Here is a 115,343-nt window from a genome sequence, read left to right as displayed (position 1 = left end):
GACCTTAAAATCGCAAATGCGTCGTCCCACATCTTGCAGGAGTGGGACAAGCGCCAAGCCACGTTAAACCAATTCGAAAATGACATAGCACTTGCAGAAAGCCGTCAACGCACGGGCACATTGATGATCTTTGGTTTGACGACTTTGTTTTCGAACTATCAAATGATTATTGGCGTCGCAGATGGTCGCTTTGGTTTTGGTGACTTGATCGCGATTAATATCGCAATCTCGTTTTGTGCGCAGTCACTTCTGAATATTGTGAATTTTGTTCAACGCGGCGAAGAGGCGTGGCAAAGTCTTTTTCGCCTGACGGCTGGACATGTTGCAGCCCCCGTCGACGATCCATCAGCGTCCGCATTAGTACCGTCACCGCATTATTGCGCGCTGAAGTTGCGAAACATGTCATTCCGATATCCCGGTATGTCGGATGAGTGGGTTTTGGAAAATATTTCGTTGACTGTCGAGCCGCGTCAAACGCTAGCGATAGTGGGGGAAAGCGGTTCTGGCAAGACAACGCTTCTCCACGTTCTGATGCATTTATACACCCCAACACAGGGTACCATTCAGGTTGGTCACCGCACGTTGGATACAACCGCCGCAGATCTGTGGCGAAGCACCTGTGGCGCTGTACAGCAGGATGGTTTTTTGTTTTCGGACACGATCCGCAACAATGTGACAATGTCCTTCGGTCAGGTTGAGGAGGACGAAGCACAGATAACGGAAGCAATAGAGACAGCTTGTTTGACAAAGTTTGTTACACAGCTTCCTTTCGGGCTTGATACAATGATGGGGCGCGAAGGTCTGGTCCCATCCGGTGGGCAGATACAACGTATCTTATTGGCGCGTGCTATTTACGGTCGGCCTCGTTTTCTTTTTCTGGACGAAGCTACCAGTTCGCTTGATGCATCGACTGAAAAACAGATCGTAAGGAATCTGGCAGAGCGTTCACCGGATACAGCAAAAATTATTGTCGCCCACCGACTATCTACAGTTGTGAATGCGGACTGGATTTTGATGTTGCGTGACGGCCGCGTAGTCGAAGAAGGACAACATGCCGAACTGCTTCGCAATCAATCTCATTACCACAGGTTGATTTCGGATCAACTTCAGATTGCGGTTTGAACATTATGGTTCGGTTCAGTCAGAAACCTAGCAAGGGCAGCTCGGAGCGGTGCAACTATCGTGAAATCATTTGCACCCAAGCCCAAGTAAGTTTGCGCGACGTAATCAGTGGTCATAATTCGCTGCGTCGTTTCAATGTCGTACTCTGCTTGCGCAAACGGTTCTTCCGGAAGAGCATTCAACTGAGCAAAGAGATCGCTCTTGGGCCATTCAAAGGTAACGAGCATGTTGTCGAATGGCATCAAATCATAAAGTGCACCTTCAGTCAGTATGTCGGTAGGCAACAGATCGCGAAATACGTTCAGGTTCAAGATAACACGATGATTAGGGTGCTGCATTTGAAGTGCAGTCAACACATTTTGCAAAAAGACTTGCCGCTCTTTACGCGCGCGCGAAAAGGTCGAGGCGAGTGGGCCGATTTCCTTTTCAGCAAAAGCCACCGCTTGTGCCAGTCCAACACGCAGATCATTCAAAGCCGGGGCGCACGCAATCGTAGGATCCGGGGCAAAGTCAAACGACAGCGCCGTCACGCCATCCACCCCCAATGTCAAATATCCTATCCCACCACCCATCTCTGGTGCCTTAACAACCAGCGTTTTGCCGATCCATTCGCTAACTGCATCAGAATGACAGTGGCCAGACAAGATGACATCGAAGTCGGTGATGTCTCTCGCAAGAGCGATATCTTGGTTGTAGCCGCAATGACTAAGCAACAGAAGCTGGTTTGCCCCTGCCTGCCGTGCGGCCCTAATTGCGTGGGGCAGACGATCAAGAGGATCGACAAAGCGAAAGCCAGCACGTTCTTGGATTGGTGTTGCATTGAATGCTTGCCGTCCAATAATACCGATCACGCCCAATCGAATGTCTCCGCGCTCGATCATCTGCCAAGGTGCGGGATTACCCAGTTCATGGACAACATTGCAGCAAACTGCGCGTGGAGAACCGATGCATTGCCCGAATCCATGATTACCGGGGCAAAGGGTGTCGAATATGTCTTCCTGCAGCCGTTCGAAAATTGCGGGTCCGAGTGCGTCCAGTACAAAACTCTCACCAAGAAAGTCGCCAGAATCAAATATCACCGCGCCTCCGTTGCGGGCGACAACAAGGTGATTGATAACCGGAAATGCACTCAAAAACTGTGCATGGAAATCGGTTATGAACGCGATTTTCATGTTTCAGGTCAGCAGTATATTTTTGATAGTCTCGGTCGCAGGGCATGCGGGCTTGATCTTGTCCATACAGCGACGGATATCCGCTGTATGTTCAAGAATACCGATAAGTTCTGCGTTCAGATCGGAGGCTATGAATACGTCCTGCTGCAACCATTGGGTAACTCCCAAACGATCGAAATACTTGCAGTTTTCGATCTGATCACCTCGGCTGACGGACAAGGGGAGCGGGATGGCAAGGTGTGGTGTGCCAGTCAAGATCAGTTCCCACAAGGAGTTGGAACCAGCCCGACAAATCGCGACATCTGCTTGTTTGATTTGATTGGTCAAATTCATGACGTATTCATGCTGCTCGTATCCGGCAGTTCCGTCAAATTTAGAATCCGTCTTTCCCTGTCCACACACGTGGAACACGTTGAAATTTGGCAAAATAGTGGGAAGATCGGCGCGCAGCTTTTCGTTGATTGCGACGGCCCCTTGACCGCCACCATACACCAACAAAAGCGGTTTTTCGTTTTTTGGCGGATCGATGGGCCCGTTCAATTCTGGTGGCATAATAGGCCCAGAAGCGACAGCCTTTTTGTACTGATTGACGGTTTCAGTAAATGTACAGGTAAGGTGCGTCGCGAAGGGCAAACACACTCGATTTGCCAAACCGATGCTAAGATCACACGCATGGATGATGATGTTTGTCACGCCACACATCCGGGCAGCAAGGATTACAGGGACGCTTGCGAAACCGCCCGAAGAAAAAACACCGTCGGGACGCAGCTTGCGCATCAATTTGCGGGTCTCGCGGACACCAAGCAAAGTTTTGCCCGCCGCCGAAATAGCAGACATTTTACGCGTACGGTTGAATTTGCCGGTCGCAACCGCGTGGAACGGAATGTCATAATGCGTACAGAGCTTTTCCTCGATCGATGCATGCGAACCGATGAACGTTACCGTATGCCCAAGGTCACGCATAAAGTTCGCAACGCGCAGGCTGGGCAATGCATGTCCCGAAGATCCGCCGCCCGCAAATACGATATTCGCCATACTTCGCTTCCCTTTCACCAAAATGCCTGCCTTCATCGCTTTCTACCGGAGGCTGTGACTATTGAAAAGCGAAGCTGCGCGGTATTTTGCCTGTCAGCGGTGGGGCGGTTATGAAAATGATCGGGGTTACATCGCAGTCGTTTTCGTTCGGAAATACCGACGCGGGCGCTTCCGAAAATCGTGTCACTACGACACCATTTTTTATGTCCGAATTTCCCATCGACACGGGGCTATGGAACCAGTTTGTAACGGCGACTGGCTACCATCACAGCCTAGACGGAGCAGAAACGTGGGACTGGGGCTGGACTGTTGCTGATCCGCAAAATGGATTTGATCCACTTCAGCCAAATCATCCAGCGGTAGGCGTGTGTTATGCCGATAGTCTAGCGTTTTGCGCTTGGTTGACCGAATTGAGCGGCACTCACGTGCGTTTGCCTACCGAGATCGAATTCGAAGCGGCGGCCCGTGCTGGGTGTCGTTGTACCACTTACTGCAAATCAGCGAAATCCGTACGTGATGTGGTGCGCCAATATGGTGACAATGCGTTGCGCCGACCCCCTTCCTTAAATGACAAAGCAGCGAACGCATTTGGATTGTACAGCATGCATGGCCATATCTGGCACTGGTGCAGCGACGTCGTGAACCTTGACGGTGAGGTGCCATCAACGGCTGCCCTCGTGATGTCCGATGTCGCACGTTGGGACGGCAAATCTGTTTCCGATGGACGTGTGATCCGTGGTGGTTCTTTTGCATACCCGGTCGAATTCGCCTGCTGCGTTGCACGCAGCATTTCCCGAGAAACCGATCGAAACTTCAACGTCGGATTCCGGGTTGTTACGCAAGCAAACGCCGAGGTGGCGACTGCGCATGAAGTGCTTGAAGGACTGGGGTTCAATAAGGAGCCAACACTATGACAAAGACTGCATTCCCGAACATCCATCGCGCCTCGTTAAGTTCCGACACATGTCAACATCTTGCAGGCAGGTATTGGGCCGATTGCGTCGCAAACGTAGAGCTGCGCACCCTGCTCGCAGCGGCTTCCAGAATTGCTTTCGGTGATGTGGTTATTCTAACATTTCCCGGTGACAATTTCACACAAACGCGTAGCGCGGCGCTGCGTTTTGTTAACCTTGTAGGCAATGCGGTTGAAGTAGAACGCGCTGAAAAAGGTATTTGGTATTCACTTGGTGTTGATCCGGCTGCCGCGCCGATTGCAGCAAATGGGACGGGTCCAAATGTTCCGCATGTCGACATGCTCACACTTTCGAAGTTTCCCGATGCCATGGGCATTTTATGTGAACGACCAGATCCGTATGGCGGTGGTCATACCGTGCTTGCGCCGATTGAGCTGTCTGTTTCCCAACTGTCTGAACCGCATGTAACTGCGTTAATGGACCCTATCTTTTCATATTGGCCAGACGATGGCCTGAAGAATGTTGGACATTATCAGAGTCACTTTTCAATTCTTCCCACAAAGGATGATCCGAGGTTCCGTTTCACGTCGAAAATGATGGACCGGATTGCAAAAGTACCACTTTCTGACGCGGCACCTCCGCAGGCAAGGGGTGCCGTTGAAGCGTTAGCGGATGCGCTCGCAAAAAACGTGATGAAAATACAGTTGCAACGCGGCGATTTAGTTTTGTTTTCACAACATCATCATTGTCATGGACGCACAGCTCTTGGAGCCGAAGCTGACAAACCGGGCACTGGCGCGCCACGCCAGCTTTGGCGGATGTACTTTAACCTATCTGTCCCGATCACGTCGGCTCATTCAACAGACACTGCACTCTCAACGGCACCGTGAAATCGAAGGAGCTAAGAAAATGGCAAGACAAATCGCAAATCTATCGACGGCAGACAGTCAGACGCAGAAAACAGCATTACAGATCTTGGCGACCGACGGTATATTCACGTTTTCTACTGCAGAAAGAGAAAAATGGCAGGATGAATTTTTAGCTTTCGCAAACAGCCTTGGCGACGTCTGCGTCCAAGATGATTGTGATCCATCAGGCATAAAAACGTTACCAGCAGAAGTCGCATGCAAGGGTAGTATCTTGCATACAGATAGGGGCAGCATGGAGCGGCCGCCTGAAATTGTATTGATTTTTTGCGAAACACAGTCGGACCAAGGAGGGGAATCTATTTTCCTTGATGGGAAGGCTTTAGTTGATACGCTTCCCGCCCAAGTGACGTCGGATCTTGCTGCGGAGAACTCTGTTTGTTTTGGGTTTCCGAAGTACATCCGGATGACACGGATCTTGGATGAAACCAAAGATCAGCGACGATTCATCCGCTATCGGAATGATCGCTGGGGGTTCTTTGCGCCATCAATTCGGGCACATGTGGACACGATCGAGGACGCGTTTGCAGACTTGACTGAGACTGTGCGACTGCCCGCTGGCACTGGAATTGCATTTCGTAATGATCGTTACCTGCACGGGGCTTTACCATCAAAAGCTGGTGACCGGATTATTCACCGCCTGTTGGTTGCGAACACATCCCTACAATACGGGTTTGAATAAAGCATGGGGAGCATCGCGCATATTACTCTAAGCTCTTTGAGCATGAGCCGCATCCACAATGGCACGCGCAGATGCGGAGAGCCTTGTAGCGGTGGCGTCAAAACCGCAATTAAACAGCATGTCTATGACCGACAGGTTTGCGATGAAACCCAATTTTGGAAAAAGTTGCGGGTAAGTGAAATCTCGTTTCTCAAATCCATGCCAGATTGGCGAAATGCCATGCGCCTTCATTTCGGTTTCAGTCGTATAGGCCTGCATGCCAAAACCGGTGCAAAGATAGCGGGCATTACATGCACGCATCAAAGCTGCGATATTGGCCAGACGACCAGATCCAGGGCTTCGCAACCGACTTGCACGTTTAAACTGACAGGGCGCACCAAGTTGCTGCGCCAAACTTTCAAGGAACAGTATATTCGCTTCCATCAAACCGGTTCCTTGATCAAGGGTCAGGTGTGGCTCCAGCCAACGCATCACTGTGTCGAAATGTGGAGTGGGTTCGTAAGAAACTTTGATTGCGCGCATCATTTTTTTCGGCTGATGCGCCGAAGATACCTGAATTTCGGCCAAATTTGTAAAGCTTTGCTTCTGCACCGGCATAGAGAGCCATACCACACCTTGGGCTGTTTTGATCCGATTGCGATTTTGAAACCCACCATCTTCGAATTGAACGTCATCAAGGTGTACAAAAATATCGCTGACAAACATGCTTTCAATCAGACCCAACCATGGCAGAAAGGCGGGCTGGTGCACGCAGATTATACGGCTCATCACCACACCGTTTTTTCAATAGCATATGTTTCGAAGACGCGATCATCATGCGAAGGCTTGGTTGCGACAAGCGATGACCATCGCAAACCGCGTGCGCTGTGAAATGCTTTGTCCAGATAAGCGCGTCCAGCTTGCGATACGTGATGTTTCAACGCCTCGCATTTTTCATCCAAATGGTCAGTGATATCGACGAAACAAGTTGGTTTGAAATCTGTGAACGGTTGCAGGGGTTCCACGCTCAGTATGGTGGTCACAAATGGCTTGCGAAAACAGATGTTGCGGACCGCAGATGCAACAGCACGATGATCTTGATGATCTGTGCCCGTCCCATCCAAGTGATGTGTGACTACCAGGTCTGGTCGTTTGTCAACGATTGCGGCTTCAATTACACGAACGGTATCGCCGTCTGGCGTGATTTTTCCATCAGGGAGCGCCAAAGTCGTGACATCGCGAGCAATGTTGCGCAGTGCATTTCGTGTTTCTTGCATGCGAACCAAGGGCAATTGATCAAGTGCGCTTTCGCCGACCGCTATGCCGCTAGATCCATCGCTTACGATCAGAACATCGATGTTGCCACCAGACAAAAATATACGTCGCATCAATCCGAAGCTGAGCAATTCCGCATCGTCGGGATGTGCAAAAATCATCATCGCATTGCATCCATCAAAACCCATAAAAAAACCCTTAGTCATTTTTCATTTTGCTAGAAGGAAAACATAAGAATGATTCTTACAGGAAATGAAATTGAGCGACAGGTAAAAATCGGCACAATTACGCTTAGCCCATTTAGTAAAAATCATGTTAATCCTAATAGCTATAATTATCGACTTGGTCACACATTAAAGGAAATCCGCCAAAGTTCGCCTCTTAATCCACGATCCAAAAATGATGCAGATGAATTATTAATCCCACATACGGGTCTTATATTGCGCCCTGGCCGCTTCTATCTTGCTCATACTTATGAAGAAATTGGATCTACCAAGTTTGTGCCAATTTTAATTGGTCGTAGTTCGATTGGACGACTTGGTTTGTTTCTGCAGATATCCGCCGATCTTGGAAATCTCGGGGCTTGTCATCGTTGGACACTTGAACTTTACTCTGTCTTACCAATTCGTGTTTATCCAAAAATGATAATTGGACAAGTCAGTTTTTGGTCAGTTTCTGGCGCGAAAATACCATATGAAGGCACAATAGGCTTTCAAAACGATCCGATTTTCGCACCCCCTCTAGAGGTGAATTAGATGATACTAACAGGACTGGAAATAAATAAATGTCAGATAGATGGATCAATTATAATTGATCCATTTGATCCTGAGCAAGTAAATCCTAATAGTTATGATTTTCGCTTGGGTGAAACGCTATTGCGATACACGGATGACGTCGTTGATCCTCGGCAAGATAACTCGTGCGAAGTAGTCGCTATTCCAGATACCGGGTTGGTGATTCAGCGAGGTGCGTTTTTCTTGGGTAACACACGCGAAGTAATGGGAAGTAATCACTATGCACCAATCATTCGCGCTAAATCATCAGTCGCACGACTTGGCTTATTTGTTCACGTTACGGCCGACCTGATTGATATTGGATCTGTCAATCAATTCACACTGCAAATGTACGCCACGCATGACGTGAGGATTTTTGCGGGCATGTTGGTTGGGCAGGTCACATTCTGGAAGCCGCAAGGCGAAATTTCACTTTACGACGGGAAATATCAAGGATCACGCGGGCCAGTGGCGTCGCGCTCACATTTGGATTGCTCATGCGCATACTCAGCGGAATAGATCTACCTTTCCAACCAAACTGTGGCAGCATTGTGCTGACACAAGATTTGTACGCACGGATGTCATCTTCTGTGGCGACGCGCTTTCTTGTGCTTGATCCGCAAACTAGTACGCCTTTGCCTTCAGGTTGGGACGCATTGAACATCGATAAGGCGGAGGCGTTGCGTGATCCGGTGTCCTACCAGCGTCGTCTTAACACCGCTGTCGAACGGGCGTTAGATCAGTTTAAGCCCGACGTTCTTCACTGTCAGCATCTGTGCTATGGCATGACGGCAGCGTTAACGCGACTAAGGGGCATTCCAAAGATTGGGGTTTGCCATGGTACGGATGTAATCGAAGCCTGCCGTAACCGAAAATTTCGCGACAGTTTTCGCAAGAATGTGCGAACCCTCGACCGAATTATTTTCCCGTCCCGTGGTATTTTGAGTGACGCGCGCACGATCCTGCCCATCCCAGCCGAAAAGGTCCGTATTGTTCCTTGGGGTCTTCCCGCACGGTATTTGCGTCTAGAACGAAAACTTGCGCAGTACTGTACCGAGCCATTTCACATACTCTACGCTGGTCGGTTTGACGAAAGTAAGGGGATCGATCTTTTGATCCATGCGCTGTCTGCTTTGCCAGAATGGGTTCATTTGACGTTGTTAGGACAAGGACCGATCCGATCTAAACTTTCAAATCAGATCGCGCAACTTGATCTTGAAAAGCGGGTTCGGTTCAAACCCTGGCAAAATCGCGATGATTTGCAGGAAACATTTGCAGAGTACCAACTACTGGTTTTGCCCAGCCGGGAGATTGAAGCATTCGGGCTTGTCAGTGTCGAAGCCCAAGCTGCGGGACTGCCTGCAATCGTTTCACGTGTCAGCGGCTTGCCTGAAACGTTACCAAAACGAGCAGGTGTGTTGGCATTTACCTCAGGTGATGTTCATGAGCTTGTTGATCGCATTGGACTAATTTTGGGTGATCAGATGCTTTGGTCTGACCTAGCGATGCGATGTCGCGCGAATGCTAATCGTTTCAAAATCCAAGACACCGTGGATCAATTCATGACTGTGAGTAGGAGCCTGATACATGCCTAATGATACAAATTTATCCCTGACGTTGGGTTTGACGACGCATCCTGCAAGTAGGAATTTCTACGACAACTCATTGTTAGAGCGGTACGAGACGTTGAATGGCGCGGCCCACGACGTAAAGGAAAAGGAACGTAAGGTTTTAGATACAGTTTTGGCTGATAGGCGGGCCTCACACGCTGCATGTCGATCGATGCTTGATATTGGAACATGCACCGGGCGTTACTTGCGATGGGGCCAAGCCAATGGATTCCGTCAGATTTGCGGTCTAGATCATTCGCAGGACGCAATTGCATTTTGTGAAGCTACGTTGCCATTTACATGCGAACTCCACAGGGCGGATTGTACGCACATTGAAAGTTTTTCGCGGCTTAAGGATGTCGACTTGATTACGATGATGATGGGCACTTTTAACCATCTAGTGATTGATGCGGTTGCCGGATTTTTTAGAAACTTACAATTGATCGCTGCCCCCCGTGCGCAGTTTGTCGTGTCAACTTGGGCAAAATCGCCAATGGATCTGGCAATTTATTCTCATCAGGAAGCGCGTGAATTGATGTCGCAAGATCATGAAGCCGCACTTTTCAAGATGGATGGAAATGGCTGGAAGTTAACTGGGAAACGAAACGCCGGAAGCCTAGATGTCTGGGTTTTCTCTGAAATCGCATCGGGGTGTGGCGCAACTGGATAGCGCAAAGTGCTTCGGGCACTGAGGTTGCTGGTTCGAATCCAGTCACCCCGACCTATTTTTATAGATATCTCGCCTTTGCAAAAGGAACTGTCTCTGTGTTTGCATCTCATATGATCTTGCCGGACTTGCGTAATCAATCCATTTTCGATCGGCTTTCGCCAACTTTACTGAGCGATCTAGGGTTGATCCACAAAGGGGCGGCCGGACGGTTTTCGCTTTTACCACTTGGTACGTTGATTTTTGAACGTATGAAAAAGATACATCGACGTAATATGCTAGCAGCCGGCGCTATCGAAGCCACTTTTTTGTCATTGGCACCTGCCGATACTTGGCGGGAAAGCGGAAGATGGGACAGCTTTGGGCCTGCCTTAATTAAAACGAAGCTACACGGCGATCAGGCCGCATGTCTGAACCCAACTCATGAGGAAGCGGCTGTCACGATCATGCGAGATTGGTTAACAAGTTATCGGGATTTGCCAAAGAACCTGTTTTGTATTCAAAAAGTTTACCGGGATGAACCAAGGCCAAAATCACAACTGCTGCGGACCCATGAGTTTGTCATGGCCGACTCCTATTCATTTCACCAAGATTCAAGTGACGCCGATACATGTTATCAGAAAATGCAGGATGTGTTTTCGACGACGTTCGCGGCATATGGTTTGCCGTGCCAAATTATCCACGCAGATAATGGGTTGATCGGCGGATCGCGAAGCGTGGAGTTCCAGCTACCACATGAACTTGGGGAGAGCCGGTTTGTTGCGTGTTCTTGCGGATACGCAGCTGATGTCAGCGTTCTGCGAAAAGAGGGTATTTGCAACGAGTGTGGCGAAGAAATCGAGGCGATTAAAGGCATCGAGCTGGGCCATATATTTCACCTTGAGACGACCTACAGCGCAAAGATGAGTCTGCGGGTTCGCGGACAGAACAACAAGATGCAACATCCAGTTATGGGATGTACCGGGATCGGTATGACACGTAGTTTGCAGTCAATCGTGATGAGCCATTTAAAGGAAAGCGGGGTCGCTTGGCCCAAGGCTGTCGCGCCATTCGATGTTGTTATTCAATCTGATAGTAACGAAAAATCACAGATGATCGGAATCGAAGCAAACCTTGCTGCAAAAGGAGTGAGCGTGCTAGCAGATGACCGTGACGTTTCCAAGGCCGCGCAAAATGCGTTGACTGATTTTACGTCACCGCCAATAGTTCTAAAACAGGTTGGTGCGCATTGGGATGCTGTCGCGAAAGGAAATTCGGTAGAAACGGGAATTTCAGCTGAGGCTGTTCTGCCCTATGTCGATGCAATTTTATTGGCTGGACAAAAATCGCAACAAAAACAAACTTTTGCGGAAAGGTTGGAACCGTTCGATGGTGCAGCTGAGTAACCAAGTTGCTACATAATTGAGAAGTCATACCTTCGAAGGAAGCATGTGCGTTCAGCGTAGGACTATTTGAGCTGGACGTGAACATAATCTGTTTTATGAACTGCCGCGACCAGTTTCCGGCACATTCCATTTTGGATTGCATCAGTCGATAAATTTCTGATGCAGATCAGAAGGACGTGGTGAGACGACCCTATCGTAAATTGAACCTAGATGAACGCTGAATCTTAGCGACGATGTCTCAGGCGAAAGTCACGAAGATTGCGGAAACGCTTACCCGAGATCGGTCCACATGCTTATGAGATCCGCGGATTTCAGCAACTGTATTGGTCAAAACTTGAACCGATACTGGAATAATATGTGTTGGTGAAACCGTTTCACATGAGAGCTCGCTATGCCTATCGTTCCAACCTCAAAAGCCTTCAGCAGATCAAGTGCTACTCTGTGGGCGGGACAGTTGAGCCGTTAACGCATCATCCCCACGGGCCTGCGCCTCGGTTCGTGAGGCCTCTAGGCTGCGGTGATCTACCTAGTTTCCGAAATTCGTCTGAAACGATGAATGGGGCAACCGTCACTTCGATATCTTTCCTATCTGGGGAGGGGCATCGTTAGCCTTAAGAGTTTTTTCGGTGTATTCTTCCAGCGTTTTTATGATCTCATCCCACTTGCTCGGGAGCAGAAGGTCAATGATAGGCGCTTCTTTGTGGCGATCGTCCTCGCACAGTTTTTTGGAAATAGCGTCTACGCATCGTTTTTGACCTGCCGCGTCGGTGTAAGGAAGCGCGATGTGACAAATACTAGCCAACCTAATGCATGGTTCTGAAGGTTTTTTCCTCAAGGAAGGAACGATCAGGTGTCATTTGTCATCAACAAATTTGAAAGTGGTGAGCCCTGATGGGTTCGAACCATCGACCTACTGATTAAAAGTCAGTTGCTCTACCAACTGAGCTAAGGGCCCACTGAGGACGCTATCTAGAAAGGTCGCCCTATGGGGTCAACCCCCAAATCGAAGTGAATCTTCACCATCTCTTCCATTGTGCCCAAGCGAGGGTTATATCGCGCCCTATGCAACACGCTGATACCCCCCTCGGCCTGCCCTTCATGAAAATGCACGGGCTAGGCAATGACTTCGTGGTTATTGACCAACGAGGCAATAATATAAGTGTATCCGAGGCTTTGGCCCGCGCTCTAGGTGATCGCCATCGCGGCGTAGGCTTCGATCAACTCGCCGTTTTGGAAAATATTTCTGACGCCGACGTTGGATTAACTTTTTTTAATTCTGACGGCTCAACAGCGGGGGCATGCGGCAACGCAACCCGCTGTATTGCCCGATTCGAGATGGCTCGGCTGGGAATCACTTCGCTGACGTTGAAAACCGAACGGGGGATTCTACAGGCCGAAGACGCCGGAGGCGGCCTCACCCGCGTCAACATGGGCGCACCTTTGCTGGATTGGGCCGACGTCCCGCTCGCCCATAAGATGGACACCCTAGAGCTGCCAATCGACGGCGCACCCAGCGCCACGGGCATGGGCAACCCGCATTGCACCTTCTTCGTGGATGACGTGAACGCCATTGATCTGGCGACATTTGGCCCGGCCCATGAACATCACGCCCTGTTCCCAGAACGCACCAATGTACAGGTCGCGCAGCTTGTCGGCGAAAACCACCTGCGGATGCGCGTGTGGGAACGCGGCGTCGGCGTGACGCTGGCCTCAGGGTCGTCTTCCTGCGCCACTGCCGTTGCGGCCGCGCGTCGTGGCCTAACAGGGCGCCAAGTGCGCATCGACCTTGATGGCGGGCGCATCGACATTGATTGGCGGGATGACGGCGTTTGGATGACCGGCCCGACCACACATGTTTTCTCAGGCCATCTGACCCCTGAATTTCTGGCCGCCCTATGAAGCCGCCGATTTTCTCCACCCACGGCTGCCGCCTAAACGCCTATGAGACCGAGGCCATGCGCGACCTGACCCAAGGCCAAGACAATTTGGTCGTGGTCAACACATGCGCCGTCACCGCCGAAGCCGTTCGCAAAGCTCGCCAGGACATCCGCAAATTGCGCCGCGAAAACCCCGATGCCCGCCTTGTGGTCACCGGATGCGCCGCTCAGACCGAGCCTGAGACCTTTTCCAACATGGCAGAAGTCGACAATGTCATCGGCAACACCGAAAAGATGAACCGCGCTACTTGGGGGTTCTTGCCTGACACCGAAGAGGTGCAAGTCGACGACATCATGTCCGTCGAGGAAACCGCAGGCCATCTGATCGACGGCTTCGGCACCCGCGCCCGTGCCTATGTGCAGGTGCAAAACGGCTGCGATCACCGCTGCACCTTCTGCATCATCCCCTATGGTCGCGGCAATTCCCGATCCGTCCCTGCGGGTGTTGTGGTCGATCAGATCAAGCGCCTCGTCGACAAAGGATACAACGAGGTGGTGCTTACAGGCGTCGATCTTACGTCTTGGGGCGCGGATCTGCCCGCAACGCCGCAACTTGGCGATCTGGTGCTGCGCATTCTCAAGCTGGTACCTGACCTGCCACGATTGCGCATCTCCTCCATCGATTCGATTGAGGTTGATGAGGCCCTGATGCAAGCCATCGCGACCGAGCCTCGCCTGATGCCCCATCTCCACCTTAGCTTGCAAGCGGGCGACGACATGATCCTCAAACGCATGAAACGTCGCCACTTGCGCGATGACGCGATCAAGTTTTGCGAAGAGGCCCGTAAACTGCGTCCCGATATGACTTACGGCGCGGATATCATTGCGGGTTTCCCGACCGAAACCGACGCGATGTTTGAGAACTCCCTAAAGCTTGTCGAGGATTGCGACCTGACGTGGCTGCACGTCTTCCCCTATTCCGCGCGCCAAGGAACCCCCGCCGCGAAGATGCCCGCCGTGAACGGCAAGGACATCAAAGCCCGCGCCGCAAAGTTGCGTGATGCTGGCGACGCGCAGGTACAACGCCATCTCGCGTCGCGGGTTGGGAACACCCATAACATCCTCATGGAAAACGCCCGCATGGGCCGGACGGAGCAATTCACCGAGACCCTGTTCGACACCGATCAACCCATCGGCCAAATCGTCCCTGCCCGCATCATCGGGACCAAGGGCAGCCAGCTACGCGCATGAACGATATCCTCTATAGTTTCCGCCGCTGCCCCTATGCCATGCGCGCCCGCCTCGCGATCCATGTGGCGGGTCTGGAACTAGAGCACCGCGAAATTCTGCTCCGCGATAAAGCACCCGAATTTCTGGCCGCGTCCCCCAAGGGAACCGTTCCCGTTGTCGTCTCTTCTGACAGGGTGATCGAAGAAAGCCTTGATGTGATGCTTTGGGCGTTGGAGCAAAACGATCCTGACAACTGGCTTATAGATCGCGGCGACAGCCTTGCGATGATTGCCCATAACGACGGCCCCTATAAGCAGGCCTTGGATCGCTACAAATACGCCAATCGGCACGACAACGACCCCGAAAGATGGCGCAGTTTGGGGGCGGGCACGCTGTCAAAATACGACACTATTCTAACCCAAAGCAGGTACTTTTTAGGTGATGAGCCTCGCCTCGCTGATATGGCGATCTACCCGTTTGTACGCCAATTTGCCAACACGGATCGCACATGGTTTGACGCGCAACCTTGGCCGCATCTTCACAAGTGGCTGGATGCGCATTTGGCATCCCAGCGCTTTGCGGCGATCATGGTAAAGCTGCCAAAATGGCAGGCCGGTGATCCAGCAACACTTGCACCCTCCGCATAACCTCGCCAAGGATGTCGACATGCATCCGAACCCAACATTTCGCCAAGACCCTGACAGCCGCAATATCGGCTTCGCCCGTGAGCGGGGATTTGGGACGTTGGCCGTAAACGGCGACGACACCCCTCTGACCGCTCACATCCCATTCCTACTAAATGAGGATGGCAAACAGGCGGAGTTGCACCTTGTGCGCTCCAACCCGATTGCGCGCCTGTGCAAAGAGCCATTGAAAGCCGTGATCACCATCAATGGTCCCGACAGCTACATCTCCCCTGATTGGTACGGGATCGACGATCAGGTGCCGACTTGGAATTATGTGGCCGTACGTATCAGCGGCACGCTTTCGCCCCTGCCCCAAGATCAGCTGCACCCGCTGCTAAATCGCCTTTCCGCGCATTTCGAGGAGCATTTACGCCCCAAGACACCATGGACAACCGACAAGATGTCCGATGATGTGTTGATGAGGATGATGCGCCAAATCCAGCCATTCCAGTTTGATGTCACCAACATCGAAGGCACTTGGAAACTAGGACAGAACAAACCCGACGAAGTCCGCACCGGCGCCGCAGACCATGTGGCGGCCTACGGCATTGGGCAAGAAACACAAACCCTTTCCGCGCTGATGCACGGCGCCAAACCGGAGACATCCTCATGAAGCTTTTTTCCAGCCCCACATCTCCTTACGTACGCAAAGTCCTCGTCCTGCTGCGTGAAACCGGCCAGATGAACGACCTAGAATTTGATGTCGTTGGCGGCACCCCCATTGATCCCGGCACCATGCCACGCGACCTGAACCCGTTGGGCAAAATCCCTGCGTTGGTCCTCGACGCGGGGCAACCGATCTACGATAGCCGCGTAATTTGCCGCTTCCTCGATGACCGCGCCAAATCCGGCCTTTACGGCAGCGGCGACAACACATGGCAACGCCAAACGCTGGAGGCCACAGCAGACGGCATCTTGGACGCCGCCATTTTGATGGTCTACGAGGCCCGCGTTCGCCCCGAAGACAAACAATACGACGATTGGATCGAGGCGCAGTGGCGCAAGATCAGCACCGCCCTTGATGCCTTGGAGGCTTCTTGGATGGGCATGCTCAACGAGGCCGACCTGCACATCGGCCATATCGCCGTTGGCTGCGCTTTGGGCTACCTTGATCTGCGGTCCGCGGATCGGAACTGGCGCGAAGGTCGTCCAAACTTGACCGCTTGGGAGGCCGAGTTCGCCAAGCGCGACAGCATGGTCGCAACTGTACCGCCAGCGGGGTAAAGCATGACCCAAATCACGCGCACAACTGATATAGACGCCTGTTTAGATATTCGACGGGTCGTCTTTATCGAGGGGCAGAGCGTCCCCGAAGACATCGAGATCGACGGCGAAGATGCTGACTGCATCCAATACCTTGCCACGGTAAACGGCATCCCCGCCGCAACAGCGCGGGTTAAACCCATTGGCACGACGGCCAAAATCCAACGCGTGGCAGTCTTAGATGCCCACCGCGGAACAGGTCTGGGGGCACAACTCATGCGGTACGTCCTCGATGACGCCCGTACAGAGTTCAAAGACGCCCTGCTAGGCTCACAAGTCCACGCGATCGGTTTCTACGAAAAGTTGGGGTTTGAGGTCTTCGGCCCCGAATTTGACGATGCTGGCATCCCGCATCGAGAGATGGCCTTGGAACTCAGGTGAGTCGTCGCCAGAGCAATCGAAAGCCTACAACAACAACCCCCAAAGAACTTACTGCCAAAAGAACCGCGATCGTTACCGACAACGATCCCACACAGCCCCCCAGACCACCAAGGTACAGATCATCATTGATCGAATACACCGCTACCCAATTCACGATCAGGAAGAGCGAGTAGAGTGTCATTAAGATTCCACTGACAATGTTCCTTTTCCACAAAAACAAAGTCACAAACATTATCCAAACATAACCCCACGGGGTGTTCAGCAAAATTAGAAACTCAAGAAGAGACGATGCTACACCGTCTTCGGGCGTCCAATTAGGGCGCGCTCTATGGCAGTCCTGAAGATATTCTAAGTCGAGCTTCATCCCCGCAACTGCCGATGCGCCTCTGCCACCGCTATCCCCGCTGATATTGCGACGTTCAAGCTGCGCCCTCCGCCGGGCATGGCGATCTTCACGCGGCCATCCACCGCTGCGTGCACCTCATCGGGCACCCCCGCGCTTTCACGCCCCACCATCAGGCAATCGCCATGTTCGAATTCAAAATCCCACAGGTCCGTCGCTCCTTTGGTGGTCAAAAGCACCAGTCGCCCCGGTTTGGCGGCGCTGAACGCCTCCCAACTGTCGTGGTGATGCACTTCGGCGTTTTCGGCATAATCTAGGGCGCGGGTTTTCAGCAATTTCAGCGAAAACGGGAAGCCGCAGGGCTCAATCACATGGACTGGTGCATTAAAACACACCCCCAAACGCACCAAGGACCCCAGATTCGGGGCCAAATCGGGTTCAAACGCGGCAATTTGGACAAACTGCGACAAATGGCTTCCTCTTCTAGTCATTCATGGGTGGACGTGACGGCGACTTAGAATATATCTAGCCTCGATATCCTGCGCCATAGGTGCGGATTCTTCAATTTACCGGCCGCACAAGCGGTCCGACAAGGGAGAAGTTCTCGTGTCCCACGCAGACGACCATAGCGGCGAAACCCGTCGCGACTTTCTATACTACGTCACCGCAGGCGCAGGCGCAGTCACCGCAGGGGCCGCCGTTTGGCCCTTGGTGAACCAAATGAACCCATCAGCAGACGTGCAGGCCTTGGCCTCCATCGACGTTGATGTGTCCGGCATTGAGCCTGGCACGCAGCTGACCGTTAAGTGGCTCGGCAAACCGGTGTTCATTCGCCGCCGTACCGCAGACGAGATCGAGGCTGCCCGCGCGGTTCCCCTCGCCGATCTTCCAGATGCGGGCGCAGAGAACAACAACCTTGGCGCCGAGGCTGACGCCGAAGACCAAAACCGCTCGCTTGATGAAGACGGCGAATGGTTGGTGATGATCGGTGTTTGTACGCACCTTGGCTGCGTGCCTTTGGGTGACGCCGGCGAATTTGGCGGATGGTTCTGCCCTTGCCACGGGTCGCACTACGACACCGCTGGTCGTATTCGCAAAGGTCCGGCACCGCGCAACATGCTGGTGCCTGTCGCTCAATTCACGTCGCCTGACGTTCTGAAACTCGGTTAAGGGAGAAACGATTATGGCTGGTATCCCACACGACCATTATGAGCCAAAGACTGGCGGCGAAAAGTGGCTTCACTCGCGCCTGCCTATTGTTGGCTTGCTCTATGACACCCTGATGATCCCCACTCCAAAGAACCTGAACTGGATGTGGATCTGGGGCATTATCCTGACATTCTGCCTTGTGCTGCAAATCGTGACCGGCATCGTGCTGGCCATGCACTACACGCCGCATGTTGATCTGGCCTTCGCGTCCGTTGAGCACATCATGCGTGACGTAAACGGCGGCTACATGCTGCGGTACTTGCACGCCAACGGCGCGTCGCTGTTCTTTGTGGCCGTTTACGCCCACATCTTCCGCGGCCTGTACTACGGTTCTTACAAAGCACCACGCGAGATCACTTGGATCATCGGTATGGTCATCTACCTTGCTATGATGGGCACAGCCTTTATGGGCTACGTGCTGCCATGGGGTCAGATGTCCTTCTGGGGTGCAACCGTGATCACCGGCCTGTTTGGCGCCATCCCTGGCGTTGGCGAGATGCTGCAAACTTGGTTGCTGGGCGGACCAGCGGTGGACAACGCGACGTTGAACCGCTTCTTCTCGCTGCACTACCTTCTGCCATTCGTGATCGTTGGCCTCGTTGCCATTCACATCTGGGCATTCCACACCACGGGCAACAACAACCCAACTGGTGTTGAGGTGCGTCGCACATCCAAAGAAGACGCGGCGAAAGACACGCTGCCGTTCTGGCCATACTTCGTGATGAAAGATCTCTTCGCGCTTGGCGTTGTTATGGTTGTGTTCTGGGCGGTTGTTGGCTTCATGCCGAACTTCCTTGGCCACCCTGACAACTACATTGAGGCGAACGCCTTGGCGACGCCGGCGCACATCGTTCCTGAATGGTACTTCTTGCCGTTCTACGCGATCCTGCGTGCCTTCACTGCGGACGTATGGGCAGTACAGCTCGTATCCTTCCTGACCGCTGGCATCGTAGACGCCAAGTTCTTCGGTGTGGCTGCCATGTTTGGTGCGATTGCGGTTATGGCTGTGGCACCTTGGTTAGACACATCGTCGGTGCGCTCTGGCCGCTACCGTCCAATGTTCAAGTTCTGGTTCGCGCTATTGGTTGTCGACTTCTTCATCTTGATGTGGGTTGGCGCGCGTGACACCGAATTCCCGAATGACTGGATCTCGCTGATCGCGTCGACATACTGGTTCGCCTACTTCTTGGTGATCCTGCCGCTGCTCGGCATCATCGAGAAGCCGTTGGCCCGCCCAGCGACGATCGAGGAAGACTTCGACGCTCATTATCCAGCTAAAGGCTCCGCGTCTGCCGCGAAGCCAGTAGAGTAAGAGGAAGATACCAATGCTCAAGAAACTCTCACTCGCAACCGCTTTGGCTGCAGGCCTCGTTTCCAGCGCTTTTGCCGCTGGGGACGCCGGTCACATCACAGACTACGACTTCTCGTATGAGGGGCCGTTTGGCACCTATGACCAGAACCAGCTGCAACGCGGGCTGCATATCTACACCGATATCTGCTCCAGCTGCCACGGTCTGAAATTCGTGCCTATGCGTACTCTGGCTGACGAAGGTGGCCCTGCGCTGCCCGAAGAGCAGATGAAGGCCTACGCCAAAGAGTTCCCGATCAACGATGAGTTCGCGAACCCTAAGTTGTTCGATTCTGAAAACGAAGAGTACCGCGCCCTGAAGCCGACGGATAACTTCCCCGCGATGGCATCACCGGGTAACGGTTATGGCCCTGACTTGTCCTTGATGGCCAAGGCTCGCTCTGGCTTCCACGGCCCTTACGGTCTGGGCATCAACCAGTTCATGCAAGGTATCGGTGGCGCGGAATACATCGCCTCTATCCTGACCGGCTACACCGGTGAGGAAAAGGAAGAAGCGGGCACCACATTCTACGAGAACACCGCCTTCCCTGGTGGCTGGATCGCAATGGCGCCCCCTCTTTACGGCGAAGACGTTGATTTCGCTGATGAGCACGCCAACGATCTGGAAAGCGAAGCTCAAGACATCGCGGCCTTCCTGCGCTGGACAGCAGAGCCACATCAGGACGCACGCAAGCGCACAGGCTTCATCGCCGTACTGTTCTTGTCCTTCTTGACTGTATTGCTCTACCTGACCAACAAGCGCCTCTGGGCACCGATCAAACGCAAAGACTAATCCTCTTCGCAAACCAATTAAAAAGGCGCGTCCCACAGGGCGCGCCTTTTTCTATTCCCTCGGACAGGTGTCGGGCAGGTCCGGTATAACTCGCATCAAACGCGCCAACACATAGGCCAACCTAGCTGCCCAAATACTCCCGCAACACATCAGGCGGCGCGTCCAGAAACGGTCCAGTTGGAACAGGCGCATGGGCCACACCATCCGCCACCAAAATCGTATCCCCATCCAGCTGCCGCGCGTCCTTTGGGTCATGGGTAACCATCAATACGGTCAGCCCTTTTTCCTGCGCAATCTCTCCAACCAACGCCAGCATATCGCGGCGCAGCGCAGGCCCGAGAGCTGCAAACGGCTCATCCAAAACCATGAGCGGCTTGTCTCGCAATAAAACCCGCGCCAAGGCGACGCGGCTTTGCTGCCCACCTGACAAGGCCGCCGGTTTGCGGTCTTCAAAGCCCTCCAAGCCAACCCGCAACAGCGACTGTTTGACCAAATCCAACTCGCCCGAAGATAGCTTCAAGCTAGGCTTAAGCCCCAAGCCCACGTTCTGCGCGACAGATAAATGCGGGAACAAATTGCTATCTTGGAACACCATCGCCAATGGTCTGTCGCCGGACGCATCACGCGCTATGTCGTGGCCCTTCCAGCAAATGGCCCCCTGCGCCACAGACGTGAAACCCGCCAAGGCGGACAGCAGCGTTGATTTCCCCGCGCCCGATGGCCCGATGATGGAAACCTTCGCACCTTCCTCAATCGACAGGTCCGCGTTCAGCGTGAATTCGCCTTGTCGGACCACCACACTCTCAAACGTCAGCATCCACGCGCCCTCCTCGGTCAAACAGCCAAAACAGTGTCAAACTCAGCGCCAACAGAACCAGCGCCGCCGCAAAGGCCTGATCCATTCGGTAGGCTGTCATCAAGTTATACAACGTCAAAGGTAAGGTCGCGCGGGTTGGGTCGGCGAACAACGTGATAACCCCCAGATCACCCATCGATAACGCCGCAGCCAAGCCCGCGCCAAACCCCAAAGGACGCCTCAGGCGCGGTAACAAGACGATTCTCAGCCTCGCCCAGCCGCTAAGGTTCAATGAGGAAGCCAGTCGCCCATAGTCGTCTTCGACCTGCCTCAGCGCCGGTGAAAGCGCGCGCAAGGTGAACGGCAGGCTCATCGCGGCGTTGACGACGACCGTAACGGGCAATGCTAGCAAGACAGGATCGATCCATCGGTAGGTCAGGATAAACAACCCCGTCCCGATCACCAGTGGCGAAGCGGCCACCGACAGGTATCCAACCGCCTCGACCCCGCGCCCCCATTTGCGCGATAACAACGCCAAGGCCAACGCCATAACAATGGTCAGTATGGCGGAGGCAACCGCGACCCAAACGGACCGCCACGCGGCCCCTAGAATGCCCAGGTTCAGTTCAAACAATCCGGGCACACCCTTGGCCACGATCATGGCGAGCGGCGTGATCAAGAACAACGCAACGACGCCAATGGCAATCGTATCAATCACCACTGAGCCATCATTGCGCGGCACCACACGGTCCAATCCGGCGCCCTGCCCCGAAGGCACTGAAATGCCAAGCGATGCCAACGCCAACAAGGCGCAGATTGCGAATTGCACAAGCCCCAGCAACGCCGCCTTGGACAGGTCAAAGTCAAACCGGAAGGCTTGGTAGATCGCCAACTCAATGGTGGTGGCTTTCGGCCCACCGCCCAGTGCCAGTGCCACGGCAAAACTCGTGGTGCAAATCAGGAAGATGACCATCACGACGCCCGGTAGCACCTCCCGCAGCATCGGCCATTCCAGATGGCGCATGATATCGCGTGAGGTGAAGCCCAAGGACTGCGCAAGCCGAAACCGTTCTGCGGGGATGGACAGCCAGCCTTGCAGGATCAACCGCGTGGCTAAGGGTAGATTGAAGAATACATGTGCCAAGACGACACCGTGCCAGCCATAGATCGAAATAGGCTCTAATCCGGCCCAAATAAGCATATCAGAGATAATGCCGCTGCGACCATACACTGCCAAAAGTCCAAGGACCGCCACGATCACAGGCAAGATAAACGGCGCACCCAATATGGTCAGCAATACCCCGCGTCCACGAAACTGTCGGCGCGCCAATGCACGGGCCACAGGGATGGCGCAAACCGCGCTCAGTACCGCTGATAGCGCCGCTTGCCATAGGTTGAACCGCACGGCGGACCAGTCATTATTGGAAAGTGCCGACACCTCTTCCGCCCGCCACGCAACTGCGCCCAGCGTCCCAAGTGTCAGCACCAAAAGCAGGGCGACAACCGCCGCCCCGCCTAAGGTGGATAGGCTTATTGGCTGAACGCGCTCAGCCATTGCTCTAGTGCCGCGTCACGCAAGTCGGCGGCCTCATCTTCGGAGTAGAACAAAGCCTTCTTCGGCAGGTCCAACTTCTTGAAGCCGTCCGGCAGTTTGTCCGCATCCAGTTTCGCTGGGAACGACCAGTTCGCGGTGGGAATCATCTCTTGGAATGTTCCGGACAGAACGAAGTCCATAAACCCTTGCGCCAATTCTGGCTGCTTGGAGGTTTTCACCTGCGCCGCCAACTCGGTCATGAAGTAGTGGCCTTCATCGAAAATCGCGGCTTTCTTGGTTTCATCTTCTTCCGCGATGATGTGGTAGGCTGGCGATGTTGTGTAGCTCAGCACCATGTCGGCCTCGCCGTCGGTAAACATGCCATAGCTTTCCGACCACCCCTTGGTGACGGTCAGTGTTTTCTTGGCCAGCTTGTTGAACGCCTCTTGGCTGTCGTCGCCGTAGACCGATTTAATCCACAACATCAAAGCCAACCCAGAGATTGAGCTGCGCGGATCTTGAAGCACCACTTTGGTGTCTTCATCCGCCAAGAACGCCTCAAAGCTGCTTGGCGCCTCGGCCATCTTTTCGGTGTTGTAGATAAAGGCCGTGTGGCCCCAGTTGAACGGCAAGAACACGTCGTCCGTCCAATCAATCGGCAACGTCAGGTCGCCAGTTTCTTGCCCATGTGGCAAGAATAGACCCGTTTCGCGGGCCTTTTTGGTCACATCGGTGTTCAAGCCGATCACAACATCTGCCTTGGTGCGCTCACCTTCCAGCAAAAGCCGTGGCAGCAGGTCGCCCGCCACATATTGCACGTCACATGCGCAGGTTTCTTCAAACGCAGCTTCAATCTTCGGGCCTGGGCCCCACTCGCTGGTGAAGTAGTCAGGGGCGTAAACAGTCAGCACGGGCTTATCTTCGGCGAATGCCGAGGTGGCCAATGCGATCAGTCCTACGCTTAGAAGGGTCTTTTTCATCTCATTCCTCCAAAACGACGGACGGAGTGGGGAGTGAGATCATCTCAAACCTTCCCTCCGCCGGTCTTAACCGGTTCAGGTTCAACGGGTCAGCAAACGCAATCTCAGCCAATATTGGCCCCCCGAGGTAGCGTTGTATCTAAGCCCCAAACCCTATCTGAGCAAGGTGAAAGCTCTTGAGGGCAGCGCGGGGCAGCGTTAGACCACAGACAAAAGGGAGACGCCCCATGTCGATGAATAGCTTTGGCCATCTTTTCCGCGTGACCACTTGGGGCGAAAGCCACGGGCCGGCGCTTGGTGCCACCGTTGACGGGTGCCCTCCGGGTGTGCCGCTGACACCTGAGATGATCCAAGTCTGGCTCGACAAGCGCAAACCTGGTCAAAACAAATACACAACGCAACGCCGCGAGGCCGACGAGGTGCGCATTTTGTCCGGCGTGTTTGAGGGCGTCACCACCGGCACCCCGATCCAGCTGATGATCGAGAACACCGATCAGCGCTCCAAGGATTACGGCGACATCGCCGAGAAGTTTCGCCCCGGCCATGCCGACATCACCTACTACCAGAAATACGGCATCCGCGATTATCGCGGCGGCGGGCGCTCCTCTGCGCGTGAAACTGCGGCACGGGTCGCGGCGGGTGGCGTGGCGCGCGAAGCCATCAAGATGCTAGCCCCTGATCTGAATATCACTGGCTACATGGTCCAGATGGGCGAGCATAAAACCGACGTTCGCGACCTGACACAAATCGAGCAAAACCCGTTCTGGGTTCCTGACGCCGACGCCGCAACGACTTGGGCTGACTACTTGGACGGTTTGCGCAAATCCGGCAGCTCTGTTGGTGCAATGATCGAAGTCATCGCCCAAGGCGCCCCTGCGGGTCTAGGTGCCCCTGTTTATGCCAAGTTAGACACTGATATTTCGGCCGCCATGATGTCGATCAACGCTGTAAAGGGCGTCGAAATCGGTGCGGGTATGCAAGCCGCTATGCTCACCGGCGAAGCAAACGCCGACGAGATCTCAATGGGCCCAGACGGGCCTGTTTATAGCTCCAACCATTCGGGCGGTATCTTGGGTGGGATATCAACCGGCCAAGACTTGGTCGTGCGCTTCGCGGTGAAGCCGACAAGCTCCATCCTGACCACGCGTAAAACCGTTACCAAATCCGGCGAAGACACAGAGATCATCACAAAAGGCCGCCACGATCCATGCGTGGGTATCCGCGCGGTTCCGGTGGGTGAGGCGATGATGGCCTGCGTGATCCTAGACCACCTACTGCTACATCGTGGCCAGATCGGGTCTAACCAAGGCAAGATTGGCTAAGCTTGCTGCTTCGACAGTTGTACCGCCAAAATTCCGCCCGCGATAATCAACACACCGATGAAGTCGGACATCCCGATACTTTCGCCCAATAGGGCGGCAGCGATCGCCACTCCGAACACGGGATTAAGGAAATGAAAAGTCGAAGCTTTCACCGCACCCACGCGGCCAACCAAGGTGAACCACACCCATGTCGCCAAAACGCCTGGAACCAGCGTGGTGTAGGCAAATGCAGCGATCCACGTGGCGCTGACGTTCACATCCCATGTCTCCAATGGAATCGCCGCAATAAACAAGCAAGCGGAACCGACCAACATCTGAAGCCCTACGATCATCATCACATTGCCGCCCGACGCAGCCCCTTTGACCGATAACGTCGCAAAGGTTAACGCCATCGCGCCAATCAAGCAGAACGCGACGCCCAAGGCATCAACTCCGCCGTTCAATCGCGCGCCCATGATCAACACAACACCTGCGATCCCCGCAACCAATCCGATCATCCCAATCAAAGACACCTTGTCCTTAAACAGAAGCCATCCGGCCAGCGCTACCATCAGCGGCATGGTCGACGCGATGATGGCGGCCAAGGATGCCTCGACCCATTGCATGGCCACGAAGTTGAAACCCAAATACAGGGCATTTTGGCAAATCCCGAAAATCCAAGTCGCCCGCCATTGTAAGGAGGTCAGTCGCCACGATTGTCCCAGCGCTTTGGCGATCATAATTGCCAAAATACCAGAGAGTAAAAACCGTAGACTCAGTGAAAAAAGTGGCGGAGCGTCCGCCACAATTATCCGCGCAGACGTAAAAGCGCTGGACCACATCAAGGCAAAAGCCAGTCCCATCAATATCGCTTTAATATCCACGTCAATTTCCTTGCCCGGTTTGGGCGCACTTTCACGCGAAACTGCGCAAAAGAAAAGGGCCGCCCGAAGGCGACCCTTTAATCCGTCAACGGAACTGGCGATTAGCCGTTCACGCTGTCCTTCAGAGCTTTCGCAATGGTCATTTTAACCACTTTGTCAGCTTCTTTAGAAATCTGTTCGCCAGTCGCTGGGTTGCGAACCATACGTGCTGGACGCTCGCGGCAGTAAATTTTGCCTACGCCCGGCAAAGTAACTGCGCCACCGCCAGATACTTCGCGTGTGATGATTGCAATCAGACCGTCCAAAGCCGCGCCTGCGCCTTTTTTGTCTGTGCCAGCTTCTTCAGCCAATGCTGCGACCAATTGTGTCTTGGTCATAGGTTTCGTTGCCATGAGCTCTGCTCCCTCTCTATTGCCCCACCTTTGGGGTGTTATCGCGAGAACCTAACTGAATATTGAGGGGTCGCACAACAATTAGTATGCAAAAACCCCTTCTTTTTCACGTTTTTTGTACGTTTACCCAAGGTCAAAGGAAGGCAGTCTCGGCAAAACTACGCAATTTACGCGAATGAAGCCTCTCAAGTGGCATTTCACGAAGATGCTCCATCGCCCGAATTCCGATCAACAGATGCCTAGATACCTGTGTTTTATAGAAGTCTGAGGCCATGCCAGGCAATTTCAGCTCTCCGTGAAGCGGCTTGTCGGAGACACACAATAGCGTTCCATAAGGCACCCGAAACCGGAAGCCGTTCGCAGCAATCGTCGCACTCTCCATATCCAAGGCAACTGCGCGGGATTGGCTCAAGCGTTGCACCGGTCCGGATTGGTCTCGAAGTTCCCAATTACGATTATCAATAGTCGCAACCGTGCCTGTCCGCATGATCCGCTTCAGGTCATAACCTTCAAGTTCAGTCACCTCAGCCACACTTTTCTCCAGCGCGATCTGGATTTCCGCGAGCGCTGGAATCGGCACCCAAACCGGCAGGTCATCGTCCAACACGTGGTCCTCACGCAGGTAGGCGTGCGCCAATACAAAATCACCAAGACTTTGCGTGTTCCGAAGCCCCGCACAATGTCCCACCATTAACCATGCATGAGGGCGCAAAACGGCAATATGATCCGTCGCGGTTTTCGCATTCGACGGACCCACACCAATGTTCACCAAAGTAATGCCTGAGCCGTCCACGCGCTTCAGGTGATAGGTGGGCATTTGCGGTGTTTTCTCGGTCGCGGGGATTTCGCCCTTCGCATCCGTCAGCTCGTGGTTTCCGGTGCTCACAAAACTGGTGTATCCGCTATTCGCATCCGCCAGCATTTCGCGCGCATAGCCCTCGAATTCTTCAACGTAGAATTGGTAGTTCGTAAACAGCACATGATTCTGAAAGTGCTCCGCGGCGGTCGCCGTATAGTGGGACAGGCGCGCCAAAGAATAGTCGATCCGTTGTGCGGTGAACGGCGCCAAAGGTTCCGGCACATCCGGCTGTTCCTTCAAAGTGCCATTCACGATGTCGTCGTTTGTAGTCGCCAAGTCAGGCACGTCGAACACATCGCGCAACGTGAATTCCATTGCGCCCTCTTGCGGAACAATTAGGTCTGTCGCGTTAGCCACGGCAAAATGCATGGGCATCGGGGTGCACGACACGCCGATCTCTACGGATACACCGTGATTATCCACCAACAACTGGATTTGCTGCTCTAGGTAATTGCGAAACAAATCAGGGCGAGTAACGGTCGTCGAATAAGTGCCCGGTTGTGCAACATGGCCAAAGCTTAGCCGGCTATCGACCTTGGCAAAGCTCTGCGTGGTGATCTTTATCTCAGGATAGTACGCGCGGTAGCGCTCGGCAGGCGGATTACCTTCCAAGCTGTCGCGAAATTTGTTGATCAAAAACATCGATGCGTCTTCGTATAGTTCGCACAACCGCTGGACCGCAGCCTTCGGGTTGCTAAACAACTCCGCTTCAGGTGCATCAGGGGAGCGGATTGGTAAATTGGCATTCATGCCTATCATTCAGTTTCCTCTATCAAATTAGTCAGTTCAAATTTGGTCACATCCACCAACCCCAAATCGGATATCCGAAGTGATGGAATGACCACGAGTGCCAGCAACGAGTGCTGCATATATGCGTTGTTTAGGGTGCAGCCGCAGGCTTCCATAGCAGCAACCATCTGGTCGGCTTTGGCAGCCATGCCCTTGGCCGGTTGGTCGGACATAAGCCCAGCAATCGGCAGCTCAACCAAGGCCAGTTCCTTGCCGTCCTTCCAAACCGAGACCCCACCGCCGACTTCGGCCAAGCGGTTCGCCGCCAAGGCCATTTGTGCGCGATCAGTGCCCACAACAATCATATGGTGGCTATCATGTGCCACGGTGGATGCCATCGCCATGGAGCCTTGGTAACCGAAGCCCTCCACCAAAGCGTTCACCACTTCACCAGTTCCACGGTGCCGTTCAACCAAAGCGATCTGACAGACTGCTCCTTCAGGCTCTAATAGACCCTGTTTAACGGGAATACTGCGTTTAAGCGCCTCAGTACGCGCTTGGTTCTCCACCACACCGATAACCTTCGCCGTTACGACCTCTGCACCTTTAGGTGCTTTGATCTCAAAGTCTGCTCCCTCAAGTTCCCGTCCAAGGTTCACCGTTTGGCGCGCATCATCGGGCCAATCCAGATGCGGGCAGGTCACTTTGATCTCACCCTGTTCCGCCACCGTTTGTCCTTGGGCAATTACCCGCTCAATCGGCAGTTTCCGCAAATCAGACGTCACAATCACATCCGCTCGACGACCCGGCGCGATAGAGCCTAGCTCCCGCTCCAACCCAAAATGCGTCGCCGTATTGATCGTTGCCATTTGCAACGCCACCAATGGATCACAGCCACATTCGATCGCGTGGCGCACCACGCGGTTCATATGCCCATCATTCACCAAGGTGCCAGAGTGACAATCATCCGTACACAGAATGAAATTGCGCGAATCTAACCCCTTCTCGGTCACGGCAGTAATTTGGGTCTCAATGTCGTACCATGCAGACCCAAGGCGCATCATCGACCGCATCCCTTGGCGCACCCGCGCAATGGCGTCGGCCTCGCAGGTGCCTTCGTGATCATCCGCAGGACCGCCCGCCGCATAGGCGTGAAAATCCGGTCCCAAGTCAGGCGAGGCATAGTGCCCGCCAACGGTTTTTCCCGCATTCTGGGTCGCGGCGATCTCGGCCAACATCTGTTGGCTGCCATTCACCACACCGGGGAAATTCATCATCTCGCCCAAGCCAATGATACCTGGCCACGTCATCGCTTCGGCCACATCGTCGGGGCCAATCTCATAGCCCGTGGTCTCTAAGCCCGGTGCGGACGGCGCACAGCTTGGCATCTGGGTATAGATCGAAATCGGTTGGATTAGAGCCTCGTCATGCATCAAGCGCACGCCTCTGAGGCCCAACACATTCGCAATCTCATGCGGGTCAGTAAACATCGTCGTGGTGCCATGTGGGATCACCGCGCTGGCAAACTCCGCAGGCGTCAACATGCCCGATTCAATATGCATATGCCCGTCACACAGGCCGGGAATCATATAACGCCCGCCAAGTTCAATCACAGCAGTATCCGGCCCGATACAATGCGTGGCGTCAGGGCCCACATAGGCAAACCGCCCAGCGCTGATCGCGACTTGCCAGCCGTCCAGAACCTCGCGGGTGTGTACATTAACGAGTTTTCCACCACGCAAAACGGTGTCTGCAGGCGTGCGTCCGGCCGCTACAGCAACCAAAGTCGCAGCGCAATCGGCCCATGATTTGAGGGGTTGTTTTTCCATGTTCCAATTGTCCAGAAATTCAAGTGCAGCGCAAGTCGCAAAATTGCTAGTCAAGTCGCGACAAGCATGGCTTACTCCGCAAAAGCTACAGGAGAATGACATGGACGGCGCAAAAGCGAACATTGAAAACTGGGAAGACCGTGTCGGCCTCGCTGCGGCTTTCCGCTGGACTGCGCGGTTGAACATGCATGAAGGCGTATCGAACCATTTCTCCCTTGCCATTAACGACGATGGCACGCGGTTCTTGATGAACCCCAATCAGGTTCATTTCTCACGCGTGAAGGCGTCCGATATGATCGTCGTCGATGCGAATGATCCCGACACCCTCAAAGGCCCTAACGCGCCTGATCCGACGGCTTGGGGCCTGCACGGGGGGCTACACCGTCATTGCGCACACGCCCGCTGCGCCATGCATATCCACTCCATCCATGCCACAGTTTTGGCCTGCCTAGAGGATAAAGTCTTACCTCCCTTAGATCAAAATGCCGCCATGTTTTTCGACCGCCAAGTCGTTGATGACAGCTACGGAGGGCTGGCCTTTGAGGAGGAGGGAGAGCGCTGTGCCCAGCTGTTCACTGACCCCAAGAAAAAGGTCATGATCATGGGCAACCACGGCATCATGGTCATCGGCGATACTGTCGCAGACACCTTTAACCGCATGTACTTCTTCGAGCGCGCCTGCGAGGTCTATATTCGTGCCTTGCAAACCGGCCGCCCTTTGTCCATCTTGCCTGATGAAATCGCTGCCAAAACGGCAGATGAAATCGAGAACTATCCTGAACAAGACATCCGCCATTTAGCCGAACTCAAAGCAATTCTAGACGATGAAGGGTCGAATTATGCGACCTAGCTCCTCCATTGATGATGTCAGCGCGTGGACAAGCACGCGCCGCTTGGGACGGAAATGCAGGCTCTAACCCTGCATATAACTCACATTCCTGAAAGACATTCATCATGACAACCTATGGCTTAGCCGAAGAGCACTCCATGATCGCGGACACTGTCCGCAGCTTTGTAGAAAAAGAAATCTACCCCCACGAAGAATTGGTGGAGCGCACCGGCGAAGTGCCCGCCGAGATCGCGCAAGACATCAAACAAAAGACCCTAGACTTAGGGTTTTATGCCTGCAACTTCCCCGAAAGCGTAGGTTGCGCAGGTCTAAACCATGTCGAATTCTCCTTGGTGGAGCGTGAACTTGGTCGCGGCTCCATGGCGTTAAATCACTTCTTTGGCCGCCCGCAAAACATCCTCATGGCCTGCGAAGGGGAGCAAAAGGAACGCTACCTCATGCCCGCCGTACGCGGTGAGCGGATGGACGCCCTCGCCATGACCGAACCGGGTGCAGGTTCCGACATTCGCGGCATGAAATGCGCGGCGGTGCGTAACGGCGGTGATTGGGTTGTAAACGGGACGAAACACTTCATATCAGGCGCGGATCACGCCGACTTCTTCATTGTCTTCATCGCCACCGGCGAGGACGACACCCCAAAAGGCCCCAAGAAGCGGATCACCGCCTTTCTTGTTGACCGCGACACCCCCGGCTTCACCGTCCGCGACGGTTATAAATCCGTGTCCCATCGCGGGTACAAAAACATGATCCTCGACTTCGACGATTGCCGCCTGCCCGATGCACAAGTGCTGGGCGAGGTCGACGGAGGCTTCGATGTGATGAACACATGGCTCTACGCCACCCGCATCACCGTCGCCGCCATGTCCGTCGGCCGCGCGCGCCGCGTGTTTGACTACGCCTTGTCCTACGCGGCGGAGCGCGAACAGTTTGGCCAGCAAATCGGCAAGTTCCAAGGGATCAGTTTCCAGCTCGCCGATATGATCACGGAAATCGACGCCGCTGACCTGCTAACCCTCGCCGCTGCGGATAGGTTGGACAAGAACCTGTCCTCGAACCGCGAAATTGCCTCCGCCAAGCTTTACGCATCCGAGATGTTATCCCGTGTCACCGACGCGGCGATCCAAATTCACGGTGGCATGGGCCTAATGGATGACTACCCGCTGGAGCGCTTCTGGCGCGATGCGCGGGTTGAACGCATCTGGGACGGCACTTCGGAAATTCAACGCCACATCATCAGCCGCGACCTTCTCCGCGCCCTCGGAGCGTAACACATGAGCGATCTCTTCCGCCTTCTGAACCCCAAATCCCTAGCCGTGATCGGTGGCGGTGCCTGGGGCGAAGCTGTACTAACCCAAGCCCAAAAATTCGGGTTCGAGGGTGAGCTGCACGCGGTTCACCCCGTAAAAAAGGAAGTGGCCGGCGTCAAAGCCTACGCAAGCGTTTTGGAAATCCCCAATCCCCCAGACGCCGCTTTCGTGGGCATCAACCGCGAAGCCACAATCGGCGCAGTAGAGCGGATGCGCAAACGCGGTGTAGGTGGCGCCGTGTGCTTTGGATCCGGCTACGCCGAAGCCAGTAGCGAGGATGCATCAGGCACAGATGCCCAAGCGCGTTTGCTCACGGCGGCGGGCGACATGCCAATCCTTGGCCCCAACTGTTATGGCTTCATCAACGCGCTCGACGGTGTCGCCGTTTGGCCCGACCAACACGGATGCAGGCGCATCGATTCTGGCGTCGCCATCCTCACCCAGTCTTCAAACATCTCGATCAACATGACGATGCAGACCCGTGGCCTGCCCATCGGTTACATGATTACGGCGGGCAATCAGGCGCAAACCACGCAGGCCGACATCGCCTTCGCCCTGCTCGACGACCCCCGCGTCACGGCCATCGGGTTGCACATCGAAGGGTTCGGCGACCTGTCACGCTGGGAGGCCCTTGCCGCCAAGGCCCACGCCAAATCAATCCCGCTTGTCGCATTGAAGGTCGGCAAGTCGTCCCACGCTCAGGCCGCCACCATCAGCCACACTGCATCGCTTGCGGGCGGTGATACCGCGGCCCAAGCCTTCCTTGATCGCTTGGGCATCTTGCGCTCGCCAGATGTCCCCAGCTTCTTGGAGACCCTAAAGCTGCTACACGTCGCTGGCCGCCTGCCGTCCAACAAAATCTCGTCTATTAGTTGTTCCGGCGGCGAGGCATCGCTTGTGGCGGATATGGCCGATGACCATGATCTGGTCTTTCCCGACCTCGATGATGATCAAAAACAGACCCTATTAAAGGCACTTGGTCCCAAAGTCGCCCTTGCCAACCCCCTAGATTACCACACCTACATCTGGCGCGATGAGGAGGCTATGACAGCCGCTTGGTCTGCGATGGCCGCACCCCATATCGCCATGACCTTGGTGGTTCTGGACTACCCACGCGGTGATATTTGCGATCCCTCAGATTGGACCTGCGCCACAAACGCGGCTTTGCGTATGCGCAAGGACACTGGCCGCCCCGTCGCCGTCGCCGCCTCGCTGCCCGAATTGCTCCCTGAGCACGTCGCTCAACAATTGATCAATGGCGGCATCGTTCCCTTCGCCGGAATAGCGGAGGCCCTGAACGCGATCGACGCCGCCTCCCTGCCAATCCATACGCCATCCAGCGAACCAGTTCTTAGAAAGGCAGTCGCCACAGAGACTGAAACACTCTCCGAATACGACGCGAAGATAGCGTTGGCCGCCCACGGGTTGAACGTGCCCAAAGCCATCCAAACCAACCATAGCGCTGCGGGCCTCGACGCACTGACTTTCCCCGTCGTGGTCAAAGCCGAAGGCATGGCGCATAAGTCCGATGTCGGCGGGGTCATCCTTGACTGTAACTCCCACACCGACGTCCACGTCGCCATGGAAACTATGACCGATGCATCCTCGTTTCATATTGAAGAAATGTGCGCACCGGGGGCGGAACTATTGGTCGGTGTCACCCAAGATCCCGCTCACGGCTACCTTCTAACCGTCGGTGCAGGTGGCTTGTTGACCGAACTTCTAGCCGACACACAATCTTTGCTCATTCCAAGCAGTGATGATGACATAAGACAGGCTCTAAGTAGGCTAAAGATGTATCCTTTGCTCACTGGTTTCCGCGGTGCGGACCCTTGTGACCTAGACGCAATCGTTAACGCTATTCTCGCTATCCAGTCTTATGTCATCGCTCAAGACCACCCCGTCGCCGAGGTGGAGGTAAACCCGCTGATCTGCGGGCCAGATGGCGCAATCGCAGTAGACGCATTAATACGGAAAACCTTATGACCAGTCCCATCAAAACCCGCCGCGAAGGCACCATTCTCGAAGTCACGCTAGATCGCCCCAAGGCCAACGCAATCGACCTCGCGACATCCCGAATCATGGGCGACGTCTTCGCCGATTTTCGCGATGACCCAGAGCTGCGTGTCGCCATCATCACCGGTGCGGGCGGCAAATTTTTCTGCCCCGGATGGGACCTAAAGGCCGCAGCCGATGGCGATGCGGTTGATGATGATTACGGCCTTGGTGGCTTTGGTGGGTTGCAGGAACTTCCCAATCTCAACAAGCCCGTCATCGCCGCCGTGAACGGCATCGCCTGTGGCGGCGGGTTGGAGCTGGCCTTGTCCGCCGACATCATCCTTGCCGCTGATCACGCCACATTCGCGCTGCCTGAGATCCTTTCCGGCACCGTGGCTGATGCGGCGTCCGTGAAGCTGCCCAAACGCATCCCCTACCACATCGCAATGGAGCTGCTTTTCACCGGCCGCTGGTTCGACGCCGAGGAGGCCCGCAATTGGGGCATCGTCAACCACATCCACCCCGCTGATCAGCTGATGGATCAGGCATGGGAAATGGCACGGCTGCTCGCCTCCGGCCCCCCACTCGTTTATGCGGCGATCAAAGAGATCGTGCGCGAGGCCGAGGACGAGAAATTCCAAGACACGATGGACCAAATCACCGGCAGCAAGTTTGAAACCGTCAAAAGCCTCTATTCCAGCGAAGACCAGCTAGAGGGCGCGAAAGCCTTCGCCGAAAAACGCGATCCGGTGTGGAAAGGCCGCTAAGCGAAGTCGCTGGCAGCATAGCCTTGCAAGAACAGTAGCGCGGTCAAATCACCGTGGTTCACGCGAATCTTGGCCTGTGCTTGTACGGTCGGTTTCGCGTGAAGCGCCACGCCGGACCCTGCGCGTTGCAACATGCCCAAGTCGTTTGCCCCGTCGCCCACGGCCAAAACTTCGTCCTCCGAGATACCCAATCGCGCGGTGATCTCTTCCAATGCCGTTACTTTCGCTTCGCGGCCCAAGATCGGCATGCCAACGTCACCGGTCAGCTTGCCGCCCTCTTCCAACAGTGTGTTCGCGCGGTTCTCATCAAAGCCCAGCGCTTTCGCCACCGATGCCGTGAACGCTGTGAACCCGCCCGACACCAAGGCGGCATATGCGCCGTTGGTTTTCATCGTCGCCAATAGCTCTTTACCGCCTGGCATATAGGTGATCCGTGTCGCCAAAACAGTCTCTATTACAGCTGAATCCAGACCTTCCAGCAGACCTACCCGTTCTTTCAATGCCGCCTCGAAATCCAACTCACCGTTCATGGCACGCGCAGTAATATTCGCCACACGCGGCCCAACACCGGCCTCATCTGCCAGCTCATCAATGCATTCTTGCTGGATCATCGTACTGTCCATATCCGCTAGAAGCATCTTCTTGCGACGCCCTTCTTGCGGCTGGATTACAAGGTCGATCCCCATCGCATCGCACTCTTTCCACACGTCGTCAAAATTCGCAGGGACCGTTTCCATAGCGAATTCCGCCGCGACATCCGGCATCAACCAGATCACATCCCCGCCGCCCCACGCATTACGCAGGTTGGTCGGCAAAGCCGCATCAAGTTTCGGATCAGACGGGGCGCAAAGAAGGGTCACTACGAACATGGGGCTGTGTTTCCGATCGTGGATAAGGGTGTCGCAAATAATCACTCAGGCGGCGCTATAGCGACATTTTGGCTGTTGTGAAAGCCCGCGCCCTCCCTTAGTGACGCCAGTGGGACACCTCTCCCCAACGAGAGGCAATTATCTGTAAGGGTACTCATTATGAGCACGACACAACCGGCTGTTAAGCCTGCGAATCCACGTTTCTCTTCTGGCCCATGTGCCAAACCCCCGACATTTACGCTCGATAAGCTGGCCGACGCACCTTTGGGTCGCTCGCACCGCGCCGCTGTTGGCAAAGCGAAACTGCTTGCCGCCATCGAGACCACCCGCGACGTTCTTGGCATTCCCGCGGATTACAAAATCGGCATCGTCCCCGCATCCGACACTGGCGCATTTGAGATGGCCATGTGGAACCTCTTGGGTGAGCGCAAAGTAGAGATGCTCGCTTGGGAATCTTTCGGGTCCGGCTGGGTCACCGATGTTGTTAAGCAACTGAAAATCGACGCGACTGCGACGACCGCTGATTACGGCGAAATCGTAGACTTCGCGCAGGTGAATTTCGACAACGACGTTTGCTTCACTTGGAACGGCACCACCTCCGGCGTGCGCGTTCCTTCCAAAGACGTGATCCCTGCGGACCGCGATGGCCTGACACTCTGCGACGCGACCTCCGCCGCATTCGCGATGGATCTTCCATGGGATCGTTTGGACGTCACCACATTCAGCTGGCAAAAAGTTCTGGGCGGCGAAGGCGGTCACGGCGTGATCATCTTGTCCCCACGCGCAGTTGCACGTCTGGAAAGCTACACGCCTGCATGGCCTCTGCCAAAAATCTTCCGCCTCACCAAAGGTGGCAAACTGATCGACGGTATCTTCACCGGTGCCACGATCAACACGCCTTCCATGCTGTGCGTTGAGGACTACCTCTTCGCGCTGGATTGGGCCAAGTCGGTTGGCGGCTTGAAAGGCCTGATCGCCCGCGCAGATGCAAACACAGGTGCGGTCAACGATTTCGTTGCAGCAAACGACTGGATCGATTTCCTTGCAACGGACCCGGCCACGCGCTCCAACACATCCGTTTGCTTGAAGTTCACCGACGACCGGATCAAAGACGGCGCGGCATTTGCCAAAGCCATCGCCAAGCGTCTGGAAACCGAGAATATCGCACTTGATATCGGTGCCTACCGCGACGCGCCTGCGGGCCTTCGCATCTGGTGTGGTGCCACTGTCGAGACTGCCGATGTCGAAGCGATGCTCCCGTGGCTCGCTTATGCGTTCGAGCAAGAGATCAATTCCTGAACCCATTCCGTGCCATACGCTTTGCCGACGCAAAGCCGACGCATATCATACCGCTAAAATAGGAGCCCAAAACAATGGCCCCCAAAGTACTCGTATCCGACAAACTGTCTGAAACCGCCGTCCAAATTTTCCGCGATCGCGGCATCGATGTGGACTTCATGCCAGACCTTGGCAAAGACAAAGAAAAGCTGCTGGAGCTGATCCCGCAGTATGACGGTCTTGCTATTCGTTCCGCCTCCAAGGCGACTGAAAAGCTGATCGAAGCTGCCGACAACCTCAAGGTCATTGGCCGCGCTGGTATCGGTGTTGATAACGTGGACATCCCTGCTGCCTCGAAGAAGGGTATCATCGTGATGAACACCCCATTCGGCAACATGATCACCACAGCCGAACACGCCATCGCAATGATGTTCGCCGTGGCGCGTCAAATCCCTGAAGCCTCTGCGTCTACCCACGCTGGTAAATGGGAAAAGTCGAAGTTCATGGGCGTCGAGCTAACAGGCAAAACACTGGGCGTTATCGGCGCTGGCAACATCGGCGGTATCGTGTGCGAACGCGGCGTTGGCCTGCGCATGAAGGTCATCGCGTATGACCCCTTTCTCTCCGAGGAACGCGCCGACAAACTGGGCGTGACCAAGGTCGAGCTGGACGAATTGTTCGAGCGTTCCGACTTCATCACTATGCACGTACCTGCCACTGACAAAACTCGCGGCATGATCTCGAAAGAGAACATCGCCAAGATGAAAGACGGCGTTCGTATCATCAACTGTGCCCGTGGTGGCTTGGTCGACGAGGCCGCTTTGGCCGACGCTTTGAAAGCCGGTAAAGTTGCAGGTGCTGCCTTTGACGTGTTCGAAGTAGAGCCCGCAAAAGAAAGCCCATTGTTCAACCTGCCAAACGTCGTTTGCACGCCTCACTTGGGCGCGGCAACAACTGAGGCGCAGGAAAACGTAGCCCTGCAAGTGGCAGAGCAAATGTCCGACTACCTGCTTACAGGCGCCGTGACCAACGCGTTGAACATGCCGTCCGTAACTGCTGAGGAAGCCAAAGTTATGGGCCCATGGGTCAAACTGGCAGAGCACCTTGGTGCCTTCATTGGCCAAATGACCGACGAGGCGATCAAAGACATCCAGATCACCTACAACGGCAATGTGTCCAACATGAACCTCGAGGCGCTGAACTGTGCGGGCGTAGCTGGCATCATGAAGGCCACCAACCCTGACGTGAACATGGTCTCCGCACAGGTCATCGCCAAAGAGCGTGGCGTCAACATCTCCACAACCACACAAGATAAGTCTGGCGTATTCGACGGCTACATCAAGCTGAACGTTGTGACAGACAAGCGTGAACGCTCCATCGCGGGAACTGTGTTCTCGGACGGCAAACCACGCTTCATCCAGATCAAAGGCATCAATATCGACGCCGAAATTGGCGAGCATATGCTCTACACAACCAACGAAGACGTCCCGGGCATCATCGGCACTTTGGGCCAAACAATGGGCGAAAAAGGCGTGAACATCGCAAACTTCACATTGGGCCGCGAAGCCGAAGGAAAAGGCGCAATCGCTTTGCTTTATGTAGACGCTGAAGTTCCGGCCAAGGTCCTCGAGACCCTGTCGGGAACTGGCATGTTCAAGCAAGTCAAAACCCTACGCTTCGACGTGGCTTAAATGCTTTACGTTATCGGGGATATCCACGGGCAGTTGGCTCAACTCGACCGCGCCTTGGCGTTGGTCGAGGCTGACGGCGGGCCAGATGCACAGGTTGTGTTTTTAGGTGATTACACCGACCGTGGCCCCGATAGCAAAGGCGTCATCGACCGGCTGATGATGGGGCTTGATGCGGGGCGCAACTGGACCTGCATCAAGGGCAACCACGACCGCATGTTCGAATGGTTCATGGAAAGCCACCCTCGTTTCGACACCCATCTACCGATCGAGTTGACTTGGCTTCATCAGCGGCTCGGCGGCCTAACGACATTGGCCTCCTATGGAGTGTCCGTTGATGATGGTCTTCGACTATCTGCTGTCCACGCAGAGGCGATCCAAAAGGTGCCGCCCAGCCACATCGAGTTCCTTAAGAACAACCAACTGACCTACCAAACGGATGAACTTTTCATTGCCCATGCCGGTGTCCGACCCGGTATCGCCTTGGACGAGCAAACCGAGCATGATCTTCTTTGGATTCGTCAGGAATTCATCAACGATACTCGAACCCACCCCAAGTTGATCGTTCACGGTCATACCGCCGTGAAAACCCCAGAGCATCGGGGCAATCGCGTCAACCTTGACGGTGGGGCAGGGTATGGGGCCGACCTTTGGCCGGCACGATTTGACGGTGCGGACTGCACGCTGCTAACGGATAATGGCCCGCGGACGCTTAATCCTTCCGGATCACCCCAGTAATCGCTGCAGCCCCTAGCGCCGTTACAATCCAACCAATGGATTTTGCAAACCAACGCACCCACCAAGCGATTTTTCCCAAAGGCGAGCGCGACGTAGACGGTGCCCACGCACTTTCTTGCCCGAACACAACCAGCGGAATAACCACGTCAGCGGCATAAGCATAAGCGTTGAAGGTCTCCCAATCCTGTCCGCCTTGCCCCTGTGACGACCAAAATGCCGCCGGATTGTCCGAATGAGTCTGCGTCGCCTCAACCCAGTCTTTAGACACCAGTATTGGCGCGGAGTTCGGGGTCATATCCCCCGCCCTCCAAGTGCTGTCAAAGAACACGCCCAGTCCAACAATCAACGCGATGGCAATGACCACCGCACGGCCCGGGCGGTATCCATACCCAATAGACCAGCGCAAAAAATCATCCAAAACACGCGAAACTCCCCGCCACAAAATGGAGCCACCGCGCGTCTTCATCAATGACCGGTTCTCGGCGCGCAGCAGTCGCTCTTTGCGCATCAAAACGGTTCGCGCGTCGTTGCGGTGGCCGAGTATCTGCAACACATAAGCCAACTGCTCATAGGGCTGCGACGTGAAGGGCATATCCGCCGGTTTACGCGCCAACCAATCTAGACGGGCATCAATCTTGGTTTCCGCATGACGTGAGAAATCGGTATAGCGAAACCCGTCCAGACGGATCGGATAAGCGGCACCGGGGCCGATTGGTTCATCCCGAAAACGTGCGACTTCTGCCCCCGCCAAATTCACGATGCCCTGGGAAATCTGATTATCGGCGAGATACAAAATTCCGTTGATCTTGGCCCGCGCAAGACTAAGTGCCATGTCGCGTCCATGCTCTTCTGTCGGATCGAATACAGGGGTGATGTTTTTCAAATCCTGCGGCAGGCTGATGCATGTATTCGTCAGAAAGAAATCATGCTCCACCCGCGCGGACGAGAAGAACAACATCCCCGTAGAGTACAGCTCCGTCACCGTTTCCGAATAGGGATAGTTGCCCAGAAAAACGGAACCTTCCACCCGCAATGACGGCGCGAACAGCGCGTCCTGACCGGGGCTATCAATGGTCGCATCACAGATTTGCAGATCTCCGCTGATCCGCGCGCCTGCCAGCGAGATCTCACCTTTAATGACCGAGCCTGCGCGAATGTAGACAGATCCCGAAAAAGAGGCGTTATCAGCCGATATGCCCGCTAAGGTACAGGCCGAAAAATGCACCCCTCGCAGACGAGCATTCACAAGGTTGATAGAGCTGCTAACCTGGCAATGAGACAAGGATATATCACGTGCGCAATCGCATCCTTGCAGATCAAGAGCGCCGGTAATCCAAGCACCACGCAGGCGAATGCCTTTGTCGTGCAACCCCTCAAACCGCAATAACAAATACCGGATCAATTCGGCGCGAATGACAAACTCTGGCTCGTCGGATTCAGGAAGTTCGCCATCCCCTACGCTGGTGCGTTGAGCGGTCGCAGCATCATCGATGAGTTTCTGTTCGGCGACGGAGAACGGGGCAAATGCATCTATGGAATTCATGCGGTGATCGTTGCACGGTGCAACCTGCCAAGCAAGGCAAAGACCGCGCTAAAAGGTGGAGCAAAAAAGGCTCAAACCTGTCGGATGAATGATCGTTGGGGTTTACAGATGGTCTTGTGGCATGGTCCCCTCACCACCATGAACAAACGGTATCTTCCCTATTGGATCAGCCTTGGCATTTTGATTGCTACGGCAGCCACTCTGCTTTGGATGGGGCGTATTCCCATGTGCAAATGCGGCTATATCAAGCTGCTGCATCTGGAGACTATGAGTTCTGAGAATTCGCAGCACATGATGGATTGGTACACGCCGTCCCACCTTCTGCACGGGTTCATCTTTTACTTCGTATTGTGGCTATTTGCGCGGCGGATCGACATTGGCTGGCGTTTGGCAATTGCCACGGCAATCGAGGCCGCTTGGGAAATTCTAGAGAACACCGACGCCGTCATTAACCGCTACCGAGAGGTGACGATCGCGCTGGATTACTTCGGCGACAGCGTGCTGAATTCAGTTTGTGATATTCTTGCAATGTGGGCCGGCTTCTGGCTCTCGCGCCGATTGCCCATCTGGGTCAGCGTCGCGATTGTTATCCTAGCGGAAGTCGTGGTCATGTCGGCCATCCGCGACGGGTTAGCGCTGAATATCATTATGCTGCTCTACCCGTTGGACGCGATCCGCGAATGGCAGGCCGCAGGTTAGACCTGATAATACTCGCGGTACCATTCCACGAACCGCGCAACACCTGTCTTCACGTCAGTTTTAGGTTGATATCCCGTCAGCCGGTTTAGCAAGCCGGCCTGTGCCCAGGTGGCGGGCACATCGCCTGGCTGCATATCCATGAAGTTCTTTTGCGCTTCACGTCCGGTTGCTAGCTCTATCGCCTCAATGAACTCCATCAGCTGGACTGGCTCGCCATTGCCGATGTTAACCGCCCGCCATGCCGCCACTTGGGATAGGCTGTCGCTTGTCTCAATATCGCTGGGTGCATTCGGACGCTCCGGCGGGGTATCGATCAACAAGCGGATACCTTCGACCAGATCATCAATGTATGTAAAATCACGGCTCATATCACCATGATTGTAAACGTCGATAGGGGTCCCCTCCAACGTCGCCTTTGTAAACTTGAACAGCGCCATATCGGGACGCCCCCATGGGCCGTAGACAGTGAAAAACCGGAACATGGTAATCGGCAGATTGTAGAGGTGGGAATACGAGTGAGCCATCGCCTCATTCGCCTTCTTTGTCGCAGCGTAGAAGCTCATCTGAGTATCGACTTTATGTGTCTCTTCGTAGGGCATCACTGCGTTGGCGCCATAAATTGACGACGTGGACGCCATTAAAAGGTGGGAGCAAGGATGCGCCCGAACGGCCTCCAGCACATTGAACGCACCGATCAAGTTCGCATCAACATAGGCCCGCGGGTTATCGATGGACCATCTCACGCCTGCTTGTGCGGCAAGATGCACAACCACATCCGGCGAATGCTTCGCCATGATGTCCATGACCAAACCCTCGGTTTCCAGCAGGCCCTCGATCGGGGTGAAATTCGGAGACTCAGACAACATCTGATGACGGCGTTGCTTTAAAATTACGTCGTAATAATCGCTCATCCCATCGAACCCGACAACTTTAAACCCGTCAGCCAGTAGCCGCGAAGCCACGTGGTAGCCGATAAATCCAGCGGAACCGGTCACCAAAGCTGTGCGTGTTTTTGTCGTCATATCAAGTTCTCCTATCTGCCCTGCCTACGTCTGCCATATTGTTACGCAGGTCAAATCGGAAATCGGCGCGGCATTTCGCACAGTGGCTTGCTCACGCGTCTTTTGCTTGCAATTCCAACGCACACCGACAAACTGAGGGCAATCAATTGAAAGCCTCAATACCATGAATTTTCTAAACTCGCTTTTCAAAAAGAAGAAGCCGCCGGTTGAGAAAGAGGAGCTTGAACAGCGCAGCCTTGCCCGCCCAAGCCCAGAAAGCCCCCACTTCATCGTCGGGGACATTCATGGCTCACTTGAATTGTTGGAACATATCCTAGAGCAGATCGACCATGTCATCGGCTCTATAGAGATGCGTGATCCCAAGCTGGTATTTGTGGGCGACTATATTGACCGGGGGCCCGCAAGCGCTGCAGTGCTAACCCGACTTTATGAGCTGTCCACCGAGTTCCCCGACAACGTGACCTGCATATTAGGCAACCACGAGCAGATGATGTTAGACTTTATCGAAGCCCCCGAAGCTAGGTACGCGCGGTGGTATAGGAATGGCGCTGCGCAAACACTGGCGAGCTTTGGTATTGATTTGTCCGTCGAAGATCAGTGGGCGGATCAGGCAAACGCGACCGCTATGGCCTTGCGCGCAAGCCTCGGCGAACCGATTGAAAGCTGGCTTAGGTCTCTCCCCACCTCAATCACTTCAGGAAACCTGATGGTTACGCATGCCGGAATCGATCCGGGTCGCGCTCTTGATGATCAATCCCCACGAATTTTGCTTTGGGGACATCCAGAGTTTTTGATACGCGTTAGGAACGACAACAACTGGATCGCGCATGGGCATACCATAGTCGAGAACGCGACCTGCGCTGACGGTCGCATTTCCATAGACACCGGCGCGTATAGAACGGGGTGCCTTACAGCTGCTGCAATCTTGCCTGACGGGACGGTCGAATTCTTGCAAACAACAGAGCCGCGCCCTCCGGAGTAAGTCGATTTCCCCGCAACGCAACGTCACCGCTGTAGTTTCGCCAAAATACGCTAAGCTCTGATCAACACATTCGGAGAACCCATTATGTCTGACATCATGATCCTTAGCGGCGCACGCACCGCCATTGGCACCTTTGGCGGCGCTTTGGCTGCAACACCGCCAATTGACCTTGGCGCGACCGTCGCATCGGCGGCGATGCAGCGCGCTGGTGTTGACCCGTCCCAGATTGGGCATGTCGCCTTTGGCCACGTCATCAATACTGAACCCCGCGACATGTATCTATCGCGTGCCGCCGCTATGCAGGCAGGTGTTCCCGGCACCACACCTGCGATGAACGTGAACCGTCTTTGTGGCTCAGGCGTGCAGGCAATCGTATCCGTTGTTCAATCCCTAATGCTGGGCGATGCAGAGTTTGGCCTTGCCGGCGGCGCAGAGAACATGAGCCGGTCCCCCTACATTATGCCCCAGGCCCGATGGGGTCAGAAAATGGGAGACGCCAAGGCCCAAGACATGATGCTCGGTGCGTTGAACTGTCCCTTTGGCACTGGCCACATGGGCGTCACCGCTGAGAATGTCGCAAGCGAGCACAGCATCACCCGCGAAGCCCAAGACGCCTTCGCGTTGGAAAGCCAAACCCGCGCCGCACACGCAATTGAGGCGGGCTACTTCAAGGATCAAATCGTTCCCGTGGAGGTCCGCGTTAAGCGAGACACGGTCGCCTTCGACACGGATGAGCACCCGAAGGCCACGTCCTTGGACGCCCTATCAGGTCTTCGCACCGCCTTCCAAAAAGACGGCACGGTCACCGCTGGCAACGCGTCCGGCATCAACGATGGTGCAGGTGCAATCGTTTTGGCGACACAAGCGGCAGCGCAGGCATCCGGCCTCACTCCGCGAGCCCGCGTCATCGGGTATGCGCATGCAGGTGTTCGTCCCGAAGTCATGGGCATTGGCCCCATCCCGGCCGTTCAGAACCTGCTCAAGCGCACCGGCCTGAAGGCAAGCGACTTCGACGTGATCGAGTCGAACGAAGCCTTCGCAGCACAAGCATTGGCGGTCTCGCAAGAACTGGAGTTGGATCCCGCCAAGGTAAACCCCAACGGTGGCGCCATCGCATTGGGTCACCCTGTTGGGGCAACCGGTGCTATCATCACCGTGAAGGCCTTGCATGAGTTAGAACGGACAGGTGGCTCGAAAGCGCTGATCACCATGTGCATCGGCGGTGGTCAAGGCATTGCATTGGCGATTGAGCGCGTTTGATTACTCAGCGAAAATTGTGGTGCCCGCGGCGCGACCATGGGCATCAATAATTCGCACCTTGAGGTAACCCCGCCCTGATGGAAAGAGCCGCGCCTGACGGTCCCAACTGTTGGTCAAAACGGGCGTGCCGTCTTGCATCCAAGTGAATGGTGCCACGCCATCTCTAATCTGCACGGTCACAGCACCGCCGCGTCGTGACACCCGAGCCCCATCCGGCGGGAACGCCACCTTGGGATGGTCTTGCGCCACGCCACGTTGCTCCGCACGGCTGGTGAACCTGCGCAGAGGTTGTGGCAATTGCGCATTCCCCACGAGCAATGCATCACGCGGGGGCGATGGCAAAGGTTCGGTTTGGGGTTTCACGCGGTCAAACGCTTGGAACATCAACGGCGCTGCCAGTCCCCCGCCGAATGCACCAGGAACAGGCGTTCCATCAGCGCGCCCCATCCACACCCCCACAACATGCCGACCGTCATACCCAACCGCCCAAGCGTCGCGATGGCCGTAGGAGGTTCCCGTTTTAAACGCGATGTCCTTGCCCGCAGAGACGTTGGGACGTGGTGTGCCTTTCAAAATGTCGCCCAAATACCAACCTGCCCGTTCACTAAGGACGGTAGGTAATGGCGCGCTCGCCGCTGGTATCGCCGACAGCGTCTTGGGGGCAGTTGGTTGCGCAATGGCGGCATATAGCTGAACCAGTTCTGTCAGAGTTACTCCGACCCCGCCCAAGGCGATCGCCAACCCCGCACGATCTCCTGCGAGTTGGGGTGCCAGCCCAGCTTGTCGCAGCTTCGACATCAAGTTCGCGGGACCCAACCTGTCCAACACACTTACCACAGGCAAGTTAAGCGAGGCTTGCAGCGCTTCTCGCACTCTGAGGTCACCTCGGAACTGCCCGTCGAAGTTTAACGGTGCGTAGGAGCCGAACTGAAGTGGTCGGTCAGATATCACAGTTTCGGGGTGAATTAGACCCTGATCAAAACCCAGTCCATAGATGAGTGGCTTTAACGTAGAACCTGGGGAGCGGCGGGCTTGGGTCATATCGATAAACCCACCCCTGCGATCATTCGCATATCTGGCCGAGCCAACTGACGCGAGGATTTCGCCTGTTTCATGGTCCGCCACCACGAAGGCAACCGAGAGACGTTGCCCTTGATCTGCAACCGCTGCCCGCGCCAAGGTTTCCAACGGCCTTTGCAAGTTCGCGTCCAGCGTTGTGCGAATAAGTTGGCCACCTTCATCCCGCAACACGCGATCGCTCAGATGCGGCGCTAGGGCTGCGAAGCCGCGCCGTTTCGCCCGTAGCGTTTGATATGTGATTGCCTCAGCGCCCAAAGCTCCTGCGTCTACCAACCGAGTTAGAACACGGTCGCGGGCTAGCAATGCACGGCCCGGATTCTTATCTGGCCTTCGGGCTTCTGGCGACTGCGGAAGGGCTATCAACAACCCAATTTGGCTGGGCGTCAGGCGGCGCGGCTCCTTTTGGTAATACGCCAAACTGGCTGCACGCAGGCCTTCCAGATTTCCTCCGTAAGGCGCACGGGCGAGGTATAGAGATAAAATCTCATCCTTCGACAGTTGGCGCTCCAACGCGAGGGCCACACGGATTTGCCGCAGTTTTCCCGCCCACGAACCAGTACCGCTTTCTTCCAAAAGACGCGCAACCTGCATTGTTAGAGTCGACCCACCTGATACGATCTGCCCATTCCAAACCGCCTGTGCCGCCGCGCGCAATGCCGCCAGCGGGTCTACACCTGCATGCTGGTAAAACCGCTTGTCCTCGTAACGAACCAAGAGACGTATAAATTCAGGGTCAACACTGGTAATGGATGTCGCCAATCGCCAACGGTCATCTGACGTCTGATAAGATCGAAGTAATACTTCGTGCCGGTCAACGACCTCTACCCCGGTCTCCACCGCGAGAACCGGAAGCTGTGTTTGATCGACCCAATCGTCGAACTGATCACGGCCGATAGCTAATCCCCAAAACACGACAACAGCCGCGCAAAGGGTTCGAGCTAGCCTCATTTACGTGTGACCTGTACACGCCCTTCGTCGGTGTTCGCGCGATAGAATGGGCGATACATATCCTCGACGCTGGCAGCGGGGTGGTGATAATCACCCGCGGCCACCGCCCGCAAAATATAGGCGAGCTGCACATCCTTGGTCCCTAAATGATCCACCGCCGCAAGGAAACGGTCATCACGGAATTCCGTGTTGCGCACATTCGCATCAGTGTTCAGCCAAGGAAGCGCTTTGATATCACCGCTGCGCAGTAGGTTCGGATTATCGATCTCGAAGCCAGCAGGCAGCGGGTCGTTGATCATCAATCGCGCCTCGCCCGTAGCCAATGGAATGACCGTAAGGACCGCAACCATGCGTGTCCCCGATTCAACTCGGGCGACATCAACAGGGTTCCCGTCCAGATCATAGTAGTCGCGGTTGATACGGTACCCGTTACCCCCCGCTGCCACGGGCTCACTGGAAACGCCAAAGGCGGTCAGAGTTACCGTTGTGTCTGTATCAGTGGTGTTAGTGATCTCAACAGGTTCTGACGCGTCTTGATCCAATACCTTCACAAGTGGTCCGTTAATCACGTCCCCATTCAACGACAGCCCTGTGCCAGTTTGATCTATCAACGCGTTCGCAGCGAGTAACGTCCACACGGATTCCTGCGTCGAGCGTCCCACGACCTGCCCAACAGAGGGCGCAATGCGGGCGCTCAGCTCTGAAATATCAACCGCATTAGAGCCTGATTCAGCCGCCAATGTGAGGACACCAGCCGCGTCACGCAAATCAGTGCCATAATCGCTGCGCCATGTTTGTGCGATGTCAGCCTCGACCTTCAACATATCAGACGCACGACGGAACATCGCGTCCGCGCGCGTTGGATCACCGTAGGACGTCAGTGCCGCACCCAACTGCGCCACCGCCAAAGCCGTGCTGAAGTTGTTTGCCTTTGTATCGGCAAAATAACGCAAATCTCCGATAGAGGCCGCACCTTCACGAGCGAGGACTAGCATTGCATAGGCCAGTCCCTCGCCCCCATCCTCGAAATCGGAGGCACTGTTTACTTGATTGCGAAGATTATCTAGCGCCTGACGGAACGCAGTTTCAGGCACCACATGTCCCTGCGCCTTGGCGCGGCTTAGGAAATCCGTCACATAAGAATCCAGCCACAAATCCCCGCGATCCGGTCTCCACAAACCAAACGCCCCATTGGAGGCTTGATTGGTCAGGACCGAAGTGATGGAATCGCTGATCCGCTGGGCGATACCGTCACGATTATCCAACCCCATGGCCCCAGCCACCTGATCCAAGTACAGCAGCGGCAACGCCTTTGAGGTCACCTGCTCGGTGCAACCGTAGGGGTAATTGTCCAGTGCGTTGAGAAGGCCCGGCACATCGAACTGCGCCAAGGGCCCAGCAGCCAACGTCACGGACGCCGACCCAGCAATGAAACCCGCAAAAGCGTTTTCATCCAAGGTGAATGTTCCACCTGATGCCAAGTTGAACTGGCTTCGACGCTGTGTGATAGGGTCGTTCCTGCGTAACTCAATCCGGTGCGATTGCACCAATTCGCGTCCATTTGGCAAAGTTAGAGCCACATCAAAACGTGCCTCAGTCGCCTGACCCGCCTTGATCGGCACCTCTATTCTCGTCGTGCCCTTCTCGGTCACCGTGACGGAGGACGGTCGATCACCCGTGATCAACGCACCTGTTGCTGCTATGGATAATGGCATTTCACCAACCGGTCCCTCTGCATGCACAACCTCCAACAAAAGCTGGCTGCTATCCCCCGGCGCCATGAAGCGCGGCAAGGTTGCAGTGACCACGACAGGATCACGCACAAGGATTTCGGCGTTGGCCTCTCCAACTGCGTCCTTAGACCAAACCACAGCCATTAGGCGAACTGACCCATTGAATGCGGGCAAGTCGAATTCAGTCTCGACGATGCCGTCGGGCCCAACACGCAACGGCCCACTGACATAGGCGACGAGATCCTCAGTTGGTGGACGGGACTTGGCGCGCAACTGCACACCAGCATCACCGCCCGAGCGGACCGCGCCCAAAGCGCCAGTGCTACCATCAATCAAACGCCCATAGACATCTCGTATGCCGACGCCAAGTTTACGCTGACCAAAATAGTGGTCCGATGCTTGCGGCGGCGTGAAGCCCGTTAGGTTCAGAATGCCTTGATCTACGGCCGCGATCATTGCGTAGGTTTCACCGTTCATATTCTCGACCCGTAACCGCGCGTTAAGTGGCCCGCGCGGGGTGGCTTCGCCATCCGTCTCAAACACGGCCGTCAGCTTCGCATTTTCTGGGTTCACCCCAGCGTGAGACAGGCCCAATGCCCGCGCGGGATTTTGACCCGCAGCCACATCCATCGGCCGAATGACCGAAGCCGAAACATAAGCCCCGCTACCCCAATCGTCTGTAACCGGAAGGGAGATCAAGTTTTCCCCTTCAGAGACATCCACCGCCTTCATATCAATCAACCGATTGGACATCACCGTGACCAGCGCTTTGCCTGCGAACCGGGACACGATACGCAGATTTGCAATGTCGCCGCTGGTGTACATCTCTTTGTCCAAAGACGCCTCTAGGAGATCCGGCGTTTGCGTGGCGGTCGCGCTGGCGTACCAACCTGCGTTAAAACTCATGGATGTCGCGACATAAGGGCCGTCGGTACGCTCTACCTTGATCTCATACTCGCCCCACTCAACCGGCGCGGTAATCTTCAAAGGCGCATCCGCCGTTACCATGACATCTCCGGAGGCCACGCGGCTGCGTGTCGTGATTGGGTCCCAGTTCCAATTTCCGTATCTGGAGTACCATTGATATTCGGTCCTTATGCGGTTCACAGTCCAGCGCACTTGCATGGGCTGCGGTTTAAGGTCTGGCCCCAAGGCGATCACAGAAAATTCCGCCTCGCCGTTTTCAGGGATCACCCCGTCAAAGGCAGGTTTCACCCCGATCAATGGTTGGTCCAACATCACCGCGCGCGTGATGCGACGCTCAATAGGCCGGTTAGAGCCTTCACGCACACGCGCGACGATTAGCGCCTCAAGTGGTTGCATAACTTCGGCAAGCTCAGGGGCGTTCAAACGCGCAGTAGCATGACCGTTAGCATCCGTGCGAACATCCAAAGCAAAACCACCGCGCAACGGGCGGAAGGGCGCATCATATCGACCGAAACGATAATCGGGAAAGCCATCTAGATCAGAAGATGCGCGAAGTGTGATCCCGCCCTCGACCGCTAGGTCGGCCCCTGGTGCCCCAAATAGGTACCTAGCTTCCACATCCAGCTCCGGTGCCTTGCCGGCTAGAGAAATAGGCCCATCCGGTAATGATAGGATCGCGTCAATGCGCTCTGGCAGGAAATCTTCCACCAACAATTTCTGCGTGGACAAGGCAGGCGCGTCAGGGTCGGCGAAAACCGACAATGTCCATGTTCCGCGCTGGACGTCGTCGCCCAGCGGCATGGCGAACATTCGACCACCGGCGCCTGCGTCACGCTCGGAGATGCGGGAATATTCAACTCCGTCAGGGCGGGTAAGCACTGCCGTAAGTGACAGGTCATCGATTGCCTTTGCCTTACCATCACGCGCCAAAGCCAAGGCGTTGATTACCTCCCCCGCACGGTAGGCGCCACGTTCTGTTGTGACAAACAAGTCCACGGGTTTGGCTGGCGGACGGCCCTCTACCCCGCGATCAGATAGATCAAACTCGGGATCACGCAAGGACAGGAATGCAAAGTCATCGCCCTGACTAACCGTGAGCAAGCCAGGTGCGCCCGCACCCACTCCTTGGGTCAAACCGGGATCAAATCGGGCATAGCCTTGATCGTTAGTCTTGACCGTGTCCAGCACCTCATTCGCGCGCGAAACAAGCGATACCGATACCTCGCCTCGCACGGATGCATCCGATAGGCCCCGCACAAAGACATGCAGGCCATCGACGCCCTCCATGCTGGTCACGCCCAGATCGCTAATCACGAACCACTGCGTTGCTGGCGAGGATCGGTCTGAGGAATCAGAAACACTGGCCTGTAGCGCGTAAACGCCGGGTGACATTTCGCCCACGATTTCAGACATGGGAAGGCGCGTGGTAACATCGCGGTTCAGCTCGGATTGAACCTCGCCCGTCCCTTTCCAAAGCTCCACCCCGACGGATCGGCGAAACTCTTGCTCACCATAAAAGCTAAGCGGTTTTGCGAAGAAATCGCTTTGCATTGTGCGCAGGATGTTCCTATCGGACACCTTATAAAGCGTCAAATCTAGCTTGTCCGTATTCACCGCCACAACGGGCAAGGCCGCATCACCTGCACTTGGAAGTATGTAGGAGCGTCCGGGGAAACGTACAGAAGGCGTGCGGTCGCGGACGTATTGTACGATCTCAATCGGCTTTTGGAGCTGTTCACCCGATGCGGCTGGCAAGCCCTGACGAAGCGTGAATTGATACCGCTCCCCGTGGTTTAAACCCCCGATGCACAACTGGCGGTCCTGCGCCTCTATGCTAACACCTTCGATCTGCGATTGAACGAAAGGGCTATAATCTACAGTTTTTGACAGCGGCTCTGTGAAGGAAAGGCAAATGCGCGGCTCGGTCGAATTATTCTCGACTTCGGTGTCGGCCATATTGAACCCAAACAGCCCGACAACGCGGTCCAACGCTTTCGCCGTGTCATCGCGATGTTGCAAAGTTTGGGCCAGCCGAAGCGGAGCAATCGTTTCCCGCCCCCTGTTGTTCTTCTCAAACGCATCGGACATCAAGGTCAAAGCATTCACTGACATCGCGGCATTGGGCGCACGAAGGTACGCGTTGACTGAGGCCGTCAGATAAAACCGGTTAAATTCACGCCGTTTACTATTGTTCGCCTTCGCGGCAGCGGCGGCATCACGAGCGAATTGTGCCCATAGATCTGAGCGATCCTCTACCGTTAACCCCGCCCCAAGAAACCGCATCGCAACATCTGGCTTGCCTTCCCCACGAGACCGATCCGCCGCCTCTACGAACTGCTGGGCAGAAAACGAGTTAGCCGAAAAACGACGCGTCATAGTGGACGCTTGCCGATACGCCGCTTCAAGGTCACGTTCAGACAGGAAATCTGCTTGAGCACGCTGCGCGTTGGCGAGGTTCAATTCAGCATCTGTAGCGTCTGTCACCTCTACAGATAACGCGCCTACAAATGGCTCGCTTTGGCTGATGTCGGATTTAGGAAAACAGGCCTTGGATTTGGTGTTGAAAGTGAACGCTTTGCAGGTTTCATTCGCAAGGCAAGCCCGCGAGCAGGCATCGAATGTCGTGTCAAAAATATTGGCCAGATCGCTTCCGTAAAAATCCACGTCTTTGGACAGACTCATCCGGCGCTCTGGGATCAGCTCTTGCGAAAATGCCGCTGTCGCCAGAGATAGAAAAACCATGCTTGCAGATAAAACGCGCAACTTCATATCAACCTCATACTAAAATTACCTAAAGGGTCGCACGGCTTCCATGAGTCTGGCAAGTGGATCGCGTTAAGCGTGTTTTCATTTCCTTGAGCCAAGTTTGCTGAACCTACGACAAGTCGATTCGAGGACGATGGAACACGCCTTAAACAAACAAGATTTGATGCAAGAACGCCGCGCCAGATTGACCGCGGAGCGATTGCTGGAACAAAAACAAGCCGAATTAACCGCGGCGAACCGGAAGCTTTCTGCGCATGCGTTAAACCTGTCTGGGCAGATCGTTGATCAACGCCGCGTGGTGGAGGAACTAGAGGGTCAAAACACGCGAGTGGTCAAAGACCTTGCTGCCGCCAACCACAAGGTTGTCGCTGTTGAGCGGCTGTTGTGGGACGCGATTGATATCATTCACGATGGGTTCGCGTTGTTCGATATGAACCTGAACCTGATCGCAGCTAATCCACCGTATTTGGCCGCATTCGAGGGCGCCGGCGATGTCGGGCCAGGCACTTCATACTCGGAGATCATTGATCTTTGCATCGACGAAGGCATCGTAGACATTCGTGGCCAAGACACCGACGAATGGCACTCTATGATGATGAATCGTTGGGCGGGAAATCAGATCGAGCCAGTCACGCTAAGGTTTTGGAACGGGATGTATGTGAAAATGATGGACAGACGTACCTCCGATGGTGGCGTCGTCTCCATGGTTCTGAACATCACCGAGAATATCTTACGCGAAGGCGAGCTGCGCGACGCTCGCGACAAAGCACAAGCTGCGGATCGCGCAAAATCCGCCTTCCTTGCCAAGATGAGTCACGAACTACGCACCCCGATGAATGGTGTCGTGGGCATGGCCGAGCTACTCATTGATAGTGGGCTGGACGAGGAAAGCACCCTATATGCACAGACCATTCATAACTCGGGCGAAGCCTTGCTTGAGATCATTAATGACGTTTTGGACTTCTCGAAAATCGAGGCCGAGAAACTTCTACTCAAACCCCAACCCTTCGATCTGGAACGTCTGATCCACGATATTGCTCGAATAGTTGATCCAACGGTTCAGCAAAAAGGATTAGATCTTCAAATTGACTACGACCAACACCTACCCATTGAATTTGTGGGCGACGCAGGGCGTATTCGTCAGATATTGACCAATCTCGTGGGGAATGCGGTGAAATTTACCGATGAAGGCCACGTCATGGTTCGCGTTGTTGGCATTGTCGACGATGAGAATGATTGCTGCGACCTGCACTTCTCGATTGAGGATAGCGGGCTTGGCTTGGACCCTACAATGGCCGATCACATTTTCGGAGAGTTCAATCAAATCGAGGACGAAGCTAATCGCAAATATGAAGGCACTGGTTTGGGATTGGCCATTAGCCGAAAGCTCGTTGAAAAGATGGGCGGTCAAATTTGGGTTAGCAGTGTCAAAGGTGAGGGGGCTTGTTTTGGCTTTAAAATTTCGCTCCCGCTGGTCGCTCCGAACGCTTCCGTTGCCGCCGCACTTCCCGATCACATAAAGACCGCTTTGGTCGTTGAGCCAAATGCAATGGAATTGGATATTTTGACGCGCCAGATGGAGTTGCTAGGCCTCCAATTTTCTGCGTTCCCAGACCTTAGTGCCGCTCCAGGAAATTTGACTCCAGATATCATTTTCATCGGTCACGAACATGAAACGGGCGATAACGATGTCGCAATAGGAAATGCTATCGCCAATTTCCCCGATACCCCTGTTGTCGCAATGGTTACCCAAGTCGACACCGCTGAAGAGCTCGCCGACGTCTATATGCTTCGCAAACCCTTCCGTCGCGAGGATCTACTTCAAGCAATTGGTGGTGCCAGTGTAAGCGTGGGAGCCCCACAAGCCATTCGAAACCTGCGCGTTCTTGCCGCCGAGGATAACAAAACCAACCAGCTTGTTTTTCGCAAGATGCTAAAAGAAATCACTCTTGATCTAACGGTCGCCAACAATGGCGTAGAGGCCGTTAACGCCTTTCGACAGGAAAACTTTGATTTGATCTTCATGGATATCTCCATGCCAGAAATGGACGGCATGGAAGCAAGCCGCGCAATCCGTCAAATTGAAAGTGAACGGGGAACCAACCCCATCCCCATCATCGCCATGACTGCCCATGCCATGGACGGTGATGAGGAACGGATCAAAGATGCTGGATTAAGCCACTACCTAACGAAGCCCCTGAAGAAAGCCAAAATTCATGACGTTATAAAAGAGCTGTCCCCACGGAATACTCAACCTTTTCAGAGCTGAAGAAACTCCGGGCTCAGACGCATATGGCCAGTATTCAACCCATTCCAATTCAGGACTGGACCATACATCCGCTTCTTGGCCATCGGGTGATCCGCGTCCAAAACTCCGTACCTTACCAGCAAACCAGCGATCGCTGCTTCAGCCGCGCGTGTCCCTCCATCAGAAATCTTTAGCGCCATACCAAGACCTTGTTCTGGCAAGATGGCGACGAACACGCCTTCCGCGCCAGTTTTTACTGCGACCTTTCCATCCATTGCGCGCATCAACTCGGTACAGGCGCGACCTTCGCCCGCCACCAAATCAGGATGTGCGCGCATAGCATCAACCAGCTGCCTTGCCGCTTTTGCCCGCACACCGGAACCTGAAGGTTTTGCCATTCGCCCCATCGCCCGCGCCAACCCAGTAACCGAGGTTGAAAAGTTAGGTGCTGAGCAACCATCGATGCCCCAATAATCAGATGTTTCGCCGGTCATCTCCTCAAACGTGGCGCGTATCGCGACTTGGATGGGGTGATCAATTTCACCGTACTCAGACCCGAAGCCCAAGTGTTTATTCAAAGTAAGGAAGCCTGCGTGCTTGCCAGAACAGTTGTTGTGGATTTGACATGGCTGCTTTCCCCCGCGGACGAGCGCTTCATGCGCATCTTTATCCGAAGGTTTTTGCGGGCCACAGCGAAAATCAGCTACAGAAAGACCCATATCATTCAACCAAACCTGAACGCGGTCCGTGTGAATAGCGGCCCCTTGGTGAGATGCACAAGATAATGCCAGTTGCTCAGGCGTCAGCCCGAAAGCCTGCGCCGCGCCACTTTCGATCAATGGTAGGGCCTGCAACATCTTGCACGAAGAGCGTGGGTAGATCACCTTTTCGGCATCTCCCCATGATTCAACCACCTGACCCGCTGCATCACAGACCACAGCGTGGCCCAGATGTTGTGATTCAAGCAAATTACCACGCCAGATTTCGAGCATTGGGACCGGTTGTGTCATAGACGCCTCCTTCAAAAGCGAAAATCCGCCAATTGGGCTTCCCCAACACATGCATTCTAGGCTATCGTTTGGCAATCGAGATAATAATAGTGCGTCGACATAAGTGAATCCGCTAAGGATCGTTCGACACACAAGAGGCAGAAAAACAGCTGGAGCTGTGAGATACATGAAAAAGATGCTGCAGAGCATGGCCCTAAGTGCGGCCCTAGTTATGGCCACAGGCCCCCTTTCCGCTCAGGAACAATCCACCAATCGCGTCGCGTCCAAAACGGACTGGAGCGTTTTTGTTGAAGACAACCCTACCCAGTGTTGGATCGTTTCCAGCCCTAAGGAAGTTGTGAACACCAAAGGTGGACGCGTTGTTGCGGTGACCCGCGGCGACACATTGATGTTTGTCAGCTACTGGCCTGGTGCTGGGAAGCTTGGTGAAGTGTCCTTCACAGGCGGCTACCCCTACCCCGACGGAGCAACCGTTAGCCTGCAAATCGGCGATACCGCTTACGAGCTGTTCACCAGCGGTGAAACCGCATGGGCACCAACACCAGCCGATGACAACAAAATCATCTCTGCGATGAAACGTGGTGCTGACGCTGTGATCACCGGCGTGTCGAGACGTGGCACAACGACCAAGGATTCGTTCTCCTTGCGTGGATTTACCGCTGCTCTTGAGGACGCCTCGAAGCGCTGCGGCGGATAACTCACTAAAATTTTTCAAGGTTAAGGGGTCGGCTGCCAAGGTCCCTTAACCTGTAACAAGATAAGACCGGAAAAACCGGCCAACAGGCAGCACCCTATGAACGTTATCAACACGACATCCACCCAGATTCCCGCAAAATCCAAAGCTACCGCCGTGCGATTATCGCCCGCAGGGATGAGCGTTGGGACGCCGCTCATGACCAGCTCCGGCGATCGGTATGTCGAGGATTTGAAATCCGGAGACCGCGTTCTAACCAAAGATCTTGGAATGCAGACAATTAAATGCGTGGCCTTTCGCGATGTTGACCTGTTGTCAAACCCTAGTAAATCGCCGATTCACATTCCCGCAGGCATTTTTGGCGGCGACCGCCCCAGCGACGACTTGTATCTGGCACCCACTCAGCGCATCGCCCTACGACACCAAATGTTTGACGTGTTGTTTTCCACACGTGAAGTCTTGGTGTCCGCTAAGGATTTGGTTGGGATGGGGGGCGTTCGGCAAGTAGAAGGTCTACGCGCTGTAACATACGTTTCGCTTGGCTTTGTTCAAAGCCATCTACTTTATTGCGGGAACCTTGCGATTGACCTTGGCCCTACTGGCCAAAAAAGCACGCGCCCATCATTAAGCGCGGAGGAAGCACGGCTTGCCTGCAACCTTGTTCGCCCACAACAACCGAAAGTGGAACACAGCGCTGGTTTCCCTTTGCACTAGTTTGGTGTATTCCGCTGTCTTCCTGCTCCAAGTGAGGCCGCCATGTCATCTACTGCACCAATTACGCAAGATCTAATCACGATCCCACGCAAGTTGCCCGAGGGTGACCGCGTCAATTTGATTGGCCTCTCGCGCGTCGGATTGCGTGACGCATTGATTGCCGCCGGCACGCCGGAGAAGCAAGCAAAGATGAGAACTGGCCAGGTGTGGCAGTGGCTCTACCAAAAAGGTGTGCGCGACTTTGACAGCATGACAAACCTCGCCAAAGACTACCGTTGTTTGTTGGCTGAGAAGTTTGAAATAACCCTGCCCGAGGTAGTAACGCGTCAGGTCAGCACCGACGGCACCCGAAAATATTTGGTGCGCATTGCCGGTGGTCATGAGGTTGAGGTCGTCTACATTCCCGAAGAGGACCGCGGCACCTTGTGTATCTCGAGCCAAGTCGGGTGCACGTTGACCTGCTCATTTTGCCATACAGGAACACAGAAACTGGTGCGCAACCTGACTGCTGGCGAAATTATCGGCCAAGTTATGCTCGCCCGCGATGATCTAGGTGAATGGCCGGAGCCAGGGCATAACCCCAATGACGAGGCGCGGCGCAAACTGTCCAACATTGTACTGATGGGCATGGGAGAGCCGTTGTACAACTTTGACAACGTACGTGACGCAATGAAAATCGCGATGGACCCAGAGGGCATCAGCCTTTCACGTCGCCGTATTACTTTGTCCACCTCCGGCGTAGTGCCTGAAATCGCGAAAACTGCAAACGAAATTGGCTGCCTTCTGGCGGTGTCCTTCCACGCGACGACAGACGAAGTTCGCGATACTTTGGTTCCGATCAACAAGAAATGGAATATTGAGGAGTTGTTGAGCGCCCTTCGCGCCTACCCCAAAGCGTCCAACAGCGAACGCATTACCTTTGAATATGTCATGTTGAAGGGCGTGAACGATTCTGATGAAGACGCGTATCGCTTGGTAGAACTGATCAAAGGCATTCCGGCCAAGATCAACCTAATCCCGTTCAACGAATGGCCCGGTGCGCCGTATGAGCGGTCTTCAAACAACCGAATTCGGGCCTTCTCGGAAATTGTCTATCAGGCGGGTTACGCATCGCCTGTTCGTAAGCCACGCGGTGAAGACATCATGGCGGCCTGTGGTCAGCTAAAATCGGCAACGGAACGGGCGCGCAAGTCCCGCAAGCAGATTGAGGCTGACGCTGGTCTTTCCGGCGATTGAAACAACCACCTAAACATAAAAAAGGCGCCTGATTTCTCAGACGCCTTTTTAAATTCGTTGGTTCAGCTAGCGCTTAGGAAGCGGCTGCAGCTGCGATAACCAGAATCAGCAGTGGGATGATGATGCCACCAGCCGAAGAAGAAGTTTCTGCCGCAATGATTGGCTCTTCGATGATCGGGTCAGACAGACTACCAGCGAAAGCAGAAGAAGCGGCTGCAGTGAAAACTGCTGCAAGTACGATTTTTTTCATCTCTATATCCTTCCAAGATACGTCCGCTGGACCCAGACTATCCGGTCCATCCACGGACACCCAAGACAGTATCTCGTGATCCCGTATAACCAGCAATCCTTGGGCGTTTCAATGGGGCCGTCAGCTAAGCGGATTCCAACAGGTCAAAATGTCGTCAAATTAGCAACACCTGCGTGCCCAGCTTAGCCTTTGAGAAGACCTCGGCAATGTGCTCATTGTACAGACCGATGCATCCATTTGAAGATTTCCGACCAATCTTGCGCGTATCATGCGTACCGTGGATTCGGTAATACGTCCACGTCAGATAAAGCGCATGAGTACCAAGCGGGTTTTCTGGGCCAGCTGGTACAAACGGAGGCCACTCTGGGTTCCGCTTTTTCATCGCCGGTGTCGGGCTCCAAGTCGGGCCATCAACTTTGCGAATGATGCTCGTGCGCCCGCGACGCGTCAGATCTTCTGACTGAGGTACCGACGACGGATACAGCGCGTATGAGCCATCTTCAGTCCACATATGCAGCGCGCGGCTATCAATATCGACGAGAATCGCACCTTTATTCAGGTTGTTAAAGTAGGGCTGCCATTCAAGTGAACGGAAGCTGGAAACGTTGCGCTGAACAACTTCATCCAAATCGCGTGCTACGTCTGCGCCGCCAGCTGTTTGCGCCAATGCGGGCGCCGCCAAGCTCGATGCTGCCGCGCTGGCTGTCAGCAAGAAATTGCGACGGCTAAGGCTAGTAAATTTTGAATCAGTCACAGAAATGCCCTCCTTGAGAAATTCATCCCCTATGTAATATGGCGAGAATGCCGCAATCACAAATCAAACAATGAAGTGATCGGCCATTTTCCACCACTGTGTTTGAACAGACCCACGGTTCAGTCTATGGATTGTCAAAATTCTAAGGAACAATTGGTATGACCAGACTGCTTCTCATCCTAACCTCAACGTTTCTTGCGTTGGCTGCCTGTACTCCAGTCGGACCGACGACAGGCGCTGACGGCCAACCCGTGCAACGCGTTTACAGGATCAAAGCCAAAGACACCGCAAACATTCAGTTCCGCGTTTTGGACTCTGTGAACGCACTTCGGGTTGCTGCAGGAACAGGACCGCTGGAACTGGACAGCCAATTGACCGCAGCCGCCGCAACCCACGCACGCGATATGTCGGTGCAAAACCGTCCTTGGCACTTTGGTTCCGACGGCTCCTCACCTCTCGATCGTGTCTCGCGCAGTGGTTATCTGGGCGAGCTAATCGGTGAGAACATCTCTGAGACGTATGAAAACGAGTCGGAGACCATTGCAGCTTGGATGGATACCCCATCAACCCGTGAGGTAATTTTATCCCCTCGCGCAAAGAAGCTGGGCGTTTCTTGGTTCCAAGAACCGAACGGCAAAATCTGGTGGACGATGGTAACAGGCAGTTAACGCTGCCTATTTACGGGAAGATGTCGATGACAGTCCCGTTTTTCACCATTGCATAGAGCAGACGCATTTCGCGGTTCGTGACAGCAATACAGCCTGCGGTCCAATCTGGACCGCGTGGACCTACAAGGTTCGGTTGACCATGAATGAAAATGTCACCACCCGGTGACAATCCCTTTTCTCGCGCAAAGGCCCGATCCGCAGCGTTCGGATAAGAAATACCAAGCGACAAATAGAAAGAACTGTTCGGATTGCGGCGGTCAATCGTGTAACGACCCTCTGGGGTGCGACCATCGCCTTCAAACTGCTTATGACCACGAGCACCAAAACCTAGATCAACATCATAAGTCTTCAGAACACGCGAACCACTATAGACCTTCATGGTTCTGTCGCCCTTGAAGACCTCTAATTTAGTGACCTGAGGTCCATTGTATGTCGTGAACTTCGACGAACATGCCGTCAATATCAACAAAGAAGCCAACAGCAGGCCACGCAAAATTACCGAACGCATTAGGTTACCATCCCTGATTTTTTCGCAGACTATAGCGAAACCCGTGCTTTATCGGAATCCCATAAATCGCGGTCACGGATTTGTGTTTTCAGCGGCCAAAAGAGCCTCCAGACCACTTTTGTAGTCCGGGTAGAGCAGTGTGACGCCCAATTCGTCCTTGATTCGGTCATTCCGAACTCGCTTAGATTCTGCGTAAAAGCTTCGTGCCATCGGGGACATCTGTGCAGTTTCAAAGGGCTCCGCTTCGGGCAAGGGGAGACCCAACAATTGTGCAGCGTATCCAATCACGTCTTGCGGCGGGGCCGCATCGTTGTCGCAAAGATTGTAGATTGCACCGGCTGTTGGCTGCTTAATCGATGCATCCAGAACCTGCGCGATGTCCTCTACGTGAATTCTGCTGAACACTTGGTTGTCTTTAATGATGCGGCGGGCGGTTCCATTCCGCACCTTAGAAAAGGGCCCACGTCCGGGGCCATAGATGCCCGCTAACCGAAAAATGTGCAGCGGCATTCCCGTTTGAATTGCCAACTCTTGCCACGCAGCTTCTGCCTCAACTCGAAGCTGGCCGCGTTTCGTGGAAGGCGTGAGGGGCGTCGTCTCGTCCACCCAGCCACCTTGGTGATCCCCGTAAACGCCTGTGGTGGACAGATACCCAACCCATTCCAGGTTTTCAGCCGCTTGGCTAAGTTGGTCCCGAAAGGCGTTCAGAACAGGGTCACCCTCCTCGTTCGGGCCTGCTGATATGAGAATATGCGTGGCTTTCTTTATGTACTCCGAAAGATCCGACTCCGGCCAAATCACACCTTCAAAACCATCACTTTGCAAAACCTGCACTTTGTCTTGCGTGCGCGTCGTTCCGGTGATCGTCCAGCCTTGGGGCAACAACCGGTTTGAAAGGGCCTGCGCAGAGTACCCGTGACCGAAACTAAGAAGATGTGGCATCAGGTTAACCTTTCGACAGCCCAGCGTGCGGCGTCGGCAACTGCGGGGTCGGGATCATTGAGATGCGCTTGGGCGCCTTCAATCAGTTCCGGCTTGGCGGAGTTTCCAATTGCATAAAGCACATTGCGAATAAAGCGATCCCGACCAATACGCTTTATCGGCGAGCCGGAGAACTTGGTGCGAAATTCTGTGTCATCCAACTTTACCAGCTCCGCCAGTTTAGGGGCACGCAAATCATCGCGCGCGGCATAGCGCATTTCGGTCGCGTCTTGGGCAAACTTATTCCACGGACAAGCGGCGAGGCAGTCGTCGCATCCGTAAATGTGGTTGCCCATATTCGCGCGCAAATCCTCGTCAATTGGCCCTTTATGTTCAATCGTCAGGTAAGAGATGCAGCGTCGCGCATCCAACTGAAACGGCGCGGGAAAAGCCTTAGTCGGGCAAACATCAAGACACGCTCGACAGCTACCGCAATTGTCAGTTTGGGCGACATCAGGCTCTAATTCAACCGTCGTAAAGATCGCGCCGAGGAAAAACCAACTTCCTAAATCACGCGACAATAGATTCGTGTGTTTGCCCTGCCATCCCAGACCGGCAGCCTCTGCAAGGGGCTTTTCCATCACGGGTGCTGTATCGACGAAAACCTTGATTTCCACATCTTCAGCTTGCTCAATCAGCCACCGTCCAACCCGCTTAAGGCGCTTTTTGACGATATCATGATAATCGCGGTTCTGGGCGTATACGGAAATCGCGCCACGATCTTGATGGTTCAACACCTCCAACGGGTCATGATCTGGCGAGTAAACCTCGGCCAACATAATGACCGATCGCGCGTCAGGCCAAAGGGACGCAGGGTCACCGCGCCACGACATGCGCTCCGCCATCCAGCCCATTTGACCGTGCCGCCCATCGTCAACATATGTGCTTAACCGGTCTGGAGCTTTGGGTATCGCATCAGGTCGACAGACACCCATCTTGGCAAAGCCTTCCGCAAGCGCCTGCGCTTGCAATCGGTCTTTTAAGCTCAAAAATCCAAGTCCGCGTAATGCGGCGGTTGAATGAAACCAGGAACCTGATCGGCCAAAATAGAACGGAACGCGGGACGGGATTTAATCTTCGCGTACCAGTCTTTGACGTTGGCATTCCGGTTCCAGTCCACGTCCCGAATATAGTCGAGGCAGGAGAAATGCGCGGCGGCCGTAAAGTCTGCCAAGCTGAGCTGATCGCCCCCAAGCCACCGGCGTTGATCCAACAGCCAGCCCATGTAATCGATGTGGTACTTAATTTTCTGCGCGCCCAGCTTCACGTTCCGGCTTTCGGGGTAACCTTGTCCCATGATCTTCTTGTTCACGCGCTCATACAAAAGCTTCGACGTCACTTCGTGATGGAACTTATCGTCGAACCAGAAAATCAAGCGACGCACCTCGGCGCGGTCTTCAGGCTTTTTGGGCAACAATGCTGGCTCTGGGATAACCTCTTCAAGGTATTCGCAAATAGCCTGACTTTCACTGAGCGTCTGGCTATCGATCTTCAAGATCGGAACTTTACCCGCAGGGTTACGCTGCATGAAGTCGGTGTTTTGCTCCCAGTAGCGCTCTTCTACCAGCTCCACCTCGACCTTCTTCTCGGCGAGCACAAGGCGCACCTTGCGACAGAAAGGGGAGAGCGGGGCGTGATAAAGGCGGTTCATCGCTTAATCCAATGAGAGAATTCTGTTACGTTGTAATCGCAACCTTGGGCGGGTTTTTCAACCATCGAAACACTCATTCCGCCCATCCACGCGGATCGTAGCCGCACCAGCTGCGATTGAGCGGGCGCGTTTATTCACAAATTGGGATGGCCGTTTCGCCGAACGCCCCTTCGGATTGGGAAGAATGGCTGCAAGAAGTGAAGCCTGACGCATAGTCAAATCTTTGGCGTCCACACCAAAATACCAAGGTGCGGCGGCCCCAACCCCGAACACTCCTTCATCGAATTCGGCAACATTCATGTAAACTTCCAAAATGCGACGCTTGGTCCAAACCGCTTCTACAATTGGCGTGATTGCTGCCTCCAATGCCTTCCGCGTCCAATTCCGACCGTGCCAAAGGTATGTGTTTTTAACTGTTTGCTGCGACAATGTTGAGGCACCGCGTCCGCCGCCATCCTCCAGTGCATCGCGGATAGCCGCCATATCGAAACCCCAGTGATTACAAAAGTTTGCGTCTTCGGCCGCGACAATCGCATGGGACATATTCGGGGAAATCGACTCGAAATCACGCCATTCTCTTCGTGTTTGGTCAAGGCGCCAGCCCTCCGATATGATGAACGCCGTCGTCGGTGGGTTTACGAAACTGTAAAGCACTACCGCGAGCAAAACGAATAAGAACGCCGCAATAAGCAGCCGCCAAATCCAACGCACCGCAAGAACAGGAGCCGCCCCAATCCACCAGAAAATGGAACGCTTGGGTTTCGCCTGCTTCTTCGTCTTCGCCGATTTGATCGGCTTTTTGGGTTTCTTCACTGCCTTCGCCATACCGACGTTCTACCCCGACTGGTGCTTGGATCAAAGGTCTGTCACGCTGATCGCTATCGACAAGTTACACTGGAGATCCGGCCTGAAGTATCAATGTCGATTGTTAGCCGTTGCGGGCTAAAATCCATAGTAATCACATCCTCTGGATGGAGGACACGTGTTGGTTGAGGCAAAACGACTTTCTCGAGCACCGATTCTCGCTTGCCCAGAAGGGTGTAGAAATTCTCAGCCCCACATCTAGGTTGACCGTCAAAATTGGCAGGGTCTGCAAATCTACCGCCAGGGTTACCGTCACAAGCCGCTAACACAAACAGAAAGGGTATAAGGAATCGCATTGCGGTATTTTAGGCCCTTGATGTGATCTGCGCAAATGTTTGGTAATTGATTTCCAGCAGAACTAAGCGCAAAGATAATCTATCACACAAGATTAGGATTAGTCATGCGCACCAAAGCAGCTGTTGCCGTTCAAGCAGGTAAACCACTTGAAATCATGGACGTGAACCTTGACGGGCCACGTGAAGGTGAAGTGTTGGTTGAGATGAAGGCCACGGGCATTTGCCACACAGATGAGTTCACCCTCTCCGGTGCAGACCCAGAGGGATTGTTTCCAGCCATTTTGGGCCACGAAGGCGCTGGTGTCGTTATGGATATCGGCCCCGGTGTAACAACGCTCAAAAAGGGGGATCACGTCATCCCTCTTTACACGCCCGAATGTCGCGAGTGCGAATACTGTCTGAATCCTAAGACCAATCTGTGTCAGTCCATCCGCACCACCCAAGGGCAAGGACTTATGCCCGATGGCACGTCGCGTTTCTCTACGCTCGATGGGGATCCTATCTTGCACTATATGGGGTGTTCTACTTTTGCGAACCATTCGGTGGTTCCAGAGATCGCGCTCGCCAAAGTGCGCAAGGACGCACCATTTGAAAAGATCTGCTACATTGGTTGCGGTGTCACGACAGGCATTGGCGCGGTGATCAACACGGCCAAGGTCGAGATCGGCTCGCGCGCCATTGTCTTCGGCTTGGGCGGCATTGGTCTGAACGTAATTCAAGGCCTGCGCTTGGCAGGTGCTGATCAAATCGTAGGCGTAGACCTGAACCCTGGCAAAGTTGAAATGGCAACACGCTTTGGCATGACCGATTTCGTTAACCCCTCCGAGGTTGATGGCGATCTGGTTGCATATTTGGTGGCGCTCACCAAGGGTGGGGCAGACTATACTTTCGACGCAACAGGCAACGTGAGCGTAATGCGCACCGCCTTGGAGGCTTCGCACAAGGGTTGGGGCGAGTCGATCATTATCGGTGTTGCGCCAGCAGGTGCCGAGATCAGCACCCGCCCCTTCCAATTGGTCACAGGGCGCAGCTGGCGCGGAACCGCATTCGGCGGGGCTCGTGGCCGCACAGATGTTCCCAAGATTGTCGACTGGTACATGGACGGGAAAATCGAAATCGACCCGATGATCACACACACTATGGGATTGGAAGATATCAACAAAGGCTTCGATTTGATGCACTCAGGTGAATCAATTCGGTCCGTGGTTATCTACTAAATTGAGTTGAGCAAGGGCCGCAAAATGTGGTCCTTACTCCACCCCGTATCGAGCAAGGAACATGTCCACCGCACCATCGATCACGCGGTCGATTTGCTCTTGGCTGGGTTTGTCGATGATGTTGAAAATCATCTTCACAAAAATCTCAGACTTGATCAGTTCTTGAAACTGCATTGCCGCAAGATGCATGTCGTCGATCTTAAGCTCGCCACGTTCACAGGCGTGCTCGAAATATTCGCTCATGCGGTCCTCCATAAGCTTGGGACCGGACATGTAAAATTCGCGCCCCAACTCTGGGAAACGGTCGGACTCTGCGACGCAAATGCGAAAAATCCGCTGCGCGAAGTTGGATGTTAGAAATTCCATCATCTTATGAGACATGGTGGTCAACATCTCACGAACGGGAACGTCCGTTGCATTCACCTCCAAAGCACGTTCAGCTTGAGAGGCGCATTCTTCTTTTGCCACTTCGATGAACAAAATCCGTTTGTCGGGAAAATAGCTGTAGAGAGTTGCCTTCGAGACTCCGGCCTCACGTGCGATCAAGTCAACGCTTGCACCTTCAAAACCTTGCGCCAAGAATACATCTCGTGCGCCGGCTATAACTTGATCGTACTTACGACCCCGTTTGATTGCAGGTGTGTTTCCGTCCAATTGAGTATCTCCCCGTAGTCGGCCTTATAGACCACAACACTTCGTTTCAGCAACAACTTGCCGAATGAGGTAGGCGGGCCCGAAAGCCCGCCTTGCTTCGTGATCACTAGGGGGAGCCACTAATCACGTGCAAACTTGCGCTCTGCAACGTCAGCTAACGATAAAGAACCACAAGTGTCTGGCGTCATCTCTGCATCTCTTTCTAGTTGCGTACAGCTCTGGGATGGCGTCTTCGCGGCTTGCACATCCGCCTTGGTCGCGGCTTCCTCAACATCGGGGAAAGTTAACAACGGGATGTACGCGCCATCAGCCAACGCAGGGCCTGCGATGGCAACTGTCGCGGCGATCAAGGCAGTCTTTAGAGAGGTCATCGGTTCAATCCTTTAAAAGTGAACTAATCAGTTCATATTGTGATATCTAAACCGGTCAGTTTAGTTTTTCAAGCTAAATCTGAACTGATTAGTTTAGATGTCAGATAGAACCCCCTCCTTCCCTTACTGGGATCGTCCAAAACGACTTCTCACATCCCTTCCTCATGGTGATTTTCGAGCCGAAGAAAAAGCAAACGCAAACCTAAGCAATGATCCCAGATAATTTGATCCGCCCTATCCCGCCCTAGCAGAGCGTGATAACGGGGATGCGCGATGCTAGAGATATTCCTAAAAACACTACCCTTCTTCGCGATCATTGGATTGGGTTATGGGGCTGGGCGGGCGAAATTCTTCACCCCCGAAGCCACTGGCTATTTAACCAAGTTCGTTTTCTACTTCGCCCTTTCCGCCATGTTGTTCCGTTTTGCGGCCAACTTATCCTTGTCGGAAATTCTGGATTGGACCTATGTAGGTGCCTACTTTTGGGCCACGGCATTGATTTATCTCATTGTCACAGCCGTCGCATTTGCACGTAAACTATCCGTGGAAGAGGCCGCGATTGAAGCGCAATGCAGCGTGATTGGCAACGTCGGCTTCCTAGGCGTCCCCTTGTTGGTTCTACTTATGGGCGAGGCCGCTATCGGGCCTGTCATGCTGACCTTAGCAGTCGACTTAATCTTCTTTAGCAGTCTCGTCGTTATCCTGATCACCGGTTCTCGAGACGGGCGCATGTCACTAGCCCTTCTTAAGACCGTCGGCATTGGCTTGATCAAAAACCCGATGATCGTATCCATCGTGTTGGGCTTCCTTTGGTCAGCCTTCAAGGCACCCATTCCCCAACCGTTAAACGATTTCCTTTCGACTTTAGGCGGTGCCGCAACGCCCGGCGCATTGTTTGCCATTGGCGCGTCGCTTGCTTCCAAATCCGCCGAGAGAATGGAGGTTGCCATTTGGCTATCCTTCTCCAAACTCATCCTTCACCCCGCCGCTGTTGCGGTTTCGGCGCTTTGGCTTTTCACTGTCGATACCTATTCGGCGTCCGTGATGATAGCCGCTGCGTCCTTGCCTGTGGCGGGAAATGTTTACATGATTGCGCAACACTATGGGGTTGCTCCCGCACGAGTATCCGCCAGTATCCTGATATCGACTGCCGTTAGCGTTTTATCGGTTTCGCTCGTAATCGGCTGGCTTACTTAAGGAAGACCAAATGGAAACGATTTCCGAAAACGTATGTTTTGGCGGCATTCAGGGCGTGTATTCGCACCGTTCACAGAGTTGCGATTGCAATATGACCTTTGGGTTGTTCCTTCCCGCCGAAGCGAAGGATGGCCCAGTACCGGTGCTCTGGTATCTTTCCGGCCTGACTTGCACCCATGAAAACGCAATGGTCAAAGCTGCGGCCCAAGGTTGGGCGGCTGAACAGGGCATCGCGGTTATCTTCCCAGACACTTCCCCGCGTGGTGAGGGCGTGGCCGATGATGAAACCTATGATCTAGGCCAAGGCGCTGGCTTTTATGTGAACGCAACCCAAGATCCGTGGGCACCACATTTCCAAATGTATGACTATATCACCAAGGACCTTACCGATTTGGTCTTTGAAAACTTCTCACTTGACGCGTCGCGCCAAGCCATCACTGGACATTCCATGGGCGGACATGGTGCGTTAACCATTGCGATGCGAGAAGCGGGTCGATTTGCCAGTGTCTCAGCCTTTTCGCCCATATGTAATCCAACCGGATCAGATTGGGGCAAAAAGCAGCTTTCGGCATATATAGGGTCTGATTCTGCTCTTTGGGCGGCACATGATGCCAGCTTGCTAATGGCCAAGAAAGGTTTCGACGGGCCGATCTTGATAGACACAGGCACGGATGATCAGTTCCTAGATTTGTTGAAGCCTGAAACGTTGGCTCAAGCCGCCGCCGCAAAACGTCAAGAAATCACATTCCGCATGCAGCCGGGTTATGATCATTCCTATTTCTTCGTTTCCACATTTATGGAAGACCACATCTCCTTCCACGCAGAGGCACTTTACGCATGATCAAGGCCGTTATTTTCGACATCGGCAACGTGCTGATTGAGTGGCAGCCGGAGCGGTTTTACGACAGCGTCATCGGCGAGGAACGTCGTAAAGCGATGTTCGCCGATGTTGATCTGCACGGCATGAACGACCAAGTCGACACGGGCGCTCCGTTCAAGGAAACCATTTACGCCGCCGCAGAAAGCTACCCCAAGTGGCGCGATGAAATCCGCATGTGGCACGATCATTGGGTTGAAATGGCATCTCCCACCATCGATCACTCGGTCAAACTATTGCGTGCGTTGCGCAGCAAGGAAGTTCCTGTCTTCGCCCTTAGCAATTTTGGCGTTGAGAGCTTCGATTATGCCGAAACCATCTACAGCTACTTAGGCGAGTTTGATCGCCGTTATATTTCGGGACACATGCAAGTCATCAAGCCGGACCCTAAAATCTACCAGATGCTGGAGGACGATTGCGGTTTAGCCCCAGAGACACTGCTCTTTGCCGATGACCGCGCCGACAACATCAACATGGCAATGTCACGTGGCTGGAAAACACATTTATTTGAGCATCCCCAAGGTTGGGCAGATTGCCTCGTGAAACATGACCTTTTAACCAACGAGGAGGCCGCGGCTTGAGCATCAAGATCATCGGATTTCACGACGGCGAGGCAGCTCTGACTTGGGGCGGTTTAACGGACGCATTTGCGAAGGGGCACTCCCTTCCTAAAGCAGAAATCGGCGACACCTTCTTGTACCGCGACCCTGACACTTTGCTTTCCCGCTCCGCCTGGATCGACGGGTTGGGTTTGGCCGTGAAGACCGCCACGATTTTTCCCAACAACCCAACCCGCGATCTACCCGCTGTAAACGGATCTGTATCAGTATTTTCAGACGACACCGGAGAGCTGGAAGCCCTGATAGATTTTCATTTGGTCACCAAGTGGAAGACTGTGGGCGATAGCCTTTATGCAGCTAAGTTGTTGGCCAATCCGAACCCGAGCACCATCTTAGTCGTCGGCACTGGCACCGTCGCAAGCAACATGATCGAGGCCTATCGCAGCATCTTTCCTGACGCCAATTATACCGTTTGGGGCAGAAATAGAGCCAAATCTAGCGAATTCGCCGACATGAATGGCGCTACCAGTATCGCGAATTTAGAAGACGCCGTCAATCAAGCCCAAATCATTTGCACCGCAACAATGGCCACAGATCCCATTGTGAAAGGCGATTGGCTTCAGGCGGGCCAGCACCTCGATCTGATCGGCGCATATCGCCCTGACATGCGCGAAGTGGATGACGTCGCACTCGCCCGTTCCAAACTCTTTGTGGACAGCTTCAAAACCACCTTAGATCACATTGGCGAATTGAAGACGCCGCTCGCCTCCGGTGTCATTTCGCGCGACGCAGTTCTGGCTGATTTCTACACACCGTCAGCCTTTGAACGCGATCCCGACGATATCACCATTTGCAAAAACGGTGGCGGCGCACATCTGGATTTGATGACCTGTCGCTACATTCTAGACCAATGGAAACCCGCCTAAACCGCCTGTGCGGACCACGGCTTTTCGCGAACTGGTAAATGGATAATTGCGCTGAAGGCTCCGACCCCAACGCCAACCCACCACACGAGGGTGTAGTCACCCGTTATGTCGTAGAGTTTCCCGCCCAGCCAGACCCCCAGAAACGACCCTAACTGGTGGGAAAAGAACACAATCCCGTAGAGTGTTCCCATATAGCGAAGCCCATAAATATGGGCGACCAACCCCGAAGTTAGCGGCACAGTAGCCAACCACAAGCTACCCATCGCAAGGCTGAAAATGATCACCGTTGTCGGCGTCATCGGGACTAATATAAACCACGCAGCAATAATCGTTCGCCCCGTGTATATCCCTGCCAACAAATACTTCTTTGAATACCGCTTGCCCAAATACCCCGCGAAGATTGTCCCACCAATGTTCGCCAAGCCAATAAGTGCAATCGAAAGCGCACCAAGCGCTGACGTCGTGGTTATTCCCATGCCGGCAAGAACCCCTGTGCCTGATATAGGCCCACAAACCTCGGTGATGAAGGCGGGGAAGTGGGCCGTTATAAAGGCCAACTGGTAGCCGCAGGAGAAGAAACCAAGAAAGATCATCGTGTAGGACGGGTCCTTAAATGCACGCTTTAGGACCGTGCCCAAGCTTTCCTCAAGTTCCGATTTGTTTATCGCAGGTGCACGCATGAAAGGCAGTGCGAACAGGGACAACAACATCACCGCTGCGAAGATGACGAAGACTGTCTGCCAAGGGAAGTACCCGAGCAATAACTCCGCCGCGGGCGCGCCAAACACCTGTCCCGCAGAACCTGCGGCAGTCGCGATGCCCAACGCCAAAGAGCGGTTTTCATCCGAGGTCGCCCGCCCAACCATCGCAAGGATTACGCCAAAGCCCGTGCCCGCGATGCCAAATCCCACTAAGATTTCGTAGAACTGATGCGCACCCGGCGTGATCGCGAACGACGACAAAACCAAACCAGCCGCATAAAGCAATGCGCCCATTACGATGGCTTTTCGGTCACCCAGCTTTTCGGCGATTGCCCCGAAAATAGGTTGACCGATGCCCCAAGCCAAATTCTGGATCGCGATTGCTAGGCTAAATTCCGAACGTGGCCAGCCGAACTCCTCTCCGATAGGAATTTGAAACACCCCAAAGCTGGCGCGAATGGAGAAACCCAGCATCATGATGATGCAGCCAACAATTAGTACGGGCGTGAAAAGAGGCGTGCGTGATTGTTCCATCCGCGAAGCGTCCGTTAATTTCTCGTTTGCGTCAATTCAGGAATATTGCGACACGGGGTAAGCAAATTTGATGAGACGCACCCATGCTACTGACCGACGCCTATAACGCTAAGATTAAAACCGGTGAGCTGACCGCTGATCCGGCCCAAACTGCAGCCTTACCATTCTTCGACGATGTGGCAGAAGAAATGGCGAAAACCCAAGGCAAGAAAAAGCTGTTCGGCTTGTTCGGCAATGAAGATGTCCCAGTTAAGGGGCTTTATATTTGGGGTGGCGTTGGGCGTGGTAAATCCATGCTGATGGATATGTTTTTCGACACTGTTCCCGAGCCGCGCAAACGTCGCGTCCACTTTCACGCATTCATGCAAGAAGTTCACAGTGCAATGCACGAAGTCCGCAAGACCGGAGTTGATGACGCCATCAAGCCCGTCGCGGACGACATCGCCCAAGACGTCAAACTTCTGTGTTTTGATGAAATGCAGATTACCGACATTACGGATGCGATGATTGTAGGGCGTTTGTTCGAGAATCTTTTCGCCAGCGGCGTTGTGGTTGTCACGACCTCGAACAGGGTGCCAGATGACCTTTATAAGGATGGGTTGAACCGCAATCTCTTCGTTCCATTTATTGAGAAATTGAAAGAACGCCTCACGGTACATGAGCTGGTATCTGACACGGACTACCGCCAAGATCGCCTCGAAGGGGAACAAGTCTACTTCTCGCCCGCCAACGCAGATGCGAAAGCCAGCATCTCGAGAATTTGGCAGAGCTTAACTGGCGGGACTGCAGAGCCATTGATCTTACGCGTCAAAGGTCGTGACGTGACCCTACCCGCATTTCACAACGGTATCGCGCGCGCCAGTTTCTTTGATCTCTGCGGTCAGCCCTTGGGTGCCGCCGACTACCTATCCGTCGCCGAGAACGTGCGTGTATTGATTTTGGAGGATATTCCTTGCCTGTCGCGTAGCAACTTCAACGAAGCAAAGCGTTTCGTGACGCTGGTAGACGCTTTATATGAAGGCAAGGTACGCCTGATTTGCTCCGCCGCGGCAGAACCAGAACGGCTTTACCTAGAAGGCGAGGGCGTGTTTGAATTTGAGCGCACGGCCTCGCGTCTGCGCGAAATGCAATCCATTGAATGGGGCGCCGAATAGGTAGCGAGTTACCCGTTTTCGCGTAAAACATTTCCTGCAAGATAGAGCGACCCGCAAATCAGAATACGTGCCGCAGGATCATTAGCGATGATAGCTTGAATGGCCGCGCCAACGCTCTGCGCTTCAAACGCTTCCAAGCCTGCCTTTTTCGCCGCCGTCGCTGTTTCCTCGGCGGATAGAGTTGCCTGCTCGTTAGGAATAGGCACCGCATGTAACGATTTAGCAAACTGCGCTAAGGGCTTCATATAGCCAACCACATCTTTGGTATTGAGCATCCCGCAAACCATACGCGTCGTCTTGGGCGGCAAGGTTTTCAACAACGCCGCGAGCGCAGCCCCCGCAGCAGGATTGTGACCCCCATCCAACCATAACTCGGCCCGACCCGCAGCGACGACCAGCGGCCCGCTTTTCAATCGCTGCATCCGCGCTGGCCAAGTGGCATCAGTCATCGCCGCTTCGCAGGCGGCATCGTCACATCCAAGATGCCGCAGGACTGCCAATGCAGCGCCAGCGTTTTGAATTTGATGCGCCCCCAGCAACGCCGGCAATGGCAGATCCATCAAGCCACGTTCATCTTGGAAAATAAGGCGGCCCCGTTCTTCCCAGACATGCCAGTGTTGACCATACGCCAATAATGGCGCGCCCAGCTTGGCGGCTTGTGTCTCGATGACGTCCATCGCCTCGTCGGGTTGCGGTCCGACCACACAAGGAACGCCGCGCTTTATGATGCCCGCTTTCTCGAATGCGATTTTGGCGAGGGTATCGCCAAGGAAGCCTTCATGATCGATGGAGATCGGGGTGATCACCGTCACCTCTGGTTTAGCAATGACGTTAGTCGCATCCAAGCGACCCCCTAAGCCGACTTCTAGCAGCGTATAATCGGCTCTAATCCGGCTAAATGCGAGTAACGCTGCGACGGTAGTGATCTCGAAGTAGGTGATCGAATCTGGCCCGTTTGAGGTGTAGCATTCATCCAGAACTTCGGTCAGATGGTCTTCGGATATCAATTCGCCAGCTAGGCGTATCCGTTCATGAAACCGCGCCAAATGCGGCGAGGTATAGGCGTGAACAGATTTGCCGCCACCTTCCAAGCCAGCGCGAATAAGCGCCTGAGTGGATCCCTTGCCATTCGTACCCGCGATATGGATCACGGGAGGCAGTTTCTCCTCAGGGTGGTCAAGAATTTCAAGCAAGCGCCAAACTCGGTCCAGCGTCAGGTCGATGATCTTCGGATGAAGCGCCATCATCCGGTTGAGGATGGCGTCGCTTGTTTGGCTCACTCGGAAGGTTCCGATGTCTCAGCTTCAGGGTCTGCTTTGACTTCGGCTTCCGGCTCAGGCGCAGGTAGGTCCCCTTGGACCGCCTGCGGTAGCCCTGTAAGCATACGGATAATAGTTACCAGCTCGTTCTTCATATCCTTACGGTGCGTCACACGGTCCAGCATGCCGTGATCCAACAGATATTCCGCACGTTGGAACCCTTCGGGCAGCTTCTCACGGATCGTTTGCTCAATCACGCGGGCGCCTGCAAAACCGATCAACGCGTTTGGCTCCGCGATTTGAACGTCGCCCAACATCGCATAGGAGGCGGTGACCCCACCAGTTGTCGGGTGCGTCAGGACAACGATATACGGCAGGCCCGCTTCTTTAAGCATCTCAACCGCAATTGTCGTGCGCGGCATCTGCATCAAACCAAGAATGCCCTCTTGCATGCGTGCGCCACCGGCGGCAGAGAACAGCACCAACGGGCGACCCATTTCAATCGCGCGCTCGGCGGCAGCAATGATAGCGTTGCCGACATACATGCTCATAGAGCCACCCATGAAACTGAAGTCCTGCGCAGCGGCTACGATTGGCGTGCGAAGGATTTCGCCTTCAACGACCAACATCGCTTCCTTTTCGCCCGTCTTCTTTATGGCGGCCTTCATGCGGTCGGGGTATTTCTTTTGATCCTTAAACATCAGTGGATCAGCAACCGGGGCAGGGACCTCCACCTCAGAGAATATTCCGCCATCAAACAACGCGGTGAACCGCTCACGGGCAGTGATGGCCATGTGATGATTGCAGTTTGTGCAAACGTTCAGGTTATCGGACAGCTCGCGGTGAAACAGCATGGTGCCGCATTCGGTACATTTGGTCCAAAGGTTCTCGGGAACCTCACGGCGCGAGAATAGTGAATTGATCGTTGGCCGGACGTAGTTGGAAATCCAGTTCATGAGGCGTTGCTCCCGTTGCTTATGTCCAGATAATCCCGAGGCGGAGGAAATGCAATCAACGCAACACTCGGCGAGCGATAAGCCAGACAACAATCAGCATCACAATACTTATTCCCATCAAGGGTATCATGACTTCGGTGTCTTGCATCGAGTAGCTCGTCCTATAGAGCGCAAGTCCGGACATCTTTGCAGATGATGACGCCACCAGAAGCGCAAAAAAGTTGTTTGCAAGGTGAAGGCCCATAGCGGCCCCAAGGTTTCCGGTTATCCGTGTGAGATCAACCGCAATGATGCCAAACACAATCGTAGCTATAACAACAATCAAAGCGAGGGCGGAGTTGATTGTAGGATCGATATGACCAAGACCAAAGATCACGGACGGAAGCACCATCCACCAAATCGGACTTTTGAACCTCGCGGCCAGCTGTTGCAGCAAATACCCGCGAAACACCAACTCTTCAGCCGTGATCTGAATGAACAGCAAGGGCAGGGCCCATATTAAGTAGCCAGCCCAATCGAGCGTTGGCAAGTTTTCAATCAGATCGTTCGCACCCAGGTATTTGTCATAGGCAAAGAAAATCAAGTTGAACGCCACGATGATTCCAGCCGTGACAATGAAATTTCTCAGGAAATTCTGTCGGACCCCAAACAGTGTCATCGGTGAACGGCCGTGTAGAACCACCATCAGCATGGCGGCGCCCGCCATCGGAATAAACGTGGCGAGCAATACTGCCATGTCGAATGGTGTCATACCCCGATCAAGCCCTGCCAGCAATTTGCCCATTGCAGTTATAAAATCTGGCCCAACACCCCAAATCGCTCCGATCACCACCACCAGAATAATGGTCCAAAATATGTAGAGCACGAAGCCGGATAGAAACGTCACAATCGTACGCCAAAGCGCGTGATCTTCGCGCGCCGGGGAGATAAAGGCCTCGAAGGCCGGAGTTCTGTGCATGAAATGGCACCTTAACGTGGTTTTTTGCCAAGGTATCGTCGTGACATCCGTGGTGCAATCACGCTTGTGCCTTCTTGGCTTGGGCTTTATTCCGTTTTGCAACGCTTTTTGAGGGAGGCATCCATGCTGAAGAAACCCACCGACAAAACCAAACTACCCAGCCGCCATGTGACCGAGGGCCCATCCCGTGCGCCGCACCGGTCTTATATGTATGCGATGGGGCTTGGGGATGAAGAGATTCACCAGCCGCTGGTAGGTGTTGCAACGTGCTGGAACGAAGCCGCTCCGTGTAACATTTCGCTGAACCGTCAAGCTCAGGCGGTGAAACTTGGCGTCAAGCAAGGCAACGGCACTCCGCGCGAGTTCACCACCATTACAGTGACCGACGGTATCGCCATGGGCCACGAGGGCATGCGCTCCTCCTTGGCGTCGCGTGAAGCCATTTCCGACACGGTTGAGCTGACAATGCGCGGTCACTGCTATGACGCGCTGGTCGGCTTGGCTGGTTGTGACAAATCCCTTCCGGGCATGATGATGGCGATGATCCGCCTGAACACGCCTTCCGTCTTCATCTATGGCGGCTCCATTCTTCCAGGTCGCTTGGACGGCAAGGACGTCACCGTTCAAGACGTGTTCGAGGCCGTGGGCGAGCACCAAGCCGGCAATCTGTCGGACGAAGCGCTTCGCACGCTAGAGCGCGTTGCATGCCCATCTGCTGGTGCGTGCGGTGGTCAATTTACAGCCAACACTATGGCCTGCGTGTCTGAGGCAATCGGTTTGGCGCTACCAAACTCCGCTGGCGCACCTGCCCCCTATGAAAGCCGCGATCAGTATTCCATCGCGTCGGGCCAAGCGGTCATGAACCTGCTGGAGAAAAACATCCGCGCGCGTGACATCGTGACATTGGAAAGCCTGCAAAACGCGGCGCGTGTCGTGGCCTGTACTGGTGGCTCCACCAACGCTGGTCTGCATTTACCTGCGATGGCGCATGAGGCTGGCATAGACTTTGATCTCGAAGATGTCTGCGAAATCTTCCGTGACACGCCTTACTTCGTCGACCTGAAACCCGGTGGCCAATATGTGGCTAAAGATCTGTACGAAGCTGGCGGAGTTCCTGTCATCATGAAAGAGCTGCGTAAAGCGGGCTTGATCAACGAAGACTGTATGACCGCAACAGGTTATTCCATCGGCGAAGAAATCGACCGCGTTGATTTGGAAGCAGACGGCAAGGTCATCTATTCGATCGCAGAGCCGCTGTCCAAAACCGGTGGTGTTGTTGGTCTGAAAGGCAACCTCGCCCCTGAAGGCGCAATTGTTAAAGTTGCGGGCATGTCCTCGCAGCACCAAATGTTCACTGGCCCAGCCCGTGTGTTTGAATGCGAAGAAGACGCCTTCGACGCGGTTCAGAAGCGCGAATACAAAGAAGGCGAAGTTCTGGTTATCCGCAACGAGGGCCCCGCTGGCGGTCCGGGTATGCGTGAAATGCTGGCAACTACGGCCGCATTGTCTGGCCAAGGCATGGGCAAGAAAGTGGCTTTAATCACTGACGGCCGCTTCTCTGGCGCGACCCGCGGGTTCTGTGTTGGCCACGTTGGTCCTGAGTCTGCTCATGGCGGCCCGATTGCATTGGTTGAAGATGGCGACATCATCACATTGAACGCGATCGAGGGTGAGATCAGCATCGATCTGACCGACGACGTGCTGGCTGAACGAAAGGCCAACTGGAAAGGCCCTCGCAAGACGATCTACGCATCCGGTGCTTTATGGAAATACTCGCAGCTTGTCGGCTCTGCCAAATTGGGCGCTTGCACCCACCCCGGCGCTAAGGAAGAGCAGCACATCTACATGGATCTGTAACTCGTGCGTCTTTGGGTAGTTCTAACGCCAGCAGCTATTGCTTTGGCGGGCTGTGGGAAAAACCCACTGCCCGACCTAAGGTCCGACGGCACAAACGCAGCTCTGACAGAGGTTACCGTAACCTCGGACAGGGTGATCTTGCGCGGGCCCGACGGCTTCTGTGTCGATCCGGCGTCCTCGAACCATAAGCCGTCCAAGGCATTCATGGTTTTTGGAAATTGCGCCGCGATCGCTGCTGACGAAGAACTGCCACAACCCTTTATCAATGCGATTGTCACCGCGACGGTCTTACCAGCAGGGCGCGAGCAACCTAGGATTGCCCATTCCTCAGTCGCATTAGCAAGTTTCTTCGAATCGGATGCAGGAAAAGCGGCACTTAGCGCCTCTGGCAATGCAAACAGCGTAGAGATCTTGGATAGCTTTTCGCGCAACAACGCTTTCTTTATCCACGCTCGCGACAAGTCGGCCCCTGTGGTGCCCGGAACCGAAAATACCTATTGGCGTGGGTATTTTGATGTGAAGAAATCAGTCGTCACGGTGTCTGTTTTTGGCCTCAAGTCGGCACCTGTAAGCAGTTCTGAGGGCCTACAAACCCTATATGACTTCGGGAACGCTTTGCTCGAAGGTCAGGAGCAGGATGAAACAGGCGCAACTCCCGCGAAAGCTGGGGATGTTGCCCACACGGGACTGTTGCGTCGAATTTTTGGCTGAAACCATTGTTTGCAATATAGAAACAATGGTACCGCTGTAGGGCGGGATAACTAGGATTGCCTCAAAACTCATGATGGATCGGATGCGAGAATTCGTACGGCGACGGCTTCATCGCCGAACACTGCGTCGTTGGGAAACAGCTGTACAAGACGCTGAGACCATTGATTTATCGCTATTGCGCCATCTCCGCACACAAGCGCGCCAAATGCGCCGTCGCGTCGATCAAGTCACTCATGTCGCTGACGCCCGCCTGACGTTACCGCGAATCGGATCCAATGCAATTCGCAAACCTGCTCAGTCAGATTGGGCCCATCGTCCTGAATTGTGGCGCGGGCCTATTTCACCTATTGGTATCGCAGCCGTTGAAAGCCGCACTCGAATAGGCAATTCTGCAACGCTTTATCACGACTGCCATATCTCCGAACTGACCCTTCGTCAGGTTCGTAACACCCGCGAAGGCGACCTTGCGCCGTTCGGACTGCGTATGGACGTATTTAAGTTTGACGGCAGCTTTCTGAGCCTCGTTCTGGATTTGCCCGACAACGCAACCGATGGTTTACGCAAAAATCATATCCTTCGCTTGGATACAGAAGTCGAGTTCGAGAAACCGCTGGAAATTTTTGCCAGACTTAACATCAAGTATGGCCCCAACGTGGAGCAAGTGGTGCGCGAGCTGCCACTGAACGGTGGAGAATCCATGGTTGAGTTCGACCTGACCCACACCAAAATCAGTGAGCGTCGCTTGGAGCGCATCTGGATGGACCTTATCTTTGAGGGGCCGGAGATGAACGAAATTAACCTGCGCGACATCACTTTCAGCCGCCGCCCACGCGCTGATTTTTAAGGAAATCTCTCAATGAGTAATGTCATCCTTACCAAGACCCGCATCCAAGCCGGAGTTTATGAAGCAGTTCTATCGGCGGGGGCCGAAGAAAGTTGTCATCCAAATTTGACAGCTCTTCATCTGGAGCGCGAGTTGGAAGGCCTATCTGTCATTGCGGATACGAGTTTAGCCAACACATGGCATGTTCGCTTCGAAATTCCACGAGAGGTGCTGACGGACGGTGTGCAGACCTTCTTGATCAATGACGACGCCACAGGCGACACATTAGACAGCTTCACAATCGTCACCGGAGAGGTTTTGTCAGACGACATCCGTGCCGAGATGGATTTGCTCCGCGCCGAGCTGGATATGTTGAAAAAAGCCTTCCGCCGGCATTGCGTCGAAACAACTTAAGCCCTCTGATCACACCTATTGGCCAGCATGACGCCGCGTTTCAGGTGACCTGAGCGTAAACTTGGATAATGCTGTGCACAAAGTTGGAGGACTTTCATGACCAATTACCCGCATCTGCTGGCCCCGCTCGACCTTGGCTTCACCACACTAAAGAATCGCGTTCTTATGGGGTCGATGCACACTGGTCTTGAGGAGACCAAAGACTGGAACCGCATCGCCGAATTCTACGCGGAGCGCGCTCGTGGTGGTGTCGCACTTATGGTCACTGGCGGAATGGCCCCGAACAGCGAGGGCGGCGTCTTCCCTGGTGCGGCGGGGTTGTTTTCCGATGACGACATTAACAACCATAAGATCGTGACAGACAGGGTGCATGACGCAGGCGGTAAGATTGCCATGCAGATTCTACATGCGGGGCGTTATGCCTACGGCCCCGAATGTGTCAGCTCATCACCGATTAAGTCTCCAATCTCCCCCTTCCCACCCAAAGAACTGGATGAGGACGGTATTGAGAAACAAATCAACGACATCGCAACCGCCGCCAAGCGGGCAAAAGAAGCGGGCTATGATGGTGTAGAGATCATGGGTTCGGAAGGTTACTTCCTGAACCAATTTCTGGTGACCCATACCAACAAGCGCGAAGACCGTTGGGGCGGCTCCTATGAGAACCGAATGCGCTTGCCCATCGAGGTTATCAAACGTGTCCGTGCCGCTATCGGCGCTGATTTCATCGTCATTTACCGTTTGAGCATGATTGACTTGATCCCCAACGGCTCCACTTGGGATGAGGTCGTTTTGCTGGCCAAGGAAATAGAAAAAGCGGGTGCAACGATAATCAATACAGGCATTGGCTGGCACGAAGCACGTATTCCAACGATCGCAACCTCCGTGCCACGCCGCGCGTTTACTTGGGTGACTAAGAAGTTGATGGGCGAGGTATCGATACCGATTATCACTTCGAACCGGATCAATACTCCAGACGTTGGCGAAGACGTATTGGCTGATGGCTGTGCAGATATGGTGTCCATGGCGCGGCCCTTCCTTGCGGACCCTCACTTTGTCGCTAAGGCCGCAGATGGTCGCGGGGCAGAGATCGCACCATGCATTGCATGCAACCAAGCCTGCCTTGACCACACCTTTGGCGGGAAGATGAGTACCTGCCTTGTAAACCCCAAGGCCTGTTTTGAAACCGAATTGATGGTTGAACCGGCGGGCACCGCAAAAACCGTCGCAGTTGTAGGGGCCGGGCCCGCCGGTCTTTCTACTGCGTTAACGGCGGCCGAACGGGGGCATTCCGTTACCTTATTCGACAAAGCGAATGAACTTGGCGGGCAGCTCAATATGGCCAAGCAGATCCCCGGGAAGGAAGAATTCTACGGGCTGGTAGACTGGTATAAAACCATGGTCGCCAAAAGCTCGATAAAGGTACGCCTAGAAACCGAGGCCAATGCGGCCATCCTAGAAGACTTCGATGAAGTTATCATCGCCACGGGTGTTCTGCCTCGTGACACCAAGATCGTCGGGCAGGACGGGCCCAATGTGCTCTCCTATATCGACGTGCTTCGTGGTGGCGCAGAGGTTGGTAAGCGCGTCGCAATTATTGGCGCAGGCGGCATTGGGTTCGATGTAGCCGAATATCTGACCACTGATGACAGTCCAACGGTCAATCTAGATGAATGGATGGAAGAATGGGGCGTCACTGATCCCGCAGCAAAGCGTGGCGGCTTGTCAGACAAAGGCCCCCAACCCGAACCCGCCGTTCGAGATGTTACGCTACTTCAACGTAAGCCTGAAAAACTGGGCAAACGTCTGGGTAAAACCACGGGCTGGATCCACCGCGCTACTTTGCAAATGAAAGGCGTCAAAATGGTCGGCGGCGTCAACTATGAGCGGATTGACGAGCAGGGCTTGCATGTCTCCGACGGTGAAGCCCGCGAAAATCCTCGGGTGATTGAAGTCGATACTATTGTGATGTGTGCAGGTCAGGTGCCGTCGCGCACCCTAGCCGACGAATTGGAAACTGCAGGCCGAAGCCCGCATGTTATTGGCGGCGCTGACGTCGCAGCCGAGTTGGATGCAAAGCGTGCCATAAACCAAGGAACCCGTCTTGCGGCATCATTATAGGTAGCCAACTACCTCTATAGCACACGCGTTTGGCAATATTTCCAGCACGGAAACAGCTGTTTACTTGTTTCCGTGCCCTCAACGATCCGCAGATTTACCCCTGAATCGTCCAACACACATCGCATTCCTGCCCCAATTGACGCGGATAACGGGTCAACGAGTAAGAGTATTTGGGGTATCCGAATGGACCGATTGACAGAAATGGAAGCTTTTGCCACCGTGGTGGACCAAGGAGGCTTTACAGACGCAGCCCGAAAGATGGGGATTTCAAAATCCGCCGTCTCCAAGCACGTCTCCTCGCTTGAAACCCGCCTTGGTGCGCGGTTGCTGAACAGGACGACACGGCGGGTCAACCCAACTGAAATTGGCCTGGCCTATTATGATCGCGCCCGACGCGTTCTTAATGACGCAGGCGAAGCTGATGCTCTGGTATCTTCGATGCAAAGCGCCCCGTCTGGCCTGTTACGCATTTCTGTCGCGACCGATTTTGGCGTAAACCACATGTCCCCTATATTGGGCGACTTTCTAGTCGATTACCCCGATATCACTGTCAACATGGTCCTCAACAATCGCTTCGTAGAATTAATCTCCGAGGGTTTCGATTTGGCCATTCGCATTGGTGAAATGGAAGACAGCTCTCTACGGGCTCGGAAACTGACGGAAACCACCAAACGGTTGATCGCAGCACCCGGCTATTTTGAGCAATTTGGCCATCCGGAGAAGATTGACGATCTGAATGACCACAAGCTTCTTCATTACTCCAACCAGTCGGCTGGAAACGTATGGAAGCTCACAGCACCTTCTGGTGAGAAACGTCAGGTCCGCACGCAAGGCTGGCTTACCGTGAACGACGGTCAATCTTTGCTGAACGCCTGTGTTTCCGGTCTTGGCATCGCTTATCTACCCAGCTTCCTATACGCAGACGCATTGCGCCAAGGGTTGGTAGAAGAAGTTATGCCGGAGCTTCCAAAAGAAACCCAAGGCATCTATGCGGTCTACCCGCCAGGCCGCTACACCCAGCCAAAGGTTCGAACATTCATTGATTTCCTTGTAGAGGCATTCAAAGAAAAGGGCCCAGAAGACTGGACCATCTAAATAACAGTTTACTTTGATGTGGCAGCATCATCCTTGGGTCGAAGTGATAATCACTTCGACCCTTCTGTTTAAGGTACGGCCTTCGTCGCTCAGATTGTTGGCACGTGGGGCAAGGTAGCCCACCCCATCAGCTTCCATTTGATTGCTCGGGATCCCAAACTCTTTGGTAAGGCGCGTCGCCACCGATTGTGCTCGCTTGCGAGACAGATTTACGTTGCCCTGAAGAGAGCCTTCGGCATCAGTGTGGCCGACCAGTGCGATACGGATTTCAGGGTTCGCTTTCAGATATTCCGATAGATCCACTAACGACAGGAACTTACCTTCACCCAAAGCCGACGACCCCGTTTCAAACTGAAGGTCATCCAGAACCACGTGTCCATCGCGCAGCAAAAGCTCGGTTACGGAGCCAAAACTGACATTAGGAATGATTGGATTGATTTGCGCAATTTTACCACCGGACTTCGCGGTCAAAGAGCTCTCATCTGGACTGCCAAGCAATACCATCTGCACGAAGGCACTTTCGGCACCGCGACTAACAAACAGGCTGACGTATTCTGGAACTGCATTCCCAAGTCGCTGGGCAGACAAGAAGCGAAAATCGCCCAAATCGACATGCATCACCGGCTCAGGCAAGACATCCGTGTTGAAGCGAAAGTCAAAACCCCCACACACGTTTGTGGTACATTCGTAGAGCAGTTCAAAACCTGTCGCTTCAAGCTGCTGCCTGAGACTGTCCATCACAACCAGTGACGTCCCTACACCCACATCAATCCGCCAAGCGCGTGTGATTTGGCGTCCTTCCGCCACCAGTGTTTGCACAAAGCCGTCAGAATATGGGCCGACGGGTAGCTTGTAACTGCCAAACTCTTCAGTCTCAGCAAACGTTTCGGTCGCAGGGCCGGGGAACGTTAGCGCCAGATCAGCCTGCGCCGCTGTCGCCAGCATCACACCTGCCAAACCGAGGGGCAAAAACCCCCTCATCTTTCAACCGCGTGGTATTCTGCGTTAGGGCGCATGTCCACCGCGGAGGCCATTCGGTTGGTCATGTTAAAGAAACTTGCCACCGCTGCGATGTCCCAAATGTCGCGATCCGTAAACCCAACCTTGCGTAGGGCATCGCGATCCCTTTCTTCGATACGGTAGCTCGCCTCCGTCATCAGCACAGCAAAGTCCAACATGGCGCGTTGGCGGGCATCCAACTGAGCCACACGGTAGTTCATAACCAAGGCTTCACCCAGAGCAGGATCACTCGATAACTGCCGCACCGCCGCCCCGTGGGCCACAAGGCAATAGAAGCACTTGTTCACGGACGAGACGGCTACCGCGATCATCTCGCGCTCCAACTTCGACAGGTTACTGTCACCAAGCATCAGGTCGTTATACATGCCGGTAAAGGCGTTCAACTTGTCCGGATCAAACGCATAGGATTGCAAGACGTTCGGGATCATGCCCAGCTTTTCCGTACAAACATCGAAGTACTTTTGCGTCGCCTCGGGAAGCGGGTCGACCATCGGCAGATCAAGCGCAGTTACTTTGGGGTTTGTCACGGGGGCAGGGCCTTTCATCGTTTCATACGGTAATGATACCGCCCAACCACCGACATGCCCAGAGAACTATAAAGCGATTGTGCGGCTATGTTTGACCCCGTGGTTACCAAAGCAAAATGCTCCGCGCCCTTATCTTTGCCCCAACGCGCGGCCGCGTACATCATGTTGCGCGCCAAACCCATGCGGCGATACTCAGATAACACCTCCACAGCATGCACCATCGCGACTGTTCCCTGCATGGCCACGAAGGCGTTGCCCGCAGCTCGATCAGATATGCGGCCAAGGATCGCAGTTTTGGGACCGGTCACCCGCTCCATAACCGCGATACGTCCGGCGTTGATGCCGCCTTCAGCCCAAATGTCTTTCATGATTTGTAGCGGCGGCCAGATATCAAATGCCGTGACTGGCGGCAGCTCTTCTTCAAAGATCGGGCCAAGGAACAAGATTGACGGATCGATGACATCATACCCGAGGTGCGCCAGTTTAGTGTCTAACTCTGCATTCTCTGGTCTAAGGGAGAACAACGCCGGTTGGCCAAGCTTAGCCATTTCAGAAACCGCCAATTCAATATCTTCTGAGGTTGCGGCCCCCATTGGGCGCGCTGCGGACACTCGCTTGCCACCCCCTAGACCCTGATGGATTAACCACGGGCCAACACGAGTAGTGCTTGCGGCGGGCCAAGTGGCCTCCACTACGTCGAAAAGATCATCCGTGTTCAACACCAAGCGCCTTTGCCAATTGATCCATTACCAACTTTAGTTCCGTCACGTCAGTACCGCGCGCCACCAAGTTACTACCAAAGCTACCGTCCTCACCTTGAAACGGGTAAGAACCTAACGACACATCAGGGTTCGCCTCTGCCAACGCGCCAAGCGGACCTGCAATGTCACCTTCGCCAATATGCACCCTTAAGGTCGCGGACAAAAGTGGCTGCCCGCCCGTCATTGTCGCAAGCACCGTTTCCACCATTGCGTGAAACACCTTCGGCACCCCCGCCATGACATGTACATTCCCAAGGATGAAACCCGGCGCGACAGAAACCGGGTTGTCAATCAACGTGGCCCCGTCTGGTATCCGCGCCATACGTTTGCGGGCGTCGTTAAACTCCTTACCGTCGCGGGCGTAATGGGCGGCAAGCAGATCATGCGCATCTTCACGAATGTCCACGTGGGCACCAAAGGCTGCACCAATTGCATCCGCGGTGATGTCGTCATGGGTCGGCCCAATGCCGCCCGACGTAAACACGTGAGCATATTGCGCGCTTAACGCACGAACGGCCTCGACAATGTGGTCGTGCTCATCAGACACGACGCGGGCTTCTTTCAGGTCAATTCCTGCCTGTGTTAAAGCGCAGGCCAAATGATTGGTATTTGTGTCTTTAGTACGCCCCGACAGGATCTCATCCCCGATGACAAGCATGGCGGCAGTTGGGTTTGGCATGACGTGATCCTTGATTGGGTGCTTCATTCCGGTATAGGCCCCGATTATGCGCTTTCAAACCCCACTTGTGCCCGCGCGGCTGATCCGCCGCTACAAACGTTTCCTTGCCGATGTCGCGCTTGAGGAGACAGGGCAGGAGGTCACCGTCCATTGCCCAAACCCGGGTGCGATGCTGGGATTAAAGGATGACGGCCTTCGGGTCTGGCTGGAACCCAATGACGATCCCAAGAAGAAGCTGAAATACGGTTGGCGCGTCGCGGAGCTTCCTGATGAGCAATTCGCCTGTATAGACACGAGTTTGCCCAATCGTGTGGTGAAAGAAGCACTTCTTTCGGGCAGCATTGCAGAGCTTGCAAACTACAAAACAGTCAGGCCCGAAGTCCCCTATGGCACGGGAAGTCGGATAGATTTCCTCCTTACTCAGGACGGGCTTCCCGATGCTTACGTCGAGGTTAAAAGCGTCACACTACGGCGCGAAGGCAACTGGGCAGAGTTCCCCGATTGCGTAACTGCACGTGGGGCGAAGCATTTACAGGAGCTTTCCCAAATTGCACAATCCGGCGCGCGTGCCGCCATGCTGTATTTGGTCAGCCGCACGGATTGCACCCGCTTAAAGATGGCGGCGGATTTAGACCCTACTTATGCACGAGAATTCGACCATGCCCGCGCCAATGGGGTCGAAATGTTGTGCTACGCCAGCACGATTTCACCGCATGAAATGTCACTGACCCACGCCTTACCCGTAGATCCGTCACCACAAGGCGGTGCAAGGCTGGTCTAACCTAGCGCGGCGCATTATATGTGCGAGAAAGCAAATATCGGAGAGACCCGTGGACGACTCGACGCATAAAGGCCGCATCACCAAACAAGGCATTCGCATCTACGACGAAGTTGATTTCGCTGGGATGGCCAAAGCTGGCGAGCTTGCAGCGCAAATTCTCGATAACATGGTTGAGATGGTCCAACCCGGCGTGACAACGGAAGCCCTTGATACCGCCATCACCAAAATGGTGGACGACGCTGGCGCCAAGTCCGCCACGATCGGATACAAAGGGTACCAACACGCCAGTTGCATTAGTGTGAACCATGTCGTTTGCCACGGCATCCCAGGCTCCAAGACGCTGAAGAACGGCGACATCCTGAATATTGATGTCACGGTGATCGTTGATGGGTGGTTCGGCGACACCAGCCGCATGTATGTCGCGGGTAAACCAAGTCGCAAGGCGGAGCGGTTGATCCAGATCACCCATGATGCGCTATTCGAAGGCATCATGGCCGTAAAGCCCGGGAACACTTTCGGTGACATCGGCCATGCTATCCAGAAATTCGTGGAGGCCCAGCGCATGTCGGTTGTACGCGATTTTTGCGGTCACGGCCTTGGTCGCGTGTTCCACGCCCCGCCAAATGTTTTGCACTATGGTCGCCCCGGAACCGGCGCGGTTTTGGAAGAAGGCATGTTCTTCACGATTGAACCGATGGTGAACTTGGGTCGCCCAGAAACCAAAGTGCTGGCTGACGACTGGACCGCCGTAACACGGGATAAATCCTTGTCGGCGCAGTTTGAGCACTCCATTGGGGTCACGGCGGACGGCTGCCAGATTTTCACACTATCACCCAGCGGAAAGTTTCATCCGACCTACTGAGGCTTAACCAGCAATTAAGTCGAATCGGCTGAGTTGAAGCTATGACATTGCATCAAACACATCTGCACGATTCATTGCCGGGGCTTCCTCCGCACCGCACACCTATTCCTCGTTCTACCGAGGCGGAACAACATGGACACCGCCAACGTGTAAGGGATCGTTTTTCACGCGCAGGCGGGGAAGCAACGCCAGACTTAGAGCTTTTGGAGCTAGTTCTGTTTCGCGCAATCCATCGTCGCGAAGTCCGCAGCCTGGCACATAGGCTTCTCGCAACGTTCGGCGATTTCAATGGGGTGGTTTCTGCATCGGCCAATCGGTTATCTGGCGTGCAGGGGGTCGGTAGCTACGTTATTCAAGAATTGAAAATCGTGCAGGCCGCAGCTCAATCAATGGCCCGCTCCAAGGTGATGCACCGTGATATTTTGTCCTCTTGGGATGCCTTGTTAGAGTATTGCCAAACAAAGATGGCGCATATGGAGCGTGAACAGTTTCGCGTGCTGTTTCTTGATCGCCGCAACCAACTTTTAGCCGATGAAGCGCTGCAAACGGGAACCGTTGACCATGTACCAGTGTATCCACGTGAGGTCGTGAAGCGCGCATTGGAGCTGAATGCCACAGCGCTTATATTGGTTCACAATCACCCGTCAGGCGACGCGTCCCCTTCACAAGAAGATATCACAATGACCAAACAAGTCATGAAGGGTGCTGATGCATTAGGGTTGGTCCTACATGACCATCTGATTGTAGGGAGCGCCGGCAGCTATTCCTTCCGCTCCCATGGGTTAATCTAGGGTCTATTTAACCCAAACCTCCACACGGCGATTAACCGCACGACCCCATTCAGTGTCGTCACACGCCATCGGAAGGGCCTCGCCAAATGCGGCTAGGCTTAGCGTGAAACGACTGAAATCCGCATCAGGAGCCGATTCCTTTAGCAATCGCAGGACCGTCCCTGCCCGTTTCTCTGACAGTGCTAAATTTGAACCTGCGGGTCCCTCGCCGTCACTAAACCCAACCAGAAGTAGATCTCGCCCGTTGAACGCTCCCGTTTCCAAAGCTCGCGCAAGACGAATGATGTTCTCCTCTGACTGAATGTCTAGGCGCGTGCCTCCGGTAAAACGGAACGTGGTGGACAGACGGTCTCGGTCGCGCAGCGCTTCGATCATACGTTGCAGATCCTCAAGCGACACCTCTGGCCCTGCCTGCGAGATTGCATGAGCCAATCGATCACCTTGATCGTCAAACCGCGTTTGTGTAATCGCTTGGTCCACAAATCCGGCGCGGCGAATAACAATATCCGCAGTGGGGTCTTGCGTGAACTCTAAGAATTCCCGCGCGATAAGCGGTAGCCTTCGTGCGGGCGTGTATAGCATCAACGGCAACGTCAGCGGGTAGTCTTCTGCTCGCAAAGCATCAAGCGTTGCATTGGTCTCAAACCCACAGGTGCCAGCAATCCGAAGCGGCACGGCATTTCCAATTTCGCTGAGTGTCGTCAATCCAATTGCAAAGGTGTCTTCAGCCACGGCATCGGCCAAATCTTGTAAAAGCTCGTGATGAGTTGCCCCATCTGAAATAATCCGCTCATTCGGCTCAAGAACGCGATCTTCAAAGGCGTCCATTAGGCCAGATTCTGGTTCAGGCAAATGCCGCACAATCGGCAAATCTGGCCCACCAAGACCAGACCAACGCTCCGTCGCCCCAGAGAATGCCGCTGCCAGCTGCTCCAAGGAGATGCTGCGCACAGGTTGTCCCGGCGCTGTGATCGCGACCACGCCGTCCAATGCAACCACACGCGCGCGACGACCCTTTAGCAGATCGCCAGCAGCAGCCGAGCGCGCTAATGACACCTCAGATTGCCGAGGTTCACGCAGCACCAGTGCGATATCGGACTCCTCGGTGATCAGGTCAGCGTAACCTTCTGCGGTCGTGCTTGATGAAAGCTCAAATCGCGCATGCAGGCGTTCCTTATCACCCAGTACAAACGTCGATTTGCGATCGTTTTCCACCTCACGGGTAACAGACAAGTCGTTTCGCGCCGCAAACGCGTGAATAAGCGCAGGGATCAAAACCTCTGCCATGCGGTTCGTGCCGGAAAAGCGGACATTGGGGACAAATGCGTTCAGGTCAGGACATCCCGGCCCGTCGCATGTAACCCCCTCGCCATCAAGCGTAAGGGGGCCGTAAATGGTTTCAACGCGAAAGAACTCACCATCATAGGTAAGCAAAGTCCCCTCGATTTGGATTGCACCGTCCCGGGAGGTAAGTCGCACATCATTGGCGAATACGGGCGTGCACATAAGAAGTGCCGCCAAGATGCTACGCCAAATGAGTTGCAATCGCCTATCCGCCCTAGTTTCGCGAGAGTTTCAAGTCTTGAAGCACATTTTTCAACTCAAGACTTTCGCCCACAGCCTCGCATCCAGGTCCTTTAAGCGTCATATCATAGGCCGACACAGGTTCGCCGGGGACGCGGCGGCGCACGCGTGTTTCATGCTCGACCGCGCAATTTTCCGACGTGACAGGTGCACGCATAGAAAAACGAACCACACCACCGGACGTCACCTCATCGATCCGGCTGGAGAAGACATGCAGCACCGCGCCGTCAGCATCCATGGACTGTCCAAGATGGACAACCGAGCCATCTAACACCTTAGGCGCTTTTGCCACCAGTTCGCCGGGATCTGCACCGCTCCATTGCAAGGCAACCCTTGCAAAATTAACCGCGTCGGGCACGTCGGTAGACGCCGATAGCGTTGTCCCGTCAGACAAGTGGGCATGCACGTCGGCGCTTTCACTCAATGCTGGAAGCAGCATTGTCAGTTCGCCAGTCATGGGCATGGGCACCGTAAATGACAGGCCCTCATGCTCGAACCTGATCATGTCGTAGGGCAAGCAAGGCGCAAAGATATTGACCACAAGCATCGCGTCAATCGCCGCGTTCATGGTCATTGATGGGCCGCATGCTGTGCCAAAATTGGAAATGTTCGACTGACGCCCAACAACTTCCGCCACAGACGTATCAAGATCCTGCGGCAAGGGCGCCGTCATCGTGAATTGCGCCAATTGCGCATCATTGAGAATTGAAGTGTCTAGAGATTGCGTGGGGGCCGTTGGGAATGGCGGCACGATCACCACTGAAAGCCCGTCTGCCAGCGCTGGGGTAGCTACGCCTAGCCACACAGCAAAAGCCGTGTTTGTTAAATATCTGCTCATTTGCCTGCCTTGCCGAGTATTCTCGTTACAATAGACCTTCAGCTTAGCAGTAAATTGAGCCTAACGAAACAGGCGCGTTAAGTGCCGTTAAACAATCTCGCCGTGGCAATGTTTGAATTTTTTGCCTGACCCACACGGACAAGGCGAGTTCCGACCAGGATTGCCCCAAGTAGCGCGGTCATTTTCATCAAACCCAGGCAACGGCTCACCAGCCTCCACCGGAGCTGCAACAGGCGCTTGTGGCGTCTGCGGTTGAGCTGCGGCACCTTGCTGCGCTAGGAACTGTTGCATCAGCTGCTCTTGCTCTTCTTCGGTGAGAACCCTCACTTTGGACAGCTTTTCAGTCACATCAACGCGCAAGCTATCCAGCATGCCTTCGAACAATTGGAAGCTCTCGTTCTTGTATTCATTCAGCGGGTCGCGTTGCGCATACCCACGGAAGCCCACAACCGAGCGCAAGTGTTCCAGCTTCAGCAAGTGATCACGCCATTTGCCATCGATAGTTTGCAACAGCAGTTGCTTCTCGATGTTGCGCATTTGCTCGGGGCCGAAGTCAGTCGCCTTCTTGGCCATGAACTCATCCGACGCATCATACAGACGTTCGCGAATGTCGCCGTCGTCCACGCCTTCTTCTTCAGTCCACGCGATAACAGGCAAATCGACGCCCAAGTTTTCGAGGACTGCAACATAGAGACCTTGGCCGTCCCATTGGTCTGCATAAGATTTCGGCGGGATGAACTGGTCAACAAGGTCATCGATCACCTGGTGGCGCATGTCTTGCGCGATCTCGCCTACTTCTACGGCTTCCATGATTTCCATGCGTTGACCGAAGATGGCTTTTCGCTGGTCATTCATCACGTCATCGAATTTCAGCAATTGCTTACGAATGTCGAAGTTGCGGCCTTCAACCTTGGCTTGCGCTTTTTCCAACGACTTGTTGACCCAAGGGTGCGCGATGGCCTCGCCTTCTTTCATGCCTAGCGTGGACAGCATTTTGTCCAAACGCTCGGACCCAAAGATGCGCATCAGGTCGTCTTCCAACGACAAGAAGAAGCTGGAGCGGCCCGGATCACCCTGGCGACCGGAACGGCCACGCAACTGGTTATCGATGCGGCGGCTCTCGTGGCGCTCTGTTGCCAGTACGTACAAACCACCAGCAGCTTTGACTTCATCTTCGGCTTTGGACTGTTCTTCCTCGATGCGCGCGCGGATCGCTTCCGGATCGCCTTCGGGGTCAGCCCCTAGGGCCGCCAAAATCTTCATCTCGGCGTTGCCGCCAAGCTTAATATCGGTCCCGCGACCCGCCATGTTTGTCGCGATGGTTACAGCGCCAAGCGTACCCGCGTTGCCAACAATTTCGGCTTCGCGTTCGTGCTTGCGCGCGTTCAACACATTGTGCGCGACGCCTGCTTGTTCAAGCAGCTGCGATAGGAATTCGGATTTTTCAATCGAGGTGGTACCAACAAGAACGGGTTGCCCTGTCTCATGCGCCTTTTTGATTTCCTCGACGATGGCCTCGAACTTTTCCTTCGCTGTGCGGTAGATCGCGTCGTGCTCGTCGATACGTGCGATCGGTTTATTCGTTGGCATCTCCACAACGCCAAGGCCGTAAATCTCTTGGAACTCTTCAGCTTCGGTCGCCGCAGTACCCGTCATGCCGCCAAGGCGATTGTAAAGGCGGAAGTAGTTTTGGAACGTCACAGAAGCCAAAGTAATGTTTTCCGGCTGGATCGAGCAGCCTTCCTTGGCTTCAATCGCTTGGTGCAAACCACCTGACAGACGACGACCCGCCATCATGCGGCCCGTGAATTCGTCGACCAACACAACCTCGTCGTTACGAATCATGTAATCTTTGTCGATGTGGAACGCCTTATGGGCCTTCAACGCTTCAGTCACGTGATGAACCAGCGAAGTGCTTTCTGGATCGTACAACGACTGCTCTGCCGGCAGCAGCTCCATCTCACGCAAACGTGTCTCAAGGAAATCGTTTCCGTCGTCAGTGATTGTGACAACGCGTGTTTTCTCGTCGAGCTTGTAGTGCTCTTCGGTCAACTCGGGGATTAGCTTGTCGATGGTAATATATAGCTCGGAGCGGTCCTCGGACGGGCCGGAGATAATCAGCGGTGTACGTGCCTCATCGATCAAGATCGAGTCGACCTCGTCCACAATCGCGAAATTATGGCCGCGCTGCGCCATCTCTTCCAAGCTCGAACGCATATTGTCGCGCAAGTAATCAAAGCCCAGCTCATTGTTCGTCGCATAGGTCACGTCGGCGGCGTAGGCGCCTTTCTTTTCATCGTCAGGCTGCTGCGGGTAGATCACACCAGTCGTCAAACCAAGGGCGGCGTAAACCTTGCCCATCCATTCTGCGTCACGTTTAGCAAGGTAATCGTTCACGGTTACGATGTGCACGCCTTTGCCTGACAGCGCGTTCAGGTAGGCAGGGAAGGTCGCCACAAGGGTTTTACCCTCGCCTGTTTTCATTTCTGCAATGTTGCCTTGATGCAGGAAGATGCCACCCATGACTTGCGTATCAAAGGCGCGAAGACCCAAGGCGCGGCGCGCAGCTTCACGAACGTTGGCAAAAGCTTCTGGCAGCAAATCATCAAGGCTTTCGCCCGATTGCGCGCGCATTGCCATTGCTTCTGTGCGTTGCTTGATCTCATCGTCGCTCAGCGCCTCAAACTCGGCTTCTAAAGCGTTCACTTTCGCCACCAATGGCCGGACAGCTTTTACTTTGCGGTCATTCGGCGTTCCGAAGACCTTTTTCGTAATGGTACCCAAACCCAGCATATTTCCGCGCCTTTTTTGATGGCTAACAAATTAGTGTGGAGGTTCACCTTGCCCCTTTGGCTGCCGCAACTTATCTCGACAACTAAGACAAGACACGCCTCAGACCTCTTGGCGATGTAAGGGCCGTGTCTATTAGTGTCAACGCCGCGCCCCCGTGCGGCCCCTGAGGAGACAGATATTATGGGCAAATTTTCAACACTTCTGCGTGCAACCGGCCTTGCCGTGTCCGTTGCAATGCCAGCAATGGCGCAGGACGCGACCACCGTTATGGCAACCGTGAATGGCACAGATATTACCCTTGGTCACATGATTGCGCTGCAAGAGCGCCTTCCAGATCAATACAAACAGCTTGAAGACGACGTGCTGTTCGACGGCATTCTGGAGCAGTTGATCCAGCAAACCACCCTGAGCCAAGAAATGGAAAAAGATCTTTCCGGCACAATCGCACTTAGCAAAGAGAACGAAATCCGCGCCTTCCTTGCAGGTGAACTGCTTGCAAAGATCGGCACGGCAGACGTAGCTGAGGACGATATCAAAGCAATCTACACCGAACGCTTCGCTGAAGATGAATCTGAAATGGAGTTCAACGCCTCACACATCCTTGTCGAAACCGAGGAGACCGCAAAAGAGCTGGTTACCATGTTGAATGACGGCGCCGACTTCGCTGAACTCGCAAAAGAGAAATCCACCGGCCCAAGTGGCCCAAGCGGCGGATCGTTGGGTTGGTTTGGCAAAGGCGCCATGGTTCCCGCTTTTGAAGAAGCTGTGATTGAGCTGGAAGATGGCGCTGTTTCGGAGCCGGTTCAAACCCAATTCGGTTGGCACGTTGTCAAACGCGTCGAAAGCCGCGTGAAAGAAGCTCCAGCACTGGACGCCGTCCGCGAAGAAATCGAACGCGAGCTTCGCGCCAAAGCAATCGACGATGAGATCAGCCGTTTGACCGAAAGCGCTGAAATTACCCGCGCTGACGTGGTGGTTGATCCTACTGCCATCCGCAATGTAGACCTTTTGCCGAAGTAACCGACACAAAAGGTCCGCCACTATGGCCAGCATCACCAAAGTATCCCCCCTTGCACCCAAGGGGGGCTTCCCCACTCTACCCGATATTGGTGGCGTACGTTTTTCCACTGTTGCCGCAGGGGTCAAATATACTGGCCGAACAGACGTCATGCTGGCCGAAATCGCAGCAGGTAGCGCGATTGCTGGCGCATTCACCAAGTCCTCAACCCGATCTGCGCCCGTCCTAGACTGTCAGTCCAAGCTGGGCCGCGTAGAGGATGACGATAAGGGTTTCGCGTTTTTGGTGAACTCTGGAAACTCCAACGCGTTCACAGGTGGAGTTGGTACGAAAGCCGTTGAGGAAATTTGCCACGCCACGGCGCAAGAAATGAACCTACCTGCCTCGCATATCTACACCGCCTCCACAGGTGTGATTGGGGAGCCTCTTCCTTATGAAAAAATCACTGGGATGATTGGGACATTGTCGCAGACTTTATCCCCTGATGGGATTGAAGCTGCAGCGAATGCCATCATGACCACCGACACTTTCGCCAAAGGCGCCTCTGCCACCTGCGAAATTGGCGGCGTCGAAGTGAATGTCGCGGGCATCGCCAAAGGGTCGGGCATGATCGCCCCTGATATGGCGACAATGTTGGTCTACATTTTTACTGACGCCAAAATCAGCCAGCTTGGATTGCAAGATATGGTATCACGATTGAACGAGGGTACGTTCAACTCGATTACGGTCGATAGTGATACTTCAACCTCGGACAGCTTGCTCGTCGCCGCAACAGGTGTCTCTGGCGCGAACGCGGAAGAAAACGAAACCTTCGAACGCACGCTAGGCGTGGTCATGAAAAATCTGGCGCATCAGGTCGTGCGTGATGGTGAAGGTGCGACCAAGTTCGTAGAGATTCACGTCGAGGGCGCGATTGACAACGTGGACGCCCGCAAAGTCGCAATGTCGATTGCCAACTCGCCCTTGGTGAAAACCGCCATTGCTGGGGAGGACCCAAATTGGGGCCGCGTGGTTATGGCCGTGGGAAAATCAGGGGCAAATGCCGACCGGGACCGGTTATCGATTTGGTTTGGCGATGTCCTAGTGGCCGAAAACGGCTGGGTATCCCCGACATATGTTGAAGAGGACGCGGCCAAGCACATGAAGAACGAAGATCTACTGATACGGGTTGATCTGGGATTGGGGGCTGGGCACAGCACCGTCTGGACCTGCGATTTGACTCACGGGTACATTGAAATCAACGCGGATTACCGATCATGAAAACTGTATTGGTATCCGCTGTCGCTTTGATTGACGCTGATGGTCGCGTGCTTCTGGCCCAGCGCCCAGAAGGCAAATCTATGGCTGGCCTATGGGAGTTTCCTGGCGGCAAAGTCGAGCAGGGCGAAACACCCGAAGCCGCCCTTATTCGTGAGCTTCAAGAAGAATTGGGCATCAATACATGGCAAAGCTGCCTTGCACCGTTAACCTTTGCTAGCCACAGCTACGATGGTTTTCACCTTCTGATGCCTCTATTCGCTTGCCGAAAATGGGAAGGGATTCCCAGCCCTCAGGAAGGTCAAACATTGGAATGGGCGCGTCCTAATGCGCTAAAAAACTACGAAATGCCGCCTGCGGACATCCCATTGATCCCAATTTTACGTGACTGGCTATAGGGTTAACCGCTGTGGCAAGATATTCAGCTTTTTTGCTGGAATGAAACGAAAGCCACGCTAAACTGCCCCTACACAACTTTGGGGGAAGTTAACGTGCTAGCAACAGTGACAATCGGCAGCTGCGTTTCAATTCAAGGCACCTTTGTTAAGGCGCTGGACAACGGGTTAATTCGCATCAAAGTAGACAGCAATGTTTACGATGGCCGTCCAATCAAAGCGCGACGCCGCTAAACCCACCCTTGTAAATTGTCGTCGATAATTTGAGCCAGCGCAGCGATGTGAGAAGGCTCATCGTTGAGGCATGGGATGTAGGTGAATTGCTCGCCGCCCGCTTCCTCGAAGCTTTCTTTGATTTCTTCGTTGATCTCTTCCAGCGTCTCAATGCAATCGGCTGAGAACGCCGGTGCGATTACCGCGATCTTCTTTTTACCGTCTTCGGCAAGCCGCGCGACCTGCTCGACAGTATAGGGTTTCAACCATTCTTCACGGCCAAACACCGACTGGAATGTCGTAGTAATGTCAGTGTCAGCCCAGCCCAAACGTTCCTTGAGCAAGCGCGTCGTTTTTAGACAGTGGCAATGGTAAGGATCGCCTTCCATCAGATAGCGAATTGGCATTCCGTGGTATGAGCATACCAACACGTCCGGACGCTCGATCCCCTCATAGGCGCGCTCTACCGATTGAGCCAAGGCGTCAATGTAGGCTTCATTTTCAAAGTATGCCGGAACAGTGCGGGCAGATGGCTGCCACTTTTCCTTCATCAAGGCACGGAAGAATTCGTCGTTTGCAGTTGCAGACGTCGCACCTGCGTAATGCGGGTACAATGGGAAAAACACGATCTTGTCGCAACCTTTGGCGATCAATTCTTTGACCTTGGATTTGGTCGACGGATTTCCGTACCGCATACAGAAATCAAGTTCGACATCATCCCCATATTTTTCCTGCATCACCGCCTTAAGCGCCGCGGTCTGATCTTTGGTGATCGTCAGCAAGGGGCTTTCGCCTTTCTCGTGGTTCCAGATGCTTTTGTAGGCCTCACCAGATGCGAAGGGGCGTTTTGTCAGGATGATCAGTTGCAACAAAGGCTGCCACTTCCATGACGCCAGATCCACCACCCGCTTATCGGACAAGAACTCGTTCAAATACCGACGCATTGGCCAATAGGTATAATCATCAGGTGTACCGAGATTGGCAATCAGAACTCCGACCTTGCCGAATTTCACTTTCGGGTGGTCGGCATCAGCATGTGGCAACGGTGTCGGGTTCACTATGTTCATCTCGTTTAATCCTTGTTCCCTTTAACAGGCTTTGCGTCAGGCCCCAACTCCGGCGTATTCAAAAAATCGGCAAGACGGGTAGAGGCCGATCCCGGTTGCAGCGGCTTTTGTTGTGTCTCGGAAGGAGCCCATCCTGTCAGAAATATCATCTCGAACGTGGCGGTGACGCGGTCGTCTTCCGTCTTATAGTGATCTGAATAGATACGGGCCATACGAGTAAACAATTCACGCGGCGGTATTCTTCTTTGACGCTCGGTGAGCGCATTGCCTTCGCCCATTGCCCGCAGGTCATGTAGCAACGCTAGTGGCGTAGAATAGCTAACGTTTCGCTTGGTGCTGTCCGCTACTGGTAGCGCGAGACCAGCGCGTTGGAGCAATCCGCCAAGATCACGAATTTCACCCATTGGCGCCACGCGCGGCGCAAGGCCACCTGTTAATGCGACCTCTGCCTCGGACAACGCTGCGCGTAGCTCCACCAAGGTTTGACCACCCAAGAATGCGGAAATGAACAATCCATCGGGTCGTAATGCACGGCGGCACTGCACCAATTGGCCCACCGGATCATTCGCCCAGTGAAGCGCCATAGCGTGAATGACCAGATCAAAGGAATTCGGCTCTAGGGCGAGGGTATCCTCGTCAGACACCACCTTCGCATCTGGGAACGCTTCACTCCAAAATTCTGGATGACCCGTCACAATAGCGATTGCCGTAAACGATCTATTAACATCGATCAGTCTTTCCTGAACCTCGAACAACGCCTCGTCATGCAAAAACATGGCTGGTTCTCGTTGCGCGGCCCGCTCTCGTTGGCGAAGCAATGCTGCGCGATCGGTTAGGGGGCGAGGTTGAGACACTTGAAGACACTCCGAAGGCTGAGATGCCGCTACTTAGAGGAACGGGATGAAATTGCAATCCGCGCTACGGTTAATCTATCCGCCACAATGCCTGACATGTGGTGCAGCGGTGGAGGACGAAATGTCCCTTTGCGGCGATTGCTGGAAAGAGACGTATTTTATCGATGGGTTAGCCTGTACCACATGCGGCCTGCCATTGCCCGGGAAAGATCGTGAGGAAGATGTTCAATGCGATGACTGCATGACCATTGCACGGCCATGGCGATTTGGGCGCGCAGCAATGCTTTACCGCGGGAAAGGGCGCGAGCTGGTTTTACGGCTAAAGCATGGGGACCGCAGCGATTTCGCGCGACCCGCCGCGCATTGGATGGCTCGCGTTGCACCACCGGTTGAGCCAAACACCGCAATCGTTCCCGTTCCGCTACATTGGTTGCGGCAGTTAAAACGGCGCTACAATCAATCTGCGCTAATAGCCAAGATACTGGCTGACGATCTAGGAGCGCAGTACTTACCGGATTCTCTACATCGCCCCAAAGCCACACAAGCGCTTGATGGGAAGTCGCGCGACAACCGCTTTGCTTCCCTTCAGGGCCAAATCATTCCACACCCCAAAAGGGGCCATCATTTAGCGGGCCGTCACGTCCTGCTTGTTGACGATGTCATGACTTCTGGTGCGACATTAGCCGCCTGCGCCGAAGCTTGTATTTCAGCTGGCGCACGCGAAGTTGACGTGCTGGTGCTAGCGCGCGTGTCCAAAGATGACTAAGTATCCCGTCAACGCTTTTTGACGAAGGACAAGAACTGATGGCTAAAATTGAAATCTATACCTCTTCCCTATGCGGCTACTGCCACGCGGCCAAGCGCTTGCTGGCCAAAAAAGGTGTCGAATATGACGAGACAAATGTAGGCCGTGACAGCGGTAAGAAAGCGGCCATGATCCAGCGTGCAAATGGCGGTCGTACGGTCCCTCAGATCTTTATCGACAACAAGCACATCGGCGGATACGACGATCTGAACGCACTAGATCGCGCAGGCAAGCTAGACAAATTGCTGGCGTGAACCTTGGCATTCTCCAGCTCAATTCAAGCGATGCTCCCGCTGCAAACCTGATCGAAACGCTACGGCTGATCGATGAGGCTGTCATGGCAGGGGCGGAGTTTGTTTTGACGCCAGAGGTGACCAACTGCGTCTCCACTAGCCGCCGGCACCAGATGGAGGTTTTATCGCATCAGGACGATGACCCCAGCTTGGCCGCCTTTAGAAAAGCCGCACGCCAGCACAATATATGGCTGATGATTGGATCATTGGGGCTGAAGACAAACGACCCCGATGGCCGGTTTGCAAATCGATGCTTCTTGATCAACCCAGAAGGTGAGATTGCCAACTGGTACGACAAGATCCACATGTTCGACGTGGATATATCCGAAGGTGAAAGTTACCGCGAAAGCGACGGGTACCGCCCTGGAACGCGCGCCGTAGTCGCGGATGCCGGGTTTGCCAAGATAGGTATGTCCATCTGCTATGACATGCGGTTTCCCAAATTGTACCGCGATCTGGCCCATGCAGGGGCGCAGATCATCACCGCCCCCGCCGCATTCTCTCCGATTACGGGTGCAGCACATTGGGAAAGCCTGCTGCGCGCCCGTGCGATAGAAACCGGATGTTTTGTGATTGCCCCCGCGCAAACAGGACAACACCTAACTTCTGCTGGGAAATCCCGTTCTACCCATGGGCATTCCTTAGTTATTAGCCCTTGGGGTGAAGTAATTCTGGACGCAGGGACGGATGCAGGTATGGTCTCACTGAAAATTGATCTGGACGACGTTGCGAGGGCGCGACAGCGTGTCCCTTCATTAACTCATGACCGCCCCTATACGTTTTGATCTATGGCAGACACTCAGGACCCTATTGCAGTATCGCTTTTTAGCGAGCTGTTCATGGCAGACCAACTTGCGCGCAACAAGTTGAGCAAAGCCCTGCCGAAAGGTATGGAGCTGTCCCATTTCACGATGCTGAACCATTTGTATCAGCTGACCGAGCCGCGCACCCCAGCACAACTTGCCAAAAGCTTTGCGCTAACGCGGGGGGCATTGACCAATACGCTAACCAAGCTGGAGTGGGCAGGTCATATCCATGTCTCACCCGATTGGGACGATGCCAGACGCAAACAAGTCGTTATCAGCCCAGCTGGTCGCCGCGCCCGCGACACCGCATTGGATGCTGTCGCACCTATGATCATGAATATCATCGAGCGTGTAGGGCCGGACAGGGTCCGCGACACACTGCCAGTGTTAAGAGACTTGCGTCGCAACCTCGCCGAAGACTAGCTTGGCTTCACGCTGGCGGTCACATAATTCACCGACAGGTCGCGGTCCGACAAAGACCACCCCCAAGTGATCGGGTTGAACACAAAGCCCTTGCGATCAACCGGCTCTAATTGCGCATTGGAAATCAATTCAAACAATTCGTCTGGCGTGATGAACTTGTTCCAATCGTGCGTGCCTTTCGGCAACCAGCGCATGATATGTTCCGCCCCAATGATCGCAACCACAAAGCTTTTGGGATTGCGGTTCAGGGTTGAGCACACCATCAAACCGCCTGGCTTTAGCAGTTTTTGACACGCAGTCAGGTAGGCTAGGGGGTCGGCCACGTGCTCGACCACTTCCATGTTTAGCACAACGTCAAACTGCTCGCCCGCGTCGGCCATCGCCTCAGCGGTGGTGTGGCGATAATCAATATCCAACCCAGATTGCGCCGCATGAACCTGTGCCACTGGAATATTCCCACCGGCTGCATCAGCACCCACAACGTCTGCCCCAAGCCGCGCCATAGGTTCGGACAACAAGCCACCGCCACAACCGATATCAAGCAACCGCAACCCTCTGAACGGCGAAGGCGCATCTAGATCACGATCAAATTCCGCTGCGATCTGGCTGGTTATATAATCCAAGCGACACGGGTTGAGCATATGAAGAGGCTTGAACTTACCGTTCAGATCCCACCATTCGGCGGCCATGGCCTCAAACTTTGCAACTTCGGAAGGATCGACGGTGGAGGTGTTCATGTGCAAACTCATCTTCAAGTTGGTCATTTTGAGGCATGGTACCCAGCGCTCACCGGACTATATAGGGAAGTATGGACAGATCGTCAGGACAAAACCGCGCGGTTGCGCATCTATATCCACCCATCGACCCGTTCGATCAGCGGATGCTGGAGGTGGGCGAGGGTCACCGCATCTATGTTGAACAATGTGGCAACCCCAACGGCATCCCCGTTGTTGTTCTTCACGGCGGACCGGGTGGCGGGTGCTCACCTGCGATGCGGCGCTACTTTGATCCCAATGTTTATCGCATTGTCCTGTTTGATCAACGTGGCTGTGGACGTTCACGGCCCCACGCTAGTGTCAGCGACAACACAACACAGCACCTTATTCGTGACATCGAGCTGATCCGCGAAACCTTTGGCATTGATAAGTGGGTCGTCTTTGGTGGCAGCTGGGGTGCGACCTTGTCGCTGCTTTATGCGCAAAGCCATCCCGAGCGCGCTGCCCACCTTGTACTTCGCGGCGTCTTCTTGATGACACAAGTAGAGTTGGACTGGTTCTACGCAGGCGGAGCTGGGCAATTCTTTCCCGAACAATGGGCGAAATTTGCCAACCTCATTCCTGAGGAAGAGCAAGGCGACATAATAGCGGCCTACCATCGCAGACTATTCTCGGGCGATACTCCGTTGGAAACCACCTATGCTCGTGCTTGGGCCGGATGGGAAAATGCACTGGCGGCCCTGACGGTACATCACCCTATCGGCGACGCCCCTGCAGAATACGCCCGCGCATTTGCCAGATTAGAGAACCATTATTTCACCCATAAAGGCTTCTTAGAAAGCGATGGTCAGATTTTAAACCAACGGCATGTCATTGAGCATATCCCTGCAGATATCGTGCAGGGTCGCTATGATATGATTTGCCCTCCGATCTCGGCATACCGGTTGGCAGATGGGTGGGACAAAGCACGTTTGAGAATGATTGCCGCCGCCGGCCATGCTCTATCTGAGCCTGCAATTACTGCGGAACTTGTCCTAATAATGAACGAGTTACGCGGACGATTGACTTAGTTTAGGTTAAGGCTAGACAGTATATCGATAATTTTTGCTCTATGGGTTTACAGATCGTAAGTAGTCGCTACTCTCGCAAGTTGCAGAAACAGATGGATGTAAAAAGCGCCCGTGGCTGGACTATCTAAGATTATCCTACAAAGACTGTTGCTTGGGATCGCAACCCTTTTCGCCGTATCGATTATCATTTTTGTTGCTGTGAATGCCCTACCTGGGGACTTTGCTGAGTCTATTTTGGGTCAAGGCGCGACCCCCGAGGCTGTCGCGGCTATTCGTGAGCAACTAGGCCTGAATGAAAGCCCCGTTACGAGATATTTCAAATGGCTTTCCGGCGCTCTTCAAGGTGACCTAGGCATTCCAATGTCGCAGGCATTGTTTGCGTCCTTCGCCGGATCGAGCACCGGTGGTGACGTCATCACTGTTTTTGACCAAATCGTACCACGACTGAAAAATACGCTGTTTCTCGCAGGTGTGAGCGCGGTCATCGCGGTGCCTCTTGCTGTCACTTTGGGAATTCTTACCGCCCTTTACCGCAACACGGCTTTCGACAAAGCGATGAACGTCTCCACCCTATCAGCGATTTCCAGCCCCGAGTTCTTCCTTGCTTATGTCCTGATCTTGTTCCTTGCCGTGCTGAGCCCTGTGTTCCCATCGCTGTCGAATATCTTTCCGGGTATGGAGTTCAGCGACCGATTGAACAAAACCATGTTGCCTGCTTTGACGCTGACGTTGGCAGTCACCGCACAAATGATGCGCATGACGCGCGCCGCGATCATCAACTTGCTCGCGTCGCCCTATATCGAGATGGCCCGCCTAAAAGGCCTGTCGCCAATGCGCGTCATCGTACAGCATGCGCTTCCTAACGCCTTGGCCCCAATCATCACCGTGATTGCGCTAAACTTGGCCTATCTCGTCACTGGCGTTGTCGTCGTGGAGGTAGTCTTCGTCTACCCCGGCATCGGCCAGCTATTCGTAGACAGCGTCAAAATTCGCGACATCCCTGTAGTTCAAGCCTGCTGCCTGATCTTCGCTGCAGTCTACATTCTACTGAACCTAACGGCTGATGTGCTTTCCATCATCTCTAACCCACGTCTGAGGCATCCAAAATGAGCGCTTTAATTTGGATCGCTGTTGGTCTTCTTGTCCTGTGGGCTGTGGCTTGGGCGTTTCGCCTTGCTGGACAAAAAGCGACCGGTAACAAACCCTATTTTCGCGATATGCCGCTTGGCGTGGCGTTCGGATACGTCTTCGCCGCTGCCGCGATAGCCTTTAGCGCTTGGTATTTTTTTCAGCCCAGAGTCGTCGACGCAGTACCGCAAGCCGGTGTGATCTTCTTCCGTTGGGCTGTGATTGGGCTTCTTGGATTTGCTGCGGCCTCATGGGTATTTCGCACAATTTTTCGCACGGTCGGCACTGAGGGCAGCAAAAAACTGTTCCGATCCATGCCGCTGACGGCGGCGTTCGGCGTATTGATCATCATCATCTATGCCATCGTTTCGATCTTTGCCGGTGTGCTGGCCCCCTACGGTCAGGAAGAAATTCTTGGTGCGGCCAATGTCGTCGCCGGTGGCGACCCAGCACTTGGTGGCGATCCAGAGTTTCCATTGGGCACCGACCAAATCGGCCGCGATATTCTAAGCCGTTTGATCTTTGGCGCACAAAACACCGTAGGCATCGCCTTTGTCACAACTTGTCTCGCGTTTTTTCTTGGAGGCTCGCTTGGCTTCCTTGCGGCCGTTTTGGGTGGTTGGCTAGACCAGCTTTTGTCACGGATGGTGGATGCATTGATGGCGATCCCGTCTTTGATCTTTTCACTATTGCTCATGACAATCGCCACCGCATGGGCTGGCAGCGAAGCTTGGTTGGTCACGATCTACATGATCTTCATCATCGCCGTGATCGACAGCACCCGCGTATTCCGCCTTTCGCGCGCTGTTGGCCAAAGCATCGTGGTTATGGATTACATCGAGGCCGCAAAACTACGCGGTGAAGGCATGGGCTACCTGATATTCCGCGAGATCCTGCCAAATGCAGTTGCACCACTCTTGGCCGAGTTCGGCCTGCGGTTCTGCTTTGTGTTTCTCACCATCGCATCGCTCAGCTTTCTGGGTGTGGGTATTCAACCGCCCAAAGCGGACTGGGGCACCATGGTGCGTGACTTGTCGCAATTCATCAACTTCGCGGCCTTCGCGCCGAATGTTGCTGTTACTCCATTGTTGGCTGCTGGCGCCATCGCCCTGCTCACCGTCGCCGTCAACTTCGTGGTCGATTGGATGCTACATAAATCGTCGGGGCTAAAAGAATGAGCGACCTGCTGCTTAAAATTCGTGACCTCAAGATTGAGGGCCGTTCTGATGAGACGTGGAACCCAATTATCAACGGTGTCAATGTTGACCTCAAAAAGGGCGAAGTCCTTGGGATGATCGGCGAGTCCGGTGCTGGTAAGTCAACGGTTGGCCTTGCATCAATGGGGTACACTCGCGACGGGGTTCGGATCAGCAACGGGTCCGTCGTTTTTGATGGGGTCGACTTGGTTACCGCTTCGGCCGCGGTCAAACGCAGCCTTTTGGGCAGCCGAATTGCCTATGTCGCACAGTCCGCCGCGGCCAGCTTCAACCCAGCGCATAAGTTGATCGATCAGCATACCGAAGGTCCCGTGCAGCATGGCGTTTCAAGCCGCGCTGATAGTGAGACAGACGGCATCGAGCTGTATCGCCGTTTGCGTCTTCCCAATCCGGATGAAATTGGCTTTCGCTACCCTCACCAAGTGTCTGGCGGCCAATTGCAACGCGCCATGACCGCGATGGCGATGGCCTGCCGCCCTGATCTTATTATTTTCGACGAGCCTACAACCGCTCTGGATGTGACAACCCAGATCGAAGTTCTGGCGTCTATTCGTGACATCGTTGAACAATTCAACACAGCCGCGATCTACATTACGCATGACCTCGCAGTCGTGGCGCAGATGGCGGATAAGATCAAAGTGCTGCTGAAAGGCGACGAGGTTGAGGAGGCGGACACACGTACAATGCTGTCCTCGCCCAAAAAGGAATACACCAAATCACTTTGGGCCGTTCGCAGCTTTGAGCGCCCGGCCAAACCTGCCATCAATGTAAAAGCCACGCCCGTTGTCAGCGTTAGAAACGTGACCGCAGCCTACGGCACCGTCGATGTTTTGCATGACGTGAGTTTTGATATTCACGCTGGTCGCACGGTTGCTGTTGTCGGTGAGTCCGGTTCCGGCAAGTCGACCACCGCGCGCTGTATTACTGGGCTTCTACCACCGCGCATTGGCCACATAGAATTTGACGGCCAACAATTGCCGCTGAGCTACAAGCAGCGAGACAAGTCCCAACTGCGTCAGGCGCAAATGATCTACCAAATGGCAGATACCGCCTTGAATCCGCGCAAAAGCATCGGTGAGACCATCGGGCGACCGGTTGAGTTTTATATGGGCCTGAAAGGCAAAGAGAAACGCAAACGTGTTGATGAACTTTTGGCCGAGATTGAGCTAGAGCCCACGCAATATTTTGATCGCTTACCTTCGGAACTGTCTGGAGGCCAAAAACAGCGCATTGGCATTGCACGCGCACTGGCGGCTGAGCCGAAGTTCATCATTTGCGACGAAGTAACATCCGCCCTTGATCAATTGGTCGCCGAAGGCATTTTGCGCCTGCTGGCCAAATTACAAGACGAACTAGGCCTCAGCTACATGTTTATCACTCACGATTTGGCGACAGTTCGCTCCATCGCGGATGAAGTGGTCGTCATGAAGGACGGCAATGTGGTCGAGCAGGGACCAAAACTGGATATGTTCCAGCCGCCACACCACCCGTATACTGACCTTTTGCTAAGCTCGGTGCCTGAAATGGACCCAGATTGGCTCACAAATCTACTGAAAGAGCGCGGAGTTGATAACATCGGCGACGCCGCTGTTGATAAGATGTAGCACGAATCGCCTCATATAGAGGCCGATGCTTATGCGGGTGAACCGCTTTCAAATACTAACCAACAGGGAGACAATCATGTCACAAATTTCAAGACGCAGCCTGCTAAAGACAGGTGTTGCCGCGGGCGTTCTTTCCGCCACCGGCCTGCCACTTCGCGCACAAGCCAAGCGCGGTGGAAGACTACGGATGGGCCTGAACGGCGCAAACACATCCGATAGCTGGGATGCACGCACACACTCTGACGCGTTTATGATCAACTCTGGCCACGGTGCCGTATTTGATTGCCTGACCGAAGTTGGCCCAGACGGTCAACTGCGTGGCGAGCTAGCCGAAAGCTGGGAAGCGAGTGCTGACGCCGTAACTTGGACGTTCAAACTTCGCCAAGGTGTTACCTTCCACAACGGCAAAGCATTTGGTGCCGATGATGTGTTGGCATCACTCGCCATGCACACCGAAGAAGGCTCCAAGTCGGCTGCAAAACCAATCGTTTCTGCGATCTCCGAGATGAAGAAGATCAACGATCATGAAGTGGAAATGACGCTTGCGGCTGGGAACGCAGACTTCCCGTTCTTGCTGTCAGATTATCACATCGTGATGTATCCAGCTGGCCAGATCGACGAAGCAATCGCTAAAGGCATCGGCACGGGAATGTACGAAGTTGTTTCGTTCGATCCAGGTGTTCGTTTTGTCGGCAAGCGCGTAGCCAGCCACTATAAAGATGGTAATGCCGGTTGGTTTGACGAAATCGAATATATCGCAATCAACGACACATCCGCTCGGATGAATGCCTTGATGACTGGTCAAGTCGACGCCGTGAACCGCATCGATTTTAAAACCGAAGCACTGATGCGCGCCAACCCACGCGTTGAAATCTTCGAAGTAACTGGCAACCAACACTATACGTTGCCAATGCTGTCGACGGTCGCACCATTCGACAACCTAGATGTTCGTTTGGCTCTTAAGCACTCGATTGATCGCCAAGAAATGGTGGACAAAATTCTTCAAGGTCACGGCGCTGTTGGGAATGACCACCCGATCGGGCCAGCGAACCAGTATTTTGCATCTGACCTGCCACAGGTTTCGTTTGATCCAGACAAAGCCAAACACCACCTCAAAAAGTCCGGTGTTGGCGAGCTGAATGTTGATTTGCACGTTGCGAACGCTGCCTTCAACGGCGCGATTGATGCCGCACAGCTGTATCAAGCCTCTGCTAAGAAGCTAGGTATCAACATCAATGTGGTTCAAGAGCCTGATGATGGCTACTGGTCCAACGTTTGGCTTAAGAAGCCTTGGTGTGCGAGCTACTACTCCGGCCGCGCGACTGAAGATTGGATGTTCGCAACTGCTTACGAGGCAGGCGTTCCTTGGAACGAAAGCCAATGGGATGATCCACGCTTCCAAGAGCTGCTTTATGCTGGTCGTAAGGAATTGGATTCCGACAAGCGTCGCGTGATCTATCACGAAATGCAGGAAATCCTGTCCACTCGTGGTGCATCGGTTATCCCAATGTACGCAAACTATGTGGATGCAGCGTCTTCAGCGTTGGCACACGGAGAAAACATCGGGAACAACTTCCAGATGGATGGCTCTCGTATGGCTGAGCGCTGGTGGTACTCTTAAACGACCCCACCTTAAGAATAGAAAACGCCCCGTCCATTTGGCGGGGCGTTTTTTCTTAGGCTGCGGTTGTGCGCTCTGCGCGTTCCGCATCCCGTTTCTTCCAAGTGCGGTTCATTGCGACATACATGACGGCAACGCCACACAAGAATGCACCACCACCAACTGAGACAAGTGCGCTAAAGCTGCTAAAATCCATTTTTTCCGTTTCCTTCTAACTAAACTAGAGAATGGTTAATTTTGGAATGAGGCAGTTTTTGGACCCGTTTGTGGCTGTCATCAGAACAATCCCAAACAAAACTTGCAGACTCAGGCTTGTTCCCCTATATCCACCTCAACAGCGGCGCGCTGGCTTCCACCCCCAGCGCCCACCGGGAAACATCAACGGGCCGCGCGCCCGTTTTTTTGTGCCTCTAAGGATGCCATGTCTGATCTGATCGCCAAAGCCGCCATTGACCGTCGTCTGGCCGAAATCGCCCAACCCGTAATCGAGGATTTGGGCTACGAACTTGTGCGGATGCGTTTGCAGACCGGCAAGGCTGATATCGTGCAAGTCATGGCTGAAAAACCTGAGGGCGGCATTGAAGTTGATGACTGCGCCAAAATTTCCACCGCGCTTTCCGCGATCTTCGACGTAGAAGACCCGATTTCCGGTGAATACAATCTGGAGGTCTCCAGCCCCGGCATCGACCGCCCCCTGACGCGCCTTAAAGATTTCGGCATGTGGGACGGCTACGAGGCGAAGATCGAAACCGAGGAATTGATTGATGGCCGCCGCCGCTTCAAAGGCCAGCTTGCTGGCGTAGAGGGCGACGAAGTTCTGATTACCATCGAGGAAGGCACAATCGGCCTGAAATTCGAATGGCTCACTGACGCGAAATTGGTTCTGACTGACGAACTGATCCGCGACGTACTTAAAAACCGCAAAGATGCGGGCGAAATTGACGAAACCCAATTCGACGAAGTTCAACAAATCGTCGATGGCGAAGGAGACGACTAATGGCAATTACTTCAGCCAACCAACTCGAGCTGCTGCAAACCGCAGAAGCTGTTGCACGCGAGAAGATGATCGACCCAGAACTGGTTGTCGAAGCGATGGAAGAATCCCTCGCCCGTGCAGCTAAGTCGCGTTACGGCGCTGAGCTGGACATCCGCGTCTCTATCGACCGCAAGACAGGCAAAGCGACATTCACCCGCGTTCGCACCGTGGTTGAAGACGACATGATCGAAAACGACCGCGCTGAATTGAACGTAGAAGACGCCAAGGACTACCTTGATGATCCGGCAGTTGGCGACACAATTGTTGACGAAGTGCCACCAGTTGAGATGGGCCGCATCGCCGCGCAATCCGCCAAGCAAGTTATCTTGCAGAAGGTGCGCGAAGCTGAGCGTGATCGTCAGTACGAAGAATTCAAAGACAAGGCCGGCACTATCATCAACGGTCAGGTCAAACGCGAAGAGTACGGCAACGTTATCGTCGACATCGGTCGTGGCGAAGCCATCCTGCGCCGCAACGAGAAAATCGGCCGCGAAAGCTACCGCCCGAACGACCGCATCCGCGTCTACATCAAAGACGTGCGTCGCGAAGTACGTGGCCCGCAAATCTTCTTGTCGCGAACCGACCCTCAGTTCATGGCAGAGCTCTTCAAGATGGAAGTGCCAGAAATCTATGATGGCATCATCGAGATCAAGGCCGTGGCCCGCGACCCAGGTTCCCGCGCGAAGATTGCTGTGATCTCCAACGACAACTCCATCGACCCTGTCGGTGCTTGTGTTGGTATGCGCGGCTCCCGCGTTCAGGCTGTTGTGAACGAGCTGCAAGGCGAGAAGATCGACATCATCCCTTGGAACGAAGACCAGCCAACATTCTTGGTGAACGCGCTTCAGCCTGCTGAAGTTTCCAAGGTTGTTTTGGACGAAGAAGCCGAGCGTATCGAAGTTGTTGTTCCAGAAGAGCAACTGTCCTTGGCGATTGGTCGCCGCGGTCAAAACGTACGCCTTGCGTCGCAACTCACCGGCCTCGACATCGACATCATGACCGAGGAAGAAGAATCCGCACGTCGTCAGGCCGAGTTCGAAGTTCGCACAAAACTGTTCATGGACACGCTGGATCTCGACGAGTTCTTCGCACAATTGCTGGTGTCTGAAGGCTTCACATCGCTTGAAGAAGTTGCCTATGTTGAAGTTGACGAATTGCTGGTCATCGACGGCGTCGACAGCGACACCGCCTCCGAGTTGCAGGCCCGTGCCCGCGACTATCTGGAAGCAGCTGCTAAGAAAGCTTTGGAAGCGGCCCGCGAATTGGGTGCCGAAGACAGCCTCATTGATTTCGACGGCCTGACACCACAGATGGTAGAAGCGTTGGCGAACGATGATGTCAAAACGCTCGAAGACTTTGCAACCTGCGCTGACTGGGAGCTGGCCGGTGGCTGGACCACAGTGAATGGCGAACGCTCCAAAGATGACGGCGTTCTAGAGCCCTTCGATGTGTCGCTTGAAGAAGCGCAAAACATGGTAATGACTGCCCGTATCCAGCTTGGCTGGGTCGATCCTGCTGATTTGGTTTCTGAGGAAGAAGAAACTAAAGAAGCTTCCGAAGACACCACGGAGGCTGAGGCCTGATTTCAGGCCTCAGGGATCCCGGCATGAGCCGCGGCGGTCAGGAAAAAGAGCAAAACGGCCCAGAGCGACGTTGTATCGCTACGGGAGAGCTGCGTGACCCAGCTTTGATGATCCGTTTTGTGGTAGGGCCAGAAGGTCAGGCCGTACCAGACGTTCGCAACAAATTGCCCGGTCGTGGCATTTGGGTGAGCGCAGATAAGGACGCCTTGCAAAAGGCGATCAAGACGAAAGCGTTTTCTCGCTCCGCCAAGGAGCAGGTGAGCGTGCCGGAAGGATTGTTCGAGCAGACCGAAAAACTGTTGGCACGTCGCTTGGTTGATCTGATCTCTCTCGCGCGCAAAGCGGGACAAGCGGTTACCGGATACGAGAAGGTAAAGAGCCTGTTGGAAAACGAGTTCGCTACCCTCTTGATACAAGCAAGTGATGGGTCGGAGCGGGGCAAATCTAAGCTTCACTCGCCTCCCGGAAAAGACGTTTTTATTGGCTGTTTGACCTCTCAGGAATTGGGTTTGGCATTCGGTCGGGAAAGTGTGATACATGGCGCCTTAACGGCAGGTGGCCTCAGCCGACAGATAAAGGTTGAGGGCATCAAGCTGAAAGGTGTCCGCGGACATAGCGGCGGAAAGAAATCCCGCCCGAAAGGAAAAGACGACGCATGAGCGATAGTGACGGTAAAAAACCCCTAGGCCTTTCTTCAGGCGCACGTCCCGGCAACGTGAAGCAAAGCTTCAGCCACGGGCGGACCAAGAACGTGGTGGTGGAAACCAAGCGCAAGCGCGTAATGGTTCCAAAACCCGGTGGTGCGAAACCATCCATTACTGGATCCCCTTCGGTGGGTGACCCTTCCAAGCGCCCTGCCGGCATCTCTGATGCTGAAATGGATCGCCGCATGAAAGCGCTTCAGGCCGCCAAAGAACAAGAGGCAGCCGACGCCGAACGCCGCGCACGCGAAGAGGCCGAGCAGCAAGAACGCCGCGAACGCCGCCGCGCCGAAGCTGAAGCCAAGGAACGCGAAGAAAAAGAACGCGAAGATGCCCTTAAGGCAAAAGCTGAGGAAGAGGCCCGCAAAAAACGCGAAGCCGAAGAAGCCAAGACACGCGCTGCGGCTCCCGCAGCTGCTGCCGCTCCGGCTGCTTCTGCACCAGGCGAGCCTGCTGTTACACCATCGGGCCCACGTGGTGGGGGCAAAGCTGCGCCAACACCTGCACGCCGTGATCGTGACGACCGCGACAACAAAAACGCGAAGAATCGCAACGACGACGCCCGCCGCTCTGGCAAGCTAACGCTGAACCAAGCTTTGCGCGGCGGCGATGGCCGTCACAAGTCCATGGCTGCAATGAAGCGTAAACAAGAACGCGCACGTCAAAAGGCGATGGGCGGCTCTGTTGAGCGCGAAAAGGTTGTCCGTGACGTACAATTGCCAGAAGCCATCGTGGTTTCTGAATTGGCTATCCGTATGTCCGAACGTGTTGCGGATGTTGTGAAAGCCCTGATGACCAATGGAATCATGGCAACTCAGACCCAAACTATCGACGCAGATACCGCTGAGCTGATCATCGAAGAGTTTGGCCACAAGGTTGTTCGCGTATCGGATTCGGATGTTGAAGACGTCATCACTCAAATCGACGACGACGATAAAGACCTGTCCGCACGCGCACCTGTGATCACCATCATGGGCCACGTTGACCACGGCAAAACATCGCTGCTCGACGCTATCCGCAACGCCCGCGTAACTGCTGGCGAAGCTGGCGGCATCACGCAACACATTGGTGCTTATCAGGTCGACCAAGACGGCAGCTTGCTGACGTTCCTTGATACACCGGGCCACGCGGCGTTTACTTCGATGCGTGCTCGTGGTGCACAGGTAACCGACATTGTTGTGCTGGTTGTGGCTGCAGACGACGCGGTTATGCCGCAAACAATCGAGGCGATCCATCACGCGAAAGCGGCTGGCGTTCCGATGATTGTTGCGATCAACAAAGTCGATAAACCCGACGCTAACCCAGACAAAGTTCGCACCGACCTGCTTCAGCACGAAGTGATCGTTGAGAAGATGTCCGGCGAAGTGCAAGACGTCGAAGTGTCCGCGACAACTGGCCAAGGTCTGGATACTCTGCTCGAAGCCATCGCGCTTCAGTCGGAAATTCTGGAACTGAAAGCCAACCCTGATCGCGCCGCTTCCGGTGCTGTGATCGAGGCACAGCTTGACGTTGGCCGCGGCCCTGTTGCGACTGTTCTGGTTCAGAACGGCACGCTTCGCCAAGGCGACATCTTCGTTGTGGGCGAGCAATACGGTAAGGTTCGTGCCCTGATCAACGACCAAGGCGACCGCATCAAAGAAGCTGGCCCATCTGTTCCGGTTGAGGTTCTTGGCCTCAACGGCACACCAGAAGCTGGCGACGTTTTGAACGTTGTGGACACCGAAGCTCAGGCCCGTGAAATCGCTGAATACCGCGAAAAAGCTGCCAAGGACAAACGCGCCGCCGCTGGTGCCGCAACAACCCTTGAGCAACTGATGGCGAAAGCCAAGGACGACGAAAACCTGACCGAGATGCCAATTTTGGTGAAGGCCGACGTTCAGGGTTCTGCCGAGGCGATCGTTCAAGCGATGGAGAAAATCGGCAACGACGAGGTTCGCGTCCGCGTACTGCACTCCGGTGTTGGTGCGATCACGGAAAGCGACATCGGCTTGGCCGAGGCATCCGGCGCGCCAGTGTTTGGCTTTAACGTTCGTGCCAACACACCGGCTCGCAACACCGCCAACCAAAAGGGCGTGGAGATCCGTTACTACTCGGTCATCTACGACCTTGTGGATGACGTGAAGCAAGCCGCCTCTGGCCTGCTGTCTGCCGAGATCAAAGAAAACTTCATCGGTTACGCCGAGATCAAAGAAGTCTTCAAAGTTACCGGCGTTGGCAAAGTTGCTGGTTGTATTGTGACCGAAGGGGTGGCCCGCCGCTCCGCTGGTGTACGCTTGCTACGCGACAACGTTGTTATCCACGAAGGTACGCTGAAGACTCTGAAGCGCTTCAAGGACGAAGTGCCAGAGGTTCAGTCCGGACAAGAATGCGGCATGGCGTTTGAAGCCTACGACGACATCCGCCCTGCTGATGTGATCGAGATCTTCACCCGCGAAGAAGTTGAACGTACGCTGGATTAAGCTCCGCTACATAAATTCAAAAAGGCCCCGCACAGCAATGTCGGGGCCTTTTTTGTTAAACCAGTCTGTAATCAGAACAATGCAAGCGGCATCCTAGAGTTTTTGGAATAGCGCTTCACCAAATTCCGCGCTCTGCGACCCGACTTCAACTGTCGTGCCGAGTTAAAGCGGTTAAGCAAAGCATCGCCCAAAGTATCAGGGAAAAGAATACCGAGCTCTCCGCAAGCTTCAGTCGAGATCGTTTTAAGAGATTCCGGTCCAAGAAACAGGCTTTCGGCAGCTACCCCATTCGCGCTTAGAATGTGATGTTCATCCAACAAAATGTGAAAATAGTAGAACTCAGTATTGGGGGTCTGAATGGTTACGCCATCGCATTTCAGCAGGTCTTTGGCCGGTATAAGAACCTCGCTCTCCCCATACATTCTTTTGGCGATCTTTCCTGTGACCAAAAGCCTATGTTGACGCGACACGCCAAGAGGACGCTTCACCTTGGGCATGCCCAAAATGGTAGGGTCAATGAATATCGGCGCTAGATATTTATCAGCACTCAAATCGGCTTGCGTCACCTTTCGGGCAAAAATCCATCGGATTGGCTGATACCCACTGTCACGGGTGGCAACCAAATCGCCTGCTCGCAGCTGCTCAATAGCTTTGAAACCTGTAGGCGTGCCCAACACTGTCCCAGAGGCAAAGCAAACATTTGCTGACCCAGGCGTTGGGGTGCTATTATTGGTAAATCCATTGCTTCCGCGTTGGACCGATAACCCGTCTTGGTCCAAGCCAAAATCTTCACCCGCGCCGACCCGTGTCGCGGTGCTAGAAAACCCATCGTATGTGGTGCCCGTTGTCGGGTCATCCAGCGTATCGCCATTATAGGTCGCTTGAATGTACTCATCGTTTACAGGGTCATAGACAACAATGTTGTCGCCATTGTTGTTAAAAACATTCCCTATAAAATTAGCATCAAAAGCCAGATTGTCACCAGAAACACTTGGCAAACTACCACCGGCCTGAATATCTCGGACCACAAGCGCCGTCGCACCCGGTTCCAAAATAGTGCCGCTTGGAAAGGTAAACCAATTGTCGCGACCAGCGTCCCACAGCTCCAGACCAGAAATATCAATTGCGCTGCCTGACAAGTTGATGAACTCAATAAACTCGTCTCGGCCGACAGCCGAGCCGTTTCCATCGGTATCAAAATCATTCGCGCCATTAGGATCTACGAGGACTTCGTTGATCGCTATGCCGCCCAGTAATAAATCAGGCATTGCTGTTCTCAATTGTTTTAAATCGTCTGCAACGAATCTAACTTAATGCAATCAAAGCATAAATTTACGGGGAATTACTAGACACCCTCAAGATTTTAGAAGAGCCGTGATCTTGATCACGCCTTTGCGCTTGGAGTCATCCATGACTATATAACCTCAAGAAACAAAGGAGAGCAGCATGTCCGACGACACATTCCCCGGCTGGCACGGCACCACAATCATCGGCGTTCGCAAAGGTGGCAAGGTGGTCATCGCCGGCGATGGACAAGTATCCGTCGGTCAAACCGTGATGAAAGGTACTGCGCGCAAGGTACGGCGGCTGTCTCCGGGGGGAATGGATGTTATCGCGGGCTTTGCGGGCTCCACAGCCGACGCGTTTACCTTGTTGGAGCGCTTGGAAAGTAAGCTTGAAGCTGTTCCCGGTCAGTTAGCACGCGCGGCAGTCGAGCTGGCGAAAGACTGGCGTACGGACAAATACCTGAAGA

At 54.2% G+C, this 115,343-nt stretch carries 109 protein-coding genes, 2 tRNA genes and 1 riboswitch (2 of these 112 cut by a window edge); of the genes, 67 read left to right on the top strand and 44 right to left on the bottom strand.

Annotated features, from left to right (window positions below):
- Nucleotides 1–1,122 carry the 3' portion of a peptidase domain-containing ABC transporter gene (locus tag ABJN86_RS00810; protein WP_348362714.1) on the top strand. It extends 1,092 nt beyond the left edge of the window, so the window shows 1,122 of its 2,214 coding nt (coding positions 1,093–2,214); its start codon lies beyond the left edge, outside the window; it ends in the stop codon at nt 1,120–1,122.
- On the opposite strand, the gene ABJN86_RS00805 is transcribed toward ABJN86_RS00810, so the two are convergent.
- On the bottom strand, nt 1,107–2,294 hold the full coding sequence (locus ABJN86_RS00805) for a hypothetical protein (protein ID WP_348362715.1): 1,188 nt from the start codon (nt 2,292–2,294) through the stop codon (nt 1,107–1,109). The two genes, ABJN86_RS00810 and ABJN86_RS00805, sit on opposite strands and share 16 nt — an antisense overlap.
- Before the next feature lie 3 nt (nt 2,295–2,297).
- A complete protein-coding gene (locus tag ABJN86_RS00800; protein WP_348431824.1) occupies nt 2,298–3,329 on the bottom strand; it encodes a glycosyltransferase in 1,032 nt (343 codons plus the stop codon).
- Between the two features lie 110 nt (nt 3,330–3,439).
- On the opposite strand from ABJN86_RS00800, the gene ABJN86_RS00795 reads away from it, so the two are divergent.
- Genes ABJN86_RS00795 through ABJN86_RS00785 form a run of 3 tightly spaced genes read left to right on the top strand, consistent with a single transcriptional unit; the run spans nt 3,440 to nt 5,851 of the window.
- Nucleotides 3,440–4,243 carry an SUMF1/EgtB/PvdO family nonheme iron enzyme gene (locus ABJN86_RS00795; protein ID WP_348362718.1) on the top strand — a complete coding sequence of 268 codons (804 nt, stop codon included), beginning with the start codon at nt 3,440–3,442 and terminating at the stop codon, nt 4,241–4,243.
- Nucleotides 4,240–5,133, top strand: coding sequence for a TauD/TfdA family dioxygenase (locus tag ABJN86_RS00790; RefSeq protein WP_348362720.1), 894 nt, complete (start codon nt 4,240–4,242; stop codon nt 5,131–5,133). Before ABJN86_RS00795 ends, ABJN86_RS00790 begins: the two co-directional genes overlap by 4 nt.
- Nucleotides 5,134–5,152: 19 nt before the next feature.
- Nucleotides 5,153–5,851, top strand: a complete 699-nt coding sequence (locus ABJN86_RS00785; RefSeq protein WP_348362721.1) for a TauD/TfdA family dioxygenase — start codon at nt 5,153–5,155, stop codon at nt 5,849–5,851.
- 27 nt (nt 5,852–5,878) lie between these two features.
- On the opposite strand, the gene ABJN86_RS00780 is transcribed toward ABJN86_RS00785, so the two are convergent.
- Nucleotides 5,879–6,619, bottom strand: a complete 741-nt coding sequence (locus ABJN86_RS00780) for a WbqC family protein (RefSeq protein ID WP_348362723.1) — start codon at nt 6,617–6,619, stop codon at nt 5,879–5,881.
- Nucleotides 6,619–7,293 carry a PIG-L family deacetylase gene (locus tag ABJN86_RS00775; RefSeq protein ID WP_348362725.1) on the bottom strand — a complete coding sequence of 225 codons (675 nt, stop codon included), beginning with the start codon at nt 7,291–7,293 and terminating at the stop codon, nt 6,619–6,621. The genes ABJN86_RS00780 and ABJN86_RS00775 overlap by 1 nt, the downstream gene beginning before the upstream one ends.
- A 48-nt stretch (nt 7,294–7,341) precedes the next feature.
- On the opposite strand from ABJN86_RS00775, the gene ABJN86_RS00770 reads away from it, so the two are divergent.
- From ABJN86_RS00770 to ABJN86_RS00745, 6 genes are all read left to right on the top strand, one after another.
- On the top strand, nt 7,342–7,860 hold the full coding sequence (locus ABJN86_RS00770) for a hypothetical protein (RefSeq protein WP_348362727.1): 519 nt from the start codon (nt 7,342–7,344) through the stop codon (nt 7,858–7,860).
- Nucleotides 7,861–8,397 carry a dCTP deaminase gene (gene dcd / locus ABJN86_RS00765; protein WP_348362729.1) on the top strand — a complete coding sequence of 179 codons (537 nt, stop codon included), beginning with the start codon at nt 7,861–7,863 and terminating at the stop codon, nt 8,395–8,397.
- Between the two features lie 89 nt (nt 8,398–8,486).
- Nucleotides 8,487–9,473 carry a glycosyltransferase family 4 protein gene (locus ABJN86_RS00760; protein ID WP_348362730.1) on the top strand — a complete coding sequence of 329 codons (987 nt, stop codon included), beginning with the start codon at nt 8,487–8,489 and terminating at the stop codon, nt 9,471–9,473.
- Nucleotides 9,466–10,158 carry a class I SAM-dependent methyltransferase gene (locus ABJN86_RS00755; RefSeq protein ID WP_348362731.1) on the top strand — a complete coding sequence of 231 codons (693 nt, stop codon included), beginning with the start codon at nt 9,466–9,468 and terminating at the stop codon, nt 10,156–10,158. The genes ABJN86_RS00760 and ABJN86_RS00755 overlap by 8 nt, the downstream gene beginning before the upstream one ends.
- A tRNA-Arg gene (locus ABJN86_RS00750) sits at nt 10,136–10,209 on the top strand. Before ABJN86_RS00755 ends, ABJN86_RS00750 begins: the two co-directional genes overlap by 23 nt.
- Before the next feature lie 44 nt (nt 10,210–10,253).
- Complete coding sequence (locus ABJN86_RS00745) at nt 10,254–11,540, top strand: aminoacyl--tRNA ligase-related protein (protein ID WP_348362733.1); 1,287 nt, start codon at nt 10,254–10,256, stop codon at nt 11,538–11,540.
- Between the two features lie 879 nt (nt 11,541–12,419).
- On the opposite strand, the gene ABJN86_RS00740 is transcribed toward ABJN86_RS00745, so the two are convergent.
- Nucleotides 12,420–12,495: transfer RNA gene (locus ABJN86_RS00740), tRNA-Lys, on the bottom strand.
- A gap of 107 nt (nt 12,496–12,602) precedes the next feature.
- Between ABJN86_RS00740 and dapF the strand changes: the two genes are divergently transcribed.
- The 6 genes from dapF to ABJN86_RS00710 are packed head-to-tail and all read left to right on the top strand — an operon-like array spanning nt 12,603 to nt 16,977.
- A complete protein-coding gene (dapF, locus tag ABJN86_RS00735) occupies nt 12,603–13,439 on the top strand; it encodes a diaminopimelate epimerase (protein WP_348362734.1) in 837 nt (278 codons plus the stop codon).
- A complete protein-coding gene (gene mtaB, locus ABJN86_RS00730; RefSeq protein ID WP_348362736.1) occupies nt 13,436–14,668 on the top strand; it encodes a tRNA (N(6)-L-threonylcarbamoyladenosine(37)-C(2))-methylthiotransferase MtaB in 1,233 nt (410 codons plus the stop codon). The genes dapF and mtaB overlap by 4 nt, the downstream gene beginning before the upstream one ends.
- Nucleotides 14,665–15,294 carry a glutathione S-transferase gene (locus ABJN86_RS00725; protein WP_348362738.1) on the top strand — a complete coding sequence of 210 codons (630 nt, stop codon included), beginning with the start codon at nt 14,665–14,667 and terminating at the stop codon, nt 15,292–15,294. The genes mtaB and ABJN86_RS00725 overlap by 4 nt, the downstream gene beginning before the upstream one ends.
- A 19-nt stretch (nt 15,295–15,313) precedes the next feature.
- Nucleotides 15,314–15,946 carry an FMN-binding negative transcriptional regulator gene (locus ABJN86_RS00720; protein WP_348362740.1) on the top strand — a complete coding sequence of 211 codons (633 nt, stop codon included), beginning with the start codon at nt 15,314–15,316 and terminating at the stop codon, nt 15,944–15,946.
- Entirely contained in the window at nt 15,943–16,557 is a 615-nt protein-coding gene (locus tag ABJN86_RS00715) for a glutathione S-transferase (protein WP_348362741.1), read from the top strand. Before ABJN86_RS00720 ends, ABJN86_RS00715 begins: the two co-directional genes overlap by 4 nt.
- A 3-nt stretch (nt 16,558–16,560) precedes the next feature.
- Entirely contained in the window at nt 16,561–16,977 is a 417-nt protein-coding gene (locus tag ABJN86_RS00710; RefSeq protein ID WP_348362742.1) for a GNAT family N-acetyltransferase, read from the top strand.
- A gap of 360 nt (nt 16,978–17,337) precedes the next feature.
- Here the strand turns inward: ABJN86_RS00710 and ABJN86_RS00705 are convergent, their stop codons facing one another.
- Nucleotides 17,338–17,790, bottom strand: coding sequence for a TrmH family RNA methyltransferase (locus tag ABJN86_RS00705; RefSeq protein ID WP_348362743.1), 453 nt, complete (start codon nt 17,788–17,790; stop codon nt 17,338–17,340).
- A 136-nt stretch (nt 17,791–17,926) separates the two neighbouring features.
- Between ABJN86_RS00705 and petA the strand changes: the two genes are divergently transcribed.
- Genes petA through ABJN86_RS00690 form a run of 3 tightly spaced genes read left to right on the top strand, consistent with a single transcriptional unit; the run spans nt 17,927 to nt 20,670 of the window.
- Nucleotides 17,927–18,490, top strand: coding sequence for a ubiquinol-cytochrome c reductase iron-sulfur subunit (gene petA / locus ABJN86_RS00700; RefSeq protein ID WP_348362744.1), 564 nt, complete (start codon nt 17,927–17,929; stop codon nt 18,488–18,490).
- Nucleotides 18,491–18,503: 13 nt separating this feature from the next.
- Nucleotides 18,504–19,841: a cytochrome b gene (petB, locus tag ABJN86_RS00695; protein WP_348362746.1), complete on the top strand. Its 1,338-nt coding sequence runs from the start codon at nt 18,504–18,506 to the stop codon at nt 19,839–19,841.
- Between the two features lie 13 nt (nt 19,842–19,854).
- Entirely contained in the window at nt 19,855–20,670 is an 816-nt protein-coding gene (locus ABJN86_RS00690; RefSeq protein WP_348362747.1) for a cytochrome c1, read from the top strand.
- A 121-nt stretch (nt 20,671–20,791) separates the two neighbouring features.
- Here ABJN86_RS00690 and ABJN86_RS00685 read toward each other — a convergent pair whose 3' ends face one another.
- From ABJN86_RS00685 to thiB, 3 genes are read right to left on the bottom strand one after another with little or no spacing between them, the layout of a single operon-like run.
- Nucleotides 20,792–21,487 (bottom strand): ATP-binding cassette domain-containing protein, encoded by a 696-nt coding sequence (locus ABJN86_RS00685; protein ID WP_348362749.1) that lies wholly within the window; start codon nt 21,485–21,487, stop codon nt 20,792–20,794.
- Entirely contained in the window at nt 21,474–23,021 is a 1,548-nt protein-coding gene (locus ABJN86_RS00680; protein ID WP_348362751.1) for a thiamine/thiamine pyrophosphate ABC transporter permease ThiP, read from the bottom strand. Before ABJN86_RS00680 ends, ABJN86_RS00685 begins: the two co-directional genes overlap by 14 nt.
- Complete coding sequence (gene thiB, locus ABJN86_RS00675) at nt 22,997–23,980, bottom strand: thiamine ABC transporter substrate binding subunit (RefSeq protein ID WP_348362752.1); 984 nt, start codon at nt 23,978–23,980, stop codon at nt 22,997–22,999. Before thiB ends, ABJN86_RS00680 begins: the two co-directional genes overlap by 25 nt.
- 35 nt (nt 23,981–24,015) lie before the next feature.
- Nucleotides 24,016–24,115, bottom strand: a riboswitch (TPP riboswitch).
- A 92-nt stretch (nt 24,116–24,207) separates the two neighbouring features.
- Between thiB and aroC the strand changes: the two genes are divergently transcribed.
- Nucleotides 24,208–25,302: a chorismate synthase gene (aroC, locus tag ABJN86_RS00670; protein WP_348362754.1), complete on the top strand. Its 1,095-nt coding sequence runs from the start codon at nt 24,208–24,210 to the stop codon at nt 25,300–25,302.
- Here the strand turns inward: aroC and ABJN86_RS00665 are convergent.
- The 4 genes from ABJN86_RS00665 to ade all read right to left on the bottom strand — a co-directional run bounded on the left by ABJN86_RS00665 (nt 25,299) and on the right by ade (nt 29,974).
- Complete coding sequence (locus ABJN86_RS00665; RefSeq protein ID WP_348362755.1) at nt 25,299–26,165, bottom strand: DMT family transporter; 867 nt, start codon at nt 26,163–26,165, stop codon at nt 25,299–25,301. The genes aroC and ABJN86_RS00665 overlap by 4 nt on opposite strands.
- A gap of 101 nt (nt 26,166–26,266) precedes the next feature.
- Nucleotides 26,267–26,557 (bottom strand): HU family DNA-binding protein, encoded by a 291-nt coding sequence (locus ABJN86_RS00660; RefSeq protein WP_348362757.1) that lies wholly within the window; start codon nt 26,555–26,557, stop codon nt 26,267–26,269.
- Between the two features lie 133 nt (nt 26,558–26,690).
- Complete coding sequence (locus tag ABJN86_RS00655; protein WP_348362758.1) at nt 26,691–28,175, bottom strand: AMP nucleosidase; 1,485 nt, start codon at nt 28,173–28,175, stop codon at nt 26,691–26,693.
- Nucleotides 28,172–29,974 (bottom strand): adenine deaminase, encoded by a 1,803-nt coding sequence (ade, locus tag ABJN86_RS00650; RefSeq protein WP_348362760.1) that lies wholly within the window; start codon nt 29,972–29,974, stop codon nt 28,172–28,174. Before ade ends, ABJN86_RS00655 begins: the two co-directional genes overlap by 4 nt.
- 100 nt (nt 29,975–30,074) lie before the next feature.
- Here ade and ABJN86_RS00645 point away from each other — a divergent pair, with 100 nt between their 5' ends.
- The 4 genes from ABJN86_RS00645 to ABJN86_RS00630 all read left to right on the top strand — a co-directional run bounded on the left by ABJN86_RS00645 (nt 30,075) and on the right by ABJN86_RS00630 (nt 34,896).
- Nucleotides 30,075–30,824 (top strand): class II aldolase and adducin N-terminal domain-containing protein, encoded by a 750-nt coding sequence (locus ABJN86_RS00645; protein ID WP_348362762.1) that lies wholly within the window; start codon nt 30,075–30,077, stop codon nt 30,822–30,824.
- A 104-nt stretch (nt 30,825–30,928) separates the two neighbouring features.
- Nucleotides 30,929–32,092 carry an acyl-CoA dehydrogenase family protein gene (locus ABJN86_RS00640; RefSeq protein WP_348362763.1) on the top strand — a complete coding sequence of 388 codons (1,164 nt, stop codon included), beginning with the start codon at nt 30,929–30,931 and terminating at the stop codon, nt 32,090–32,092.
- 3 nt (nt 32,093–32,095) lie between these two features.
- Nucleotides 32,096–34,117, top strand: coding sequence for an acetate--CoA ligase family protein (locus tag ABJN86_RS00635; RefSeq protein WP_348362765.1), 2,022 nt, complete (start codon nt 32,096–32,098; stop codon nt 34,115–34,117).
- Complete coding sequence (locus ABJN86_RS00630; protein ID WP_348362767.1) at nt 34,114–34,896, top strand: carnitinyl-CoA dehydratase; 783 nt, start codon at nt 34,114–34,116, stop codon at nt 34,894–34,896. Before ABJN86_RS00635 ends, ABJN86_RS00630 begins: the two co-directional genes overlap by 4 nt.
- On the opposite strand, the gene serB is transcribed toward ABJN86_RS00630, so the two are convergent.
- Complete coding sequence (gene serB / locus ABJN86_RS00625) at nt 34,893–35,765, bottom strand: phosphoserine phosphatase SerB (protein ID WP_348362768.1); 873 nt, start codon at nt 35,763–35,765, stop codon at nt 34,893–34,895. The two genes, ABJN86_RS00630 and serB, sit on opposite strands and share 4 nt — an antisense overlap.
- A 159-nt stretch (nt 35,766–35,924) precedes the next feature.
- On the opposite strand from serB, the gene ABJN86_RS00620 reads away from it, so the two are divergent.
- The 3 genes from ABJN86_RS00620 (at nt 35,925) to ABJN86_RS00610 (ending at nt 39,469) form a co-directional block, all read left to right on the top strand.
- Nucleotides 35,925–37,064, top strand: coding sequence for a phosphoserine transaminase (locus ABJN86_RS00620; RefSeq protein WP_348362770.1), 1,140 nt, complete (start codon nt 35,925–35,927; stop codon nt 37,062–37,064).
- 74 nt (nt 37,065–37,138) lie between these two features.
- Nucleotides 37,139–38,734 carry a phosphoglycerate dehydrogenase gene (gene serA, locus ABJN86_RS00615; protein WP_348362771.1) on the top strand — a complete coding sequence of 532 codons (1,596 nt, stop codon included), beginning with the start codon at nt 37,139–37,141 and terminating at the stop codon, nt 38,732–38,734.
- On the top strand, nt 38,735–39,469 hold the full coding sequence (locus tag ABJN86_RS00610) for a metallophosphoesterase family protein (RefSeq protein ID WP_348362773.1): 735 nt from the start codon (nt 38,735–38,737) through the stop codon (nt 39,467–39,469). It begins immediately after the preceding gene.
- On the opposite strand, the gene ABJN86_RS00605 is transcribed toward ABJN86_RS00610, so the two are convergent.
- A complete protein-coding gene (locus ABJN86_RS00605) occupies nt 39,444–41,012 on the bottom strand; it encodes a hypothetical protein (protein ID WP_348362775.1) in 1,569 nt (522 codons plus the stop codon). The genes ABJN86_RS00610 and ABJN86_RS00605 overlap by 26 nt on opposite strands.
- A gap of 138 nt (nt 41,013–41,150) precedes the next feature.
- Between ABJN86_RS00605 and ABJN86_RS00600 the strand changes: the two genes are divergently transcribed.
- Nucleotides 41,151–41,711, top strand: coding sequence for a DUF2585 family protein (locus ABJN86_RS00600; protein WP_348362943.1), 561 nt, complete (start codon nt 41,151–41,153; stop codon nt 41,709–41,711).
- Here the strand turns inward: ABJN86_RS00600 and ABJN86_RS00595 are convergent.
- Complete coding sequence (locus tag ABJN86_RS00595; RefSeq protein ID WP_348362776.1) at nt 41,708–42,733, bottom strand: NAD-dependent epimerase/dehydratase family protein; 1,026 nt, start codon at nt 42,731–42,733, stop codon at nt 41,708–41,710. The two genes, ABJN86_RS00600 and ABJN86_RS00595, sit on opposite strands and share 4 nt — an antisense overlap.
- Nucleotides 42,734–42,896: 163 nt before the next feature.
- Between ABJN86_RS00595 and ABJN86_RS00590 the strand changes: the two genes are divergently transcribed.
- Nucleotides 42,897–43,715 carry a metallophosphoesterase family protein gene (locus ABJN86_RS00590; protein ID WP_348362778.1) on the top strand — a complete coding sequence of 273 codons (819 nt, stop codon included), beginning with the start codon at nt 42,897–42,899 and terminating at the stop codon, nt 43,713–43,715.
- Between the two features lie 84 nt (nt 43,716–43,799).
- On the top strand, nt 43,800–44,975 hold the full coding sequence (locus ABJN86_RS00585) for an acetyl-CoA C-acyltransferase family protein (protein ID WP_348362780.1): 1,176 nt from the start codon (nt 43,800–43,802) through the stop codon (nt 44,973–44,975).
- Here the strand turns inward: ABJN86_RS00585 and pbpC are convergent, their stop codons facing one another.
- Together pbpC and ABJN86_RS00575 are read right to left on the bottom strand one after the other, a co-directional pair.
- Complete coding sequence (gene pbpC / locus ABJN86_RS00580) at nt 44,976–47,003, bottom strand: penicillin-binding protein 1C (RefSeq protein ID WP_348362781.1); 2,028 nt, start codon at nt 47,001–47,003, stop codon at nt 44,976–44,978.
- Entirely contained in the window at nt 47,000–52,432 is a 5,433-nt protein-coding gene (locus ABJN86_RS00575; protein ID WP_348362783.1) for an alpha-2-macroglobulin family protein, read from the bottom strand. The genes pbpC and ABJN86_RS00575 overlap by 4 nt, the downstream gene beginning before the upstream one ends.
- 130 nt (nt 52,433–52,562) lie before the next feature.
- Here ABJN86_RS00575 and ABJN86_RS00570 point away from each other — a divergent pair, with 130 nt between their 5' ends.
- Complete coding sequence (locus ABJN86_RS00570; RefSeq protein ID WP_348362784.1) at nt 52,563–54,698, top strand: ATP-binding protein; 2,136 nt, start codon at nt 52,563–52,565, stop codon at nt 54,696–54,698.
- On the opposite strand, the gene ABJN86_RS00565 is transcribed toward ABJN86_RS00570, so the two are convergent.
- Nucleotides 54,689–55,687: an asparaginase gene (locus ABJN86_RS00565; protein WP_348362786.1), complete on the bottom strand. Its 999-nt coding sequence runs from the start codon at nt 55,685–55,687 to the stop codon at nt 54,689–54,691. The two genes, ABJN86_RS00570 and ABJN86_RS00565, sit on opposite strands and share 10 nt — an antisense overlap.
- 175 nt (nt 55,688–55,862) lie before the next feature.
- On the opposite strand from ABJN86_RS00565, the gene ABJN86_RS00560 reads away from it, so the two are divergent.
- The 3 genes from ABJN86_RS00560 to rlmN all read left to right on the top strand — a co-directional run bounded on the left by ABJN86_RS00560 (nt 55,863) and on the right by rlmN (nt 58,331).
- Nucleotides 55,863–56,384 (top strand): invasion associated locus B family protein, encoded by a 522-nt coding sequence (locus ABJN86_RS00560; protein ID WP_348362945.1) that lies wholly within the window; start codon nt 55,863–55,865, stop codon nt 56,382–56,384.
- A gap of 96 nt (nt 56,385–56,480) precedes the next feature.
- Nucleotides 56,481–57,095, top strand: a complete 615-nt coding sequence (locus tag ABJN86_RS00555) for a Hint domain-containing protein (protein WP_348362788.1) — start codon at nt 56,481–56,483, stop codon at nt 57,093–57,095.
- Between the two features lie 42 nt (nt 57,096–57,137).
- Nucleotides 57,138–58,331 carry a 23S rRNA (adenine(2503)-C(2))-methyltransferase RlmN gene (gene rlmN / locus ABJN86_RS00550; protein ID WP_348362789.1) on the top strand — a complete coding sequence of 398 codons (1,194 nt, stop codon included), beginning with the start codon at nt 57,138–57,140 and terminating at the stop codon, nt 58,329–58,331.
- A gap of 73 nt (nt 58,332–58,404) precedes the next feature.
- Here rlmN and ABJN86_RS00545 read toward each other — a convergent pair whose 3' ends face one another.
- Together ABJN86_RS00545 and ABJN86_RS00540 are read right to left on the bottom strand one after the other, a co-directional pair.
- A complete protein-coding gene (locus ABJN86_RS00545; RefSeq protein WP_348362791.1) occupies nt 58,405–58,581 on the bottom strand; it encodes a hypothetical protein in 177 nt (58 codons plus the stop codon).
- A 154-nt stretch (nt 58,582–58,735) separates the two neighbouring features.
- Nucleotides 58,736–59,335 (bottom strand): L,D-transpeptidase, encoded by a 600-nt coding sequence (locus tag ABJN86_RS00540; RefSeq protein ID WP_348362793.1) that lies wholly within the window; start codon nt 59,333–59,335, stop codon nt 58,736–58,738.
- 158 nt (nt 59,336–59,493) lie between these two features.
- Here ABJN86_RS00540 and ABJN86_RS00535 point away from each other — a divergent pair, with 158 nt between their 5' ends.
- Complete coding sequence (locus tag ABJN86_RS00535; RefSeq protein ID WP_348362794.1) at nt 59,494–60,003, top strand: CAP domain-containing protein; 510 nt, start codon at nt 59,494–59,496, stop codon at nt 60,001–60,003.
- A gap of 10 nt (nt 60,004–60,013) precedes the next feature.
- On the opposite strand, the gene ABJN86_RS00530 is transcribed toward ABJN86_RS00535, so the two are convergent.
- From ABJN86_RS00530 to mtgA, 5 genes are all read right to left on the bottom strand, one after another.
- Nucleotides 60,014–60,511, bottom strand: coding sequence for a L,D-transpeptidase family protein (locus ABJN86_RS00530; RefSeq protein WP_348362796.1), 498 nt, complete (start codon nt 60,509–60,511; stop codon nt 60,014–60,016).
- A gap of 72 nt (nt 60,512–60,583) precedes the next feature.
- Nucleotides 60,584–61,456: an SDR family oxidoreductase gene (locus ABJN86_RS00525; protein WP_348362946.1), complete on the bottom strand. Its 873-nt coding sequence runs from the start codon at nt 61,454–61,456 to the stop codon at nt 60,584–60,586.
- A complete protein-coding gene (queG, locus tag ABJN86_RS00520) occupies nt 61,453–62,481 on the bottom strand; it encodes a tRNA epoxyqueuosine(34) reductase QueG (RefSeq protein ID WP_348362797.1) in 1,029 nt (342 codons plus the stop codon). The genes ABJN86_RS00525 and queG overlap by 4 nt, the downstream gene beginning before the upstream one ends.
- Nucleotides 62,478–63,143 carry a glutathione S-transferase family protein gene (locus tag ABJN86_RS00515; protein ID WP_348362799.1) on the bottom strand — a complete coding sequence of 222 codons (666 nt, stop codon included), beginning with the start codon at nt 63,141–63,143 and terminating at the stop codon, nt 62,478–62,480. Before ABJN86_RS00515 ends, queG begins: the two co-directional genes overlap by 4 nt.
- 57 nt (nt 63,144–63,200) lie before the next feature.
- Entirely contained in the window at nt 63,201–63,968 is a 768-nt protein-coding gene (mtgA, locus tag ABJN86_RS00510) for a monofunctional biosynthetic peptidoglycan transglycosylase (RefSeq protein WP_348362800.1), read from the bottom strand.
- Between the two features lie 439 nt (nt 63,969–64,407).
- On the opposite strand from mtgA, the gene ABJN86_RS00505 reads away from it, so the two are divergent.
- Entirely contained in the window at nt 64,408–65,520 is a 1,113-nt protein-coding gene (locus ABJN86_RS00505; RefSeq protein WP_348362802.1) for an S-(hydroxymethyl)glutathione dehydrogenase/class III alcohol dehydrogenase, read from the top strand.
- A gap of 33 nt (nt 65,521–65,553) precedes the next feature.
- Here the strand turns inward: ABJN86_RS00505 and ABJN86_RS00500 are convergent, their stop codons facing one another.
- The gene (locus ABJN86_RS00500; protein WP_348362803.1) at nt 65,554–66,174 is read right to left on the bottom strand and encodes a TetR/AcrR family transcriptional regulator; all 621 of its coding nucleotides are present in this window, start codon (nt 66,172–66,174) and stop codon (nt 65,554–65,556) included.
- Nucleotides 66,175–66,293: 119 nt separating this feature from the next.
- On the bottom strand, nt 66,294–66,545 hold the full coding sequence (locus tag ABJN86_RS00495) for a hypothetical protein (protein ID WP_348362804.1): 252 nt from the start codon (nt 66,543–66,545) through the stop codon (nt 66,294–66,296).
- Between the two features lie 273 nt (nt 66,546–66,818).
- Between ABJN86_RS00495 and ABJN86_RS00490 the strand changes: the two genes are divergently transcribed.
- The 4 genes from ABJN86_RS00490 to ABJN86_RS00475 are packed head-to-tail and all read left to right on the top strand — an operon-like array spanning nt 66,819 to nt 70,105.
- Nucleotides 66,819–67,742, top strand: a complete 924-nt coding sequence (locus ABJN86_RS00490; protein WP_348362805.1) for an AEC family transporter — start codon at nt 66,819–66,821, stop codon at nt 67,740–67,742.
- Nucleotides 67,743–67,752: 10 nt separating this feature from the next.
- Complete coding sequence (fghA, locus tag ABJN86_RS00485; RefSeq protein WP_348362806.1) at nt 67,753–68,583, top strand: S-formylglutathione hydrolase; 831 nt, start codon at nt 67,753–67,755, stop codon at nt 68,581–68,583.
- Complete coding sequence (locus tag ABJN86_RS00480) at nt 68,580–69,200, top strand: HAD family phosphatase (protein WP_348362808.1); 621 nt, start codon at nt 68,580–68,582, stop codon at nt 69,198–69,200. The genes fghA and ABJN86_RS00480 overlap by 4 nt, the downstream gene beginning before the upstream one ends.
- Nucleotides 69,197–70,105, top strand: coding sequence for an ornithine cyclodeaminase (locus ABJN86_RS00475; protein WP_348362810.1), 909 nt, complete (start codon nt 69,197–69,199; stop codon nt 70,103–70,105). Before ABJN86_RS00480 ends, ABJN86_RS00475 begins: the two co-directional genes overlap by 4 nt.
- Here ABJN86_RS00475 and ABJN86_RS00470 read toward each other — a convergent pair.
- Entirely contained in the window at nt 70,102–71,340 is a 1,239-nt protein-coding gene (locus ABJN86_RS00470) for an MFS transporter (protein WP_348362812.1), read from the bottom strand. The two genes, ABJN86_RS00475 and ABJN86_RS00470, sit on opposite strands and share 4 nt — an antisense overlap.
- A gap of 83 nt (nt 71,341–71,423) precedes the next feature.
- Between ABJN86_RS00470 and zapE the strand changes: the two genes are divergently transcribed.
- Complete coding sequence (gene zapE, locus ABJN86_RS00465) at nt 71,424–72,494, top strand: cell division protein ZapE (protein ID WP_348362814.1); 1,071 nt, start codon at nt 71,424–71,426, stop codon at nt 72,492–72,494.
- Nucleotides 72,495–72,502: 8 nt separating this feature from the next.
- On the opposite strand, the gene ABJN86_RS00460 is transcribed toward zapE, so the two are convergent.
- From ABJN86_RS00460 to ABJN86_RS00450, 3 genes are read right to left on the bottom strand one after another with little or no spacing between them, the layout of a single operon-like run.
- Complete coding sequence (locus ABJN86_RS00460) at nt 72,503–73,774, bottom strand: folylpolyglutamate synthase/dihydrofolate synthase family protein (RefSeq protein ID WP_348362815.1); 1,272 nt, start codon at nt 73,772–73,774, stop codon at nt 72,503–72,505.
- On the bottom strand, nt 73,771–74,709 hold the full coding sequence (accD, locus tag ABJN86_RS00455; protein ID WP_348362816.1) for an acetyl-CoA carboxylase, carboxyltransferase subunit beta: 939 nt from the start codon (nt 74,707–74,709) through the stop codon (nt 73,771–73,773). The genes ABJN86_RS00460 and accD overlap by 4 nt, the downstream gene beginning before the upstream one ends.
- 55 nt (nt 74,710–74,764) lie before the next feature.
- The gene (locus ABJN86_RS00450) at nt 74,765–75,667 is read right to left on the bottom strand and encodes a type II CAAX endopeptidase family protein (RefSeq protein ID WP_348362817.1); all 903 of its coding nucleotides are present in this window, start codon (nt 75,665–75,667) and stop codon (nt 74,765–74,767) included.
- Nucleotides 75,668–75,790: 123 nt separating this feature from the next.
- On the opposite strand from ABJN86_RS00450, the gene ilvD reads away from it, so the two are divergent.
- The 6 genes from ilvD to ABJN86_RS00420 all read left to right on the top strand — a co-directional run bounded on the left by ilvD (nt 75,791) and on the right by ABJN86_RS00420 (nt 82,688).
- Nucleotides 75,791–77,524 (top strand): dihydroxy-acid dehydratase, encoded by a 1,734-nt coding sequence (ilvD, locus tag ABJN86_RS00445; RefSeq protein ID WP_348362818.1) that lies wholly within the window; start codon nt 75,791–75,793, stop codon nt 77,522–77,524.
- 3 nt (nt 77,525–77,527) lie between these two features.
- The gene (locus tag ABJN86_RS00440; protein WP_348362819.1) at nt 77,528–78,235 is read left to right on the top strand and encodes a hypothetical protein; all 708 of its coding nucleotides are present in this window, start codon (nt 77,528–77,530) and stop codon (nt 78,233–78,235) included.
- 82 nt (nt 78,236–78,317) lie between these two features.
- On the top strand, nt 78,318–79,079 hold the full coding sequence (locus tag ABJN86_RS00435) for a DUF6478 family protein (RefSeq protein WP_348362820.1): 762 nt from the start codon (nt 78,318–78,320) through the stop codon (nt 79,077–79,079).
- 12 nt (nt 79,080–79,091) lie between these two features.
- On the top strand, nt 79,092–79,472 hold the full coding sequence (locus ABJN86_RS00430; RefSeq protein ID WP_348362821.1) for a hypothetical protein: 381 nt from the start codon (nt 79,092–79,094) through the stop codon (nt 79,470–79,472).
- A 96-nt stretch (nt 79,473–79,568) separates the two neighbouring features.
- Nucleotides 79,569–81,593 carry an NADPH-dependent 2,4-dienoyl-CoA reductase gene (locus ABJN86_RS00425; protein ID WP_348362823.1) on the top strand — a complete coding sequence of 675 codons (2,025 nt, stop codon included), beginning with the start codon at nt 79,569–79,571 and terminating at the stop codon, nt 81,591–81,593.
- 183 nt (nt 81,594–81,776) lie between these two features.
- Nucleotides 81,777–82,688, top strand: a complete 912-nt coding sequence (locus ABJN86_RS00420; RefSeq protein WP_348362824.1) for a LysR family transcriptional regulator — start codon at nt 81,777–81,779, stop codon at nt 82,686–82,688.
- 27 nt (nt 82,689–82,715) lie between these two features.
- Here ABJN86_RS00420 and ABJN86_RS00415 read toward each other — a convergent pair whose 3' ends face one another.
- The 4 genes from ABJN86_RS00415 to ABJN86_RS00400 are packed head-to-tail and all read right to left on the bottom strand — an operon-like array spanning nt 82,716 to nt 85,675.
- On the bottom strand, nt 82,716–83,669 hold the full coding sequence (locus tag ABJN86_RS00415) for an OmpA family protein (protein ID WP_348431799.1): 954 nt from the start codon (nt 83,667–83,669) through the stop codon (nt 82,716–82,718).
- Nucleotides 83,666–84,253 carry a peroxidase-related enzyme gene (locus tag ABJN86_RS00410; RefSeq protein ID WP_348431797.1) on the bottom strand — a complete coding sequence of 196 codons (588 nt, stop codon included), beginning with the start codon at nt 84,251–84,253 and terminating at the stop codon, nt 83,666–83,668. The genes ABJN86_RS00415 and ABJN86_RS00410 overlap by 4 nt, the downstream gene beginning before the upstream one ends.
- Nucleotides 84,250–84,957, bottom strand: a complete 708-nt coding sequence (locus ABJN86_RS00405; RefSeq protein WP_348362829.1) for a GNAT family N-acetyltransferase — start codon at nt 84,955–84,957, stop codon at nt 84,250–84,252. The genes ABJN86_RS00410 and ABJN86_RS00405 overlap by 4 nt, the downstream gene beginning before the upstream one ends.
- Complete coding sequence (locus ABJN86_RS00400) at nt 84,941–85,675, bottom strand: molybdopterin-binding protein (RefSeq protein ID WP_348362831.1); 735 nt, start codon at nt 85,673–85,675, stop codon at nt 84,941–84,943. The genes ABJN86_RS00405 and ABJN86_RS00400 overlap by 17 nt, the downstream gene beginning before the upstream one ends.
- Before the next feature lie 46 nt (nt 85,676–85,721).
- Here ABJN86_RS00400 and sfsA point away from each other — a divergent pair, with 46 nt between their 5' ends.
- Genes sfsA through radC form a run of 3 tightly spaced genes read left to right on the top strand, consistent with a single transcriptional unit; the run spans nt 85,722 to nt 88,109 of the window.
- Nucleotides 85,722–86,456, top strand: coding sequence for a DNA/RNA nuclease SfsA (gene sfsA / locus ABJN86_RS00395; RefSeq protein WP_348362832.1), 735 nt, complete (start codon nt 85,722–85,724; stop codon nt 86,454–86,456).
- A 49-nt stretch (nt 86,457–86,505) separates the two neighbouring features.
- Complete coding sequence (map, locus tag ABJN86_RS00390) at nt 86,506–87,318, top strand: type I methionyl aminopeptidase (RefSeq protein ID WP_348362833.1); 813 nt, start codon at nt 86,506–86,508, stop codon at nt 87,316–87,318.
- Between the two features lie 41 nt (nt 87,319–87,359).
- Nucleotides 87,360–88,109, top strand: coding sequence for a DNA repair protein RadC (gene radC, locus ABJN86_RS00385; RefSeq protein WP_348362834.1), 750 nt, complete (start codon nt 87,360–87,362; stop codon nt 88,107–88,109).
- Between the two features lie 3 nt (nt 88,110–88,112).
- Here radC and ABJN86_RS00380 read toward each other — a convergent pair whose 3' ends face one another.
- The 3 genes from ABJN86_RS00380 to secA form a co-directional block, all read right to left on the bottom strand.
- Nucleotides 88,113–89,630, bottom strand: a complete 1,518-nt coding sequence (locus ABJN86_RS00380; protein WP_348362836.1) for a phosphate ABC transporter substrate-binding/OmpA family protein — start codon at nt 89,628–89,630, stop codon at nt 88,113–88,115.
- Nucleotides 89,631–89,667: 37 nt separating this feature from the next.
- Nucleotides 89,668–90,531 carry a hypothetical protein gene (locus ABJN86_RS00375; protein ID WP_348362837.1) on the bottom strand — a complete coding sequence of 288 codons (864 nt, stop codon included), beginning with the start codon at nt 90,529–90,531 and terminating at the stop codon, nt 89,668–89,670.
- An 87-nt stretch (nt 90,532–90,618) separates the two neighbouring features.
- Nucleotides 90,619–93,324 (bottom strand): preprotein translocase subunit SecA, encoded by a 2,706-nt coding sequence (gene secA / locus ABJN86_RS00370; protein WP_348362839.1) that lies wholly within the window; start codon nt 93,322–93,324, stop codon nt 90,619–90,621.
- Nucleotides 93,325–93,504: 180 nt separating this feature from the next.
- Here secA and ABJN86_RS00365 point away from each other — a divergent pair, with 180 nt between their 5' ends.
- From ABJN86_RS00365 to mutT, 3 genes are read left to right on the top strand one after another with little or no spacing between them, the layout of a single operon-like run.
- Nucleotides 93,505–94,344: a peptidylprolyl isomerase gene (locus ABJN86_RS00365; RefSeq protein ID WP_348362840.1), complete on the top strand. Its 840-nt coding sequence runs from the start codon at nt 93,505–93,507 to the stop codon at nt 94,342–94,344.
- Between the two features lie 22 nt (nt 94,345–94,366).
- Nucleotides 94,367–95,602 carry a bifunctional glutamate N-acetyltransferase/amino-acid acetyltransferase ArgJ gene (argJ, locus tag ABJN86_RS00360; RefSeq protein ID WP_348362841.1) on the top strand — a complete coding sequence of 412 codons (1,236 nt, stop codon included), beginning with the start codon at nt 94,367–94,369 and terminating at the stop codon, nt 95,600–95,602.
- Nucleotides 95,599–95,997, top strand: a complete 399-nt coding sequence (gene mutT, locus ABJN86_RS00355) for an 8-oxo-dGTP diphosphatase MutT (RefSeq protein WP_348362843.1) — start codon at nt 95,599–95,601, stop codon at nt 95,995–95,997. The genes argJ and mutT overlap by 4 nt, the downstream gene beginning before the upstream one ends.
- A gap of 227 nt (nt 95,998–96,224) precedes the next feature.
- On the opposite strand, the gene hemH is transcribed toward mutT, so the two are convergent.
- Together hemH and ABJN86_RS00345 are read right to left on the bottom strand one after the other, a co-directional pair.
- Entirely contained in the window at nt 96,225–97,274 is a 1,050-nt protein-coding gene (gene hemH / locus ABJN86_RS00350; protein ID WP_348362844.1) for a ferrochelatase, read from the bottom strand.
- Nucleotides 97,275–97,279: 5 nt separating this feature from the next.
- On the bottom strand, nt 97,280–98,050 hold the full coding sequence (locus ABJN86_RS00345) for a methyltransferase domain-containing protein (RefSeq protein ID WP_348362846.1): 771 nt from the start codon (nt 98,048–98,050) through the stop codon (nt 97,280–97,282).
- Between the two features lie 124 nt (nt 98,051–98,174).
- Between ABJN86_RS00345 and ABJN86_RS00340 the strand changes: the two genes are divergently transcribed.
- The 4 genes from ABJN86_RS00340 to ABJN86_RS00325 are packed head-to-tail and all read left to right on the top strand — an operon-like array spanning nt 98,175 to nt 100,455.
- Complete coding sequence (locus ABJN86_RS00340) at nt 98,175–98,894, top strand: ComF family protein (RefSeq protein ID WP_348362847.1); 720 nt, start codon at nt 98,175–98,177, stop codon at nt 98,892–98,894.
- A 38-nt stretch (nt 98,895–98,932) separates the two neighbouring features.
- Nucleotides 98,933–99,187 (top strand): glutaredoxin 3, encoded by a 255-nt coding sequence (grxC, locus tag ABJN86_RS00335; protein WP_348362848.1) that lies wholly within the window; start codon nt 98,933–98,935, stop codon nt 99,185–99,187.
- Nucleotides 99,184–100,011 carry a carbon-nitrogen hydrolase family protein gene (locus ABJN86_RS00330; RefSeq protein WP_348362850.1) on the top strand — a complete coding sequence of 276 codons (828 nt, stop codon included), beginning with the start codon at nt 99,184–99,186 and terminating at the stop codon, nt 100,009–100,011. The genes grxC and ABJN86_RS00330 overlap by 4 nt, the downstream gene beginning before the upstream one ends.
- A gap of 3 nt (nt 100,012–100,014) precedes the next feature.
- Complete coding sequence (locus ABJN86_RS00325) at nt 100,015–100,455, top strand: MarR family winged helix-turn-helix transcriptional regulator (protein WP_348362851.1); 441 nt, start codon at nt 100,015–100,017, stop codon at nt 100,453–100,455.
- Here the strand turns inward: ABJN86_RS00325 and ubiG are convergent.
- Nucleotides 100,452–101,192, bottom strand: coding sequence for a bifunctional 2-polyprenyl-6-hydroxyphenol methylase/3-demethylubiquinol 3-O-methyltransferase UbiG (gene ubiG / locus ABJN86_RS00320; protein WP_348362852.1), 741 nt, complete (start codon nt 101,190–101,192; stop codon nt 100,452–100,454). The genes ABJN86_RS00325 and ubiG overlap by 4 nt on opposite strands.
- A 71-nt stretch (nt 101,193–101,263) precedes the next feature.
- On the opposite strand from ubiG, the gene pip reads away from it, so the two are divergent.
- From pip to ABJN86_RS00295, 5 genes are all read left to right on the top strand, one after another.
- Nucleotides 101,264–102,241 carry a prolyl aminopeptidase gene (gene pip, locus ABJN86_RS00315; protein ID WP_348362854.1) on the top strand — a complete coding sequence of 326 codons (978 nt, stop codon included), beginning with the start codon at nt 101,264–101,266 and terminating at the stop codon, nt 102,239–102,241.
- A gap of 111 nt (nt 102,242–102,352) precedes the next feature.
- Complete coding sequence (locus ABJN86_RS00310) at nt 102,353–103,351, top strand: ABC transporter permease (protein WP_348362856.1); 999 nt, start codon at nt 102,353–102,355, stop codon at nt 103,349–103,351.
- On the top strand, nt 103,348–104,547 hold the full coding sequence (locus tag ABJN86_RS00305; protein ID WP_348362858.1) for an ABC transporter permease: 1,200 nt from the start codon (nt 103,348–103,350) through the stop codon (nt 104,545–104,547). The genes ABJN86_RS00310 and ABJN86_RS00305 overlap by 4 nt, the downstream gene beginning before the upstream one ends.
- Entirely contained in the window at nt 104,544–106,190 is a 1,647-nt protein-coding gene (locus ABJN86_RS00300; RefSeq protein WP_348362859.1) for an ABC transporter ATP-binding protein, read from the top strand. The genes ABJN86_RS00305 and ABJN86_RS00300 overlap by 4 nt, the downstream gene beginning before the upstream one ends.
- A 76-nt stretch (nt 106,191–106,266) precedes the next feature.
- The gene (locus ABJN86_RS00295; RefSeq protein ID WP_348362860.1) at nt 106,267–107,811 is read left to right on the top strand and encodes an ABC transporter substrate-binding protein; all 1,545 of its coding nucleotides are present in this window, start codon (nt 106,267–106,269) and stop codon (nt 107,809–107,811) included.
- Between the two features lie 55 nt (nt 107,812–107,866).
- On the opposite strand, the gene ABJN86_RS00290 is transcribed toward ABJN86_RS00295, so the two are convergent.
- Entirely contained in the window at nt 107,867–108,007 is a 141-nt protein-coding gene (locus ABJN86_RS00290; protein WP_348362861.1) for a hypothetical protein, read from the bottom strand.
- 225 nt (nt 108,008–108,232) lie between these two features.
- Between ABJN86_RS00290 and rimP the strand changes: the two genes are divergently transcribed.
- Genes rimP through infB form a run of 4 tightly spaced genes read left to right on the top strand, consistent with a single transcriptional unit; the run spans nt 108,233 to nt 113,590 of the window.
- A complete protein-coding gene (gene rimP / locus ABJN86_RS00285) occupies nt 108,233–108,808 on the top strand; it encodes a ribosome maturation factor RimP (protein ID WP_348362862.1) in 576 nt (191 codons plus the stop codon).
- Nucleotides 108,808–110,430, top strand: a complete 1,623-nt coding sequence (gene nusA / locus ABJN86_RS00280; RefSeq protein WP_348362864.1) for a transcription termination factor NusA — start codon at nt 108,808–108,810, stop codon at nt 110,428–110,430. Before rimP ends, nusA begins: the two co-directional genes overlap by 1 nt.
- 23 nt (nt 110,431–110,453) lie before the next feature.
- The gene (locus tag ABJN86_RS00275) at nt 110,454–111,089 is read left to right on the top strand and encodes an RNA-binding protein (protein WP_348362866.1); all 636 of its coding nucleotides are present in this window, start codon (nt 110,454–110,456) and stop codon (nt 111,087–111,089) included.
- Nucleotides 111,086–113,590: a translation initiation factor IF-2 gene (infB, locus tag ABJN86_RS00270; protein WP_348362867.1), complete on the top strand. Its 2,505-nt coding sequence runs from the start codon at nt 111,086–111,088 to the stop codon at nt 113,588–113,590. The genes ABJN86_RS00275 and infB overlap by 4 nt, the downstream gene beginning before the upstream one ends.
- A 71-nt stretch (nt 113,591–113,661) precedes the next feature.
- Here infB and ABJN86_RS00265 read toward each other — a convergent pair whose 3' ends face one another.
- Nucleotides 113,662–114,858: a Hint domain-containing protein gene (locus ABJN86_RS00265; protein ID WP_348362869.1), complete on the bottom strand. Its 1,197-nt coding sequence runs from the start codon at nt 114,856–114,858 to the stop codon at nt 113,662–113,664.
- Between the two features lie 178 nt (nt 114,859–115,036).
- Here ABJN86_RS00265 and hslV point away from each other — a divergent pair, with 178 nt between their 5' ends.
- Nucleotides 115,037–115,343, top strand: partial view of an ATP-dependent protease subunit HslV gene (hslV, locus tag ABJN86_RS00260; protein ID WP_348362870.1) — the 5' portion only. 251 nt of this gene lie beyond the right edge of the window; 307 of the gene's 558 nt are visible here — the first part of the coding sequence; it begins with the start codon at nt 115,037–115,039; its stop codon lies off the right edge, out of view.

The sequence above is a fragment of the Litoreibacter sp. genome, from assembly GCF_039974535.1.
Taxonomy (GTDB): Bacteria; Pseudomonadota; Alphaproteobacteria; order Rhodobacterales; family Rhodobacteraceae; genus Litoreibacter.
The sequence above is the reverse complement of the archived record's forward strand: the minus strand, read 5'-3'. Positions and strand labels throughout refer to the sequence as shown.

Bases quoted from the DNA above. Each gene is read 5' to 3' on its own strand.
- ABJN86_RS00805 (WP_348362715.1), bottom strand. From the start codon at position 2,294: ATGAAAATCGCGTTCATAACCGATTTCCATGCACAGTTTTTGAGTGCA.
- ABJN86_RS00800 (WP_348431824.1), bottom strand. From the start codon at position 3,329: ATGGCGAATATCGTATTTGCGGGCGGCGGATCTTCGGGACATGCATTG.
- ABJN86_RS00795 (WP_348362718.1), top strand. From the start codon at position 3,440: ATGAAAATGATCGGGGTTACATCGCAGTCGTTTTCGTTCGGAAATACC.
- ABJN86_RS00790 (WP_348362720.1), top strand. From the start codon at position 4,240: ATGACAAAGACTGCATTCCCGAACATCCATCGCGCCTCGTTAAGTTCC.
- ABJN86_RS00785 (WP_348362721.1), top strand. From the start codon at position 5,153: ATGGCAAGACAAATCGCAAATCTATCGACGGCAGACAGTCAGACGCAG.
- ABJN86_RS00780 (WP_348362723.1), bottom strand. From the start codon at position 6,619: ATGAGCCGTATAATCTGCGTGCACCAGCCCGCCTTTCTGCCATGGTTG.
- ABJN86_RS00775 (WP_348362725.1), bottom strand. From the start codon at position 7,293: ATGGGTTTTGATGGATGCAATGCGATGATGATTTTTGCACATCCCGAC.
- ABJN86_RS00770 (WP_348362727.1), top strand. From the start codon at position 7,342: ATGATTCTTACAGGAAATGAAATTGAGCGACAGGTAAAAATCGGCACA.
- dcd (WP_348362729.1), top strand. From the start codon at position 7,861: ATGATACTAACAGGACTGGAAATAAATAAATGTCAGATAGATGGATCA.
- ABJN86_RS00755 (WP_348362731.1), top strand. From the start codon at position 9,466: ATGCCTAATGATACAAATTTATCCCTGACGTTGGGTTTGACGACGCAT.
- dapF (WP_348362734.1), top strand. From the start codon at position 12,603: ATGCAACACGCTGATACCCCCCTCGGCCTGCCCTTCATGAAAATGCAC.
- mtaB (WP_348362736.1), top strand. From the start codon at position 13,436: ATGAAGCCGCCGATTTTCTCCACCCACGGCTGCCGCCTAAACGCCTAT.
- ABJN86_RS00725 (WP_348362738.1), top strand. From the start codon at position 14,665: ATGAACGATATCCTCTATAGTTTCCGCCGCTGCCCCTATGCCATGCGC.
- ABJN86_RS00720 (WP_348362740.1), top strand. From the start codon at position 15,314: ATGCATCCGAACCCAACATTTCGCCAAGACCCTGACAGCCGCAATATC.
- ABJN86_RS00715 (WP_348362741.1), top strand. From the start codon at position 15,943: ATGAAGCTTTTTTCCAGCCCCACATCTCCTTACGTACGCAAAGTCCTC.
- ABJN86_RS00710 (WP_348362742.1), top strand. From the start codon at position 16,561: ATGACCCAAATCACGCGCACAACTGATATAGACGCCTGTTTAGATATT.
- petB (WP_348362746.1), top strand. From the start codon at position 18,504: ATGGCTGGTATCCCACACGACCATTATGAGCCAAAGACTGGCGGCGAA.
- ABJN86_RS00690 (WP_348362747.1), top strand. From the start codon at position 19,855: ATGCTCAAGAAACTCTCACTCGCAACCGCTTTGGCTGCAGGCCTCGTT.
- ABJN86_RS00685 (WP_348362749.1), bottom strand. From the start codon at position 21,487: ATGCTGACGTTTGAGAGTGTGGTGGTCCGACAAGGCGAATTCACGCTG.
- ABJN86_RS00680 (WP_348362751.1), bottom strand. From the start codon at position 23,021: ATGGCTGAGCGCGTTCAGCCAATAAGCCTATCCACCTTAGGCGGGGCG.
- thiB (WP_348362752.1), bottom strand. From the start codon at position 23,980: ATGAAAAAGACCCTTCTAAGCGTAGGACTGATCGCATTGGCCACCTCG.
- aroC (WP_348362754.1), top strand. From the start codon at position 24,208: ATGTCGATGAATAGCTTTGGCCATCTTTTCCGCGTGACCACTTGGGGC.
- ABJN86_RS00660 (WP_348362757.1), bottom strand. From the start codon at position 26,557: ATGGCAACGAAACCTATGACCAAGACACAATTGGTCGCAGCATTGGCT.
- ABJN86_RS00655 (WP_348362758.1), bottom strand. From the start codon at position 28,175: ATGATAGGCATGAATGCCAATTTACCAATCCGCTCCCCTGATGCACCT.
- ade (WP_348362760.1), bottom strand. From the start codon at position 29,974: ATGGAAAAACAACCCCTCAAATCATGGGCCGATTGCGCTGCGACTTTG.
- ABJN86_RS00645 (WP_348362762.1), top strand. From the start codon at position 30,075: ATGGACGGCGCAAAAGCGAACATTGAAAACTGGGAAGACCGTGTCGGC.
- ABJN86_RS00640 (WP_348362763.1), top strand. From the start codon at position 30,929: ATGACAACCTATGGCTTAGCCGAAGAGCACTCCATGATCGCGGACACT.
- ABJN86_RS00635 (WP_348362765.1), top strand. From the start codon at position 32,096: ATGAGCGATCTCTTCCGCCTTCTGAACCCCAAATCCCTAGCCGTGATC.
- ABJN86_RS00630 (WP_348362767.1), top strand. From the start codon at position 34,114: ATGACCAGTCCCATCAAAACCCGCCGCGAAGGCACCATTCTCGAAGTC.
- serB (WP_348362768.1), bottom strand. From the start codon at position 35,765: ATGTTCGTAGTGACCCTTCTTTGCGCCCCGTCTGATCCGAAACTTGAT.
- ABJN86_RS00620 (WP_348362770.1), top strand. From the start codon at position 35,925: ATGAGCACGACACAACCGGCTGTTAAGCCTGCGAATCCACGTTTCTCT.
- serA (WP_348362771.1), top strand. From the start codon at position 37,139: ATGGCCCCCAAAGTACTCGTATCCGACAAACTGTCTGAAACCGCCGTC.
- ABJN86_RS00610 (WP_348362773.1), top strand. From the start codon at position 38,735: ATGCTTTACGTTATCGGGGATATCCACGGGCAGTTGGCTCAACTCGAC.
- ABJN86_RS00605 (WP_348362775.1), bottom strand. From the start codon at position 41,012: ATGAATTCCATAGATGCATTTGCCCCGTTCTCCGTCGCCGAACAGAAA.
- ABJN86_RS00600 (WP_348362943.1), top strand. From the start codon at position 41,151: ATGAACAAACGGTATCTTCCCTATTGGATCAGCCTTGGCATTTTGATT.
- ABJN86_RS00595 (WP_348362776.1), bottom strand. From the start codon at position 42,733: ATGACGACAAAAACACGCACAGCTTTGGTGACCGGTTCCGCTGGATTT.
- ABJN86_RS00590 (WP_348362778.1), top strand. From the start codon at position 42,897: ATGAATTTTCTAAACTCGCTTTTCAAAAAGAAGAAGCCGCCGGTTGAG.
- ABJN86_RS00585 (WP_348362780.1), top strand. From the start codon at position 43,800: ATGTCTGACATCATGATCCTTAGCGGCGCACGCACCGCCATTGGCACC.
- pbpC (WP_348362781.1), bottom strand. From the start codon at position 47,003: ATGAGGCTAGCTCGAACCCTTTGCGCGGCTGTTGTCGTGTTTTGGGGA.
- ABJN86_RS00575 (WP_348362783.1), bottom strand. From the start codon at position 52,432: ATGAAGTTGCGCGTTTTATCTGCAAGCATGGTTTTTCTATCTCTGGCG.
- ABJN86_RS00570 (WP_348362784.1), top strand. From the start codon at position 52,563: ATGGAACACGCCTTAAACAAACAAGATTTGATGCAAGAACGCCGCGCC.
- ABJN86_RS00565 (WP_348362786.1), bottom strand. From the start codon at position 55,687: ATGACACAACCGGTCCCAATGCTCGAAATCTGGCGTGGTAATTTGCTT.
- ABJN86_RS00560 (WP_348362945.1), top strand. From the start codon at position 55,863: ATGCTGCAGAGCATGGCCCTAAGTGCGGCCCTAGTTATGGCCACAGGC.
- ABJN86_RS00555 (WP_348362788.1), top strand. From the start codon at position 56,481: ATGAACGTTATCAACACGACATCCACCCAGATTCCCGCAAAATCCAAA.
- rlmN (WP_348362789.1), top strand. From the start codon at position 57,138: ATGTCATCTACTGCACCAATTACGCAAGATCTAATCACGATCCCACGC.
- ABJN86_RS00545 (WP_348362791.1), bottom strand. From the start codon at position 58,581: ATGAAAAAAATCGTACTTGCAGCAGTTTTCACTGCAGCCGCTTCTTCT.
- ABJN86_RS00535 (WP_348362794.1), top strand. From the start codon at position 59,494: ATGACCAGACTGCTTCTCATCCTAACCTCAACGTTTCTTGCGTTGGCT.
- ABJN86_RS00530 (WP_348362796.1), bottom strand. From the start codon at position 60,511: ATGCGTTCGGTAATTTTGCGTGGCCTGCTGTTGGCTTCTTTGTTGATA.
- ABJN86_RS00515 (WP_348362799.1), bottom strand. From the start codon at position 63,143: ATGAACCGCCTTTATCACGCCCCGCTCTCCCCTTTCTGTCGCAAGGTG.
- mtgA (WP_348362800.1), bottom strand. From the start codon at position 63,968: ATGGCGAAGGCAGTGAAGAAACCCAAAAAGCCGATCAAATCGGCGAAG.
- ABJN86_RS00505 (WP_348362802.1), top strand. From the start codon at position 64,408: ATGCGCACCAAAGCAGCTGTTGCCGTTCAAGCAGGTAAACCACTTGAA.
- ABJN86_RS00495 (WP_348362804.1), bottom strand. From the start codon at position 66,545: ATGACCTCTCTAAAGACTGCCTTGATCGCCGCGACAGTTGCCATCGCA.
- ABJN86_RS00490 (WP_348362805.1), top strand. From the start codon at position 66,819: ATGCTAGAGATATTCCTAAAAACACTACCCTTCTTCGCGATCATTGGA.
- fghA (WP_348362806.1), top strand. From the start codon at position 67,753: ATGGAAACGATTTCCGAAAACGTATGTTTTGGCGGCATTCAGGGCGTG.
- ABJN86_RS00480 (WP_348362808.1), top strand. From the start codon at position 68,580: ATGATCAAGGCCGTTATTTTCGACATCGGCAACGTGCTGATTGAGTGG.
- ABJN86_RS00470 (WP_348362812.1), bottom strand. From the start codon at position 71,340: ATGGAACAATCACGCACGCCTCTTTTCACGCCCGTACTAATTGTTGGC.
- zapE (WP_348362814.1), top strand. From the start codon at position 71,424: ATGCTACTGACCGACGCCTATAACGCTAAGATTAAAACCGGTGAGCTG.
- accD (WP_348362816.1), bottom strand. From the start codon at position 74,709: ATGAACTGGATTTCCAACTACGTCCGGCCAACGATCAATTCACTATTC.
- ABJN86_RS00450 (WP_348362817.1), bottom strand. From the start codon at position 75,667: ATGCACAGAACTCCGGCCTTCGAGGCCTTTATCTCCCCGGCGCGCGAA.
- ilvD (WP_348362818.1), top strand. From the start codon at position 75,791: ATGCTGAAGAAACCCACCGACAAAACCAAACTACCCAGCCGCCATGTG.
- ABJN86_RS00435 (WP_348362820.1), top strand. From the start codon at position 78,318: ATGCGAGAATTCGTACGGCGACGGCTTCATCGCCGAACACTGCGTCGT.
- ABJN86_RS00430 (WP_348362821.1), top strand. From the start codon at position 79,092: ATGAGTAATGTCATCCTTACCAAGACCCGCATCCAAGCCGGAGTTTAT.
- ABJN86_RS00425 (WP_348362823.1), top strand. From the start codon at position 79,569: ATGACCAATTACCCGCATCTGCTGGCCCCGCTCGACCTTGGCTTCACC.
- ABJN86_RS00420 (WP_348362824.1), top strand. From the start codon at position 81,777: ATGGACCGATTGACAGAAATGGAAGCTTTTGCCACCGTGGTGGACCAA.
- ABJN86_RS00415 (WP_348431799.1), bottom strand. From the start codon at position 83,669: ATGAGGGGGTTTTTGCCCCTCGGTTTGGCAGGTGTGATGCTGGCGACA.
- ABJN86_RS00410 (WP_348431797.1), bottom strand. From the start codon at position 84,253: ATGAAAGGCCCTGCCCCCGTGACAAACCCCAAAGTAACTGCGCTTGAT.
- ABJN86_RS00400 (WP_348362831.1), bottom strand. From the start codon at position 85,675: ATGCCAAACCCAACTGCCGCCATGCTTGTCATCGGGGATGAGATCCTG.
- sfsA (WP_348362832.1), top strand. From the start codon at position 85,722: ATGCGCTTTCAAACCCCACTTGTGCCCGCGCGGCTGATCCGCCGCTAC.
- radC (WP_348362834.1), top strand. From the start codon at position 87,360: ATGACATTGCATCAAACACATCTGCACGATTCATTGCCGGGGCTTCCT.
- ABJN86_RS00375 (WP_348362837.1), bottom strand. From the start codon at position 90,531: ATGAGCAGATATTTAACAAACACGGCTTTTGCTGTGTGGCTAGGCGTA.
- secA (WP_348362839.1), bottom strand. From the start codon at position 93,324: ATGCTGGGTTTGGGTACCATTACGAAAAAGGTCTTCGGAACGCCGAAT.
- ABJN86_RS00365 (WP_348362840.1), top strand. From the start codon at position 93,505: ATGGGCAAATTTTCAACACTTCTGCGTGCAACCGGCCTTGCCGTGTCC.
- argJ (WP_348362841.1), top strand. From the start codon at position 94,367: ATGGCCAGCATCACCAAAGTATCCCCCCTTGCACCCAAGGGGGGCTTC.
- mutT (WP_348362843.1), top strand. From the start codon at position 95,599: ATGAAAACTGTATTGGTATCCGCTGTCGCTTTGATTGACGCTGATGGT.
- hemH (WP_348362844.1), bottom strand. From the start codon at position 97,274: ATGAACATAGTGAACCCGACACCGTTGCCACATGCTGATGCCGACCAC.
- ABJN86_RS00345 (WP_348362846.1), bottom strand. From the start codon at position 98,050: ATGTTTTTGCATGACGAGGCGTTGTTCGAGGTTCAGGAAAGACTGATC.
- ABJN86_RS00340 (WP_348362847.1), top strand. From the start codon at position 98,175: ATGAAATTGCAATCCGCGCTACGGTTAATCTATCCGCCACAATGCCTG.
- grxC (WP_348362848.1), top strand. From the start codon at position 98,933: ATGGCTAAAATTGAAATCTATACCTCTTCCCTATGCGGCTACTGCCAC.
- ABJN86_RS00325 (WP_348362851.1), top strand. From the start codon at position 100,015: ATGGCAGACACTCAGGACCCTATTGCAGTATCGCTTTTTAGCGAGCTG.
- ubiG (WP_348362852.1), bottom strand. From the start codon at position 101,192: ATGAACACCTCCACCGTCGATCCTTCCGAAGTTGCAAAGTTTGAGGCC.
- pip (WP_348362854.1), top strand. From the start codon at position 101,264: ATGGACAGATCGTCAGGACAAAACCGCGCGGTTGCGCATCTATATCCA.
- ABJN86_RS00305 (WP_348362858.1), top strand. From the start codon at position 103,348: ATGAGCGCTTTAATTTGGATCGCTGTTGGTCTTCTTGTCCTGTGGGCT.
- ABJN86_RS00300 (WP_348362859.1), top strand. From the start codon at position 104,544: ATGAGCGACCTGCTGCTTAAAATTCGTGACCTCAAGATTGAGGGCCGT.
- ABJN86_RS00295 (WP_348362860.1), top strand. From the start codon at position 106,267: ATGTCACAAATTTCAAGACGCAGCCTGCTAAAGACAGGTGTTGCCGCG.
- ABJN86_RS00290 (WP_348362861.1), bottom strand. From the start codon at position 108,007: ATGGATTTTAGCAGCTTTAGCGCACTTGTCTCAGTTGGTGGTGGTGCA.
- rimP (WP_348362862.1), top strand. From the start codon at position 108,233: ATGTCTGATCTGATCGCCAAAGCCGCCATTGACCGTCGTCTGGCCGAA.
- nusA (WP_348362864.1), top strand. From the start codon at position 108,808: ATGGCAATTACTTCAGCCAACCAACTCGAGCTGCTGCAAACCGCAGAA.
- ABJN86_RS00275 (WP_348362866.1), top strand. From the start codon at position 110,454: ATGAGCCGCGGCGGTCAGGAAAAAGAGCAAAACGGCCCAGAGCGACGT.
- infB (WP_348362867.1), top strand. From the start codon at position 111,086: ATGAGCGATAGTGACGGTAAAAAACCCCTAGGCCTTTCTTCAGGCGCA.
- ABJN86_RS00265 (WP_348362869.1), bottom strand. From the start codon at position 114,858: ATGCCTGATTTATTACTGGGCGGCATAGCGATCAACGAAGTCCTCGTA.